At 60.7% G+C, this 115,343-nt stretch carries 101 protein-coding genes, 4 tRNA genes and 2 pseudogenes (2 of these 107 running past the window's edge); 65 read left to right on the top strand and 42 right to left on the bottom strand.

The window, feature by feature from the left end; genetic code table 11:
• From FH08_RS0141055 to FH08_RS0141080, 6 genes are all read left to right on the top strand, one after another.
• Window positions 1-587, top strand: the 3' portion of a protein-coding gene (locus FH08_RS0141055; protein ID WP_031363922.1) for a site-2 protease family protein. Its footprint begins 79 nt before the window's first position; 587 of the gene's 666 nt are visible here — the last part of the coding sequence; its start codon lies off the left edge, out of view; the stop codon is at window positions 585-587.
• Between the two features lie 4 nt (window positions 588-591).
• A complete protein-coding gene (locus tag FH08_RS0141060; protein WP_031363923.1) occupies window positions 592-1,794 on the top strand; it encodes a tryptophan--tRNA ligase in 1,203 nt (400 codons plus the stop codon).
• An 18-nt stretch (window positions 1,795-1,812) separates the two neighbouring features.
• Window positions 1,813-2,433 (top strand): class I SAM-dependent methyltransferase, encoded by a 621-nt coding sequence (locus tag FH08_RS0141065; RefSeq protein ID WP_051888925.1) that lies wholly within the window; start codon window positions 1,813-1,815, stop codon window positions 2,431-2,433.
• Between the two features lie 42 nt (window positions 2,434-2,475).
• Window positions 2,476-3,381 carry a 4-hydroxy-tetrahydrodipicolinate synthase gene (gene dapA, locus FH08_RS0141070; RefSeq protein WP_031363925.1) on the top strand — a complete coding sequence of 302 codons (906 nt, stop codon included), beginning with the start codon at window positions 2,476-2,478 and terminating at the stop codon, window positions 3,379-3,381.
• 163 nt (window positions 3,382-3,544) lie between these two features.
• Window positions 3,545-4,687 carry an outer membrane protein assembly factor BamC gene (gene bamC / locus FH08_RS0141075; protein ID WP_031363926.1) on the top strand — a complete coding sequence of 381 codons (1,143 nt, stop codon included), beginning with the start codon at window positions 3,545-3,547 and terminating at the stop codon, window positions 4,685-4,687.
• A gap of 10 nt (window positions 4,688-4,697) precedes the next feature.
• A complete protein-coding gene (locus FH08_RS0141080) occupies window positions 4,698-5,471 on the top strand; it encodes an MBL fold metallo-hydrolase (RefSeq protein WP_031363927.1) in 774 nt (257 codons plus the stop codon).
• A gap of 244 nt (window positions 5,472-5,715) precedes the next feature.
• On the opposite strand, the gene FH08_RS53805 is transcribed toward FH08_RS0141080, so the two are convergent.
• The gene (locus FH08_RS53805; protein ID WP_075583450.1) at window positions 5,716-5,979 is read right to left on the bottom strand and encodes a hypothetical protein; all 264 of its coding nucleotides are present in this window, start codon (window positions 5,977-5,979) and stop codon (window positions 5,716-5,718) included.
• Between the two features lie 228 nt (window positions 5,980-6,207).
• Entirely contained in the window at window positions 6,208-7,431 is a 1,224-nt protein-coding gene (locus tag FH08_RS0141090) for a cupin domain-containing protein (RefSeq protein WP_051888926.1), read from the bottom strand.
• Window positions 7,432-7,464: 33 nt separating this feature from the next.
• Between FH08_RS0141090 and FH08_RS0141095 the strand changes: the two genes are divergently transcribed.
• Window positions 7,465-8,004 (top strand): FKBP-type peptidyl-prolyl cis-trans isomerase, encoded by a 540-nt coding sequence (locus FH08_RS0141095; RefSeq protein WP_031363930.1) that lies wholly within the window; start codon window positions 7,465-7,467, stop codon window positions 8,002-8,004.
• Between the two features lie 95 nt (window positions 8,005-8,099).
• Here FH08_RS0141095 and FH08_RS0141100 read toward each other — a convergent pair whose 3' ends face one another.
• The 7 genes from FH08_RS0141100 to FH08_RS0141130 all read right to left on the bottom strand — a co-directional run bounded on the left by FH08_RS0141100 (window position 8,100) and on the right by FH08_RS0141130 (window position 16,871).
• On the bottom strand, window positions 8,100-9,404 hold the full coding sequence (locus tag FH08_RS0141100; RefSeq protein WP_035568629.1) for a hypothetical protein: 1,305 nt from the start codon (window positions 9,402-9,404) through the stop codon (window positions 8,100-8,102).
• A 64-nt stretch (window positions 9,405-9,468) separates the two neighbouring features.
• Entirely contained in the window at window positions 9,469-12,090 is a 2,622-nt protein-coding gene (gene mutS, locus FH08_RS0141105) for a DNA mismatch repair protein MutS (protein WP_051888945.1), read from the bottom strand.
• 401 nt (window positions 12,091-12,491) lie between these two features.
• Window positions 12,492-12,875, bottom strand: a complete 384-nt coding sequence (locus tag FH08_RS0141110) for a hypothetical protein (RefSeq protein WP_152603049.1) — start codon at window positions 12,873-12,875, stop codon at window positions 12,492-12,494.
• Entirely contained in the window at window positions 12,872-13,639 is a 768-nt protein-coding gene (locus FH08_RS0141115; RefSeq protein WP_031363934.1) for a hypothetical protein, read from the bottom strand. The genes FH08_RS0141110 and FH08_RS0141115 overlap by 4 nt, the downstream gene beginning before the upstream one ends.
• A gap of 372 nt (window positions 13,640-14,011) precedes the next feature.
• The gene (locus FH08_RS0141120) at window positions 14,012-14,380 is read right to left on the bottom strand and encodes a DUF883 family protein (RefSeq protein ID WP_031363935.1); all 369 of its coding nucleotides are present in this window, start codon (window positions 14,378-14,380) and stop codon (window positions 14,012-14,014) included.
• Between the two features lie 136 nt (window positions 14,381-14,516).
• A complete protein-coding gene (gene lplT / locus FH08_RS0141125) occupies window positions 14,517-15,815 on the bottom strand; it encodes a lysophospholipid transporter LplT (protein ID WP_031363936.1) in 1,299 nt (432 codons plus the stop codon).
• A 255-nt stretch (window positions 15,816-16,070) separates the two neighbouring features.
• The gene (locus tag FH08_RS0141130) at window positions 16,071-16,871 is read right to left on the bottom strand and encodes an inositol monophosphatase family protein (RefSeq protein WP_031363937.1); all 801 of its coding nucleotides are present in this window, start codon (window positions 16,869-16,871) and stop codon (window positions 16,071-16,073) included.
• 326 nt (window positions 16,872-17,197) lie between these two features.
• Here FH08_RS0141130 and FH08_RS0141135 point away from each other — a divergent pair, with 326 nt between their 5' ends.
• Window positions 17,198-18,013: an RNA methyltransferase gene (locus FH08_RS0141135; protein ID WP_031363938.1), complete on the top strand. Its 816-nt coding sequence runs from the start codon at window positions 17,198-17,200 to the stop codon at window positions 18,011-18,013.
• Window positions 18,014-18,278: 265 nt separating this feature from the next.
• Window positions 18,279-19,067: a serine O-acetyltransferase gene (cysE, locus tag FH08_RS0141140; RefSeq protein ID WP_031363939.1), complete on the top strand. Its 789-nt coding sequence runs from the start codon at window positions 18,279-18,281 to the stop codon at window positions 19,065-19,067.
• A 71-nt stretch (window positions 19,068-19,138) separates the two neighbouring features.
• Here the strand turns inward: cysE and FH08_RS0141145 are convergent, their stop codons facing one another.
• The 4 genes from FH08_RS0141145 to FH08_RS0141160 all read right to left on the bottom strand — a co-directional run bounded on the left by FH08_RS0141145 (window position 19,139) and on the right by FH08_RS0141160 (window position 22,175).
• Entirely contained in the window at window positions 19,139-19,948 is an 810-nt protein-coding gene (locus FH08_RS0141145; RefSeq protein WP_031363940.1) for a UDP-2,3-diacylglucosamine diphosphatase, read from the bottom strand.
• Entirely contained in the window at window positions 19,945-20,442 is a 498-nt protein-coding gene (locus FH08_RS0141150) for a peptidylprolyl isomerase (protein WP_031363941.1), read from the bottom strand. Before FH08_RS0141150 ends, FH08_RS0141145 begins: the two co-directional genes overlap by 4 nt.
• A 191-nt stretch (window positions 20,443-20,633) precedes the next feature.
• On the bottom strand, window positions 20,634-21,215 hold the full coding sequence (locus tag FH08_RS0141155; protein WP_031363942.1) for a peptidylprolyl isomerase: 582 nt from the start codon (window positions 21,213-21,215) through the stop codon (window positions 20,634-20,636).
• Window positions 21,216-21,329: 114 nt separating this feature from the next.
• Window positions 21,330-22,175: a tetratricopeptide repeat protein gene (locus FH08_RS0141160; protein ID WP_063771269.1), complete on the bottom strand. Its 846-nt coding sequence runs from the start codon at window positions 22,173-22,175 to the stop codon at window positions 21,330-21,332.
• Window positions 22,176-22,642: 467 nt separating this feature from the next.
• Between FH08_RS0141160 and cysS the strand changes: the two genes are divergently transcribed.
• The 7 genes from cysS to FH08_RS0141205 all read left to right on the top strand — a co-directional run bounded on the left by cysS (window position 22,643) and on the right by FH08_RS0141205 (window position 30,277).
• On the top strand, window positions 22,643-24,061 hold the full coding sequence (cysS, locus tag FH08_RS0141170) for a cysteine--tRNA ligase (RefSeq protein ID WP_031363944.1): 1,419 nt from the start codon (window positions 22,643-22,645) through the stop codon (window positions 24,059-24,061).
• A 44-nt stretch (window positions 24,062-24,105) separates the two neighbouring features.
• Window positions 24,106-25,182, top strand: coding sequence for a DNA-3-methyladenine glycosylase family protein (locus FH08_RS0141175; RefSeq protein ID WP_031363945.1), 1,077 nt, complete (start codon window positions 24,106-24,108; stop codon window positions 25,180-25,182).
• A 119-nt stretch (window positions 25,183-25,301) separates the two neighbouring features.
• On the top strand, window positions 25,302-26,273 hold the full coding sequence (locus FH08_RS0141180; RefSeq protein WP_031363946.1) for an acetyl-CoA carboxylase carboxyltransferase subunit alpha: 972 nt from the start codon (window positions 25,302-25,304) through the stop codon (window positions 26,271-26,273).
• A 116-nt stretch (window positions 26,274-26,389) separates the two neighbouring features.
• Window positions 26,390-27,829 (top strand): tRNA lysidine(34) synthetase TilS, encoded by a 1,440-nt coding sequence (gene tilS / locus FH08_RS0141185; protein ID WP_031363947.1) that lies wholly within the window; start codon window positions 26,390-26,392, stop codon window positions 27,827-27,829.
• A 473-nt stretch (window positions 27,830-28,302) separates the two neighbouring features.
• On the top strand, window positions 28,303-29,553 hold the full coding sequence (locus FH08_RS0141195; RefSeq protein WP_031363948.1) for an aspartate kinase: 1,251 nt from the start codon (window positions 28,303-28,305) through the stop codon (window positions 29,551-29,553).
• Between the two features lie 200 nt (window positions 29,554-29,753).
• Window positions 29,754-29,847: transfer RNA gene (locus FH08_RS0141200), tRNA-Ser, on the top strand.
• A 61-nt stretch (window positions 29,848-29,908) separates the two neighbouring features.
• Window positions 29,909-30,277 carry a HigA family addiction module antitoxin gene (locus FH08_RS0141205; RefSeq protein WP_051888946.1) on the top strand — a complete coding sequence of 123 codons (369 nt, stop codon included), beginning with the start codon at window positions 29,909-29,911 and terminating at the stop codon, window positions 30,275-30,277.
• A 70-nt stretch (window positions 30,278-30,347) separates the two neighbouring features.
• On the opposite strand, the gene FH08_RS0141210 is transcribed toward FH08_RS0141205, so the two are convergent.
• Window positions 30,348-31,136 (bottom strand): helix-turn-helix domain-containing protein, encoded by a 789-nt coding sequence (locus FH08_RS0141210; RefSeq protein ID WP_031363950.1) that lies wholly within the window; start codon window positions 31,134-31,136, stop codon window positions 30,348-30,350.
• Window positions 31,137-31,277: 141 nt separating this feature from the next.
• Between FH08_RS0141210 and FH08_RS49840 the strand changes: the two genes are divergently transcribed.
• Window positions 31,278-32,003 carry a nuclear transport factor 2 family protein gene (locus FH08_RS49840; RefSeq protein ID WP_051888928.1) on the top strand — a complete coding sequence of 242 codons (726 nt, stop codon included), beginning with the start codon at window positions 31,278-31,280 and terminating at the stop codon, window positions 32,001-32,003.
• Window positions 32,004-32,096: 93 nt separating this feature from the next.
• Here the strand turns inward: FH08_RS49840 and FH08_RS0141220 are convergent, their stop codons facing one another.
• From FH08_RS0141220 to FH08_RS0141230, 3 genes are all read right to left on the bottom strand, one after another.
• A complete protein-coding gene (locus FH08_RS0141220) occupies window positions 32,097-32,477 on the bottom strand; it encodes a single-stranded DNA-binding protein (protein ID WP_031363952.1) in 381 nt (126 codons plus the stop codon).
• Window positions 32,478-32,659: 182 nt separating this feature from the next.
• Window positions 32,660-33,013 (bottom strand): hypothetical protein, encoded by a 354-nt coding sequence (locus FH08_RS0141225; protein WP_031363953.1) that lies wholly within the window; start codon window positions 33,011-33,013, stop codon window positions 32,660-32,662.
• 378 nt (window positions 33,014-33,391) lie between these two features.
• Window positions 33,392-33,961, bottom strand: a complete 570-nt coding sequence (locus FH08_RS0141230) for a hypothetical protein (protein ID WP_051888930.1) — start codon at window positions 33,959-33,961, stop codon at window positions 33,392-33,394.
• Window positions 33,962-34,291: 330 nt separating this feature from the next.
• On the opposite strand from FH08_RS0141230, the gene FH08_RS0141235 reads away from it, so the two are divergent.
• Both FH08_RS0141235 and FH08_RS0141240 read left to right on the top strand, forming a co-directional pair.
• Window positions 34,292-34,621, top strand: coding sequence for a hypothetical protein (locus FH08_RS0141235; RefSeq protein ID WP_063177220.1), 330 nt, complete (start codon window positions 34,292-34,294; stop codon window positions 34,619-34,621).
• A gap of 274 nt (window positions 34,622-34,895) precedes the next feature.
• Entirely contained in the window at window positions 34,896-35,300 is a 405-nt protein-coding gene (locus FH08_RS0141240; protein ID WP_031363956.1) for a hypothetical protein, read from the top strand.
• A 95-nt stretch (window positions 35,301-35,395) separates the two neighbouring features.
• Here FH08_RS0141240 and fabI read toward each other — a convergent pair whose 3' ends face one another.
• Window positions 35,396-36,193 (bottom strand): enoyl-ACP reductase FabI, encoded by a 798-nt coding sequence (gene fabI, locus FH08_RS0141245; protein WP_031363957.1) that lies wholly within the window; start codon window positions 36,191-36,193, stop codon window positions 35,396-35,398.
• A 230-nt stretch (window positions 36,194-36,423) separates the two neighbouring features.
• On the opposite strand from fabI, the gene FH08_RS0141250 reads away from it, so the two are divergent.
• The 8 genes from FH08_RS0141250 to FH08_RS0141285 all read left to right on the top strand — a co-directional run bounded on the left by FH08_RS0141250 (window position 36,424) and on the right by FH08_RS0141285 (window position 48,235).
• Complete coding sequence (locus FH08_RS0141250) at window positions 36,424-38,313, top strand: extracellular solute-binding protein (protein ID WP_031363958.1); 1,890 nt, start codon at window positions 36,424-36,426, stop codon at window positions 38,311-38,313.
• Between the two features lie 35 nt (window positions 38,314-38,348).
• Complete coding sequence (locus FH08_RS0141255; RefSeq protein ID WP_031363959.1) at window positions 38,349-39,383, top strand: microcin C ABC transporter permease YejB; 1,035 nt, start codon at window positions 38,349-38,351, stop codon at window positions 39,381-39,383.
• Between the two features lie 13 nt (window positions 39,384-39,396).
• Window positions 39,397-40,491, top strand: a complete 1,095-nt coding sequence (locus FH08_RS0141260) for an ABC transporter permease (RefSeq protein ID WP_152603054.1) — start codon at window positions 39,397-39,399, stop codon at window positions 40,489-40,491.
• On the top strand, window positions 40,488-42,086 hold the full coding sequence (locus FH08_RS0141265) for an ABC transporter ATP-binding protein (RefSeq protein WP_031363961.1): 1,599 nt from the start codon (window positions 40,488-40,490) through the stop codon (window positions 42,084-42,086). Before FH08_RS0141260 ends, FH08_RS0141265 begins: the two co-directional genes overlap by 4 nt.
• A gap of 136 nt (window positions 42,087-42,222) precedes the next feature.
• The gene (locus FH08_RS0141270) at window positions 42,223-42,921 is read left to right on the top strand and encodes a C40 family peptidase (RefSeq protein ID WP_031363962.1); all 699 of its coding nucleotides are present in this window, start codon (window positions 42,223-42,225) and stop codon (window positions 42,919-42,921) included.
• Between the two features lie 633 nt (window positions 42,922-43,554).
• Window positions 43,555-46,389, top strand: a complete 2,835-nt coding sequence (locus FH08_RS0141275) for a xanthine dehydrogenase family protein molybdopterin-binding subunit (protein WP_031363963.1) — start codon at window positions 43,555-43,557, stop codon at window positions 46,387-46,389.
• A 29-nt stretch (window positions 46,390-46,418) separates the two neighbouring features.
• Window positions 46,419-47,003: a (2Fe-2S)-binding protein gene (locus tag FH08_RS0141280; protein ID WP_081889762.1), complete on the top strand. Its 585-nt coding sequence runs from the start codon at window positions 46,419-46,421 to the stop codon at window positions 47,001-47,003.
• Entirely contained in the window at window positions 47,000-48,235 is a 1,236-nt protein-coding gene (locus FH08_RS0141285; protein WP_031363965.1) for a c-type cytochrome, read from the top strand. Before FH08_RS0141280 ends, FH08_RS0141285 begins: the two co-directional genes overlap by 4 nt.
• Before the next feature lie 48 nt (window positions 48,236-48,283).
• Here FH08_RS0141285 and FH08_RS0141290 read toward each other — a convergent pair whose 3' ends face one another.
• Complete coding sequence (locus FH08_RS0141290) at window positions 48,284-49,240, bottom strand: patatin-like phospholipase family protein (protein ID WP_235210663.1); 957 nt, start codon at window positions 49,238-49,240, stop codon at window positions 48,284-48,286.
• A 276-nt stretch (window positions 49,241-49,516) separates the two neighbouring features.
• On the opposite strand from FH08_RS0141290, the gene gltX reads away from it, so the two are divergent.
• From gltX to FH08_RS0141315, 5 genes are all read left to right on the top strand, one after another.
• Window positions 49,517-50,923: a glutamate--tRNA ligase gene (gltX, locus tag FH08_RS0141295; protein ID WP_031363967.1), complete on the top strand. Its 1,407-nt coding sequence runs from the start codon at window positions 49,517-49,519 to the stop codon at window positions 50,921-50,923.
• A 157-nt stretch (window positions 50,924-51,080) separates the two neighbouring features.
• Window positions 51,081-51,156, top strand: a tRNA-Ala gene (locus FH08_RS0141300).
• 223 nt (window positions 51,157-51,379) lie between these two features.
• Window positions 51,380-51,455: transfer RNA gene (locus FH08_RS0141305), tRNA-Glu, on the top strand.
• 72 nt (window positions 51,456-51,527) lie between these two features.
• Window positions 51,528-51,604: transfer RNA gene (locus FH08_RS0141310), tRNA-Asp, on the top strand.
• 262 nt (window positions 51,605-51,866) lie between these two features.
• A complete protein-coding gene (locus FH08_RS0141315) occupies window positions 51,867-52,331 on the top strand; it encodes a GNAT family N-acetyltransferase (RefSeq protein ID WP_031363968.1) in 465 nt (154 codons plus the stop codon).
• A gap of 18 nt (window positions 52,332-52,349) precedes the next feature.
• On the opposite strand, the gene FH08_RS0141320 is transcribed toward FH08_RS0141315, so the two are convergent.
• Entirely contained in the window at window positions 52,350-53,210 is an 861-nt protein-coding gene (locus FH08_RS0141320) for an AraC family transcriptional regulator (protein WP_051888931.1), read from the bottom strand.
• 161 nt (window positions 53,211-53,371) lie between these two features.
• On the opposite strand from FH08_RS0141320, the gene FH08_RS0141325 reads away from it, so the two are divergent.
• Window positions 53,372-53,788, top strand: coding sequence for a gamma-glutamylcyclotransferase family protein (locus FH08_RS0141325; RefSeq protein WP_031363970.1), 417 nt, complete (start codon window positions 53,372-53,374; stop codon window positions 53,786-53,788).
• Between the two features lie 76 nt (window positions 53,789-53,864).
• On the opposite strand, the gene aceB is transcribed toward FH08_RS0141325, so the two are convergent.
• Window positions 53,865-55,460, bottom strand: a complete 1,596-nt coding sequence (aceB, locus tag FH08_RS0141330) for a malate synthase A (RefSeq protein WP_031363971.1) — start codon at window positions 55,458-55,460, stop codon at window positions 53,865-53,867.
• 51 nt (window positions 55,461-55,511) lie between these two features.
• Entirely contained in the window at window positions 55,512-56,291 is a 780-nt protein-coding gene (locus tag FH08_RS0141335; RefSeq protein WP_075583451.1) for a haloacid dehalogenase type II, read from the bottom strand.
• Between the two features lie 136 nt (window positions 56,292-56,427).
• Here FH08_RS0141335 and FH08_RS0141340 point away from each other — a divergent pair, with 136 nt between their 5' ends.
• Both FH08_RS0141340 and FH08_RS0141345 read left to right on the top strand, forming a co-directional pair.
• Window positions 56,428-57,330: a LysR family transcriptional regulator gene (locus tag FH08_RS0141340; RefSeq protein WP_031363973.1), complete on the top strand. Its 903-nt coding sequence runs from the start codon at window positions 56,428-56,430 to the stop codon at window positions 57,328-57,330.
• 76 nt (window positions 57,331-57,406) lie between these two features.
• A complete protein-coding gene (locus tag FH08_RS0141345; RefSeq protein ID WP_031363974.1) occupies window positions 57,407-57,841 on the top strand; it encodes a universal stress protein in 435 nt (144 codons plus the stop codon).
• Window positions 57,842-57,989: 148 nt separating this feature from the next.
• On the opposite strand, the gene aceA is transcribed toward FH08_RS0141345, so the two are convergent.
• The 3 genes from aceA to FH08_RS0141360 form a co-directional block, all read right to left on the bottom strand.
• Window positions 57,990-59,294 (bottom strand): isocitrate lyase, encoded by a 1,305-nt coding sequence (gene aceA / locus FH08_RS0141350; RefSeq protein ID WP_031363975.1) that lies wholly within the window; start codon window positions 59,292-59,294, stop codon window positions 57,990-57,992.
• A gap of 380 nt (window positions 59,295-59,674) precedes the next feature.
• Window positions 59,675-61,351 carry a DEAD/DEAH box helicase gene (locus tag FH08_RS0141355; RefSeq protein WP_031363976.1) on the bottom strand — a complete coding sequence of 559 codons (1,677 nt, stop codon included), beginning with the start codon at window positions 61,349-61,351 and terminating at the stop codon, window positions 59,675-59,677.
• Window positions 61,352-61,838: 487 nt separating this feature from the next.
• Window positions 61,839-62,117, bottom strand: coding sequence for an acyl-CoA-binding protein (locus tag FH08_RS0141360; protein WP_419178053.1), 279 nt, complete (start codon window positions 62,115-62,117; stop codon window positions 61,839-61,841).
• A gap of 187 nt (window positions 62,118-62,304) precedes the next feature.
• Between FH08_RS0141360 and tsaB the strand changes: the two genes are divergently transcribed.
• The 4 genes from tsaB to FH08_RS0141380 are packed head-to-tail and all read left to right on the top strand — an operon-like array spanning window position 62,305 to window position 65,582.
• Window positions 62,305-63,156, top strand: a complete 852-nt coding sequence (gene tsaB / locus FH08_RS0141365) for a tRNA (adenosine(37)-N6)-threonylcarbamoyltransferase complex dimerization subunit type 1 TsaB (RefSeq protein ID WP_031363978.1) — start codon at window positions 62,305-62,307, stop codon at window positions 63,154-63,156.
• A complete protein-coding gene (gene rimI / locus FH08_RS0141370; RefSeq protein ID WP_031363979.1) occupies window positions 63,153-63,647 on the top strand; it encodes a ribosomal protein S18-alanine N-acetyltransferase in 495 nt (164 codons plus the stop codon). The genes tsaB and rimI overlap by 4 nt, the downstream gene beginning before the upstream one ends.
• Window positions 63,634-64,635, top strand: a complete 1,002-nt coding sequence (locus FH08_RS0141375; RefSeq protein ID WP_031363980.1) for a uracil-DNA glycosylase — start codon at window positions 63,634-63,636, stop codon at window positions 64,633-64,635. Before rimI ends, FH08_RS0141375 begins: the two co-directional genes overlap by 14 nt.
• Window positions 64,632-65,582, top strand: a complete 951-nt coding sequence (locus tag FH08_RS0141380) for a DUF1853 family protein (RefSeq protein WP_031363981.1) — start codon at window positions 64,632-64,634, stop codon at window positions 65,580-65,582. Before FH08_RS0141375 ends, FH08_RS0141380 begins: the two co-directional genes overlap by 4 nt.
• Before the next feature lie 49 nt (window positions 65,583-65,631).
• Here FH08_RS0141380 and thiD read toward each other — a convergent pair whose 3' ends face one another.
• Genes thiD through lplT (FH08_RS0141400) form a run of 4 tightly spaced genes read right to left on the bottom strand, consistent with a single transcriptional unit; the run spans window position 65,632 to window position 69,329 of the window.
• Window positions 65,632-66,438, bottom strand: coding sequence for a bifunctional hydroxymethylpyrimidine kinase/phosphomethylpyrimidine kinase (thiD, locus tag FH08_RS0141385; RefSeq protein WP_031363982.1), 807 nt, complete (start codon window positions 66,436-66,438; stop codon window positions 65,632-65,634).
• 7 nt (window positions 66,439-66,445) lie between these two features.
• Complete coding sequence (thiE, locus tag FH08_RS0141390; RefSeq protein WP_031363983.1) at window positions 66,446-67,072, bottom strand: thiamine phosphate synthase; 627 nt, start codon at window positions 67,070-67,072, stop codon at window positions 66,446-66,448.
• Window positions 67,072-67,962 carry a hydroxyethylthiazole kinase gene (gene thiM / locus FH08_RS0141395; protein ID WP_235210664.1) on the bottom strand — a complete coding sequence of 297 codons (891 nt, stop codon included), beginning with the start codon at window positions 67,960-67,962 and terminating at the stop codon, window positions 67,072-67,074. Before thiM ends, thiE begins: the two co-directional genes overlap by 1 nt.
• Before the next feature lie 59 nt (window positions 67,963-68,021).
• A complete protein-coding gene (gene lplT, locus FH08_RS0141400; RefSeq protein WP_031363985.1) occupies window positions 68,022-69,329 on the bottom strand; it encodes a lysophospholipid transporter LplT in 1,308 nt (435 codons plus the stop codon).
• Between the two features lie 514 nt (window positions 69,330-69,843).
• Here lplT (FH08_RS0141400) and alr point away from each other — a divergent pair.
• From alr to FH08_RS0141415, 3 genes are all read left to right on the top strand, one after another.
• The gene (gene alr, locus FH08_RS0141405) at window positions 69,844-70,914 is read left to right on the top strand and encodes an alanine racemase (protein WP_031363986.1); all 1,071 of its coding nucleotides are present in this window, start codon (window positions 69,844-69,846) and stop codon (window positions 70,912-70,914) included.
• A 43-nt stretch (window positions 70,915-70,957) separates the two neighbouring features.
• Window positions 70,958-72,346 carry a DNA repair protein RadA gene (radA, locus tag FH08_RS0141410; RefSeq protein ID WP_031363987.1) on the top strand — a complete coding sequence of 463 codons (1,389 nt, stop codon included), beginning with the start codon at window positions 70,958-70,960 and terminating at the stop codon, window positions 72,344-72,346.
• A gap of 201 nt (window positions 72,347-72,547) precedes the next feature.
• A complete protein-coding gene (locus FH08_RS0141415) occupies window positions 72,548-72,769 on the top strand; it encodes a DUF2866 domain-containing protein (RefSeq protein ID WP_200878868.1) in 222 nt (73 codons plus the stop codon).
• 21 nt (window positions 72,770-72,790) lie between these two features.
• Here FH08_RS0141415 and FH08_RS0141420 read toward each other — a convergent pair whose 3' ends face one another.
• Window positions 72,791-74,728 (bottom strand): ATP-binding cassette domain-containing protein, encoded by a 1,938-nt coding sequence (locus FH08_RS0141420; RefSeq protein WP_031363989.1) that lies wholly within the window; start codon window positions 74,726-74,728, stop codon window positions 72,791-72,793.
• A 202-nt stretch (window positions 74,729-74,930) separates the two neighbouring features.
• Between FH08_RS0141420 and FH08_RS0141425 the strand changes: the two genes are divergently transcribed.
• The 3 genes and pseudogenes from FH08_RS0141425 (at window position 74,931) to FH08_RS0141435 (ending at window position 76,697) form a co-directional block, all read left to right on the top strand.
• Window positions 74,931-75,410, top strand: coding sequence for a glutathione peroxidase (locus FH08_RS0141425; protein ID WP_031363990.1), 480 nt, complete (start codon window positions 74,931-74,933; stop codon window positions 75,408-75,410).
• A 73-nt stretch (window positions 75,411-75,483) separates the two neighbouring features.
• Window positions 75,484-75,756 (top strand): annotated as a pseudogene (locus FH08_RS0141430) (dihydroxy-acid dehydratase); the annotation flags it as partial.
• A gap of 26 nt (window positions 75,757-75,782) precedes the next feature.
• Window positions 75,783-76,697 carry a dihydrodipicolinate synthase family protein gene (locus tag FH08_RS0141435; protein WP_031363992.1) on the top strand — a complete coding sequence of 305 codons (915 nt, stop codon included), beginning with the start codon at window positions 75,783-75,785 and terminating at the stop codon, window positions 76,695-76,697.
• A gap of 7 nt (window positions 76,698-76,704) precedes the next feature.
• Here FH08_RS0141435 and cls read toward each other — a convergent pair whose 3' ends face one another.
• The 6 genes from cls to dapC all read right to left on the bottom strand — a co-directional run bounded on the left by cls (window position 76,705) and on the right by dapC (window position 82,814).
• The gene (cls, locus tag FH08_RS0141440) at window positions 76,705-78,168 is read right to left on the bottom strand and encodes a cardiolipin synthase (protein ID WP_031363993.1); all 1,464 of its coding nucleotides are present in this window, start codon (window positions 78,166-78,168) and stop codon (window positions 76,705-76,707) included.
• 42 nt (window positions 78,169-78,210) lie between these two features.
• Window positions 78,211-79,095 carry a 50S ribosomal protein L3 N(5)-glutamine methyltransferase gene (gene prmB / locus FH08_RS0141445; protein ID WP_031363994.1) on the bottom strand — a complete coding sequence of 295 codons (885 nt, stop codon included), beginning with the start codon at window positions 79,093-79,095 and terminating at the stop codon, window positions 78,211-78,213.
• A 28-nt stretch (window positions 79,096-79,123) separates the two neighbouring features.
• Window positions 79,124-80,263, bottom strand: a complete 1,140-nt coding sequence (dapE, locus tag FH08_RS0141450; RefSeq protein ID WP_031363995.1) for a succinyl-diaminopimelate desuccinylase — start codon at window positions 80,261-80,263, stop codon at window positions 79,124-79,126.
• A 107-nt stretch (window positions 80,264-80,370) separates the two neighbouring features.
• Window positions 80,371-80,733: an ArsC family reductase gene (locus FH08_RS0141455; RefSeq protein WP_031363996.1), complete on the bottom strand. Its 363-nt coding sequence runs from the start codon at window positions 80,731-80,733 to the stop codon at window positions 80,371-80,373.
• 3 nt (window positions 80,734-80,736) lie between these two features.
• Window positions 80,737-81,564 (bottom strand): 2,3,4,5-tetrahydropyridine-2,6-dicarboxylate N-succinyltransferase, encoded by an 828-nt coding sequence (dapD, locus tag FH08_RS0141460; RefSeq protein ID WP_031363997.1) that lies wholly within the window; start codon window positions 81,562-81,564, stop codon window positions 80,737-80,739.
• Between the two features lie 38 nt (window positions 81,565-81,602).
• Window positions 81,603-82,814 carry a succinyldiaminopimelate transaminase gene (gene dapC, locus FH08_RS0141465; protein WP_031363998.1) on the bottom strand — a complete coding sequence of 404 codons (1,212 nt, stop codon included), beginning with the start codon at window positions 82,812-82,814 and terminating at the stop codon, window positions 81,603-81,605.
• Window positions 82,815-83,297: 483 nt separating this feature from the next.
• Here dapC and smc point away from each other — a divergent pair, with 483 nt between their 5' ends.
• The 4 genes from smc to def all read left to right on the top strand — a co-directional run bounded on the left by smc (window position 83,298) and on the right by def (window position 91,096).
• Complete coding sequence (smc, locus tag FH08_RS0141475) at window positions 83,298-86,813, top strand: chromosome segregation protein SMC (protein WP_031363999.1); 3,516 nt, start codon at window positions 83,298-83,300, stop codon at window positions 86,811-86,813.
• Between the two features lie 246 nt (window positions 86,814-87,059).
• Window positions 87,060-88,310, top strand: coding sequence for a cell division protein ZipA C-terminal FtsZ-binding domain-containing protein (locus tag FH08_RS0141480; RefSeq protein ID WP_031364000.1), 1,251 nt, complete (start codon window positions 87,060-87,062; stop codon window positions 88,308-88,310).
• Window positions 88,311-88,460: 150 nt separating this feature from the next.
• Window positions 88,461-90,566, top strand: a complete 2,106-nt coding sequence (gene ligA, locus FH08_RS0141485) for an NAD-dependent DNA ligase LigA (protein ID WP_031364001.1) — start codon at window positions 88,461-88,463, stop codon at window positions 90,564-90,566.
• Entirely contained in the window at window positions 90,563-91,096 is a 534-nt protein-coding gene (gene def, locus FH08_RS0141490; protein WP_031364002.1) for a peptide deformylase, read from the top strand. Before ligA ends, def begins: the two co-directional genes overlap by 4 nt.
• 234 nt (window positions 91,097-91,330) lie before the next feature.
• Here the strand turns inward: def and FH08_RS0141495 are convergent, their stop codons facing one another.
• The 5 genes from FH08_RS0141495 to map all read right to left on the bottom strand — a co-directional run bounded on the left by FH08_RS0141495 (window position 91,331) and on the right by map (window position 97,909).
• Window positions 91,331-91,570: a hypothetical protein gene (locus tag FH08_RS0141495; RefSeq protein ID WP_031364003.1), complete on the bottom strand. Its 240-nt coding sequence runs from the start codon at window positions 91,568-91,570 to the stop codon at window positions 91,331-91,333.
• A 219-nt stretch (window positions 91,571-91,789) separates the two neighbouring features.
• Window positions 91,790-92,539 carry a pseudouridine synthase gene (locus FH08_RS54245; RefSeq protein ID WP_326929008.1) on the bottom strand — a complete coding sequence of 250 codons (750 nt, stop codon included), beginning with the start codon at window positions 92,537-92,539 and terminating at the stop codon, window positions 91,790-91,792.
• Between the two features lie 137 nt (window positions 92,540-92,676).
• Window positions 92,677-93,819 (bottom strand): hypothetical protein, encoded by a 1,143-nt coding sequence (locus tag FH08_RS54250; protein ID WP_031364005.1) that lies wholly within the window; start codon window positions 93,817-93,819, stop codon window positions 92,677-92,679.
• 205 nt (window positions 93,820-94,024) lie between these two features.
• Window positions 94,025-96,610: a [protein-PII] uridylyltransferase gene (locus tag FH08_RS0141515; protein ID WP_031364006.1), complete on the bottom strand. Its 2,586-nt coding sequence runs from the start codon at window positions 96,608-96,610 to the stop codon at window positions 94,025-94,027.
• A 489-nt stretch (window positions 96,611-97,099) separates the two neighbouring features.
• The gene (map, locus tag FH08_RS0141520) at window positions 97,100-97,909 is read right to left on the bottom strand and encodes a type I methionyl aminopeptidase (protein WP_031364007.1); all 810 of its coding nucleotides are present in this window, start codon (window positions 97,907-97,909) and stop codon (window positions 97,100-97,102) included.
• A 468-nt stretch (window positions 97,910-98,377) separates the two neighbouring features.
• Between map and rpsB the strand changes: the two genes are divergently transcribed.
• From rpsB to FH08_RS0141600, 16 genes and pseudogenes are all read left to right on the top strand, one after another.
• The gene (gene rpsB / locus FH08_RS0141525; protein ID WP_031364008.1) at window positions 98,378-99,130 is read left to right on the top strand and encodes a 30S ribosomal protein S2; all 753 of its coding nucleotides are present in this window, start codon (window positions 98,378-98,380) and stop codon (window positions 99,128-99,130) included.
• Between the two features lie 268 nt (window positions 99,131-99,398).
• Window positions 99,399-100,280 (top strand): annotated as a pseudogene (gene tsf, locus FH08_RS49000) (translation elongation factor Ts).
• Window positions 100,281-100,636: 356 nt separating this feature from the next.
• Entirely contained in the window at window positions 100,637-101,350 is a 714-nt protein-coding gene (pyrH, locus tag FH08_RS0141535) for a UMP kinase (protein ID WP_031364009.1), read from the top strand.
• Window positions 101,351-101,445: 95 nt separating this feature from the next.
• Complete coding sequence (frr, locus tag FH08_RS0141540; RefSeq protein WP_031364010.1) at window positions 101,446-102,006, top strand: ribosome recycling factor; 561 nt, start codon at window positions 101,446-101,448, stop codon at window positions 102,004-102,006.
• 64 nt (window positions 102,007-102,070) lie between these two features.
• The gene (gene uppS / locus FH08_RS0141545) at window positions 102,071-102,853 is read left to right on the top strand and encodes a polyprenyl diphosphate synthase (protein WP_031364011.1); all 783 of its coding nucleotides are present in this window, start codon (window positions 102,071-102,073) and stop codon (window positions 102,851-102,853) included.
• Window positions 102,847-103,680 (top strand): phosphatidate cytidylyltransferase, encoded by an 834-nt coding sequence (locus tag FH08_RS0141550; protein WP_031364012.1) that lies wholly within the window; start codon window positions 102,847-102,849, stop codon window positions 103,678-103,680. The genes uppS and FH08_RS0141550 overlap by 7 nt, the downstream gene beginning before the upstream one ends.
• A gap of 18 nt (window positions 103,681-103,698) precedes the next feature.
• Complete coding sequence (locus FH08_RS0141555) at window positions 103,699-104,904, top strand: 1-deoxy-D-xylulose-5-phosphate reductoisomerase (protein ID WP_031364013.1); 1,206 nt, start codon at window positions 103,699-103,701, stop codon at window positions 104,902-104,904.
• A 7-nt stretch (window positions 104,905-104,911) separates the two neighbouring features.
• The gene (gene rseP / locus FH08_RS0141560) at window positions 104,912-106,297 is read left to right on the top strand and encodes an RIP metalloprotease RseP (RefSeq protein WP_031364014.1); all 1,386 of its coding nucleotides are present in this window, start codon (window positions 104,912-104,914) and stop codon (window positions 106,295-106,297) included.
• A gap of 100 nt (window positions 106,298-106,397) precedes the next feature.
• Complete coding sequence (gene bamA / locus FH08_RS0141565; RefSeq protein WP_031364015.1) at window positions 106,398-108,710, top strand: outer membrane protein assembly factor BamA; 2,313 nt, start codon at window positions 106,398-106,400, stop codon at window positions 108,708-108,710.
• A 222-nt stretch (window positions 108,711-108,932) separates the two neighbouring features.
• Complete coding sequence (locus tag FH08_RS0141570) at window positions 108,933-109,451, top strand: OmpH family outer membrane protein (protein WP_031364016.1); 519 nt, start codon at window positions 108,933-108,935, stop codon at window positions 109,449-109,451.
• Between the two features lie 16 nt (window positions 109,452-109,467).
• Window positions 109,468-110,583 carry a UDP-3-O-(3-hydroxymyristoyl)glucosamine N-acyltransferase gene (gene lpxD, locus FH08_RS0141575; RefSeq protein ID WP_031364017.1) on the top strand — a complete coding sequence of 372 codons (1,116 nt, stop codon included), beginning with the start codon at window positions 109,468-109,470 and terminating at the stop codon, window positions 110,581-110,583.
• A gap of 114 nt (window positions 110,584-110,697) precedes the next feature.
• Window positions 110,698-111,171: a 3-hydroxyacyl-ACP dehydratase FabZ gene (gene fabZ, locus FH08_RS0141580; RefSeq protein ID WP_031364018.1), complete on the top strand. Its 474-nt coding sequence runs from the start codon at window positions 110,698-110,700 to the stop codon at window positions 111,169-111,171.
• Between the two features lie 88 nt (window positions 111,172-111,259).
• A complete protein-coding gene (gene lpxA / locus FH08_RS0141585; protein WP_031364019.1) occupies window positions 111,260-112,048 on the top strand; it encodes an acyl-ACP--UDP-N-acetylglucosamine O-acyltransferase in 789 nt (262 codons plus the stop codon).
• Window positions 112,049-112,059: 11 nt separating this feature from the next.
• Window positions 112,060-113,226 carry a lipid-A-disaccharide synthase gene (lpxB, locus tag FH08_RS0141590; protein ID WP_031364020.1) on the top strand — a complete coding sequence of 389 codons (1,167 nt, stop codon included), beginning with the start codon at window positions 112,060-112,062 and terminating at the stop codon, window positions 113,224-113,226.
• Window positions 113,226-113,951 carry a ribonuclease HII gene (gene rnhB, locus FH08_RS0141595; protein WP_051888932.1) on the top strand — a complete coding sequence of 242 codons (726 nt, stop codon included), beginning with the start codon at window positions 113,226-113,228 and terminating at the stop codon, window positions 113,949-113,951. Before lpxB ends, rnhB begins: the two co-directional genes overlap by 1 nt.
• Before the next feature lie 11 nt (window positions 113,952-113,962).
• Window positions 113,963-114,748 (top strand): TrmH family RNA methyltransferase, encoded by a 786-nt coding sequence (locus FH08_RS0141600; RefSeq protein WP_031364022.1) that lies wholly within the window; start codon window positions 113,963-113,965, stop codon window positions 114,746-114,748.
• 72 nt (window positions 114,749-114,820) lie between these two features.
• Here the strand turns inward: FH08_RS0141600 and FH08_RS0141605 are convergent, their stop codons facing one another.
• Window positions 114,821-115,343, bottom strand: partial view of a pyruvate, water dikinase regulatory protein gene (locus FH08_RS0141605; RefSeq protein ID WP_031364023.1) — the 3' portion only. The gene runs 296 nt beyond the window's last position; only the last 523 of its 819 coding nucleotides appear in the window; the start codon falls outside the window, past its right edge; the stop codon is at window positions 114,821-114,823.

Consider the following 115,343-nt stretch of genomic DNA (forward strand, 5'->3'; position numbering starts at 1 on the left):
ATGGTTATGCGGCCCGTCTGCTGGGCGACAACACCGCTTACGTGCTTGGCCGCGTGTCGCTCAACCCAATGCGCCACATCGACCCCGTCGGCACGCTCGCGATTCCGCTGATCCTTTATTTCGTCACCAGCGGTGCGTTCATGTTCGGTTATGCGAAGCCGGTGCCCGTGGCATTCGGGAACCTGCGCAATCCGCGCTGGGGCAGCTTGTGGGTCGCGGCGGCAGGACCGGCGAGCAATTTCGTCCAGGCGCTGATCTGGGGCGTGGTCGCGGTGCTGCTGGCGTCGTTCAATGTCAGCGAACCGTTCTTTACGCGCATGGCTGCGGCCGGCGTTGGCGTGAATCTCGTGCTCGGCGTGCTCAACCTTTTCCCCTTGCCGCCGCTCGATGGTGGACGCGTCCTGATGGCGCTGCTGCCTGTGCGCGCATCGATCATGCTGTCGCGGCTCGAACCGTACGGTTTTTTCATCGTGATGGCACTTGTCATGACCGGTACCTTGACGCGTTTCTGGCTCGGGCCGCTCGTGAGCGCCGGGTATGTCGCGGTGTCGGCCGTCCTGAATCCCCTTGCCTCGCTTTTACAATAAATCCATGTTCCCTGACCGTATCTTCTCCGGCATGCGGCCGACCGGCTCGCTGCATCTAGGCCACTATCACGGCGTGCTCAAGAACTGGGTGCGGCTGCAGTCCGAGTACCCGTGCTTTTTCGCGGTCGTCGACTGGCATGCGCTGACGACCCACTACGAAACGCCTGAAGTCATCGAGAAGAACGTCTGGGAGGTGCTGATCGACTGGCTCGCGTCCGGCATCGATCCGGCGCAGGCCACGCTCTTCATCCAGAGCCGCGTGCCCGAACACGCCGAGCTTGCGCTGCTGCTCGGCATGAGCACGCCGCTCGGCTGGCTCGAACGCGTGCCGACCTACAAAGAGCAGATCGAGAAGCTGAAGGAAAAGGACCTGACCACGTACGGTTTTCTCGGTTATCCGGTGCTGATGGCCGCCGACATCCTGCTGTACCGCGGGTCGCTCGTGCCGGTCGGCGAGGACCAGGTGCCGCACGTGGAGATGACACGCGAGATCGCGCGGCGCTTTAATTATCTGTACGGGCGCGAGGCGGATTTCGAAGAGAAAGCGCTCGATGCCGCGAAGAAACTCGGTGGCAAACGCGCGAAGCTTTATCACGAGCTGCGAGTCGCGTATCAGCAGGAAGGCAATGACGAGGCGCTTGAAAAAGCGCGGGCGATGTTGCAGGAATCGCAGAGCCTGTCCATGGCCGATCGCGAACGGCTGTTCGGATACCTGGAAGGCGCGCGCAAGATCATTCTGGTCGAGCCGCAGGCGCTGCTGACCGAAGCCTCGCGCATGCCGGGACTCGATGGCGCGAAGATGTCGAAGTCGTATGGCAACACCATCGGCTTGCGTGAAGATGCCGAGACCATCACGAAGAAAGTCCGCACCATGCCGACCGATCCGGCGCGGGTTCGCCGTACCGATCCCGGCGATCCGGACAAATGCCCGGTGTGGCAACTGCATCAGGTCTATACCGATGAAACCACGCACAAGTGGGTGCAGACGAACTGCCGCAGCGCGGGAATTGGCTGCCTCGAATGCAAGCAGCCGGTGATCGAAGGCATTTTGCGCGAGCAGCAACCCATGCTGGAACGCGCGCAGAAATACATGGACGATCCGTCGCTTTTGCGCGCGATCGTGGCCGACGGTTGCGACAAGGCGCGCAAGTTCGCGGTCGAGACCATGCGCGACGTTCGCGACGCGATGGGTCTCTCATACAACTGATGTAATTGATGACACACGATGTCAGCGCCTGAACAGTCACCCACGCCGCCCACTCCACCGACCACCGCCAGTGCATGGATCGAACAATGGTCGCATCTGGTGGAGCAGGGCGGTGCGGTGCTCGATGTCGCGTCGGGCAATGGCCGTCACGCGCGTCATTTCGCTCGGCGCGGACATCCGGTGCTGGCACTGGATCGTGATGAAACCGCTTTGGCAAGTCTCGCCGGCGTGCAGCATGTCGCGACGCGTTGCGCCGATCTGGAAAACGCAAGCTGGCCACTGCGGGCCGACGAGAAATTTGCCGCGGTCGTGGTGACGAACTACCTGCACCGGCCCCTGTTCCCCTATCTATTCGATGCCCTCGCGCCCGGCGGCGTGCTGCTCTACGAGACCTTCGCGGCGGGCAACGAACGGTTTGGCAAGCCCTCGAACCCGAACTTCCTGCTCAATCCCGGCGAACTGCTCGACGCCGTGCGGGGCAGGTTGCGGGTCATCGCTTATCAGGATGGTTTTATCACCGTGCCGCGCGCATCCTGCGTGCAGCGCGTCGTCGCTGCCGCCCCGTTGCGGCCCACGCCAACCGGCCTTACGGAACGTAACAATGCGTCAGATCCCGTTCGTTACGTGCTGCAGGGCTAATCCGCTACAATCGCGGTTTACCGACCAATTTCATAGCGTTTCATGACAAACGGAACACACGGCGGCATCCAGATCCGCGGCAGCATTCCTGCCATCGTCACCCCGATGCACGAGGACGGTAGTCTCGATCTGCCGGCGTTTCGAAAACTGATTGACTGGCATGTTGAAGAGGGTACGAACGGCCTCGTCGTGGTCGGCACCAGCGGCGAATCGGCCACGCTCTCGGTGGACGAACACATCCTGATGGTGAAAACCGCCGTCGAACACACGGCCAAGCGTTTTCCGATCATCGCTGGCGCGGGGGGTAACTCCACGTCGGAGGCGGTCGAGCTGGCGAAAGCAGCGAAGGAAGTCGGCGCCGACGCCACGCTGCAAGTAGTTCCTTATTACAACAAGCCGACGCAAGAAGGCATGTACCAGCACTTCCGCAAAATCGCGGAATCGGTCGACCTGCCCGTCATCCTGTATAACGTGCCGGGCCGGACCGTTGCCGACATGAACCACGACACCGTGCTGCGTCTCGCTGACGTGCCGGGCATCGTGGGCGTGAAAGAGGCAACGGGCAATATCGATCGTGCGGCGAACCTGATCAAGTACGCGCCTGCGCATTTTGCGATCTACAGCGGTGACGATCCGACCGCGATTGCATTGATGCTGCTCGGTGGTCACGGCAATATTTCGGTGACCGCGAACGTCGCGCCGAGAGCGATGAGCGAACTGTGCCGCGCGGCGCTTGCCGGCGACGCGATCACCGCGCGCAAGATTCACCTGAGCTTGCTGTCGCTGCACAAGCAGATGTTTTGCGAATCGAATCCAATCCCCGCGAAGTGGGCGCTTGCTGCGCTCGGGCGGATGGAAGGCGGAATTCGCCTGCCACTGACGCCGCTCGACGCGCGCTACCACGACGTTGTTCGCGACGCGTTGCGCGAAACAGGACTTCTGGCCTGACGGCCGGCAGTGGGGTGCATTTAAAACGTGCGTCCCACTGCAATGCAGTGGCTTCGGCCTTACTACCGTTTGGCCAGCCAGCGAGTGTCATCAACCCGTCGTTCATCGACCCGTTCCCGGCTTAGCTTCCAGGCAACGCGCATTCAGCATCACGAAGGACCTCATGAAACGTTCCGCCTTATTCAATCACGCTCGCACCCTGAGCGTGCTGTCGCTTGGAATCGGCACGCTGATCTCGCTTGCCGGTTGTGACACGTTGAACGACTGGCTCGCGCCGGATCGGGTCAATTACAAGGGTGCTGAAACGGCGCCTACGCTGACCGTGCCGTCGGACCTGAGCACAGCGGACATCAGCCAGCGTTATGCCGCACCGCCCAAGCTGAATACGCTGGGCGGCGCTGCACCACGGGCGCTTACGCCTGCAGGCAATGCAACCGTGGGCGTGCCGAGCCCGCAAGACCCGTTCGGCATGCACGTGGAGCGTGACGGCGATCGTCGCTGGCTAGTCGTCGATGGCCGTTCCCCCGACCAGCTCTGGCCGCAGTTGCAGGAGTTCTGGGAAGAGAACGGTTTCACGCTCAAGACCGATGCCGCCGCTACCGGCATCATGACGACCGATTGGGCTGAAAATCGCGCGAACATTCCCGACGACTGGTTCAGGAAGAGCATTGGCAAGCTGGTCGACTTCGCCTATTCATCGGGTACGCGCGATCAGTTCAGTACGCTGGTCGAGCGCGGCTCGGGCGGCTCCACCGACATCTCCATCAGCCACAGCGCGATGGAAGAAATGCTGACGGGTCAGGACAAGACATCGTCGAAATGGGTCGAGCGGCCGCGTAACCCCGCACTTGAAGCGGCGTTTCTCGCCAAGCTGATGGAGAAATTCGGCCTCACCGACGCACAGGCCAAGCAACTGTTGACCGATGCACGTCCGGCGTCCGCAACGGCGAGCGTGGATACGACCGGTGGCTCGTCCACGCTCGATCTCTCCGAGCCGTTCGACAGCGCCTGGTTGCGTGTAGGACTTGCACTCGACCGCACCAACTTCACCGTCGACAACCGCGATCGTGCGAAGGGCTTGTATTACGTGCGCTTCTCGGACTCCATGCAGGAGTTGAAGAAGGAAGGTCTGCTCGGCAAGTTCTTCAGCGGCGGCACGCCCAAGCCTTCACGCGAGTTCATGGTCAACGTGCGTCCGAAGGCGGACACCGTCACGGAGATTGCCGTGGTCGATGCCAACGGTCAGGTGGATACATCGACTGACGCGCAACGGATCGTCGCGTTGCTGCATGCCCAGTTGAACTAGGTTTTAGCCAATGCGTTTTGCCAGTCTCGGCAGCGGTAGCGAAGGCAATGCGTTGCTGGTCGAGTCGGTCAGCGGCACGACAACTACGCGCGTGCTGCTGGATTGTGGTTTCTCCGCGAAGGAAGTCGAGCGGCGCCTCGCGCGCCTCGACGTGCGGGCAGACCAGATCGATGCCATTCTTATCACGCATGAGCATGCGGATCACATTGGCGGTGCGCTGACACTGGCGCGCAAATGGTCTATTCCGTTGCACATGAGCTGGGGTACCGCACGCGCAGTGGGTGCCGATGACGCGCCAGTCGATCTGCACGTGCTCTGGGGCGACGAGAGCGTCATGGTAGGGGACCTGGAAGTGCTCCCTTACACAGTGCCACACGACGCGCGCGAGCCCCTCCAGTACGTGTTCTCGGACGGCGCAAGCCGTTTGGGCGTCCTGACGGATGTTGGAGTCGCTACTGCCCACATCACGACTGTGCTGAGCGGCTGCGATGCCCTTGTGCTCGAATCGAATCACGATGTCGGGATGCTCGCGACAAGCCGCTATCCAGCGTCGCTCAAGGCGCGTATTGGCGGTATGCATGGACACCTGAACAACGACGCTGCAGCAGGGATTCTTGCAGCGCTCGATCGATCGAAGCTGCGCCATCTGGTGGCCGCTCACCTGAGTCGGGAGAACAACTTGCCTGAGTTGGCCCAGGCGGCGCTTGCCGCCGTGCTCGGCGGCACCGCGGCGGATGTTGTGGTGGCCACGCAAGCCGATGGGTTCGGCTGGCTGTCGTTATAAAACCGCTATGCGTTCGCCTATAAGCGCTGCACCACGCGCTGTGTCTATGTAAGCCGCATAGGGACCCTTCGCACTTCACACCAAGAAACAGCAGACGTAAAAAAACCGGCCCGAGGGCCGGTTTTTTCATAAGCCTCCCAGAATGACATCCTGCGAGGCTTATTGCGGAGGCTTCGTTCTCAGCAAAATAAACAGCTAGATAAACCAGCCGAAAGAGCGGAAAACTAGGCCCCTGACTAGGTGCTTACTGGCTTGCGCCCGAAGCAGGAGCAGCTGCAGAAGCTGCGTCGGTTGCCGATGCAGCAGCCGCAGTTGCGTCGCTTGCAGCAGCCGTAGCGCTCGAAGCTGCGTCGCTAGCAGCAGCTGCCGAATCCGATGCAGCAGCAGCAGGTGCCGAAGCAGCCGAGGTATCGCTAGCAGCGCCCGGAGCAGCCGTATCGCTAGACTTGTTGCATGCAGCAAGAGCAACAGCAGCCAACAGGGATGCTACGAGGAGAGATTTCTTCATGATCACGTCCTTTTATGGTTAAAGGTAAGCAACAGCGCAAAGTACCGGTAATGTGTGCTCCAACACCGACCCGGGCCGTTGTGGACTCACATTATGTATGTCTGTGAGACTTCCTACGGCTTGGGCGGAAATTATATGCACTTTCGTATCGACCGTCGATAAATCAGGGGACAATACGTTGTCTTTCTCATACATTTCAACCCGCGGAACAGCAAGATAGTCCAAACACTAGGCGTTTGCGTCAACTTGTATCCAGCCCGCACAATACCACTCGTGCAGTAGCACTGTCATTGACGAATCGCCTGAGAGTGTTACAAAGCGTTTCCCCTCCAAATAGCGTTTGTCGGCGAGTTCAGGGAGCCATTTTTTGGCTTTTCCCGACATTAAATCCTGCTCGCCATTCATAAAATAAGCGTGCGTGTCATAAAGCAGCACGGTCTTTTTATCGAGCTTCAAACCAGATTGTTTCGCGCGTTCGATAAATCGGTTCTCATTCAAGGGGCGTCGCGGTGGATCGAATACGACATTCGGCTTCGGTTCGCTCAGGTACGTGCCGAGAAACGAAGCAACGTCCTTCTCATTCCATTCAATGTTCGCAAGGATCGCGCCAACCCGCTCGATCATGATCTGCGGCAACAATGCAGGGCGGCTGACTGCCGGCTGCGCCGGGTCCCGGTAGCGCAGGGCGCCACTTTTTGCGCTGGCGCTGTGGGCATCGTCCAGGCGTTCCGCAAGGTGGTACAGGAACTGTCCTGACAGTTCGCTTGCAGAAGGCGCCCGGAAGCCGATAGACGCGGTCATGCACTCGCCCTCTGCCACGCCATCATGGGCGATGTGGGGCGGCAAATAAAGCATGTCGCCCGGTTCCAGAACCCACTCCTCGTCGGCTTCGAAGTGCTGTAAAACTTTCAACGGCAACCCCTCTTTTAGCGAGAGATCGCGCTGCGCGCCGAAGCGCCAGCGCCGTTTGCCGTGAACCTGCAGGAGGAAGACATCGTAGGAATCGAAGTGCGCGCCCACGCCGCCGCCGTCGGTGGCGTACGAAATCATGAGGTCGTCGAGGCGGGCGTCGGGGATGAAACGGAAGCGGTCTAGCAGCGCGCGGGCACGGTCGTCGTGCAGGTTCACCCCTTGCACGAGTAATGTCCAGTCACGCTTTTTCACAGATGGCAATTCATCGGGCGCAAAAGGCCCGTGCTCCATTGCCCAGGACTTGCGAAAATGCGTGATGAGGCGCGATTCCGCATCTTCGCTATCGGCGAGTTCGAACAGTTCGTCGCGCGATAGAGGGGCTTGAATGCCAGGAATTGCCTGACGGATCAGGAGCGGCTTTTTCTGCCAGTACCGGCGCATGAATTGCGCAGGCGTGAGGTTGCCGAGCAGGGTTGAAGGTTCGTCGGGAAGCGGCACCGCGAAAGGACTTGAGGGAACGTTAGGAGACCGCGCTGGCATCGTATAATTGAGGCTTGTATCTTGGAGAATCCAATGAAAATCGCAAAAGACACCGTCGTATCAGTAGCCTATAAGCTCTCGGACGCTCATGGCAATCTGATCGAGGAAAGCGACGAGCCGATGGTCTATCTGCACGGCGGCTATGATGGCACGTTCCCCAAGATCGAGGAAGCACTCGACGGTCAGGAAGCCGGCTATCAAACCCAGTTGCAGCTCGAACCGCAGGATGCGTTCGGTGAGTACGATCCCGATCTCGTGAAAGTCGAGGCGCGCGGCCGGTTTCCGGAACCGCTCGAAGTCGGCATGCAGTTCGAAGGCACCCCGGAAGACGGCGAGGACGAACTCGATTCGCTGATCTACACGGTTACCGACGTGGCGGAAGATAAAGTCGTGCTCGACGGCAATCATCCGCTAGCGGGCATGGCGCTGCGTTTCGCGCTGAACGTGCAGGAAGTCCGCGAAGCCACCGAGGACGAGAAAGAACATCAGCACGCTCATGGCCTCGACGGTCTTGAAGTGCTTGACGAGGATGACGAGGAGCCGGGCAAGGACGCTGGTCCGACCTTGCACTGAGGGGGTTTGTACGGCTTGAACGAAGCGATGTGAAACAAGGCGCAGGCAGGTTGCTGCGCCTTTGTTTTATTTCGCGTGATGATCCGTGAGCGGGTTTATTGGCCTGTGCCCGATGCGCCGCTCGCCGGCACTGGCAGGATCGGCGGCAGGTTCGCGGGCGAGTTCAAGTTCAGCATGGGCGGCACTGAAGACGCAGGCGTGCCCGTGTCCGGTTGACGCGCCGGCGGGGAGTGTTGCATTTGCTGTGTGGGTTGCACGGGCTGCATCTGCTGGAAAAATGATGAAGGCCCTGGGGTGTCGTTTTCAACGCCGGGCATCGATGGAGGTGACGAGGAAGGCGAAGGCGGCGACGACGGTATCGACGAAGACGCGGGCACGCTCGGCGCCGACGCCTGGCCGGGTGGCACCGGCCACACGATCACGTCGCGCACGCGCACCCGAAAGGGCGGCCGCCATGCGAAGTCCGACTCCACTTCCAGCCATTGCGATTGTGGTTTCTTCAAACCTATCGCGATGCGCGTCAGGTTGGCCACCACCGTGCCTTTGTCGTTGCGCAGTGGCTGGTCGATGCGAAAGCCTCTGGGTATTGGCGTATCCGACGTGTGAATCACGATCACGGGTCCGCGAAACAATTCGGCGGCTTTGACAAGACTGCGCTTGAGTTCGAGAAAACCATCGCGCGACGTATCGCCGCGAGAAAAACGCAGCCATGCGAAACGATCGCGACGCTCGTAACGCGCGAAGTCGGGGTCACCCTGCAGGATCACGACGACCGCACGCATGTCCGAGCGTCGCGCGGTTTCCACAGCATGCTCCAGCCAGAACGCATTGGCGACAGAGCGGTCCTCGAACTCTCCGTTGCGTCCGCCCGCGGTCAGATAGTGGTTGTTCGGCGCGGGCGCGTTCAGGCCAATGAACGCAACACCGTTGGTTTGCCATCGGACATTTTCGCGGAACGGCCGGAAGCGCGCGACATCGCTCTCGCGGATCACGTTCATTGGGGTCTGGCCCAGCGAAGTCGAGTCGCCGAAGAACAACTGACGGATGAAATCCAGCCGTTCTACCGGATCGTAATTGCCCGCTTGCGCGAGACCGCACGACGCCCAGTCGTTGCCGCCGGGCAGCAGGACAACCGGTTTGCGCGAGGCATCGAAGATTTGGTGGCGCGTGTCGTAGAGTGAATCCCGGCACGGTTGCGTTTCGCCTTTGAGGTCGCCGTCGTAGACGATGAACGATGTGCTCCGTTCTTCTCCGATGGCATCGAGCAGATGCTGGAGCGCAGTTTCGCCGGAGGCCTTGTCGAGCACATTCGAAGCGATCGCGAATGTGAGTGGTGTGGGCAGCGGCGCCTCGGCTTGCGCGCGCTGCCATCCTCCGGCCAGCAAGAAGAGGGTAGTCAAGCAGATGACGACATGAGTTCGCCCCATGCGTCTCGCGCCCGGCCAGTCGGTGGTCAAGTCCGCCTTAACGCGACGCATCCGGAGCGTTCGACGCCAGCTCATGTAGTTCGTAGAGCAGATCGAGTGCGTCGCGTGGGCGCAATTCGTTCGGATCGATTGCACGCAGCCGGTCGAGCGCGGGGTGCGGCTGCGCTTCGGCTGGTTCCTCGTGTTCTTGGGAGTGAGCGATCTCAACAACAGGTGGTGCAAACAGATCGAATTGCGGCGATGGCTGGCCGATCGACTGCTGCTCCAGATGCGCCAAGTGTTTCCTTGCAGCCTTGATGACAGCCGGTGGTACGCCCGCTAGTTGTGCGACCTGCAAGCCGTAGCTCTGGTTCGCCGGACCTTCGTTCACCGCGTGCAGGAACACGATGCCGTGATCGTGCTCGACCGCCGACAAATGTACGTTTGCTGCCTGAGCAAACTCGGCCGGCAACTGCGTCAGTTCGAAATAATGCGTGGCGAACAACGTATGGCAGCCGTTATGCGACAGCAGATGACGCGCAATGGCCCATGCGAGTGCGAGGCCGTCGAAGGTGGACGTGCCGCGGCCGATCTCGTCCATCAGCACAAGACTCGACGGTGTGGCGTCGTTGAGGATAGCCGCCGCTTCGGTCATTTCCACCATGAAGGTGGAACGGCCGCCGGCGAGATCGTCGGCGGCGCCGATGCGCGTAAAGATCCGGTCGATCGGGCCAAAGCGCGCGCGTTTCGCAGGCACATAGCTGCCCACATAAGCCAGCAGCGCGATCAATGCGGTCTGTCGCATGAACGTCGACTTACCGCCCATGTTCGGTCCGGTGATCAGCAACAGCTTGCGCTCGGTATTCAGGCAACAATCGTTCGCAATGAACTGCTCGACCTGAGCTTCCACCACCGGATGGCGCCCTTGCTCGATGTGGATACCTGCGTCGCCCGCGAATTCCGGTGCGATCCAGTCGAGCGCGAGCGCCCGCTCTGCGAACGCGCCAAGCAGGTCGAGTTCGGCGAGCGCAGCCGCTACGCGCTGGCAGTCGCCAATGTGCGGCAGCAGCGTTTGCAGCAGCGCGTCATAGAGCAAGCGCTCGCGGGACAGCGCGCGGTCTTGTGCAGACAACGCCTTGTCCTCGAATGTTTTCAACTCCGGCGTGATGTAACGCTCGGCATTCTTCAGTGTCTGGCGACGGCGATAGTCATCCGGAACCTTGTCCGTCTGGCCACGCGTGACTTCGATATAAAAGCCATGCACCTTGTTGTACTCGACCCGCAGGTTCGCGATGCCCGTACGCGTGCGTTCACGCGTTTCCAGGTCAATCAGGAACTGGTCGCAGTTCTCGGAGATGTCGCGAAGCTCATCGAGGTCAGCGTCGTAACCGCGGGCGATCACGCCACCATCGCGGATAAGCGCCGCGGGTTCGGGCGCGATTGCGCGGCTCAGCAGCGCGAGGCACTCGGGCGGCGGCTCAAGCGATATATCGATACGTTCAAGCGATACCGCGTTCATCTTCACGGCAGCAAGCCGTTCGCGCAGTTGGGGGAGTGCCGCGAAGGTATCGCGCAGGCTGGAGAGATCGCGTGGCCGCGCCGACAGCAGCGCGAGCCGCCCCGTAATCCGTTCGATATCCGAAATCTGCCGCAACGCTGCGCGCAAACCATCGAGGCTCGCGGTTGCGGGCGCGTCGAGCAACGCGCCAATTGCACGCTGCCGGCTTTGCGCGATAGTGAAGTCGCGTGGAGGATGATGCAGCCAGTGGCGCAGCAGACGGCTGCCCATGGTCGTGCAGCATGTGTCCAGCAGCGAGCACAAGGTGGGAGACTCCGTGCCGCGTAAGGTCTCGGTGATTTCGAGATTGCGTCGCGTGGCCGGGTCGAGGCCGATGTACTCGGATTCGTACTCCACCTTCAGGCTGCGCACGTGCCGCAGTTGCTGGCCCTGGGTGGCGGCTGCGTACAGGAGCAGCGCGCCCGCGGCGCCGCACGCTGAGGTCAGCGAGTGCGCACCGAAGCCGTCGAGGCTGGCGACATCGAGTTGCTCACGCAGACGTTGCGTGCCCGAGTCGATATCGAAATGCCACGCGGGCGAGCGCGTTGTCGCTCCTACGTTCGGCACTTCGAACGGCGCGTTGGTCGCAGAAAATGAGTCGGCCATTAGCGTTTCAGCCGGGCGAATGCGCTCCAGCGCCGCGCTCAATTGATCGGGCGCGACTTCGGCGAGGCGCAATGCGCCGCTCGCCAGGTTCAACCATGCCAAGCCAACGCTCGTGACCACGCCGCGGCGGTTATGCGCCGGGCAGAGGGCGAGCAGGAAAACGTCGTTCTTGTCAGAGAGAAGCGCGGCATCGGTCAGTGTTCCTGGCGTGACTACGCGCACGACCTTGCGCTCGACCGGTCCCTTCGATGTGGCCGGGTCGCCGATCTGCTCGCAAATAGCGACGGATTCCCCAAGTTTCACGAGCTTCGCCAGATATTGCTCGCACGAATGATGGGGGATGCCGGCCATCTTGATCGGGTTTCCGCCTGAGGCCCCGCGTTGCGTGAGCGTGAGGTCGAGCAGGCGCGAAGCCTTGACGGCGTCGTCGAAGAATAGCTCGTAGAAGTCGCCCATCCGGTAAAACACGAGCGTGCCGGGATGCTCCCCTTTGATGCGTAAATACTGCTGCATCATGGGAGTATGGTGCGACAGATCGACAGCGGCGCCGGGTTCCTGCGCGACGGGGCTCAAGTCTTGAGCGGTAGACGAAACGGAGATATGCGTACCCATCTTGCGTGCGTGAATGTGCGAAAGTCCTAAGGGCACGAGTGTACCGCGTCGGCTGGCCGCGGGAATGTCGGCCGAATAGCTAACGCTGGACGGAGCGCAATTTCCTGTTATGCGGCCAATACGGGAACCCATCACAAGAGACGTTCAGACGAGCAAAAACACCGGGCGGCCGGTGTTTTTGGTTTATCGGGAAACTCATGCAAGACCGATCATGATCGCTCAACCAGGAATCCGACCAGCAGGGCAGGGCCGGCGGCAACGCCGAACGGTGGTGGTTCGTCGAAAGGGCGGCTTTGTGGCACGGGTCACATGACCCTTTGTACGATCGCTTCGGCGCCCACTGCCGTCGCCGAAGCGAGCGCGAGGCTTACATCGGAATGGATCTGATAGTCGGCTCTCACGCGGGCATCGATCAATGGACGGAGCTTTTTACTGAGCGCCTGGGAGACAAAATAGTTGTCATTTTGTTTGCTGCAGGTCGGATTTGCCAACTGCGAGATCAACTGCTGATGACGTCCCCGCGCGGTGCCGACCGACCCTGGTGCGGGAAGGGCATTGTGAAACGCATTGGCGGCATGAAATGCGCCGTAGTACGCGCGACTGCATACCGCGCGATACTGCGGCTCGCCCAACGCCTGCTTCAGCAACTCAGCAGCACAGTCGACCAGCTCTCGGGGCGTGGAGCTCAAGATGCCACCGCTTCAAAGACGACGTCGAACGCGACGTTCTTGTTGATGCCCGCTTTGTCTTCTTCCCTCGCTAATTCCACGTTCATGTCGAACGCTTTTTCGGCCCCGACAGGTACCGCGAGCGAGTAAGTAACGCCGCTAAAAAAGTCCTCCGCCGACGTGACAAGCACTGATGCGTTCGGCCGGATTTGATAGCGCCGAAGGACCGCACCTGCAACGTCGAGCTGCCGGCCAATCTCTTGATCCGAAATTCCCGCATGACGAAGAATGGCGTTGGCCGTCATGACTTCCTGGACTTGATTCTCATCCCAATTGATGCGCATTTCTCTAGCCCTCTCGATGAACGAGGCTGCTTGCCCGATCGCGCCAGCCTTGTAGCCGACCTCGAGCAGCAGTGTGAAGTAACCTGTTTCCGGATGACCTGTTACCGCGTAAAGGCTTTGGGCGGCAGAAAACAAGCCCAAGTTCAAACGGTTTATCATCCAGTTTTCACGGTTCGAACCGGAGTTTCCCAGTCGAACGCTGTTCGCAAACGCAGTTTCAGTTCCTGCCAGGTCTCCAGCGAGACCCTTCCATGCGCCAGCTGCTTCCCAGGCAGCGCACGCGTCTACCTTCATTATTGAATCAATCTCGATTTTGGTTTCCCGCCATTCCCGCACGAAAGGTGTCAACTGCGCTGAGTTGAAGTAGTGCGAAGTTGTTGCCTGGAGAGCGTTGATCCGATCGAAAATTTGTGCTGTCTTTGGTTGAGCTATCGCTTTCATTAGTCCTACTTTGCTGACATCAGGAGCGTACGCTGGTTAAGGATTTTTCGCCTGTCAAACGCGGACGTGCGAAAAAATAAATTTTTTGCTTAGTCATGCAAGTTGTTGTTGACAGCTTCTACGGGCGGTCCGACCAAGCATTGCGCGTATTGAAACCGGTGCAGTTAAGTGGTCGTTCGAGCGCCGAAGTGCCAAGACATTAGCCTACCGCGATGACTCAACGCAGTAACCCTGACTGGATGGCTAACGCGGAGCTGGGCGCCATGTCCCGTTGTGCGTGCAGATCTTAAAAAGCAACCGTCCAAAAGCAAAAACGCCGGCATGCCGGCGTTTTTGCTTTATCTCTAATGTCATGCAAGACCAATCACCCAATCAGGATCGTCCCGCCAGGAATCCGACCAGCAGCGCGAGTCCCGCCACCGCGCCGAGCGTATGCCACGGCTTGTCGTGTACGAATTCATCGGCGTAACCGGCGGCGTCGTTCAGCCGCCCCGCAATGACCGAAGACGAACCGTCGAACTGGGCGCGCGCCGTTTTTAGCTTGGTTTGCAAGTCTTTGCGCAGCTTGTCCACGTCGATGTCTTTCGCATCGCGAATCGAACTGTCGAGGTCGTCGAGCAAACCGCGCAACTGCGTGCTGGCGGTATCGACCGCGGCGCTTGCGCCCTGAACCGCGCGATGCCCCACTTTGGCCGCGCCATTGATGTTGCCATCGAGTGTGGAACGTGTGAATAGACCCATTTGCAGCTCCTTGACGTGTCGTTTGTTTGGATGCTCGTTGCAATCCACGCGCTCGGTGCAACGAGCGCGACTCTCTTGCAGGCCGAACAAAGCATGCAGCAGATTTCGTTCCTGCGCCATGATTCGCGTCACCCTGTCACTCTTCGACCAGCCCACCCAAATCCACCGTCCGCTCATTGCGCGCATGGCGCCGCATGGCAAGCCACATCATCAGGCAGATAAACACGCCGAACACTACGATAATCCATTCCACCGGCAGGTTGGTCGTCAGCAAAAGCGCGTACGCACCAAGCATCGACAAAACGGCGAGGTTCTGGTTGAAATTCTGAACCGCGATGGATGCCCCGGCGGATAGCAGCGTCGCACCGCGATGCTGGAGCATGGCGTTCATCGGCACGATGAAAAAGCCCGACAGCGCGCCTAACAGAATCATCAGCGGATACGCGCCCAGGATATAGAGCGGTGCGAACAGCGGGCCGATATGCACACCGGAGCCCGCCGGAAACAGGTCCTTGTTATAGAAAGCCATACCGATGGCCACAGCACCTGTCACCACGCCGATCGGCAGGACCTTCAGCGAACTGCGCAACGGCACCCACGCGGCGGCCGCACTCGCGCCGATCGCAATACCGAGCCCCGTCACGCCCTGCAGCACTGCCGCTTTTGATAACGACAAACCCAGGTTCGACGCCGCCCATTTGAGCACCAACAGTTGCAGCGTGACCGCGGCACCCCACAGCAAGGTCGTGACCCACAACGCGATCTGCGCCAGTTTGTCGCCCCATAACACTTTGAATGCATGGGTGAAATCGCCGACAAGCTTTGACGGCTCCTTTAACCGGTTAGGGTATCGCGCGCCGGTATCGGGAATGCCGATGTTGATCACCGCCGCCGCTGCATAAACAATCATGACGGCGAACATGGCGGCGTCGGCGGCCGAGCGGATCAGTACGAGATGTGCGCCGCTAATCAAGTGCTGAACATACTGGCTCACCAGTGCACCGCCAATCACAGTGCCGAGAATCGTCGATCCGACTGTTGCCGATTCAAGCCACGCGTTGGCCGGGATGAGCTTTTCGGGCGGCAAGAGCTCGGTGAGGATGCCGTATTTCGCAGGGGAATACGCTGCGGCGCCGAGACCGACCACGCCGTAAGCGATCATGGGGTGCACGCCAAGGATCATCAGCGCGCAGCCACCGGCTTTCAGCGCGTTGGAGACGAACATCACGTAGCGTTTCTGGATGGCGTCGGCGAATGCACCCACGAACGGCGCGAGCAGCACGTACGACACGGTGAAGAAAATCTGCAACAGCGGGGTGACCCACGACGCGGAATGCATCACCGAAAGCATCGCTATGGCAGCGATCAGCAGCGCGTTGTCGGCGAGCGACGAAACGAACTGCGCGGCAATGATCGTATAGAAGCCTTTTTTCATTAGACGGAAGAGGAGCGGCGGCAGAAAGGGTGAGGAGTGCCGCGGACGGCGAACAGGGCACTTTAGCGGAGGCGGCGCCGGCGTGCAGAATTGCACGGGCGACGTTAGTCTTGCGGCAGGCTCGGAGAGCTGTTTCGGCGGGCGGGCGCAAACCGCCGAAGGCTGCTGCGATGCCGCGCACGGAGCGTGGCTCGGGAAACCGCGCGTTCAAACAAAAAGGCGGCCGCAGCCGCCTTTTTCAACCCTTTCCAACCGTCATGCGCTTTGGCGCGTGGTGGTGAACGGATCGAGAATCTTGATCATCTGCGCGTAAACTTTCGGGTTGCCCGCAACAATCTCGCTTTTGTGCAGGAAATCCGATTCACCCGTGTAGTTGCCGACCAGCCCGCCTGCTTCGGTGATCAGCAAGCTGCCCGCAGCCACGTCCCATGCGTTGATGCCTTGTTCGAAGAACGCATCGAGCCGGCCTGCGGCCACATTCGCCAGATCCAGCGCGGCGGCGCCAGGGCGGCGCAAGCCGGCACAGGCTTCGGTCATCTGCGAGAAAAGTTTGGCATATGCTTCGAGGCCAGAACCGTCGCGGAACGGGAAACCCGTGCCGACCAGCGCGTCGCCGAGACGATCCAGTTTTGCCACGCGAATGCGCCGCTCGTTCAGGTAAGCGCCGCTGCCGCGCGATGCGGTGAACAGGTCGTTGCGGGTGGGGTCGTACACCACCGCTTGCGTGATGATGCCCTTGTGGGCTAGCGCGATGGAGACGCAGTAATACTGGAAACCGTGGATGAAGTTGGTCGTGCCGTCGAGCGGATCGATGATCCACTGGAACTCCGAGTCCTTGTCCTGCACGCCGGATTCCTCGGCGAGGATGGAATGCTTCGGATAGGCGGTGGTCAGCGTTTCGATAATCGCTGCCTCGGAGGCCTTGTCGACTTCCGTCACGAAGTCGTTATGCTGTTTTTTGCTGACCTGGATGCGGTCCAGGTCCAGCGACGCGCGGTTGATGATCTGTCCGGCGCGGCGAGCGGCCTTGACAGCAATATTGAGCATCGGATGCATGAAAATAGTCCTTTGGCCGGCGGCTGCGGTTCACGCACGCGCGTGAAGTCGCGCATGAAGTCCCAGCCCCGAACGGAAAACGGCCCAAACCAGCGGGCAAAAACGACGTGTGTCGACGGCAACGAATTGAAGAAGAGCGGGGCGCGTGCCTGCTTTGAACCTGCAATAGTGGCTAAATACAGCAACTTGCAACAGCGGACACACGCGAACGGCCTATTTTACCCGAGTCGGCCGCCGCCGCGTCATGCACAAGCAGCTTATGTCGCCGGATGGGCCGCGCGGCGATACCATGACGTCTCTTTCAACCTTCCGGCAACTGTTTCCCCTTGGACCTGAACCCCTCATCAAACTCTCCGGATCGTCCGGACGACGCTTTTGCATCGACCCGTTTCGTGCTGGTCGAACCGAGCCATCCCGGCAATGTCGGCGCGGCTGCGCGCGCGCTCAAGACGATGGGATTTTCGCGGCTGGTCGTCGTCGCGCCGAAAATCGCGTTCGTCACGCGCGAGCCGGAAGCGATCGCGATGGCAAGTGGGGCCGACGACGTGCTTGCGTCGGCGCAAGTCGTCGAAACGCTGGCCGATGCCCTGACTGGCGTGCATTGGTCGATCGCGTTGACGGCCCGTTCGCGGGAATACGGCCCGCCGCAGATGGCGCCGCGCGCCGCGGCAGAGAAAGCCTGTGAGTTCGTCGGGCAGGGGCATGGAGGGAATTCGGGTGCTATTGCGCTGGTGTTCGGCAACGAGCGTGTCGGTTTATCGAATGCCGATGTAGAGCGCTGTAGCGCGCTCGCGCACATTCCGGCGAATCCCGCCTATAGCTCGCTGAATCTGGCGCAGGCGGTTCAGGTTCTGGCCTACGAACTGCGGCTGGCGCTACTCAGCCGCGCGGACGCAACGGCGGCCATTCCCGCGCCGACGAGCCCGACAATCTCCGCCCCAAGCGCGTCCAGCGACGAGATAGAAGGCATGTACGCGCATCTGGAACAGGCGTTGATCACACTCGATTTCCTCGATCCGGCCAACCCGAAGAAACTGATGTCGCGGCTGCGGCGGCTTTTTTCGCGCTCGGGACTGGAGCACGAGGAGGTGAATATCCTGCGGGGTATCGCCAAGCATATTCTTCTAAAGATTAAGCGATAGGAAAGTCGCGGGCGCGACAAACGCTCGGCGGAGCTGTGGTTTTATCTCGCCAGACACTAAAGCGAGCCGCACGCTGCCCGCGTTCGACGCTCCCGCATCGCGGAGTCGCTTTCAGCGCGCCAGTCCTGACCGCTTTGCCAGCGGGGGCATCGCAGCGAACTTCCGCGGCTCATCCTACAATCTGCAGAAATCGAACTATCGATTCCCGAATTCGTGCTGAGCGGCGATCGGGAGTCGGCACCCGGACACCCACAGAGCCACCGCCATGTTTAATCGACTCCGCGAAGACATCGCCGCCATCCGCGAGCGCGATCCGGCCGCCCGCAGCGCTTGGGAAGTCGTGACGTGTTATCCAGGCTTTCACGCGGTCGTCCTGCACCGGATTGCGCACGCTTGCTGGCGTGCGGGCTGGCGCTGGCTCGCGCGGTTCGTCTCGCAGTTCGCGCGTTTCATGACGGGCATCGAGATCCATCCCGGCGCGACGCTCGGCCGTCGGGTGTTCATCGATCACGGCATGGGCGTGGTGGTCGGAGAAACGGCGGAAATTGGCGATGACTGCACGATCTACCAGGGCGTGACGCTCGGCGGCACGTCGCTTGCACGCGGCGCGAAGCGGCATCCAACGCTTGAGCGCGGCGTGATTGTCGGGGCGGGCGCGAAAGTGCTCGGCGGGTTCACGGTCGGCGCTGAAGCGAAAATCGGGTCGAACGCGGTGGTGGTGAAGCCGGTTCCGGCGGGTGGAACGGCCGTGGGAAATCCAGCGCGCGTAATCATGCCGGCAACTGTCAAACCCGCGCAAAAAGACTCGGGTGTGCCTGAGCGTGCAGCGTTCTGCGCATACGGCATCACGCCGAACGCCGATGATCCCGTGTCGCTTGCCATCCACGGCCTGATCGATCACGCGTCTACGCAAGCGCATCGTGTGGATGAGATTGTCGCGGCGCTCGAGAAGCTGGGCACGCGCATAGATGCGATCAGCGGAGTCGAGACTGCCGCGTTCATCGATCTGAAGCGTCTCTCCGATGCAATGAAAGGCGAAGCAGCGCGGCGCTGAAAAAGCGGGCGGATTTCCATCATCGGACCTTGGCACGAAAGACGAAAGCCGCAGCAACACGACGCCAGCATTCACTCCAGCGGCAACGCCCGAATACCTTCGGCGTCCACGCGCAGATATCCGCCGCGTGGCTCGCCGTGATCCAGTTCCCAATCCGGCATGACCCAGCGAACGCCATCGGTTTCACGGTGACGCGCGGGCAAATGCGTGTGGCCGTGGATCATCGTGTGGGTGCCGGTGCTCGTGAACAGCTTCGCTACCGCCTCTCGTGTCACGTCGTATTTCGCCTGCACTGGACGCATCCTGCCGTCTTCGCTGGTCGAGCGCATGCGCTCCGCAATCGATAAACGCAGCTTCAGCGGCAAACTCAAGAATAGTTGTTGCGCAACGGGGTTGCGCGCAAACCGTCGAAAGCGCTGATATGCAGGGTCCGCCGTGCAGAGCGCATCGCCATGCCCCACCACGATGCGCGTGCCGAACGCCGTGATAACAAACGGATCGGGCAAGGGCAGCGCCCCGGCGGCCCGCATGAAACGTTTGCCGAGCAGGAAATCACGGTTGCCATGCATCACGTACAACGCAATGCCGCGTTCGGATAAGGTATGCATCAACGCCGTCATGCGCCTCGCAAACGCGGCGCGCGGTCCCGGCACCGATGCATCCAGTACATCGTCACCCACCCAGAATTCGAACAGGTCGCCGAGAATGAACACGGAGTCCGCATCGTTCGCCGTCACCGCGATGAAATGCTCGAACGCCGCCACCGTGTGAGGAATGGCATCGCTTAAATGGAGATCGGAAATGAAAAACAGCGGGCGCGCTGTATCTTTCGCGCCCGCTGTTTCGGCTGTTTCGATCACGCTGTGCGTCGAGTCGATCATTCCCCGGCGACGACAGCCTTTTCGATCACGACGTCATCCACCGGCACGTCCTGATGAAAGCCCTTCGAGCCCGTCTTGACCTTGCGGATCTTGTCGACGATATCGAGGCCTTCCACGACCTTGCCGAATACCGCGTAACCCCAGCCTTGCGGCGACGGCGACGAGTGGTTCAGGAACTCGTTGTCACCGACGTTGATGAAGAACTGCGCGGTGGCCGAATGCGGGTCGTTGGTACGCGCCATCGCGACGGAACCGTGTTCGTTCTTCAGGCCGTTGTTCGCTTCGTTGTCGATAGGTGCGTCCGTCGGCTTTTGCTTCATGCCGGGTTCGAAACCGCCGCCCTGAATCATGAAGCCGTCGATCACGCGATGGAACACCGTGTTGTCGTAGTGGCCTTTCTTTACGTAGTTCAGAAAGTTTTCGACCGACTTGGGAGCCTTCTCAGTGTTCAGCTCGATCTTGATGATGCCGTGATTCGTATGCAGTTCGACCATGATGAGTTCCTTTCCTTTTCAAGAGTAGATGGGGCATTACGCGACGCGCACGGCGTATGCCTGCTTTGTGCCCGCTTCATACCGGCACGCCACGAAGGCGAGCGGCTACGGCTTGTTCCCCGACTTGGGCTTTATAGGCCAATTGCCCTGCTGATTCCCAAGCTTACTTCCGGACGATCACATCGCGACGATCACTTCCCGACGACACTAGCCGACTGGATCACGACGTTCGTTTGCGGCACATCGCCCATCGGGCCGCGCGTGGTAGTCGGCGTGCCTTCGATCTTCTTCACTACGTCCATGCCCGCGACCACCTTGCCGAACACGGCATAACCGTTGCCGTCGCCGTTGGGGTAATCGAGGCCGGTGTTATCGACCGTGTTGATGAAGAACTGCGAGGTCGCCGAATCCGGATCGCTCGTGCGTGCCATGGCGAGCGTGCCGGTCGCATTCTTCAGCCCGTTCTTGCTTTCAAGCGGAATGGGCGCGCGCGTGGGTTTTTCGACGAAGCTCGTCGTGTACCCGCCGCCCTGAATCATGAAGCCCGGAATCACGCGATGAAAAATCGTGCCGTTGTACTGGCCGGACTTTACATAGTCGAGGAAGTTGGCGACGCTTTTCGGCGCCTTCTCAGGATACAACTCAACCTTGATGTCGCCTTGTGACGTCTTGAGCAGCACGGTCGGGTGAGCAGCAGTCTGCGACGACTGAGCGAAGGCGGGCGCCTGGGCGATGAGTGCAGCGCTGCCGAGCGCCAACAACAAACTTTTCATGAGTAATCGATCCTCTGGTTGGAGCAGCTACGGGTGAAGACTTGTCGAACATCCGGACATTCAGGTGCCTGGTGGTCTGAACGTCCGATCCTGCGGGATTGTCGAATTATCGGATCATGGATTCGTGGGCGCGAAGTAAGGTGTGGTCGACAGCGGCACGCTGGGTCCGGCGAACGGCGAGTAAAGCGGCGACGACATGTCGTTGGAGTTGGTGCCCGTCCAGTCATTAGAGGTTGCACTCGACGAAGACGCGGCCGTTGCCGACGAAGCTGCCGCCGCCGACGACGCGGCGAAGACATGCGAGGCGCCCGACGCCGCCGCTGCGGCCGCCGCGGCTTCCGGACGACGTCGCGGTGGCGGCGACACGATCTTCTGAATGTCGCCCACGCGCTGCGCAGTCAACGGACTCTTCGATCCGAGCGCCTGCGCCCGCTTATACGATTCGCTCGCGAGCCGCAAATATAGATCGCCGAGATTTTCGTACGCCAGCGCGTAACTTGGATTCGCCTTCGTCGCCGTTTCGAGCGCTACGCGTGCTTCGTCGTAGTTTCCCTTCTTGGCGTAGAGCGCGGCAAGATTGTTATAAGGCTCGGGCAGTTCGGGGTAGGCCTGGGTGAGCTCGGTGAACGCAGTGATGGCTTCGTCATCCCGGTTCAAACGCGCGAGTACGGTCGCACGCTTGAACTTGGCCTGCACGTCGCGCGGGTTCGTTTTCAGGCGCGCGTCGAGTTGCGCGAGCGCGCTTGGCCATTGCTTCTGCGCAATAGCCAGGTCGATGGCGGGCGTGTCGTCCGCGGTGGCGGTGGAGACTTGTGCAAGCGCCGGCGCAACTGGCAAAAAAGTTGCGCCAAGTCCGAATGTGACGGTTGCAAGGGCGGTCGCCGCTAGCTTGGCAACGCTTGATGCGCGGCCGCTTGAAGGTTTCATAGGCTCTGGTCTGGATGTTATACTCCGGCCCATTCTAACAAAACGTCTGCAACGTTCCGCTGAACGTCCAGACAGTCTTTACGCCACTCGCGGCCGCCTCCGTTTTGATTGCAGCGTGACCGTCATGTTTCTCGCGACGGCGCGCACCGTTCCCGGCGCTTCAAGTTCGAAGCCGGGCCGGGTCAAACATGTTGAACGTGCTGGAAACTTGCTGGAACGAACGTGTCGCCAAACGTTACATCGCTGATGTTCGCGTCGATTCGTTCTCTTCGCTGGTCTCATTGTCGTTCTCGATGTTGCCGTCGTTTCACGACTACCTGTAGCATGGGTCGCAGCAGCAGTGCAAAAAGCACCGTTGTGAAAGCACCATGGTTATCGGCAGCCAAAACAACGCGAGCGAATGCGAACGAACGCGGACCTGCAGCACGTTGTCACAACCGCCGTTACAACATTTGGCCAGCAGTCGAAACACGGATGTCCCGGCCCACGCACCATCGCCTATGAACTCATTGCGCATCTACAACACGCTCGCGCGTGACAAGCAACCTTTCGTGCCGCTCCGTGCCGGAGAAGTGCGCATGTATGTTTGTGGAATCACGGTGTATGACTATTGTCATGTCGGGCACGCACGCATGATGATCGTGTTCGATATTGTCCAGCGCTGGCTTCGCACGCTCGGATTCAACGTGACTTACGTGCGCAACATCACAGACATCGACGACAAGATCATTCGCCGCGCAGTGGAAAACGGCGAGTCGATCAAGGCGTTGACAGGGCGATTCATCCAGGCCATGTATGACGATCTCGATGCGCTCGGCGTAGCCCGCCCGGATCTCGAACCACGTGCGACCGACTTCGTCCCGCAGATGCTCGGCATGATCCAGACGCTCGTGCATAACGGTTATGCGTATCAGGGGAAAGACGGCGACGTGAACTATGCGGTGCGCAAGTTCGAGGGCTACGGCAAGCTGTCGGGCAAGTCGATCGAAGACTTGCGCGCCGGCGAGCGCGTGGCTGCTAACGACGCCAAGCAAGATCCGCTCGACTTCGTATTATGGAAGCGCGCGAAGGAAGGGGAGCCGCCCGACACGGGCTGGGACTCGGCATGGGGGCGCGGCCGGCCGGGCTGGCATATCGAATGTTCGGCCATGGGCTGCACCTTGCTCGGCGATCGATTCGACATTCACGGCGGTGGTCAGGACCTGCAGTTTCCGCACCATGAGAATGAAATTGCGCAGAGCGAGGCGGCAACGGGCGTTCAGTTCGTGAACTACTGGATGCATAACGGCTTTGTGCAGATCGACAGCGAAAAGATGTCGAAGTCGCTCGGCAATTTCTTTACCATCCGCGAAGTCCTCGAAAAATTCGATGCAGAAGTTGTGCGCTTTTTTATTGCGAGGGCACACTATCGTTCGCCGCTCAATTACAGCGACGTTCATATAGAAGATGCACGTGGGGCGCTCACGCGGTTGTATACGGCATTGAAAGACGTGACGCCGGATGCTGGGCCGCTTGACTGGAACGAAGCGCATGCGCAACGTTTTAGCGCCGCGATGAACGACGACTTCAACACGCCGGTTGCGATCGCCGTGTTGTTCGAATTGGCGAGCGAAGTGAATCGCTCGCAGGACACCGTGCTTGCACGTCAATTGAAGGAACTGGCCGCTCTGCTCGGGCTGTTGCAACGCGAGCCGCGTGCGTTTCTTCAGGACACACCGCGAAGCGGTCGCAATAGTGATGGCGAAGAGGCTGCAGAAAACCTCACGCCTGCCGATATAGACAAGATGATCGCCGCTCGCGTTGCTGCGAAGCAGGCAAAGAACTATGCCGAAGCAGACCGGATTCGCGCCGAATTGCTCGAAGCCGGTATTGCACTTGAAGACAAACCGGGTGGGTTGACCGAATGGCGTCGCGCTTAAGCGCCTCTCGTTCCCTTTGATCGACTCGCCAGGTAGGAGGCATGATGGCAACCGCCAGAAAGGCGCCGGCTAAACGAGCCGCGTCCGGTAGTACCGCAGCGCCGCCAAGCAAGGTCGCGCGGCGTGCGCAAGTGAAAACGTCGAAGGTATCGACGCCGGAGGCGAAGCTCGCTAACGGTGCTGCCCTGGATGGAGAACGCAAGACGGCATCGAAAAAACGTGCAGTCAATGGCGTGGCCCATGACGGCGTTGCTAAAACGAACGGTCTCGCTCGTGCACGCAAGACAGTGCGGGCAGCGGCGCCGAAAGCGTCGCTGAAGAAGGCGAGCGGCGACGCCAATGGCGTGCTCGAGGTGAAAGCCGATGAGACCGGCATCAGCGCCGGTGCCACGCAGGCGCTCGTGCGCGCTCCGCAGAACGACGGCGAGATTGTCCGCAAGTCGCGTGCGGTCACGGCCGAGAAAACCGTGCCGGTGCAGACGCCCGGGTTGTCGGCGGAAGCGGCTCGTCCCGAGTATTGGGACAAGGCCTGCGCCGATCTCGTCAAGCGCGACCGTATCCTCAAGAAACTGATTCCGAAGTTTGGCCCGGTGCATCTGATCAATCGCGATGATCCGTTCACCACGCTTGCGCGTTCGGTTGTCGGCCAGCAAATTTCCGTGACGGCTGCTCAGGCCATCTGGAAACGCGTGGAGGGTGCGTGCCCGACGCTCGCGCCGCAGCAGTTCATCAAGGTGGGGCCGGCGAAGTTGCAGTCGTGTGGGTTATCGAAGCGCAAGTCCGAATATATCCTCGACCTCGCGCAGCATTTCGTGTCAGGCGCGCTGCATGTGAATAGCTGGACATCCATGGAAGATGAAGCCGTGATCGCGGAGTTGACGCAGATTCGCGGCATCGGCCGGTGGACGGCGGAAATGTTCCTGATCTTCAACTTGTCTCGCCCGGATGTCCTACCGCTCGACGACCTCGGCCTGATCCAGGCGATCAGCGTCAACTATTTCAGCGGCGAACCCGTGACCCGCAGTGAAGCTCGCGAAGTCGCGGCTAACTGGGAACCGTGGCGCACTGTTGCGACCTGGTACATGTGGCGCAGCCTTTACCCCGTCCCCGCCGTACACTAAATTCTGCCGGTTGCAGTTGTTCGACTATTGATATCTTATAATCGATAGTTGCGACCCGAAATTTAGTGAGGCGGGCGCGGTTAGAATACGCGCTGCCCGATGCTTTAGGATTCGAACATATGAAGACCACGTTTCTGGATTTCGAACAGCCTATCGCTGAACTCGAAGCGAAGATCGAAGAATTGCGCTTCGTTCAGGACGATTCCGCTGTCGATATTTCGGAAGAAATCGAGCGGCTGTCGAAGAAGAGCCAGCAACTCACCAAAGATCTTTATGCAAACCTGACCCCCTGGCAGGTTTCACAGATCGCGCGCCATCCGCAGCGCCCGTACACGCTCGACTATGTGAACGAGCTTTTCACCGACTTCCACGAACTCCACGGCGATCGCTCTTATGCGGACGATCTGGCTATTGTCGGCGGTCTGGCGCGTTTCAACGGCCAGCCGTGCATGGTGATCGGCCAGCAGAAGGGCCGCGACACGAAAGAGCGCGCAGCGCGCAATTTCGGCATGCCGCGCCCGGAGGGGTATCGAAAGGCTGAGCGGCTCATGCGGCTTGCGGAGAAATTCGGCTTGCCGATTTTCACATTCATCGACACCCCCGGTGCGTATCCCGGTATTGGGGCAGAGGAGCGTGGGCAGTCGGAAGCAATCGGCCGTAATCTGTATGTGATGGCCGAACTGAAGACGCCGATTGTGGCGACCATCATCGGCGAAGGCGGTTCTGGCGGCGCGCTCGCCATTGCTGTTGCCGACAGCGTGCTGATGCTGCAATTCTCAACTTATTCGGTGATTTCGCCCGAGGGCTGCGCGTCCATCTTGTGGAAGAGCGCGGCGAAGGCGCCGGAAGCGGCCGAAGCGCTGGGTTTGACGGCTCACCGGTTGAAGGCATTGGGACTGATCGACAAGATCGTCAACGAGCCGCTGGGCGGCGCGCATCGCGATCCGAAAGGCATGGCTGCATTGCTGCGCCGTGCATTAGCCGATACGCTGCGCCAGTTCCACGGCATGAATGCGCTAGACGTTCGCGCGCGCCGCTTCGACAAGCTGATGGCATACGGCAAGTTCAAGGAAAACCTGCCGGGTGCGTGAAGCTTGAGTGCGGCGCTCACGCTTCCCTCCATGCAGTTTGCCCTGACAGGCTGCCGTTAAGGTGCCTCGAAGGTGCCTCGAAGGTGCCGTGCAGGCAACTTAACAAGCCGACTTCCGTGACATCCTCCGACATTGATACTCCCGCCAGCCGCCTCGTGATCGATGCGGTGCGCGCGGCGTTCGTCGATGTGCTGGCTTCCCCTGAACCCTGCATCGCCGTTGCCCTCAGCGGCGGTCTCGACTCGACCGCGCTGCTCGATGCCGCCGTTCGATGCGCGGGACAAACGCGTGTCATCGCGTTGCACATTCATCACGGCTTGAGTCCGAACGCCGACGCCTGGGCCGCACATTGTCACGCGTTCGCGCAAACGTTGGATGTCCCGTTCGCGTCGCGTCAGGTCGACGTGGTGCGCGAAGGCGGCGAGAGTCTGGAAGCGGCGGCGCGGGACGCGCGTTATCGCGCGCTCGATGAGTTGTGCGCCGAGCACGGCGCAAGCGCGTTGTGGCTCGCGCATCATGCCGACGATCAGGCGGAAACCGTGTTGCTGCAATTGCTGCGCGGCGCGGGCGTGGCCGGGCTTGCTGCGATGGCGCCGCAACGCGCCGATGGCGCCTCCACGCCGCGCGTGCGGCCGTTATTGCATCTGTTGCGTGCACAACTCGAGCATTACGCGCATGAACGCGATCTACGCTGGATCGACGACGAATCGAACGCCGATACCCGCTATGCCCGCAACGCACTGCGTCATGACGTGCTACCTGCACTCGCTGTGCATTTCCCCGGTTTCCGCGATGCGCTCGCGCGGACCGCGTCGCATGCGGCATCGGCGCAGAGGTTGCTCGATGAACTCGCGCGTATCGATATGACTTCGGCGCAAGGTGACGATGAGGGGGCGCTGACCTTGTCAGCGGTACTCGCTTTCGACGATGAACGCGCAATCAACTTGCTGCGCTACTGGATGCGTTCGCTCGGTCTGCAGGCGGCATCGGCGGCGCGTATTGGCGAGGTGCTGCGGCAATTGCGCGACGCCGCAGTTTCCAGGGACGGCCACGCATTGCGCATCGATCACGCCGGGTCTTGCTTGCGGGCGTATCGTAACGCGATCTTTTGGGAAAAGGGCGACAGCGCGGACCCCGCCGATCTCGACGATGGGGCAAATCCCGCCCGCATGGCGAGTGTACTCAACTGGGATGGCGAAAGTATCTGGCGCCTGCCGCATTGGCGCGGGACGTTTGTGTTCAAGCCCGCGGAGTCAGACGATGCAGACGCGGTTTCCGAAGCCACGCTGCGCGCGGCGCCACTTTGCGCGCGTTCGCGCGCGGGTGGCGAGCGCTTGCGCCTGAGTGCGGATGGACCGGGCCGGACACTGAAAAACCTGTTTCAGGAGCGCGGTGTGCCGGGCTGGAAACGCGACGTCCCGCTGGTGTTTCTCGGCGAGACCTTGTTGTTCGTGCCGTCGATCGGCGTCAATCGGGCATGCACCGAAGTCAGCGGTAAGGGCGATCAGGTCAGGTATAGGCGGATCGAGTGGCAACCGGATCTCGTGATTGCCTGACCTCGAACGGCTAGCGGACGCACACGCACGCTGTATCTGCACGGGTCCTGGCGAGCGAAACCCCATCTGCCCCGATTTCTCCGTGTCTCATGCGCGCGAATAAATCCCGGTATGCTTTTCTTGCGGACACCTACGAACGGCCCTCGAGCGAGTCGAATCGCCCGTTCCGGCTTGTGTTTTAGACCTCGATCGGGTACGTTTACCGGTTTCCCGCAACGCTTTTCAAGCAGCTTTTCCGTCCAGAAGACGCGTTTTTAGCCGCCGGAATTGCATTTTGCGCGCGAGCCATCCTTGCGCGTGCGGCTACCGCGCTTCGTCGTCACGCTTAAGTCGTCGATCGCACCGATCCAGGGCGTTGCTTGTGTTTTCGTCAAGCGGCTTCTGATCCAATACGTGAAACATGTGCAGCACGTGCAATACGCGGCGCATCAAACGGCGCGCGAGCGCGGCTTTTCCTCCTGTTCAAAACGACAATGGCACTCATCGTACATAAATACGGCGGCACTTCGATGGGCTCGGTCGAGCGCATCAAGAACGTCGCCAAGCGCGTCGCGAAATGGCACAAGGCCGGCCACAAGATGGTCGTCGTCCCGTCGGCCATGTCCGGCGAAACGAACCGCCTGCTAGGCCTCGCGCGCGAAATCACCGCCCACCCCGACCCACGCGAACTCGACATGATCGCCTCAACCGGCGAGCAAGTCAGCGTCGGACTGCTCGCGATTGCGTTGCAAGCGGAAGGGCTGGAAGCGGTCAGCTACGCCGGCTGGCAAGTGCCGATCAAGACCGACAGCGCGTTCACGAAAGCACGCATTAGCGACATCGACGGCACGCGTGTGCTCGCCGATCTCGACGCAGGCAAGGTCGTGGTGGTCACAGGCTTCCAGGGCGTCGATCCGGACGGGCATATTGCCACGCTGGGACGCGGTGGTTCGGACACATCGGCGGTCGCGATTGCGGCGGCGTTGAAAGCCGACGAATGCCTGATCTATACGGACGTTGACGGTGTCTACACCACGGACCCGCGCGTGGTTGAAGAAGCGCGCAGGCTGGATCGCGTGACGTTCGAAGAGATGCTGGAAATGGCGAGCCTCGGGTCGAAGGTGCTGCAGATCCGCTCGGTGGAATTCGCCGGCAAATATCAGGTCAAGACGCGCGTGTTGTCGAGCCTGACGGACCCGTTGATTCCGCTCGAAACCGAAATGCGCTCGGGCACCCTGATTACTTTTGAAGAAGACGAGACCATGGAAAAAGCTGTTATCTCGGGCATCGCATTTCAGCGCGACGAAGCGCGCATTGCCGTGATGGGCGTGCCCGACAAGCCGGGTATTGCGTACCAGATCCTCGGACCGGTGGCCGATGCGAATATCGATATCGACATGATCATTCAGAACACGAGCGTGGACGGTAAGACCGACTTTACGTTCACGGTTGGCCGCGGCGATTACGCGCATGCCATGGAGATCCTGTCGAGCCAGGTGAAGGACCACGTGAAGGCCGAGCAGGTGCGTGGCGATCCGAAGGTGTCGAAGGTGTCGGTGGTTGGCGTGGGCATGCGCTCGCATGTGGGTATTGCGAGCACGATGTTCCGTACGCTGGCGGAAGAGGGCATCAATATCCAGATGATCTCGACGTCGGAGATCAAGATCTCGGTGCTTATCGACGAAAAATATACCGAGCTCGCCGTGCGCGCGCTGCATAAGGTATTTGAGCTCGATCGCGGCTGAAGACACGCGGGAAACGGCGCGGGTGTGTCAGTGCAGGGTGTTTTATGGCTGTGGTCGAAATGGGCCGCGCAATAAGCTGCAACGTGCTGTTTGATGCAATTCACGAGATGAAAAATTTTGTCTCATGAAATTGACCCGCGGCGGCTAACCCGCTATCATCTTGGCTTCGTCGCGCTGACTCCCGCGTGACAGAAAGTGCAGGAGACGTGGCCGAGAGGTTGAAGGTACTCCCCTGCTAAGGGAGCATCTGGGCTAAAACCTGGATCGAGGGTTCGAATCCCTCCGTCTCCGCCAGAAGAATGCAAAGCCCCGTAGGTCTAACGACTTACGGGGTTTTTGTTTTTTGGGGCGCGAAATGAATCATAGGCGGCGAACGTTGATTCAACGCTATCCCCCACATCCTGGCTCGCTGCTGCGCGAGGATGTTTTGCCGGCTCTGGGTCTTACGGTAAGCGAGGCGGCCGAGCAACTCGGCGTGTCCCGTGCGACCCTCTCACGGGTTATCAATGAGCACGCTGCTATCAGTCCGGAGATGGCTGCGAGGCTTGAGCAGTGGAAAACCGGATCATCCGCGCTCGGCTGGTTGCAAATGCAAGTCAAATACGACATGTGGCAACTTCGCGCGAAGGGAATTCCAAAGGTCGCTCCGGCGCGCCCCGGCGTGCACGCCCAGGCCGCTCGAGCGCCCGTGGTTACGGATGGAGCGCACGCATTGGCCTACTGACTTGACCGGCGGGTGGTTAGTGTACCGGTTCAAGATATTTCGTCAGGTTGACTAATGAAGTAGTCAACCCTCAACGCCTCAACACCACCGCAGTCGCTTCATCCGCCGGGAAAAACAACTCGATCGCCAGCTCAGACAACGTAATATCGATCGGCGTACCGAACATCATCGTCGTACTAATGAATGACAGCTGTCCCACAGCCGTGCTCAGCACGAATGGGATAACGATAGAGGATTCCCCCGCGTCATCCCGACTGGATCCCCCCGGATAACTCTTCAACTCATCGCGCAATGCGCCCAACTGCGGATCGGCCGTGAGTGCGATTTGACGTTCCAACCGTTCCAGCAAATGCGTGCGCCATTGCGCGAGATTCACAATCTTCGACGCCAACCCTCGCGGATGCAGACTCAACCGCAGCACATTCACCGGCGCCTCGAGCAGAGACGGATCAGCATCGGCGATAAGCGTAGCAACCGCACCATTCGCCGACACCAAGTTCCAATGCCGGTCGATAGCCAATGCCGGATACGGCTCATGCCCCTTCAGGATTTGCTCGACTGCGGTTCGGGCGGGCTGCATCGATTGATCCGTGAGTGAGCGCTCCTGAAACACCGGCGCGAATCCTGCCGCTGTCAGCAACTCGTTTCGTTCACGCAGCGGCACATCGAGATACTCGGCGAGCCTCAGCACCATCGCGCGGCTCGGTGCAGCGCGCCCCGTTTCGATAAAACTCAGATGCCGACTCGAAATCTCCGCTTCGCTGGCCAGATAAAGCTGGCTCATGCGCCGTCGCTCGCGCCAGTGCCTGATCATTGGGCCAATACCGATACCAACAGCCATCGCAGTCAATGTGTTCATGTTCGTACCTTATCAAACCGCCGCTCGTGGCTCCATTACCTGCCAGGTAATCGACTCACGACATGCGCGTCCCGATGATTGCTCCCAGGCCGCGCTAATCCAGTGCCGCCATAGCCTCGAAGACTATCGAAGGAGAGAATCATGACTGAGCATGACGTGCTGGTGGGCCGTTATATCGATACATGGAACGAGACGAATCCGTCGCGACGGGACGCTCTCGCCGTGCAGGTGTTGCTCGACGGCGCTCGCTACACCGACCCCATGATGAGCAGCACCGGCCCGAACGGATTCGCCGAGATGATCGGCGCATTTCAGGCGCAAATGCCGGGGTTGACGTTCGAGCGAGTCGGCGGAATTGATGCGACGGGCGCGATGGTGCGCTTCAGTTGGCGTCTGGTCGATGCCACCGGCCGGCAACTGGCGAGCGGGACGGACGTCGGCGAATTTTCCATCGATGGACGGTTCGCCGGCATTACCGGCTTTCTCGACAGTACGCTGATGGGCCCGGCATGGTGCGTGGAGAAGTCCGCCGCGTTTTGGGCTGCTCCCGACTTCAGCCGGCCGAGCGATGAACTGGCGGCGGATATCGAAGGATATTGGCCGGGTTTGCACGCGCCGTTGAAGGGCGTGGAGGCCTATGTGCGGCCGCTGCATGAACTGCTGCGCCACGTTCCGGATTTCAGGCTGGAGGTCGCCGACCACGCGAGTCGCGGCGATACAGTCTTCATCCGATGGATTGCCACGGGGACGCACGGCGATGTGCCGCTGCGCTTTGAAGGAGTGGACTGCGTGCGTCACAGCAATGGCCAAGTTTATGAAAACCGGATCTACTGCGATCATCCGTTGATTCGTGAGTTGAACCGCTAGCGGAATCGGCGAGCATGTTCTTCTTCGATCGGGCAGGGCGCTCGGGCCGACATGCCTGACCTGGCGCCCGAGCCCCCGAGCCCCCGAGCGCACTCAGACTTCGTCGTCGTCCAGATCGTCAGGACCTTGCAGGTCCGTTTGTCCCGCTTCACCGCGTATTGCCCGACGCTTTCGCTGCACATGGTAGGCCGTCAGCACCGCGTGCACGACCATGTCCAGCGCCGGCTTCGCGTTGCCTTGCTTGTCAGTCCAGGTTTTCGGCGTGAGTGCGCCGGCGAGCGATACGCTGTCGCCGTCATCGAGCGCCTGGAGCGCGTCCTTGACGGTGTCGTCGAAGGCGATCACGTTCACGAACAGGCTCTCGCCGTCGCCCGCCGAAGCGCGAACCCGGCATGTCACGAAGTGAGTGCCGTGCTGACCCGTACGCACTTGCGCCGTGCCGTAGAGACGTCCGGAAACCAGGCCGTCGATCATGGTGTGCCTCTCCAAAATTCAGCGATTGTCTCACTCGCGCGCAGACGTTTCACGGCGGCATGGATCAGGTGGGATTTAAATCGTGTTTGCCTGGCGGTCGAAGCAGCATCAAGCATTCAACCCGTTCGGAATTTAACGAGGTGCCACTACCTTGCGCGCTCGCCGTGCGCATCTGTGCACGTCTACTTCCGCTTCGCTTCCTCTAGACACGCTGCCAGCTTCTCGAAATAGTCGAGCGCCTTGCGCGTGGGTACGACTGTCTTGGACCGAAGATCCGTGCTCGATTCGTCGACCGAGACAAGTCCTTCCTGTCTGAGTCGCGCGAGTTTGCGGTGCACCGTCGCCGGCGCGCCCGCAGCCGATAACGCCATCGTCTCGGTCACGGTCAGCGTACGCCCCGCGTGCCAAGCCGCCGTCAGCGCCTCGAGCAGCCGTTCTTCGGCGGCATCGAGTTTGGGAACGGACGGCAACGCCTGTACCGCCTGAGCGAGGTTCAGGAAGCGAAAATAGGTATCTACAAGGTGTTTTTTTGCCATGGTGGCGGACTCAAAATCCATCTGTGAATCATAGCATCGCCAGTAAACTGCTTCCTGAACCCTTATCAGTTTGATAATTAAATGTTACGATTTGTGAAAGAGGGTGTGTATCAGCGCAAGAAGGTGACGCGCACCTAGACCTGAGAGAGATTAAAAAAACGAGCGCGTTGCCCTGCGGCTGGAAGCAGGGCAACGTAGCCGATCGAACAAACTAAAAGGCGTCACGTACGCATCGCAAGGCGGCAATAGCGATGTGCTTCAGCACGCAACACACGTGCGACTCAAAAGCCGCACGCATGCGGTTCACGCTGCGGCCTGATCTTTCTTTGCGCAACCGCGAGAAACGGTCGGATTGACAGACGCCGTAACGCCTTGTCCTCAACGTGGGCGCGATGCCCGATGCATCGACGCATGCATACGCGTGACAAACCAAAGACCCAGCTTGAGCGTGTAGATAATCACGAGCGTACCGGTCAGATCCCCGATGAACATTACGATAAAACGTTCACCGACATTGACGGTATCGCCCGCCAGTGCACACCACGCTTGCTGCATAGCCGGCCCCGCGAGCGCATAGAGGAGAATCAGGACCAACAGACGTCCGGCCGTGAGATTCACGAGTGACGCACTGAGTCCGAGTTTGCGCCTGGCGAAGAGGTACACGAGATACGGCGCGAGCGCCGAAATAATGCCGCCGAATGTCGCGCGAACCGGATCGTCCGGGAAATAATAAAAGAAACAACTGATCCACGACGCGATGAGTATCCCAATCGCACCCAGCGCGCCGAACAACAGCGTGCACAGCAGACGGATGCCGGCAGGCAGGTAGATCCAGTTGACGCCGCGCACGAACTCCGAATGCCTGAAAATCCATTCATTCGCGACCAGCGCCAGCAGGAAGACGAGGATAGTGCCGCAGACCACGGCGAGGTGATGACGGATATACATAGCTAAATCAGGAGCCCAAACGCGGTCGCGCGCAAGCCGGCGGGAGGCAAAAACTGAACCGTCGCCCGGCACGTTGCTAACGTCACCCGGGCTGCTGTGATTGATGAACGATATGTGCTTTACCAGCTCAATTCTATCAGCGCACCTCGAAATGCTCGCGGCGCGAGCCCAATCCAGCGAGCATCGGGCGAGAAGGGGCGCTCAACAAAAGAAATGTTGTGTCACACCCTGCTGGCAGTCGTAATTCGGAGTTACCAACTTGAAACATTTAAGCCGGGTCGTTCCGCTAAGATTTACTCAACGAACCTACTCCGTTGAGGTGCACTTAAAATGAACAACAAACTGAAGACTTCCATTCTTGCCGGCGCAATTGCAATCGGGGCGCTCGGAATTTCTGGCGCGGCGATGGCCCAGGTGCGCGTTGGTATCAATGTCGGCGTGCCCGTGCCGGTGTACGTTGCGCCGCAGCCGGTCTACGCACCGCCACCGCCACCCGTCGTCTACGCGCCGCCCCCGCCAGTGTATGTAGGCGCGCCGGTCGTGGTAATCGGCTGGCACGGCGATCGTTACTGGGACGGCCGCCGCTACTGGAACCGTAACGACTGGAACCACTATCACGGCGGGCATTACGACCATTACGACCATCGCGGCTACCACTAAAGACGTCTGCGGTCCGCCTGAAGAGACAGCATCCGTCAGATATCTGGCCCCAAGGCCATCCGGCGAAAGCCGGGTGGCCTTTGTCTATAGAGGCGTCCCACTTTCCCTTCGGCACTCCCCAAGATTACGGTTTTTCATGATGTAACAAAGAGTAAGGTTTCAGCAGACGATACCTCCCGCTGCCGAACAACTTACAAAGTTGAAGTACCGGATTGAAGGCGATCCGCTATATTCGCTTCCACCTGAACAATGACGGCCAGAGGCGCGCCTTTACATGAACAAGCTAAAAAGCATCCGGATCCTGACTGGCGTTGCCGGTCTGTGCCTCGCGACGATATCCGGCCTTGCCCACGCCCAAGTGCGGCTGGGCATCAACATTGGTATTCCCGCGCCCGTGTACGTCGCGCCGCAGCCTTACTATGCGCCACCGCCGCCGCCGGTCATCTATCAACCGGCTCCCGTGTACGCGCAGCCGCAGATCGTGATCGGCTGGTATGGCAATCGGTACTATGATGGCCGCCGCTATTGGGGACGTGATGAGTGGTATCGGCACAACGGTGGCCGTTATGGTCATGGCGGCCCGGGATACGGCGGTCATGGTGGGAACTACAACCACGGTGGGAATTACAACCATGGCGGGAATGGCGGCCACGGCGGAAACGGCTACCACCACAATTAAACGCCCTCGTTGGATGCATTAAAAAGGCCGTCCCGCGTAAGCGGGACGGCCTTTGCTTTGTGCCGCGGAAGAAGCGTGCCGCTGCTATCGGATTATTACTCCGACACCGCTTGCGCACCCATCCCGCCGACCACCGCATTAAATCCGCTATCGACGTGGACGATCTCGGCGCTCACGCCGCCCGCCAGATCCGACAACAGGAACGCGGCCACATTGCCGACCTGATCGATGGTCACGTTGCGCCGCAACGGCGCGTTGTTTTCGACGAACTCGAGAATCTTGCCAAAACCCTTGATGCCGCTCGCTGCCAGCGTCTTGATCGGACCCGCCGAAATGCCATTCACGCGCACGCCCTTGTCTCCAAGCGACACCGCCAGATAACGCACGCTGGCCTCAAGCGATGCCTTGGCCAGGCCCATCGTGTTGTAGTTCGGGATCGCGCGCTCGGCGCCCAGGTAACTCAGCGTGAGCAACGAGGCCTCGGGGGAGAGCATCGATTGCGCGGCTTTGGCGAGCGCCGGGAAGCTGTACGCGGAAATATCGTGGGCGATGCGGAAGTTCTCGCGCGTCATGCCGTCGAGGAAATTCCCCGCGATGGCTTCGCGCGGCGCAAAGCCGATGGAATGCACGAGACCGTCGAGCGTGTCCCAGCGTTCTTTCAGCGAGACGAAGAGGGCGTCGATTTCTTCGTCGCTGCCCACGTCGCACGGAAACACGAGATCGCTGCCGAATTCGGTCGCGAACTCGGTGATGCGGTCCTTGAAGCGCTCCCCCACATAGGTAAATGCGAGTTCGGCGCCTTCGCGCTTGCAAGCCGCGGCGATGCCATAGGCGATCGAGCGGTTCGATAACAAGCCCGTCAGCAGAATCCGTTTTCCAGCGAGAAATCCCATGAATGCTCCTTAAGAAGTCGATATCGCACATGCGCGGACTGAGCGCGCGCAAGCCTTGCGCACGTCGTTACAATGCCCGGGACAGTGGTTTTAGTAGAATTCTCTCACATCGCCTCATGTGGCTTAAGGCGCGCAGCGCTTAGGGCTTCCCGGAGTTAGCTCGAGAACGCTCTTAAGCGAGGCAGGCTGTTTTCCCGATCATCGATTCACTGGTACTTATAAAGGCACTCATGGCGACTGGCTCCCGACGGGTCCTCGGTCTTCTGTTTGGAAGCTTGCTGATCGGCTTCGGCGGGCTAGCGGTACCGAAAGCGGCGTTGGCCGTGTATGCCATCGCGCAGTATGGCGAGCCGAAATATCCCGCTGATTTCAAGCACTTCGACTATGTGAATCCGGACGCGCCCCAGGGCGGCACGCTCGTTCTGGCAAATCCGAACCGGCTTACGAGCTTCGATAAATTCAATCCGTTCACGCAACGCGGCAACCCCGCGCCCGGGCTCGGCTATATGTTCGAGAGTTTGACAACGGGCAGTCTTGATGAGGTATCGACGGTGTATGGTCTGCTCGCCGATGACATCAGCATCGCGCCCGATGGCCTCTCCACCACGTTCCACATCAACCCGAAAGCGCGCTTTTCGAATGGCGATCCGGTCACCGCGGAAGACGTCAAATACTCGTTCGACACGCTCAAAAGCCCGCAGTCCGCGCCGCAATATGCCGTGCTTTTCGGCCAGATTTCGCGTGTGGTCGTTCTTGATCCGCTGACCATTCGCTTCGACTTCAAGGTGCGCACGCGGGAGATGCCGTTTATAGCAGGCTCGATACCGGTGTTCTCGCACAAGTGGGGGATGAAGCCCGACGGCAGCCACATTCCCTTCGATCAACTCGCGTTTCAGAAGCCGATAACAAGCGGCCCGTATCTCATCGAACAATACGACAACGGTCGCACGCTCACCCTCAAGCGCGACCCTTCGTATTGGGGCAACACGTTGCCGGTACGCGTGGGCACGTTTAACTTCGAGCGCATTACATACAAGCTCTATTCGGATGGCGTGGCGCGGCTCGAGGCGTTCAAGGCCGGTGAGTACGACGCGCTGGTCGAATATGTTGCGCGCAACTGGGTGCGTCGCGACATCGGCAAACGCTTTGACAACGGCGAGCTGATCAAGCGCGAATTCCGCAACCACAACGGCACGGGCATGCAGGGCTTTTTCATCAACCTGCGCCGGCCGATTTTCCAGGACGTGCGCGTGCGTCAGGCCCTCGATCTGGCGTTCGACTTCCAGTGGCTGAACCGGCAACTGTTTTTCAGCCAGTACACGCGCACCGACAGCTTCTTTGCAAACACCGATCTACAAGCGACAGGTAAGCCGAGCGCGGGCGAACTCGCGATCCTCTCGCCTTTGCGCGCACAACTCGATCCTGTTGTATTCGGGGACGTCGTGAAGCAGCCCGACACCGATCCACCCGGGTCACTGCGCGCGAACCTGATCAAGGCGCGCAAGCTGCTGGCCGATGCGGGCTGGACGTATAGAAATGGCGCGTTGCGCAACGCGAAGGGCCAGCCGTTCGTGTTTGAGATCCTCGATGACTCGGGTGGTGGATCATCGATGGAACCCGTGGTCGCAACATACCAGCGCAACTTGCAGAAGCTGGGGATTGTCGCGAATTTCCGTACGGTCGACTTCGCATTGATCCAGAAGCGGTTGGACGCATTCGACTTCGACATGACGAGCCTGCGTATGCCCGACGTGCAGATTCCGGGCACCGAACAGGAGTCGCGTTTTGGCAGCAAGTCCGCCGATCAGCAGGGCTCGGATAACTATATCGGCGTGAAGTCGCCGGCCGTGGACTCAATCGTGCATACCTTGCTCGGCGCGCAGACACGCGAACAGCTTCTCGATGCCACCCACGTGCTCGACCGGGTCCTGATGCATGGCTACTATGTAATCCCGCATTGGTACACGGCGTCGCATCGGGTGGCGTATCGAAACACGCTCGCGTATCCGGCGACCTTGCCGCTGTATTACACCGCCGAGGACTGGATCACATCGATATGGTGGATCAAGCCACCTGCCGCCGCGTCCACCTCTGCGTCGGCCGCTGCGGCCGCCAAGTAAATCCACGCACTTAATCACTCAAGCGGACCGCGCCCATGTGGAGCTACATCCTTAAACGTATCTTGCTGATGATCCCGACCCTGCTCGGCGTCCTCACGCTCACGTTCGCCGTGATCCAGTTCGTGCCGGGCGGACCGGTCGAACAAGCCGTGCACGAATTACGCCGCGGCGAGCAAGGCACAAGCTTCGGCATGCGCATGCACACGGGCGTTGATGCCCAGCAGGTCGCACAACTTCGCGCACTCTACGGCTTCGATAAACCGCCGCTCGAACGCTACTGGCTGATGCTCGGACGCTTCGCCCGTTTCGATCTCGGCGACAGTTATTTTCGCCATCAAAGCGTGTGGTCGCTGATTGTGTCGAAGCTGCCGGTATCGATCAGTATCGGCGTGTGGACGTTCTTTCTGACTTATCTGATTTCGGTGCCGCTTGGCATCGCGAAGGCAGTGCGCAACGGTTCCACGTTCGATTTCACCACGAGTCTGCTTGTGCTCGTCGGCTTCGCCATTCCCGGCTTCGTGCTTGGTGTGCTGCTCCTTGTACTGTTCGGCGGCGGCTCGTTTTGGCAACTGTTTCCGCTGCGCAACCTCACGTCGGACAACTGGGCGACATTAAGCCTCGGCGGGAAGATAGCTGATTATTTGTGGCATATCACCTTGCCGATTGTGGCATCGGTGGTGGGCAGCTTCGCGGTCGTCACCATGCTGACCAAGAACGCGTTCCTCGATGAAATCCGCAAACAATATGTGCTGACCGCGAGGGCGAAGGGTTTGTCGGAGAGAAGGGTGTTGTGGAAGCACGTGTTTCGCAACGCGTTGTTGCCGCTGATCGTGGGCTTCCCTGGCGCGTTCATTGGCGCGTTCTTTACGGGCAGTCTGCTGATAGAAACGCTTTTTTCACTCGATGGCCTCGGCCTGCTCTCCTACGAGTCCGTCGTGCGGCGCGATTATCCAGTCGTGCTCGGTACGCTGTATCTGTTCACGCTGATCGGACTTGCCACCAAGCTGATCTCCGACCTCTGCTATGTCTGGGTCGATCCGCGCATTCAATTCGAACAACTGGAGCGTTGAGTTGAACCGTTCCCTGCTCCGACCACCTCAAGACAGCGATGCCCAGCCGCTCAGCGTGCCGGTTTCGATCACGCCAGGACAACGCGTCTGGCAGCGGTTCAAACGCAACCGCCTCGGCTACTGGAGCCTGGTGATTTTCGTGATCGCGTTCGCGATCAGTCTCGCGGGACCGCTATGGTCGAATGACAAACCTCTGGTCGTGCGTTATCAGGGGCACCTTTATTTTCCGCTGGTCAAGACGTATGCGGAGACCACGTTCGGCGGCGATTTCCCGACGCCCGCCGATTACCTCGATCCCTACATTCGCGACCGTTTCAGCGAGGGCAGCAACTTCGCTGTTTATCCGCCGAACCACTATTACTACGACACGCTCAACTACTTTTCCAAGGCCTCGAACCCGGCGCCGCCATCGCGTGAAAACTGGCTCGGCACCGACGATCGCGGCCGCGATGTGTTCGCCCGATTGCTCTATGGCTTTCGCGTCTCCGTCATCTTCGCGCTGGTCCTCACCGCAATAGGGACCGTGCTCGGTCTCCTGGCCGGCGCGGTGCAAGGCTACTTCGGCGGCCGTACCGACCTGACCGGGCAGCGCCTGATCGAGATCTGGAGTGCGTTGCCGGAGTTGTATCTGCTGATTATTTTTGCGACTATTTTTGAACCAAGCCTGGTTCTGCTCGTTGTGCTGTTGTCGTTGTTCGGATGGATCGGGTTATCGGACTATGTGCGCGCCGAATTCCTGCGCAACCGCACGCAGGATTACGTGCGGGCGGCGCGGGCGATGGGGCTATCCAACGCCCAGATCATTTGGCGGCACATCCTGCCGAACAGCCTCACGCCTGTTATCACGTTCCTGCCATTTCGCATGAGCGGGGCGATCCTTGCGCTAACCAGCCTCGATTTCCTGGGCCTTGGCGTGCCGCCGCCCACGCCGTCGCTTGGAGAATTGCTCGCGCAAGGCAAGGCGAACCTCGACGCGTGGTGGATCTCGCTGTCCACTTTCGGCGTGCTGGTCGCCACCTTGTTGCTGCTCACGTTCATGGGCGACGCGCTGCGCAACGCGCTGGACACGCGTATCTCCGATGCAGTCAAAGCCGGAGGCGGTCAATGAGCGCGCCATTGCTGGACATCACAGATCTGCGGGTGCGCTTTGGCGAGACCATGGCCGTCGATGGCGTGAGCCTCAAGATCGAAGCCGGTGAACGCGTGGCGCTGGTCGGCGAGTCGGGATCGGGCAAAAGCGTGACCGCGTTGTCCATCCTGCGGCTTCTGCGCGATGCCGAACTGAGCGGATCGATTCGCCTGGACGGCCAGGAGTTGCTGACCAAAAGCGAATCCGCAATGCGCAAACTGCGCGGCTCGGACATCGCGATGATCTTCCAGGAGCCGATGACCGCGCTCAACCCGCTGTACACCATCGGCGACCAGATTGCGGAGACGATTCAACTGCACGATGGCGTGTCCGCTCGCGACGCCCGTCGCCGAGCGATCGACCTGCTCGCGCGCACGGGGATCACGGAGCCGGAAAAACGCATCGACCGATACGCGCATCAGCTATCGGGCGGACAACGCCAGCGCGCGATGATCGCCATGGCGCTGGCGTGCCGCCCGCGTCTTCTCCTCGCCGATGAACCCACGACGACCCTGGACGTGACTATCCGCGCCCAGATCGTGGAATTGCTGCTGGAGTTGCAACGCGACGAAGCCGCGTCACGAGGAATGGCCGTGTTGCTGATCACCCACGATCTCAACCTCGTGCGTAAGTTCGCGCAGCGCGTGGCGGTCATGGAGCAGGGCGCGCTGGTGGAAAGCGGCACGGTGCAGAACATATTTGCATCGCCGCAGCATTCCTATACGGTGCGATTGCTTGAGAGCCGGCCGGAGCGCACGGTATTGCCCGTGCTGCCGCTGTCACCCGTATTGCTCGACGCGGAAGAGGTGTCCGTGGAATTCGCCACGAAGACGCCGGGCGTGGGTGGCTGGTTCCGCCGGAGTGCGTTCAAGGCGGTGGACCGCGTTTCCGTGACGGTGCGTCAGGGTGAAACGTTGGGTATCGTGGGCGAGTCCGGCTCGGGCAAATCCACTTTGGCGATGGCATTGCTAGGTTTGCAGCGCACGTCACACGGGAAGGTGGAATTCCAGGGGCGCGCGCTTGGCGACTATCGTGGCCGCGAAAAAACTGTTTTGCGATCAAATATGCAGGTGGTGTTTCAGGACCCGTATAGCTCGTTGTCGCCACGTCAGACGATTGAGCGAATAGTGGGGGAGGGGTTGGCGCTGCATCGTCCGGAACTCGATGCCGCCGCCCGCCACGCCAAGGTGGTGGCCGTTTTGCGCGAAGTCGGAATCGACCGTACGGCGTTGAACCGGTACCCGCACGAGTTCTCCGGCGGCCAGCGGCAGCGCATTGCGATCGCCCGCGCGCTGGTGCTCGAACCACGCATCCTGATCCTCGATGAACCTACCAGCGCACTCGATGTGTCAATTCAGTATCAAGTTTTGCGTCTGCTTGCCGATATACAACAGAAGTACAACCTGGGCTATGTGTTCATCAGCCATGACCTGGAGGTGATCGGCGCGATGGCGCACCGGGTTGTGGTGATGCAGAACGGAATTGTCGTGGAAACCGGCGATGTGGAGAATATTTTTGCGACGCCGTCCCACGAATACACAAGAAAGTTACTGAAAGCCGCGATCGCGGCCTAATTTTCACCAATTAGGTGCGTATCTCGATTGAATTTTTCTATGCCTTTTGACATGTAAATAATATCTGGCTAGTATCAAGCCAACTTTTCCGCATGATCCTGATTTATCAGTCTTTTTCACCAAAAACTACCGACCGATGCAGCAATTAACTTTGACTCAAACATGCGCGCGTGCAGCAGCCAGCATGTTGATCGGCCTGATGATGACAGCAACATCCGGTGCGTTCGCCGACGAAGTCAACAATTCAAGCCAAAATGCCAGCAATGGCATCTCCGCGTCGACCAAAGCAGCTAACGACATTTATCCCGTTGCCGACTCCGGCAATGTCGGTGGCATCGTGTCCGCGAACCCAACCAGCGGCACGCGTTCTTTTCTTTCCGGCATGGCGAGCAAGGCGGGCGACGTAGTCGTCGGCGCGCTCAATATGATCGGCGTGCGTTATCGCTGGGGCGGCAATACACCGGATTCCGGTCTCGATTGCAGCGGTTTCGTGCGCTACGTGTTCCAGGACACGCTGGGCATGACCTTGCCGCGGCGTGCGGAAGAAATGAGCCGGGTGGGCGAGAAAGTTCGCGTGAGCGAACTGAAACCGGGTGACCTCGTGTTTTTTAACACAATGCGTCGCTCGTTCTCGCATGTTGGGATCTATATTGGCGACAACAAGTTTGTTCATTCGCCGTCCACGGGCAGCACGATCCGCGTGGACGACATGGACAACAGCTATTGGGAAAAGCGGTACACGGGCGCTCGACGTGTTGAAGCGACCTTCCCGATTGATGGCGTCGATCTACGTCAGCGTGTCAGCGCCACGATTGGTAGCAACAACGACAACTAAGCCGTCACCCATCTGACCGGTTGCTCGCGGTTGTCGAGAGCCGGGACGGTGTACAAAAGCCTGCCTTCCAAAAAAGGCAGGCTTTTGCCGTTGCCGCGTGCGTGCCATACACGTTGTTGATGGCGGCGATCTCGGCATGGCGCGTCCGTGCTTCAAGTTCACGCAATAATCGTTTGTCTCCCCTGAAAACCCGTTTATACCCAAGCGCATTCGGACGTTTCCGAGTGACATTGATGTAGATCGTCACAACGGGTTTCTACTTTCCGCACCATCTCGCACCCATACGTGCCAAGCACAAAACTTGACATGCCGATTGCTGCTTGCAGGCAAGCTTCGCACGTACAATCGCCCCCTTTTCCCCGGGCAGTGCAGAACGCTGCGCATCGACAGGAATTCTGTTCAAGGCAAAGCCTGAAAAAGCCAGCCAAACGTTGAAACAGGCTGGTGCAAATCCTTGCACGTTGAAGAACCTGAAGTGCGATTACGATCGGAGATACCCGGATATCCCATCGTCGTCTCGTACCGGATCAAGCTGTTATATGAATAAGATAATTATTTCGGTATGCAAAATAAAATCCGAAACCCAAACCAGTCTGGCTTGAATCTCTCAGCCGATCATTCAAGGAGAGGACTATGAGAGAACTCGACCGATCGCGTCGCGGCTTTTTGAAGGCGAGTGCAATTGCAGGATTGACGGTCATTATTGCGCCGCTTGGCAGTCGCGCGTTCGCTGCGTTATTCGAAGAAAAGATCCTGACGCCGATTCAATGGGATACAGCAAGCGGCAGCGCGAAGTTTCGCATTGACGGAATTGCGAAGGTCACCGGCGCAAAGGTATTCGCCCGCGACGTGCGCGCGGCCGACATGCCGCACTGGCCGAACCAGCAATCGCACGCGTTCATGTTGCGCGCGACGCAGGCTGACCGGATCTATGAGGGTTTCGACCTGAGCTTGCTCGGCGACGACCTTCAGCCGGACCGGATCGTCACAGCCGCGGAGCTGGCGCACGACGGTTTCGCATTTCCTGCCTTCTATGGCGACGACATGTTGCTGCCGCCAGGCAAGACGCCGGCGTATCTCGGCCAGGCCGTGGCCATGCTGATCTATCACGATTTCGCACGCTTCCGGTTCGCCAAAGACAAGCTCCAGTTCCGCGATGAAATCATCCGCTACGGCGAGAAGACCGGGCCGCTTGAACGCGACCCTTGGGGCACGTTCCGCTTCGTGCGCGTGGGGGGAGCCACGGCCTATGACGAGGACACGTTCTCGAGCCTGAAGGACACCATGCTGTTTCCCAGCGCGATGCGCAAGCACGAGCCTGTGTGGGCGTCGGGTCGGCAGGACGGCAAGCTCGACGAGCAGGGCATGTTCCATGCGCAAAACATGCAGGGCGAACTCGATCATCCGCCGGCGGACTGGCTCGTGCTGGAGCGCAACTACAGTACCCAGTCCATCGATACCGCAGCACTCGAACCCGATAACACCAACTGCTGGTATGACGCGGCAACGCAATCGCTGCACATGGTCGTGCCGACGCAAGGGCCGCACGAGGTCGCCGAGAGCGCTGCCGGCATGGCGGCGAAGAGTCGCTTTCCGGTGAAGAACCTGTTCGTACATCCGGCCTATACGGTCGGCTACGGGTCGAAGGATCACTTCACGGTTCCGTTCTACGGACTGATCGCGGCCATGTATGGCGATGGCCGTCCCGTGCGTCTTGCATTTGATCGCTATGAGCAATTCCAGACATCGATAAAACGGCATGCATCGAAGATGCGGTATCGCATTGCGATCGATAAGAAAACGAACCTCTTGCAATCGTTCAAGGCAGAGCTCGAAGTCGACGGAGGCGGGCGCTGCAATTTCTCGCCATCGGTGGCGATGGTGGGGGCCTCAGCCGCGCAGTCGATCTACTACTTCCCGAAGAGCGACCTGACGGGCGTGGCGATCGCGTCGCGGGCTATCGACGCCGGCTCAGCGCGTGGTTACGGCACGCTGCAAACCATGGCCGCGACCGAGATGCTGATCGATGAAATTGCGACGCAGCTTGGGCTCGATGCGATCGATTTGCGGCTGAAGAACGCGCTGCGTTCGGGCATGAAAAATACCCAGGGTGCGATTCCGGCCGGCGCAATTCGTGTCGATGAAGTCTTGCAGAAAGCCAAGGTTCATCCGCTCTGGACCGGGCGCGCGCAGAAGAAGGCGGAGTATGAGCTGGCGCATCCCGGCAACCGCTACGGCGTGGGATTCGCGTGTGTGCAGAAAGACTTTGGCACAGGCGCCGAGTCTTCGTTTGCGAAGGTTGAAATCTCGGCCGACGGCAAGATCACGTTGCATCACACGGCCGCCGAGATTGGCACGGGCGTGTCGACATCGCAAGCGATCGCGTGCGCGAAGTGGCTCGGCAAGCCGGCTGCTGAGGTCCGCATGGCGATCGTCGACTGGCCCGAGTTGCCGATGGTGACCAGCGGCGATCCGTACATGATGTCGCAGGGCCAGCAGGACAAGCTGTCGGCGAATCCGCGCTGGTCTCCGGGGTTGATATCGCCATCGAGCGCCACGAATTCGGCTTTTTATTTCACGCATAGCACGTACGAAGCGGCGCGCGTGGTCTTCACTCACGGCTTGTGGCCGGCGGCGATGGCGATATGGAGCGGCGGCATAGGCGGCGGTCAATCCGCGCCGCTTGTCGTGCGTCGTGAAGATGCGCGCTGGGTGGAGGGCAAGCTGACGGCTGCAGGTCTCGAGCCGTTGCCGCTCGACCAACTCGCGAAGAAAGCGCATGACCTCGGGCTGGTCACAGGCGCAATCGTGCACGTGTTCAATCGATGGCAATGGAGCGAGGCGGAATTCAACATCGACGGCGTGAGCGAGCGTCTGCCCATCGACGGCCTGTCGTTGCTTCACGGCGCGGGCAAGACCGATGTCAATGCCAAGGCCAACGCGGCACCGGGCCAGCCCGTTTACCGCGCTCTCGATCGCAAGCGTGTTTTCATCGCGCCGGTCAGTCGCAACAACGCCGCGGTCACTTACTACAGCGCGGTTGGAACGCTCGTCGAACTCGCGGTGAACGAAGCGAGCGGCCGGGTCAGCCTGCTTTCGCATCATTCGATCATGGAGTGCGGCAACATGCTTTCGCCGCAACTTGTCTCGGGTCAACTGCAAGGCGGACTGGCGATGGGTATTGGACATGCGCTGCATGAATACCTCCCGCTCTACGAAGAGGGTCCTGGCAACGGCACCTGGAACTTCAACCGTTATCACGTGCCGCGCGCAAGCGATGTCGCTGTCTGGGCCCAGACGGGCGAAGTGCTGCCGCCGCTGTCCGAGACCGATCCGCCGAAGGGCATTGCGGAGGTGGTGATGATTCCGGTCGTCGGCGCCATCGTCAACGGTATCGCGCACGCCATCGGGCACCGGTTTAACGACTTGCCGGTGAAACCGCAAAACATTCAGGAGGCGCTCGCATGACCGCTGCCAATTCAACTCCGACACCGCTCATGCACCAGCCCCTGATCCAGATGAAGCCCGTTTTGAAGCCCGCTTTGAAGCCCATTTCGCTGACGATCAACGGTGCCGCCATGGGTCCGATCCAGACCCCCGACGGCCTCATGATGATCGACTTCCTGCATGAGTACGTCGGCTTGACCGGCTCGCGGCTTGGCTGCGGGCAGGGCGTTTGCCACGCGTGCGTGGTGATTCTCGACAAGCCGGACGGGTCGAGCGAAGAAGTGCGCACGTGTATCACGGGCGCGCATTTCTTCGATGGCAAGAAGGTGCGAACCATTGAAGGCCACGCCAAGCGTAACGAGCAAGGCGAAGTGGTGGAACTGTCGCCGGTGCAGCAGAAATTCCTCGAGCACTTCAGCTTCCAGTGCGGGTACTGCACGCCGGGATTCGTCAATGCGGCGACGGTGCTGATCGAGCGGCTGAAGCGCGAGCCGATTGCCAGGGAGTCAGTGGAACAGGAAATTACAAAAGCACTCGATGACCACATCTGTCGCTGCACCGGCTACGTGCGCTACTACGAAGCCGTCAAGGACATCGTGCTGAACACGCCAGGACTTGTTAAGGATTCCGCATGAACCGGGCCATTTCTTTTCGCCTCGGCGCGCTTGCGCTATGCGTCGCCGCGCTGTCCGCTTGCAACGGACGTCTCGATGAAACCGCCGCCCCCACGCATGAGACGGCCGCGGAGCAAATCGTGCGTGGCAGTTATCTTGCCAAAGCGGCCGACTGCGCTGCCTGTCATACGGTCCCCGGCGGTGCGCCGTTTGCCGGCGGCGTAAAGCTCGGGTCACCGTTCGGCACCTTCTATGGCACGAACATTACGCCGGACGCGGTGCATGGCATCGGCAAGTGGAGCGCCGCGCAGTTCTACAAGGCCTTGCACGACGGCGTGGCGCCTGACAAGCAGCTCTATCCGGCCATGCCTTACACGTCTTACCGGACGATGTCCCGCGCCGACAGCGACGCCATTTATGCGTACCTGATGGCGCAGAAGCCGGCCGCCGTGCCGAATCGGGATCCCGAACTGATGTTTCCGTTCAATGTGCGGTTTGCCGTGATGTTCTGGAACATCCTGTTCCTCAAGGACAAGTTGCCGGATGCGTCAGTGGGAACCTCGGCTGACTGGACCCGCGGACAATATCTCGCCAATGCGCTGGGTCACTGTGCCGAGTGCCACACGTCGCGCGGCGCGTTCGGGCAGATGAACGGTGCGAGGGCGTTGCAAGGCTCGATGCTCGGTCGTGTCGTGCCGCCGGATATCACACCCGCGGGGCTTGCCGCGCGTGGCTGGACCAGCGCCGACTTGCAGGCCTACTTGGCAACGGGAATCAGCCGCCAGGGTTCTGCGCTCGGCGAGATGCATCCTGTTGTCATGCTCAGTACTCAGCACCTGAGCCAGGGGGATCTGCGCGCGTTATCGACCTATCTGCTCGGCGATGCACCCCTTCCACCCACGCCGGTGCAACCGGGTTCCGCCGATGCAGCCCAGGTGGCAGCCGGCCGGGCAAGCTATGTCGCCGTATGTGCGGGGTGTCATGGCCGCGAGGGGGAGGGCAAGCCGCACGTCGCGGTATCGATGCAAGGAAGTTCGACGCTACGTCAGGCCGATCCGCATAACCTGATCGTCGCAATGCTTGATGGCGTGGACGCCACCGACTTCGCGGGAACGGAAAGCATGCAGGCAATGCCAGGATTCGCCGCCACGCTCAGTGACGATGAACTCGCGCATTTGGCCAACTACCTGCGCTCGAGCTGGGGCGGCCAGCTGGGCAACGTAACGGCCGCGAGGGTCAAGGCGTTGCGTTAAGTCGTCTGACGCAGCAAGGGCAAGGGAAGGGCAAGCGCTACCGTCTATTCAAACGGTAGCGCCTTTCGCCGCCATTTGCCGCTGCAGTTCCGGCCAGATCTTGGCGACTGCTTCCTCGCCGGCGAGGATTGCCGCATTGCGCTGGCCGAAGTCGCTGCCGCTCATGGCGGCAAGGTTCGGGCGGATGACGAAGTCGGCGTATTTATCGAGTTCGTAAGCCTTGATGGTCTGGCCCATGATCGTGAAGGTCTGCATCAGGACGTCGAAGGAGCTTTGCGTCAGGCCCGTCTCGGGGCGCGCCGAAATATCCACTGCGATCACGAAGTCCGCGCCCATCTTGCGTGCGAACGCCGCGGGCACCGGACTCACCAGGCCGCCATCCACGTACTCATGACCGCCGATTTTCACCGGCTCGAAGATGGACGGCACGCTGCAGGACGCACGCACGGCAATGCCGGTGTTCCCCCGCTGGAACAAGATGGGCTGGCCGGTCTTCAGGTCCGTCGCGACAATGCCGAGCGGCTTTGCCATTTTCTCGATCGGCCGGTTGTCGAGTGTCTTGTTCAGGTAATTCTGCAGCGCGACGCCTTGCAGGAAACCACGGGTGCGAAAGGGCATCGCCCAGTCGCTGATCGACGCTTCGTCCATGGTCAGCGCGAGCTTGTTGATCGCAATGCCGTTCATCCCCGATGCCGATAAAGCCGCGATCACCGAGCCCGCGCTCGTGCCGCTCAGCAGGTCCACCTTCAGGTTGCGCGCTTCGAGCGCCTTGATCACGCCGATGTGCGCAAATCCGCGCGCCGCGCCGCCGCCCAGTGCAAGGCCGATCCGCACGGGCCGCTCGGGTGTGTTGGCGACAGGCGCTGGCGATGCAGGCGGCGTAACGGCGGTCGTGGAGCCGGTCGTCGTGGTGCAAGCCGTAAGCACGGCCGATGCGCAGCCAAGAGAGAACGCGCGCCGCGACAACTGAGGCAGCGACGAAAGCGGGGGCGACGAAATTTTCAAGGAGTTCTCCTGCGATGCAGCGGGGACGAGCGTTGAGCGTGGAGGCCGCGCAGGCAGGCAAGTTAGCCGTTCGGTTAAGCCATCCAGTGACGGCGGACATGATAAAACATGATGACCCTGGAAAACGGGCGAAAGCGCCCGGCGGGTATAATTCACACTCGTTTTGACCGCTCGCCGGGTTCGTCCAGAAGACGCGCCCAAGCCGGTCCCCGATATATCGCTTGCCTGGCGCCTCCTGCGCCGGCAAACGCATCTGAGCTATCGAGCACATCGCACATGACCCAAGTCCGTACCCGTTTCGCTCCCAGCCCAACAGGCTTCATCCACCTCGGCAACATTCGCTCCGCGCTTTATCCGTGGGCGTTCGCGCGCAAGATGAAGGGCGTTTTCGTGTTGCGTATCGAGGACACCGACCTGGAGCGCTCGACCGACGCGTCCGTCGACGCCATCCTTGAAGGCATGGAATGGCTCGGCCTTGAGTACGACGAAGGCCCGATCTACCAGATGCAGCGCATGGACCGATATCGCGAAGTGCTGAAGCAGATGCTCGACCAGGGCTTGGCGTACCACTGCTACATGTCGACAGCAGAACTCGACGCATTGCGCGAACGTCAGCGGGAGGCCAATGAAAAGCCGCGTTACGACGGCACGTGGCGCCCGGAAGAGGGCAAGGTGCTGCCGCCCATTCCGGAGGGTGTTTCGCCGGTCATTCGGTTCCGCAATCCGCTGGGCGGCGTTGTGAGCTGGGACGACGCGGTGAAGGGCACGATCGAAATCTCGAACGACGAACTCGACGACCTCGTGATCGCGCGCCCGGACGGCACGCCGACCTATAACTTCTGCGTGGTCGTGGACGATCTCGACATGAAGATCACCCACGTGATCCGTGGCGACGACCATGTGAACAACACGCCGCGCCAGATCAACATCCTGCTCGCGCTGGGCGGCGAAGTGCCTGTGTACGCTCACTTGCCGACAGTGCTCAACGAGCAGGGCGAGAAGATGAGCAAGCGCCACGGCGCGATGAGCGTGATGGGTTATCGCGATAACGGTTATTTGCCGGAAGCGGTGATGAACTATCTGGCCCGGCTTGGCTGGTCACACGGCGACGCGGAGATTTTCTCGCGTGAGCAGTTTGTCGAATGGTTCGACCTGGACCATCTGGGTAAATCACCGGCGCAATACGATCCGGACCGGCTGAACTGGCTGAACGCGCACTACATCAAGGAAGCCGATAACGCGCGGCTCGAGACCCTTGTAAAGCCGTTCCTGGCCGACCTGGGTATCGACTCCGCCATGATCGAGCAGGGGCCGCCGCTCGAACTCGTGATCGGCTTGCTGAAGGACCGCGCATCGACGGTTAAGGAGATTGCCGATAACGCCGCCATGTTCTATCAGGAGCCCGTGATCGATCCCGCCGCACTCACGCAGCATGTCACTGAAACCGTGCGTCCCGCGCTCGCCGACTTGCGCCAGGCACTGAGCGAAGTGGAGTGGAGCAAGGAAGCTATCTCTGCTGCGTTCAAGGCCACGCTGACCAGCCACAAGCTCAAGATGCCGCATCTCGCCATGCCGGTGCGCCTGCTGGTCGCGGGTACCACGCACACACCGTCCATTGACGCGGTGCTGATGCTGTTCGGCCGTGAGACGGTGCTGACCCGGCTCGACAAGGGCATTGCTTGAACATTGCGGTGCACGGCGGGCGCGTGGCATCGTTGCCAACGGTGTCCGCTTTACGCCCCAAGTTCGCACCCGAAGGACGAACTATTTTCAGATGCTGGGCTAAAAGGTATTTACAACTTCAAAAGTGCCCTTTAGAATCTCGTTTCTGTTCTGCAAGGGGGGTATAGCTCAGCTGGGAGAGCGCTTGCATGGCATGCAAGAGGTCAGCGGTTCGATCCCGCTTACCTCCACCACAGAACGGAAACGAAGCTTTTTAAAGCGCCAGAGCATCGGAAAAAAAGCTTCACAAGAATCACAAAGCTGTTTATAATGTCGTTCTTCGCTGCTGACTGACAAGAAACTGATTAATAAGCTTTAAACAAGATTCAAGCGATTAAGAAAGTGTTAATCGAAGTTAATCAGAAACAAGTCAGGGTTTAAGCGAAAAGAGTAAAAGACATTAACTGAAAAGTTTATGTCCCCATCGTCTAGAGGCCTAGGACATCACCCTTTCACGGTGAGTACAGGGGTTCGAATCCCCTTGGGGACGCCAAGACATCGGCGGTTGCCAAAAGCACTGCAAGTTTGATGAGCCAACCAACCTCACGAACTGATGGAAAGAAGTGGAGCGGTAGTTCAGTTGGTTAGAATACCGGCCTGTCACGCCGGGGGTCGCGGGTTCGAGTCCCGTCCGCTCCGCCAACAAGTTGTAAAAGAAAAATCCAGCTGAAGCTGGATTTTTTTCGTCCACGTTTTTTGCCTCGCGTTTTCCGTCCTCTCCTTCGTCCACTTTCCGGATTTCCTTTCGGTTCCTCCGGCTATTCTTCGTACCACCATTTCGTTGCATTCGGTTAAACGTGTGGCGTGCGTGACATCGAACCTGCGCGCTCGTAAAACTCTCCATTGCCAGCGCGCGCCGGCTGACTTAGTGTTGATGACTTGATTCAGTTGCTTTCATCGCGCAATGCTCGATCCCACCGAAGCTCTCTCGCCGTTTCAGTTGCGCCTGGCGTCGATGGACGATTTTTCGTTCGCCGAGGCGCTCACGCGCAACAACATGAACGGCTACTACCGCCGCCACAATCTCGTATGGCGCGCCGATCTCTTCCTGGGTAGCTGGCGCGAGTCGGAAAACTTTGTACTCGAGTGCGACGGCCAGGCCATTGGCGTGATGCGCGTGACGGAAGAAGACCAGTCGCTGCATATCCGTGACGTACAAGTGGTGGAAGGCTGGCGCCGGACGGGCGCGGGAACATTTCTCCTCGATACCGCGCATCGCTGGGCACGTGCACGAGGACTCACGGAGACGCAGTTGCGCGTATTCGTCGATAACCCCGCTGCCCGGCTTTATATCCGCATGGGGTATAAGACCGCGGGTTCGCGGCTCGCACAATTCGGCGCGATCCGGCATATGGTGCGCGGCGTTTAACGTTTAACGTCAAGCGTTTCAATGCTCGCCAGAACCGCCGTTCTGGCTATCGTCTCGCGGCTCGCCGTCACGGACAAAAAATGCCCGCGGACTTTCGCCGAACGCACGTCTGAACATCGCGGAAAAGGCGCTCTGGCTCTGATAGCCGAGCAGCAACGCAACTTGTGAGAGCGGCCGGCCTTGGCTCAATAACGGGATCGCGCGCGCCAGCACTGCTTGCTGACGCCATTGCGAAAAGCTCACGCCGAGTTCACGCCGGAACAAGCGCGCGATCGTGCGGGTGCTTGCACCTGCGAGCGTGGCCCAGTGTTCGAGCGAATCGGCGGAAGCAGGGTCGGCGAGGACGGCTTCGCATAATGCCAGCAGGCGTTTGTCGGTGGGCATCGGGATGGAGAGGGGCAACGGGCGCGAACGCGTGATTTCATCGAGGGCAAGCGTGCCGAGCAGCCGTTCGCGCTCGCTTGAAATCGTCCGGTCATCCAGCGCAACAGCCACCTCGCGCAGCAGCGGCGACACTTCCACCACGCGGCACGCATCCAGTCCCGGCGGTACCACGCTCGCATCTATGTACAAGGTCCGCAGGAACGCGTCCTCCACGATGACCACTTCATGCGTGACGTTCGGCGGGACCCAGATTGCGCGCGACGGCGGCACCATCCACGTTGACCCTTCCGCTGCAATTCGCAGCACGCCCCGAGTCGTGCATGCAACTTGCGCCCACGCGTGCGTGTGCCGCGCAATCCGCACGCCGGCCGGCACGGGCCGCGAACGCACGCGAATAGGATGCGCGAGCGTAGGCGAGGACTCGGCCGGAATGTCGAGATGCTCGACTTCTTCAGGTTGCAGTGGCTGCAGCGGCTGATCGGTGGGCGTGAACATGGTTTTAAGCGCTCCTCCACCGTGATATTAAAGGCATCGGGTGGGATTGGCTTTGAAGTCCGGCGCCGGACGTGTTTCCTTAGATTAAGCCATCGCGACGGAACGACAGTTTCTTAGGCTTGGCATAATGCGCGCTGAATCTTCACGGAAGGAATGAACGCATGCAACACGTATTCGTCTACGGCACGCTGCGAGCGGGCGAGAGCAATGACATTCGCCTCGCAGCCGAGCGTAACGGGATCGCCGCGCCGATGCTGATCGGCTCGGGTCATATCAATGGCCGGCTGTATGACTTCGACGCTTATCCCGGGCTGGTGCTCGATTCGGCGGCTGGGCCGGTGCATGGCGATATTTATCGAATCGATGAAACGCTCGTGCCCGTGCTCGATGAGATCGAAGAGATCGTGCCGGGTGTTATTGGCTTGTACCGCAGCGAGCGGCTGCATGTCAGCGTGGAGGTTGACGGGTGCGCGCAGGTTATCGATTGTTTGGTTTATCCCGTTAGCGAGGAGGCGGTGGAGGGATTGCCGCGTATCGATAACGGCGATTGGGTCGTGTATCGAAGAGCAAGGCAGTAACCTGTTCAACGCCGATTTAAAAAGCCGCCCTGAATGTCCAGAGCGGCTTTGTTTCACAGAAGGCCAGCGTTGCGACTTAAATCTCTTCGTAAAGCGGCAACGTCAAAAACTCGGCGAACGTATCCGATGTCGACATCGCTTCGAAAATCGTCGCTGCCCGGTCGTACGGCGCGGTGTCGCCGGCAACGACCGCCTTCACCTTCACCAACTCTTCCTGCGTGAAGGTGCGAACCATCTCGGCGGTTACCTTACGGCCATCGTCGAGTTTGCCTTTCGGTGAGCGAATCCACTGCCACACTTGCGAGCGCGAAATTTCCGCGGTCGCGGCGTCTTCCATCAGGTTGTGGATCGGCACGCAGCCATTGCCCGCGAGCCACGAACCAAGATAGTGGATCCCCACGTTGATATTGCCGCGCACGCCGCTTTCGGTGATCGGTTCTTCGGGGCGGAAATCGAGCAGGTCGGCGGCCGTCACCTGCACGTCCTTGCGTTGCTTCGCGATCTGGTTCGGCTTGTCGCCGAGCACCTTCACAAACTCTTCCATCGCGATCGGCACGAGGCCAGGATGCGCGACCCATCCGCCGTCGTAACCGTCACCCGCATCGCGCGCCTTGTCTGAACGTACGCCGCCCATGGCTTTCTCATTGGCTTGCGGGTCGCCTTTGATCGGAATCAACGCACTCATGCCACCAATCGCCGGCGCGTTACGCCGGTGACACGTCTTCAACAATTGCAGCGCATAGGCGCGCATGAACGGCACGGTCATCGTGATCTTCGCGCGATCGGCGAGGCAAAAATTGGCGTCGTTCTTGAATTTCTTGATCGCGGAAAAGATGTAGTCCCAGCGGCCGGCGTTGAGCCCCGATGAATGCTCGCGCAACTCGTACAGGATCTCGTCCATTTCGAACGCGGCCAGGATGGTTTCGATAAGAACCGTCGCGCGAATCGAACCACGCGGCACGCCCACGATCTCCTGCGCCGCCACGAAGATCTCGTTCCAAAGACGCGCTTCAAGATGGCTTTCCAGCTTCGGCAAATAGAAGTAAGGACCCGCGCCCCGAGCCAGTTGCTCCTTCGCGTTGTGGAACAGGAACAGCGCGAAATCGAAGATGCCGCCAGATACACGCTGACCATCGACGGTCACGTGTTTTTCATCGAGATGCCAGCCGCGCGGACGCACGATCAGCGTCGCGGTTTTGTCGTTGAGCTTGTAGGACTTGCCGTTCTGTTCAAGCGAGATCGTCCCGCGGACCGCTTCCTTCAGCTTGATATGGCCGGTCAGCTGGTTGTCCCAGTTCGGCGTGTTCGAATCCTCGAAGTCCGTCATGTACGCATCCGCGCCGGAGTTCAGTGCGTTGATGATCATCTTGCGTTCGACCGGGCCGGTGATCTCCACCCGGCGGCATTCCAAAGCCTTGGGCAGCGGCGCAATCGTCCAGTCGGCATCGCGGATGGATTGCGTTTCGCTCAGGAAATCCGGGCGTTCGCCTGCGTCCAGACGCTTCGTGCGTTCGACGCGCGCCTTGAGCAACGCCTGACGACGCGGCTCGAACGCGCGATGAAGTGTTGCCACCAGTTCAAGCGCCTCGCGCGTCAGGATGGTCTCGTAGCCGGGTTTGATGTCGGCCGTGATGGTCATGCCCTGCGGCACGTGGGTCAGGGTGTTCGCCATGCTCTACATCTCCTTGGTCGGTCAGACGGTTTTGCGTGCTGGGTGAATCGGTTAGTTGGTGGGACTGCGAGGCATGCGCTTTGAAAGATCGAACGGCGCCGCGTGCTGATGCTGCGGACAGCCTGCATCGATGAAAGCAAGCAGATCAGTCAGATCGCGTCCGGTGCCGCGTGGCATGACGCCGAGTTGTTCCGCAGGCATCGCCATGCGGTTAAGCCAAAAGGTCGTGTAGCCAAACCACGTCGCGCCCGTCACGTCCCAGCCATTCGACGATACAAACACGATCTCCGAGGCCGCCACGCCGATCGCTTGCGTTCCGAGCGCATAGGCGGCGTGGGCGGGTTTGTAGGCCCGCACGGCGTCCACTGAGAGGACGTGATCGAAGAGACCCGACATGCCGGCGCTTTTCACGGCGATGTCCAGCATCTGCGGATTGCCGTTCGACAGGATCGCGAGTTTCAGATCCGGGCGTTTGCGTAGCGATTTCAGCGCCGCGACGGTGTCCGGAAACGCCGCGAGGCAAGCGTATTCGTCCATCAGGCGCTTTTCCGCAGCGGGAGTGAGTGCATGGTCGAGCTTCAAGCGCGTGGCGGCGTAGCGCAGCGCGTCGAGCGTGATGGCCCAGAAGGGTTCGTATCGAGCGCCGGCCGGGTCCGAGAGCGTGCGCAACTGCGTGTATTCGATCTGCTTTTGGCGCCACAACTGCGAAAGCGCGTCGCCGTGGCCGGGGAATAACTGCTCGGCGGCGGCCACGACCGAGTGCACGTCGAACAGCGTGCCGTAGGCATCGAAGATGACTGCACGAGGAGGCGAAATCGATGTCTGCGACATGGCGGTGCTCCATAAATCAGGTCATCGAATATTCTATTAGTGCGTTGAAATGACCGGAAGATGCATCCAGATCACTTGATCTTTGACTTTTTCACGCCTAATCTAAGCGCCCCTTTATTCGGACAAACGCACGCGTATGGATCGCTTCAAGCAAATAGAAACGTTCGTAGCGGTCGTCGCGAAGGGAAGCCTGTCTGCCGCGGCATTAGCCGAGGGCGTCGCGCCGGCCGTGATCGGCCGGCGGCTGGACGCGCTGGAAGAGCGGCTCGGCGTGAAGCTGCTCGTGCGCACCACGCGCCGGCTGACGCTTACCTTCGAGGGATCGGCATTTCTCGAGGATTGCCAGCGGGTCATCCATGACATGCAGAGCGCGGAGGCAAGCGTATCGGCTGGCGGGGTAAAGGCGAGCGGGCATCTGCGGGTGTCTGCCCCCGCGGGTTTCGGGAGGCGCCACGTTGCCGCGCTCGTCCCTGTTTTCACGTCGATGCACCCTGATGTATCGATCACGCTCGACCTCACGGACCGCATGGTCGACCTGGTCAACGAAGGTTTCGATTGCGCGGTGCGGCTTGGCGAATTGCCGGATTCGTCGCTGGTGTCGTTGAAGCTGGGTGAGAATCGCCGGGTTTGCGTGGCGTCACCGGACTATTTGCGCGAGCGCGGCGCGCCCGCCGATCTCGACGCGCTCGCGCAGCACAACTGCCTGCCGCTTGGGGCGAGCTCGAATCAGCAGCGCGGCTGGGTGTTCCAGAAAGACGGCAAGGTCGTACAGATGCGTGTGTCCGGCACCATGGAATGCTCCGACGGCGCCGTGCTGCACGAGTGGTGTCTCGCCGGATACGGGCTGGCGTGGCGCTCGTGGTGGGAAGTCGGCGATGACATAGCCCGGGGGCGGCTCGTCAGCGTGCTCGACGCGTTCGCCGCGCCGCCAATCGGAATTCACGCCGTCTTTCCGCAACGGCGCCATTTGCCGCTACGAGTGCGTCTTTTTCTCGATCTGTTGAAACATACCTTCGGCACGCCAGGTTATTGGGGCTGATTTGCCCGCTGCCCGTGTTGATCCAGTTACTACAATGAAAGTGCACGATACGATGGCCACTGCCAAGGAGTCGACCATGTTCAAGCACATTCTGGTTCCGACGGACGGATCGGTTCTTTCGCAGAAAGCAATTGATGGCGCGATCGATCTTGCCCAGTCTGTGGGTGCACGGATTACGGCCTATGCGTGCTTGCCGCTGTATCCGTATTCCCCTTTCGCCGATGTCGCCGTCGAGCCGCCCGGGGATTTTCATGAGCGCGCCGAACGTGAAGCACGGGAGCATCTTGGGGCTGTCGAAAAGGCCGCTGCCGCCGTCGGCGTTTCCTGCGATTCCGTTACCAGCGTGGAATCCTCGCCGTATATCGGCATTATCGATATTGCAGAGCGGGATGGCTGCGATGTGATTTTCATGGCATCGCACGGGAGGAGGGGGTTGGGAAGTCTGCTGATTGGCAGCGAGACCCAGCGGGTGCTGACCCACACCAAGATTCCGGTGATTGTTTATCGGTGAAGGGTAACTATTCCGAACGGCATACAGGATGAGCGTTTCAGTTGCCACGAATGGTCAACCAATACCGCTTGCTGACTAGGAAAACGCAAAAAGGGCATACGGCTTGTGGCTGTATGCCCTTCCATCCGCTTAAAGCGACTACAGCTTATTAAGCGACTTTCTTCTCGAAGAACTGTTCGTCTTCGGTCGAGCCGTGCAGCGCGGTCGTTGATGCGTCTTTTTCAACCGCTTGCGTCACTGCATCGAAGTAGCCCGTTCCCACTTCGCGCTGATGCTTTACTGCGGTGAAACCCTTCTCAGCCGCCGCGAACTCCGCTTCCTGCATCTCGACGAACGCACTCATCTGATTGCGTGCATAGCCGTGCGCGAGGTTGAACATCGAGTAATTCAGCGCATGGAAACCGGCCAGCGTGATGAACTGGAACTTGTAACCCATCGCGCCGAGTTCTTTCTGGAATTTGGCGATGGTCGCGTCGTCCAGGTTCTTCTTCCAGTTGAATGACGGCGAGCAGTTATACGAGAGCAGCTTGCCCGGGAATTCACGATGAATCGCCTCAGCAAACTTCTTCGCGTACTCCAGGTCTGGCTTGCCCGTTTCGCACCAGATCATGTCGGCATACGGCGCGTAGGCGAGGCCACGCGACACGGCTTGTTCAAGGCCCGGCTTCGTACGGAAGAAACCTTCCACGGTGCGCTCGCCGGTCAGGAACGGCCGGTCGTTTTCATCGACATCCGATGTCACCAGATCCGCCGCTTCCGCATCGGTGCGGGCGAGCAGGATGGTTCGCGTGCCGGAAACATCAGCCGCGAGACGCGCCGCTGTGAGTTTCGCGACGTTTTCGCGCGTCGGCACCAGCACCTTGCCGCCCATGTGCCCGCATTTTTTCACCGATGCCAGCTGATCCTCAAAGTGCACGCCAGCAGCGCCTGCTTCGATCATCGCCTTCATCAGTTCGAACGCGTTCAGCACGCCGCCGAAACCTGCTTCAGCGTCGGCTACGATCGGCTGGAAGAAGTCGAGATAGCCTTCATCGCCGGGATTCTTGCCTTCCGACCACTGAATCTGATCGGCACGCGTCAGCGTGTTGTTGATGCGCTTGACCACCAGCGGCACCGAATTCGCCGGGTACAGCGACTGATCGGGATACATCTCGCCGGCAACATTCGCGTCGCCCGCCACTTGCCAACCGGACAAGTAGATCGCCTTCAAACCCGCCTTGACCTGTTGCATGGCCTGGTTGCCGGTCAGCGCGCCGAGTGCGTTGACGAACGGCTCGTCATGAATCGACGCCCACAGCTTCTCCGCGCCACGTTTCGCCAGCGTGTGCTCGACCGGCACCGAACCGCGCAGCCGCACGACGTCGTCGGCGGTGTAGCTGCGCTTGATGCCCGTCCAGCGGGGATCCGTGTCCCATTGCTTTTGAAGTTCCTGAGCTTGTTGTTGGCGCGTCATGGCGTTTCTCCTTTGATTACCTGACAAATGACTAATGAATGGTCGTCTGGTTGAGCAGTCGATAAAGTCTCGGTGCTTCTTGTTGCTCAACTCTTATATAAGAGTCTAGGGAATGGAGGATAGCGGAGCCAGTTGTTTAGAGAAGTTTTTTTAATATAAATTATCTTTGTAAATCAATGATTTGAAAATAATATTTCACGATACAAAACGATCTTTCCCATGCTGATACGTGAAGTCTTGTGCCATGCACCAACAATTTCGCGGCACAAAAGATCTTTCCACATTGTGAAATTCAAGGCGTGGGCGAAAAAAAACCGACGCACGAGGCATCGGTTTCTTTTTACCGGCGCACATAAGACGTGCGCCGTACTTATTGCGACTTAGCTACCACGACGCGGAGCGCGCGGGCCGTCGTTGCGACGTGCTGCATAGCCGTCACGCGAACCGCCGCCGAAGCCCGAACCGCCGTCACGCGATCCACCGCCGCTACGATATCCGTCACGCGAGCCACCGTCGCGCGAATCGCGAGCACCGGCGCTTGCCGGCTTGTTGCCCCAGCCGCCTGGCTTAGCCGAACCACCGTTGCCGGCACCGCCGCTACCAAAGCGGCGACCTGCGCCACCCGCACCAGCGCCACCGCCCGGACGGCCACGGCCGCCAAAGCCGGGACGACCACCGCCACCGCCGGCCGGAGCCGAGCGACGCGGTTCGAAACCAGCAATAACGCTCACATTCAGCGGCAGGCGAACGAAACGCTCGATGCGCTTCAGCGCGCCTTGCTCAGCGTGATGCACAAGGCTGATTGCCGTACCGGTACGGCCAGCACGGCCCGTACGGCCGATTCGGTGAACGTAGTCTTCCGCGAACTTCGGCAGATCGTAGTTGAACACGTGCGTGATACCGGGAATGTCGATACCGCGAGCGGCGACATCGGTTGCGACCAGCACGCGCACTTTGCGCTCGCGCAGTGCGCGAATCGTGCGGTTACGCGCGCCTTGCGGCAGATCGCCGTGCAGGGCAGCCGATTCAAAACCAGCGTCCGACAAACGGATAGCCAGTTGGTCAGCGTCGTTCTTGGTTGCCGTGAAGACGATAGCCTGATCGAGGCCGGCGTCGCGCAACAGATGGTCGAGCAGACGATCCTTGTGATCGCGGTCATCGACGTAATGCACGGTTTGCGCAATGTTGTTCTGCGCTTCGAGCTTTTGAATGATCTCGATACGTTCCGGGTTCTTCAACAGGCGGCCGGTCAGCGAGCTGATCTTGCCGTCGATGGTTGCCGAGAACAGCAGCGTCTGACGCGTGGCCGGCGTAGCGGCAACAATGGTTTCGATATCGTCGATGAAACCCATGTCCAGCATGCGGTCGGCTTCGTCGAGCACGAGGATTTGCAGTTGCGACAGGTCAATACGGCCGCGTTCCAGGTGATCGAGCAAACGGCCCGGCGTAGCAACCAGGATTTCCGGGTTCTTCGCGAGCAGCATCAATTGCTGACCATACGCGACACCGCCAAGAATGCTGACCGTGCGCAACCGGCGCAGGTGCTTGCCGTACGTGGTCGCGGCAGCGGTAACCTGCATGGCGAGTTCACGGGTCGGGGTCAGGACCAGCATGGTCGGACGAGCGACCGGCTGGGTGCGGCGGGCCGGGCGGGCGTTCGGATCATGCGGTTCACGCGGAGCTGAAGCCTTGGCCTTTTCGAGCTGCGAGAAACGTTCGATAGCGGGCAGCATGAATGCTGCGGTCTTGCCCGAACCGGTCGGGCTGGAAACCAGCAAGTCACGGCCGGCGAGCGCTGCGGGAATGGCGCGCTGCTGAACCGGCGTCGGCACTTGATAGCCAGAGGCTGTCAGCGCAACAATGATCTCTGGCGACAGGCCGAGCGACTCGAAGCTCGGGCCAGTCTGCACAGCGATAGCAGCAGCGACCGGCGCGACTGAAGAAATAGGGGCGGGGATAGCGGGCGAAACAGATGCTGCCGGCGCGGCGGGTGCGTCTTCACCGAGTGCCAGTGCAGCGATGGAGTCCAGCGGGCTATGGGTGTTGCTCGAAGTCATGTCTTTCCTTGAAACGGGGAATAAGGCGTGTGGCGCCAATCGGCATACCCAAGTCGTCAGATTCAGCGAGCAAAGAAGCAGCGAGCAAATCGAAAAACGGGGGCAGCTCGCAACAATAAAGGCGAGCTTTTCGTTAGAAGCTGTATCGGATTCGACAGGCCGAGGCGGCTTTGTCGTCAGCCTGATGCATGATCGGCCGAAGAGAAGGCCTAGCAGGGAGGGGACAGTTTCTAAACTGGATTGGAGCAAAACGCTACGAGGCGCCGCGCTGCGTGCGATGAATCGACTAAAACCAACAATTCATCCGGTCACAGTGAAGCGCAGGCAAGAGTATAACGGCAATTGTTGCGCTGCGCCAGATTTTAAGACAGTTTGATTCATCTTGTTGTTGGCTGGGGCGGGGAGTTTCGCCTGCATCTTGAAAAGGCGCCGCAGGATGCTCAACCTGCTCAACCAACGGCCTGGTCGACGCCTACCTGCCCGGGCTTTACGCCGAGGCGCCGCTTTTCAGCGATTCCACCAGCCCGATATATTGCTGCTTTGCAGTGTCCTGCGGCGTGCCTGCGAGTGCGCCCCATGCGTCGTATTTGTATTTGCCGGCGATATCGGCGAAACCCGGCTTGTCGCCTTGCACGTCACCCACGCTCGCTTGCTTGTAGAGCGCGTAGAGGCGCAGCAGTGTGAGGTTGCCCGGGCGCTCGGACAATTCCTTGACGTCCGCCTGGGCAAGCGCAAATTGCGCGTCGAGTTCGTTGATTCCGCTCATTCGGTTCTCCGGACATGCTGATTAAGGACCGGCGATCATAGCAAGCGGGTTGCGCGCGCTTGTCGAGGGTTTCTTCCAGAATTCCCAGGCGAAGGGCCAGATGCTGCACGAGCGGGCGTTGTCCGCTCGGCGCTTACCCGTTACGCCTCACGGCTCACGCGTTACGTCACGCATTACAATAGCGGCCATGACACGCACCGTTTTACTCGCCCTCGATACCTCGACCGAATTCTGTTCAGTCGCGCTGCTGATCGCCGATCCGACGGCCACCACCGCGGCCACCGACTATGGAAGCGCTCCTCATTACTCTGCTGGCGAAGTTCAGGTCTGGTTCAGTCATGAATTGACGGGGCCGGTATCCAGCACGCGCCTTCTGCCCGCGATCCGCGAATTATTCGATTTCGCCGGTTTGAAGCTTCAAGATTGCTCGGGAATCGCGTTCGGCGCCGGGCCGGGCTCATTTACCGGATTGCGTACGGCAACCGGCGTTGCGCAGGGGCTGGCGTTCGGGTTGAGCGTGCCGGTGGTGCCGGTCGGCACCTTGCTCGCCTGCGCGGAGTTTGCGCGCTTGCACGAGCCATCGGCCACGCGTGTACTCGCAGCGCTCGACGCCCGCATGAACGAGGCGTACTGGGCGGATTTCCGCTGGGACTCAGCGGCGGGCGAGTGGGCCACGGTCCAGGCGGCATCGCTTGACCTGCCCGAAGCAATTGTCCGGCCGGACGAGCCGTTCACGTTGGCGGGCAATGCGGCGGCCGCTTTCGGCGAACGATTGGCCATGCCGGCCGCTCCGGCGTGCCGTATCGATTTCGATGCGCTGCCACATGCGTTGCCCGTGGCGCTCGCCGGTTTGCGCGCACTACGCGCCGGCCGGACGGTCGCGCCGGATCAGGCCGCGCCGGAGTACGTACGCAACAAGGTCGCACAGACTACCGCCGAGCGGATGGACGCGCGTGCCGCCAAAGCTGCCGCCGCCGCTGCAGGAGATCAAGCCAATCACGCCGCCCCGATTGTTCAAACGACGGAGCCTCTACGGTGAGCGGCGTGTTGATGGCGGATCGTTATCTGTCGTCGATGACGGAAGCCGATCTCGATGAGGTCGCCGCCATCGAGAAGCTCGCTTACGAATTTCCCTGGACCCGCGGCAATTTCCAGGACTCGCTGCGCAACGGTTATTTCGGCGTCTGCCTGCGCCATGTCACGGGGACGCTGCTGGGTTATTGCGTGCTGATGCCGGTCGTCGATGAAATGCATCTGTTGAATTTGTGCGTCGCGCCCCAGGCGCAACACGCCGGTGCAGGGCTCACATTGTTGCGCGAAGCGGTGCGTATCTCGCGGCAGCAGAAACTCGAGGGCGTGCTGCTGGAAGTGCGGCCGTCGAATCCGCGCGCCATCCAGCTTTACGAGCGCTTTGGTTTTGCCACCATCGGGCGGCGCAAAAACTATTACCCCGCGCGGCACCGATCGCGCGAGGATGCACTCGTCATGCGTCTGACGTTTTCAAAGGAGGCCGTGGATGGCGCTGCATAAATCGATGCTGGAAGAGTTCGGGCTAGGAACGGTCTGGGTGAGGCGGGAGGCGGCATCGGCTTCGGCTTCGGCTGATGCGTCCGTCGCTGTGCCTGATCAGTCGATAGAGTCGACAGCGATTGCGCTCGATCGTAAAGCGGCCGCCGTGGCTCCCCCTATGCCGGTTGAAGAAACGCACACGACGGTTGCCCGGAAAGCCGATCCAGCCGACACACTGACCGCGCTCGATGCCGCTCTTTCTGCCGCGAAGTCGACCCAAGGCAACGCGCGTCAGGCACTGGTTGCAAAGATCGACTCGCCGCGGACCGATGCCGAGCCGCCAGTCTTCGACGACCTCCCGTGGCTCGACGATGTGCCGCCGCAATCTCTTGCTGTGCCGGAAACCGTCGATGACACGGCCGACGATATCGCGACCCTCGACTGGGACACGCTGGCCGCGCGCGTCGCCGTGTGCGAACGCTGCCGCTTGTGCGAGCGTCGCACGAACTCGGTGTTCGGCGTGGGTGACCGCAACGGTGACTGGATGCTGATCGGCGAAGCGCCCGGTGAGAACGAGGACAAGCTGGGCGAACCGTTCGTCGGCCAGGCGGGCAAGCTGCTCGACAGCATGCTGCACGCGGTGGCGTTATCGCGTGAGGACAACGTGTTCATCGCGAACGTGATCAAGTGCCGCCCGCCCGGTAACCGCAATCCTGAACTCGATGAAGTCGCGCGCTGCGAGCCCTATCTGAAGCGCCAGGTCGAGCTGGTGAAACCCAAGCTGATTGTCGCGCTTGGGCGGTTTGCCGCGCAGAGCCTGCTCAAGACGGAGGCGAGCATTGCATCGCTGCGGGGACGCGTGCATGACTATCAAGGTGTGCCGGTCATTGTCACGTATCACCCGGCCTACCTGCTGCGCAGTCTCCCCGACAAGGCCAAGGCATGGGCCGATCTGTGTCTCGCCCAAGCTACTTACCGCAAGTCGCTGCAGGCGGCAGACGGCCAGTGACGGCCGCGGACGAGATCACGCCATTCCACGATCCCGCCGTCCGGGATCTCGCGTGGCTGCTGTTCTCGCCGGACTTGCTGAGTACTTCGCGCGCGGGCGCGCCGCTGGCGCACCCGGCCGCAACCGCGACAGAGTGCCAAACCACGCTGGGTTGGCTCGCCGCGCTCGATCGCGACCCTGCAGCCCTTCATGCACAGGTTCACAAACCGTCGCTGACGCGGCTCGGTTTCTACGCTGAAGCGTTGCTCGAATACTTCCTGACGCATGGTCCGAACGCGCGGCTGATTGCAGCGAACATCCCATTGCGCACGGCAGAACGTACGCTCGGCGAAGTCGATTTCCTGCTGGAGAACGTGCTTGGCGAGCGGCTGCACTGGGAACTCGCGGTGAAGTTTTATCTGCACATCGGCGGGGGTGACGGGGCTGCTACGCTGGCCCACTACGTCGGTCCGAATTTGCAGGATCGCTTCGACCTGAAACACGCACGGCTTTTAAATCATCAACTGGGTTTGAGTGCACGCGATGAGTTTGCATCGCTCGGTTTCGAGGGTCCCTGGCGCGCTGAGTTGTTCGTCAAAGGGCGCTTGTTTTATCGCGATGGCGGTTTGAGCCTCGCGTCGAATCCGCCGGTCGAGCTTGCTGAGAATCATCTGCGAGGGTGGTGGAAAACGGCGTCGGAGTGGCGGGATTCGAAGGGGGACGAACTATTTGCTTCGTTGCCCAGATTGGGATGGATGGCAGAACGAACGTTATTGGCGCAAGAGGGTGATGCGCTGGTTGAGCAGACGGCGGTGTTGTCTGAGCGCGTTGCATCGCTGTCGTCGCCGATCATGGTCGCGCGCTATGAACGTTGCCACTTCCCGACCGGCAACGTCTGGCGCGAGCATTCGCGCGGTTTTATCGTGCCCGATGAATGGCCGGAGCGCGCCGCCGACTTTTCGGGTTAAGCATGCTTCCTGACCTCGCCGTCCGAGCTCGCACTTGGCACAGCGATCCTCACCACCACTTGAAAAAATGATGCACCGGACCCACTCCGTGCCCGACGTCCAGCCGCGCGCTTTGTTCGATAGCGCCGGTCAGATAGAGCTTGGCATCGGCGGTGGCGGCGGCAAGTGAATCGCGTTGGGGCAGCAGCGCCGCAATCGACGACGACAACGTGCACCCCGTCCCATGCGTGTTTTTCACCGGCACACGCGGCCCACCAAGCCGCAACGCACCGCTGTCTTCGATCAGCCAGTCGGGGCTATCGGCGGAACTCAGATGGCCGCCCTTCATCAACACCGCCCGCGCACCCAATGCTCGCAGCGCTTCGCCCTGGCGCACCATCGCGTCCTCATCTTCGGCCGACGCCACGTTCAGCAACGCAGCCGCTTCCGGCAGATTGGGCGTGACCAACGTCGCGAGCGGCAGCAGTTCATCGCGTAACGCAGCCACTGCATCCGCCGCGAGCAAAGCGTGATTGCTCTTTGAAATCATCACCGTATCGAGTACCACATGCACGGGCCGATACCGGCGCAACGCGGCCGCTACTGCGCGCACTACGTCGGCATTGGCGAGCATGCCGATCTTCACGGCATCGATGCGGATATCGTCGAAAACGGCGTCAAGCTGAGCGGTGACGAATGACGCGTCGGGCGTATGGATGGCCGTCACGCCGCGTGTGTTCTGCGCGGTGAGCGCCGTGATAACGGACAAGCCATAAGCGCCGAGCGCCGAGAATGCCTTGAGGTCAGCCTGGATGCCCGCGCCGCCGCCGGAATCGGAACCGGCGATGGTGAGGACGTTGGGGATCGAATGGGTCATGAGGTTTTCAGGAGGAGGCCAGCAATCGTTGCGCGGCGAGGCGCGGGTCGACAGCGGTGCAGATGGCGGAAACCACCGCGATCCCGCCCGGTCCCGCGCGTTTGACATCGGCGGCGTTGTGCAACTGGATGCCACCGATAGCCACCGTCGGATGAAGAGAACCCGCACACAGCGCGGCGAGGCCGTCGATACCACATGCCGCCGACGCGTCCGGCTTGGTCGGTGTATCGAATGCCGGTCCCACGCCGACGTAATCGATTATCGCGCCCAGCGTGTTGGCGTGATCGACCTGCAGCTGGTCTGACACCGACAGCCCGATCAACGCCTGCGCCCCCAGCAGCTTCCTGGCGACGTCCGGCGGCAAGTCGTTCTGGCCGATATGCACGCCATCGGCGCCGGCCGCAAGCGCGACATCCACGTGGTCGTTAATAATGAGCGGCACGCCATACTGGCGCGTGAGCGGCAACAGGTCCAGCGCAAGCTCAAGCCACGCGCGTTTGTGCCATTCGGGCGCGCGCAGTTGCACGATCGTGACGCCGCCATCGAGCGCTGCACGGGTGACATCGAGCGCGCGTGCATGGCCGCCGCATTGGACGGGATCGAGGACGAGATACAGCGAAAGATCGAGGTTCATCACGCGCCGGACGCGACGTCACGCGACACGAGCGTGGCGCCGAACAGGTTGGCATCGAGAGACGCCAGCCGGTCGAGATACGCAACCGCGAAACTGCCCGGCAATGCAGCGTCACGCGATGCCAACTCACCCGCGATGCTCGAATAGGCGATAGCGGCGACCGTAGCGGCCCAGCGTTCATCGTTATCGGCCACGCCCACAAACGCCGCGACCGTCGCCGATAACGCGCAGCCCACACCGGTCACGCGCGTCATCAATGGCGATCCATTCGATAACGCGATCGTCCGGCGGCCGTCGGTGACGTAATCGGTTTGCCCCGTGACGGCGACAATGGCGCCTGTATTCAGCGCGAGGAGTTGGGCGGCGTCGAGCGCGGCTTCGGCGAACGCGGTGCTGTCGACGCCGCGTGCGCTCGATTCACCGCCCGACAAGCTGATGATCTCCGACGCGTTGCCGCGAATCACGGTCGGATGTGCATCGAGCAAATCAAAGGCGAACGCCGTGCGAAAACTCAGCGGGCCGACCGCCACGGGATCGAGTACCCACGGTTTGTGCGCGCGATGGGCGGCTTCCACCGCGGCGCGGATCGCCTTGCTTTGCGGCAGGTCGAGCGTGCCAAGGTTCACCGATACCGCGTTGGCCAGCGGCACGAATTCGCCTACTTCCTCGCGGGCGATGACCATTGCGGGTGCGGCGCCCAGCGCGAGCAGCACGTTTGCCGTGAAGTTCGTGACAACGAGATTCGTCAGGCAGTGGACGAGCGGCGCGCGTTCGCGCACGCGCACGGCGAACGAAAAGAGATCGGCGGCAAGCATGGGCAGGGTGTAGAGAGAATGGTGATAAGCGGGATTATCGCGCGCCGGGCGGCTGGGTGTCCCGTGTGGTTTCAAGCTTTGCTTGGGTTAGGTCGCACGCAAGGCACACGCAGCGACCACCCCAAAGCCACCACTCAATGACGAGATTCGCCGATCAGCGCGACCGAATCGAAGGCCCGCTGATTCGCCTGATGCCGCCGCATGACGAAGTACATCATCAGGCAGACGAAGGTGCCGAACAGCACGATCACGAATTGAATCGGCACGTCGAGCCAGACGAGCACGGCGTACAGGCACAACATCACGAGCACCGAGAGGTTCTCGTTGAAATTTTGCACTGCAATAGAGTGACCCGCCGACAACAGCACGTGGCCGCGATGCTGCAGCAGCGCATTCATTGGCACCACGAAAAAGCCCGACAGGCCGCCTACGATCATCAGGAAGATATACGCGACGATCAGATACCCCGGGACGTGCATCCGGCCGAAATAGATGCCCCAGTGCACGGGGAACAGATGCTTCGAATAGAACGCGAGCAGCATGACCGCAACGCCCATCATGATGCCCACCGGCAACACGGAAAGCGACTTCTTCAGCGGCACGCGGGCGGCCGCAAGAATAGCGCCGACCGCCACGCCAACAGCGATGATCGCCTGCAAAATGGCGGCTTCCGACAACGACATGCCGAGCGAGACTTCCGCCCATTTGAGCACGATGAACTGCAGCGTCGCGCCCGCGCCCCAGAACAGCGTGGTCACGGCGAGCGAGATCTGGCCGAGCTTGTCGTGCCAGAGCGCGTTGAAACAATCGGCGAAATCGGTGATCAGTTTGATCGGGCGATGCTCCTGCTTCGGATAACGCGCGCCGGTGTCGGGAATCCGCAGGTTGAAGAGGGCCGCGACAATGTACATAAACACGATCACGAGCATCGCGCCTTCAGCAGGGGTATCGACCTTCGGGATATGCAGTTGGAGAATGTGCGACGCAATGTGCGGACTGATCAGCGCACCGCCCATGACGGTGCCGAGAATAATCGATCCCACCGTGGTGCCCTCGATCCAGCCGTTCGCCGCGACCAGGCGGTCGGCTGGCAAGAGCTCGGTGAGAATGCCGTATTTGGCGGGCGAATACGCAGCGGCGCCGAATCCGACAATGCCGTAGGCGAGCAACGGATGCGCACCGACCAGCATCGTCAGGCAGCCGACGACCTTGATCGAGTTGGTGACGAACATCACGTGGCCCTTCGGTCTCGAGTCTGCAAAGGCACCAACGAAAGCGGCCAGAACAACGTATGACAGCACAAAAAACAGCTTGAGCAGCGGTGTCATCCAGTTCGGTGCGTGAAGATCTTTCAGCAGGGCGATCGCAGCGATCAGAAGGGCATTGTCGGCCAGCGACGAGAAAAACTGCGCGGCCATGATGGTGTAAAAACCTTTTTTCATCTGATCCGATGCTAGTCCGCACTGCGGGTAATCCGCCCCGTTCGCACACGGCGCGCTCGTCGCTCGCGTCCGGCTTTGCGCTCAGGCTCCCGTTCAGGCATTTTCTGTTCGAAATGGGTTGTGTGCACGGCTTTATAACACGAAAATAGGCGCATTCTGACTAGCAGTAACGTGCATGACAATTCGCGGACGTTCCGGCCCGAACGTCACCGGTCTGCAAGGCGCCGATAAGACATTGATTCGGGTACTGATTCATCTATTGGCTCGCCAAATCGGTTATTTTCGAATTTATCACCGTGTGCACGGTCTCTTACTGAGTGGCCATCATATGCAATGATCAATCGGCGGCGGATCTTCCCCAAGCGGCCGGTATCGTTTTAGAGAGGTCATGAATAGGGCACGATCGGCTGCTTCCGTGCCGGGTAAGAAACGCAGCCATTCGGCGAGCCTTCCGGCAACCGTCACGCTGCGCTCCGCTCTTGCATAATCACCTCTCTTTCCAACTGAACTTCCCATGCCGCGCCCGATATCCGCCACCATCCACACCGCTGCACTTGCCAGCAATCTCGCCGTCGCACGCCGTCACGCGCCGAAATCCAAGATATGGGCTGTGGTCAAGGCCAATGCATATGGCCATGGCGTGGCGCGAGCGTTCCCTGGATTGCGCGCAACCGACGGTTTTGGTCTGCTCGACCTCGAAGAAGCGGTCAAGTTGCGTGAGTTGGGCTGGGCCGGTCCTATCTTGCTGCTGGAAGGTTTTTTCCGTCCGACTGATATCGACGTCATCGATCGTTACAGCCTGACCACGGCCGTGCATTGCGATGAGCAGTTGCGGATGCTCGAAATGGCGCGGCTATCGAAGCCGGTCAATATCCAGCTGAAAATGAACAGCGGCATGAACCGGCTCGGTTATACGCCTGAGCGCTTTCGGGCCGCGTGGGAACGCGCGCGGGCTGTGCAGGGCGTGGGCCAGATCACGCTGATGACCCATTTCTCCGATGCCGACGGTCCGCGCGGCATCGATCATCAACTCGAAGCGTTCGAGCGTGGTGCCGAAGGCATCGCGGGCGCGCGCAGTCTTTCCAACTCCGCGGCGACGCTCTGGCATGCAGCCGCGCATTTCGACTGGGTGCGGCCCGGCATCATCTTGTATGGCGCGTCGCCGTCAGGCAAAACGGCCGATATCGCTACGACCGGATTGCGTCCGGCCATGACGCTTGCGTCCGAGTTGATCGGTGTGCAGAGAGTGCCCGCGGGTCACTCGATCGGCTACGGTTCCGTGTTCTCGTCCACAGGTCCTATGCGGATCGGCGTAGTGGCTTGCGGTTACGCGGACGGTTATCCTCGATGTGCGCCCGAAGGCACGCCAGTTATTGTCGATGGCGTGACGACGCGGATTGTCGGCCGGGTGTCCATGGACATGCTGACGGTTGACCTGACGCCGGTCCCAACTGCTGGGATCGGGGCCCACGTGGAGTTGTGGGGCACGAAGCTACCGATCGACGATGTCGCGGCGGCGTGCGGCACGATTGGATATGAGTTGATGTGCGCGGTAGCGCCGCGCGTACCAATGCGCGCGGAATAAAACGTGTTGTTCGAGTAGATAACGACGGAATTCAGGAAGGCGAGTGGCGAAAGTAGCGAAGGTCAAGACACTATACGTATGCAGTGACTGCGGCGGTCAGGCGCCGAAATGGCAAGGTCAATGTCCCGCTTGCGGCGCGTGGAACACGCTGGTCGAGTCGGTGGCGGAGTCGCCCTCGGCGCATCGCTTTCAAGCACTCGCGAAGACCTCTCCGGTGCAGCGCTTGTCAGAGATCGAAGCGTCGGACGTGCCGCGCTTTACCACGGGTATTGGTGAATTCGACCGGGTGCTGGGCGGTGGCCTGGTGGCCGGCGGCGTGGTGCTGATCGGCGGCGATCCGGGCATCGGAAAATCCACGCTGTTGCTGCAATCGCTGGCGGAAATTGCCCGCGAGCGGCCCGCGCTTTATATCAGCGGCGAAGAGTCCGGTGCGCAAATCGCGTTGCGCGCGCAACGGCTGGGCCTTCTCGGCGATTCCGGCAACGCAGCGCCCGATTTGCGCTTGCTGGCGGAAATCCAGCTCGAGCGAATCCAGGCAACGATCGATACCGAGCGGCCGGAAGTGGCGGTCATCGATTCAATTCAAACTGTTTATTCCGAAGCGCTGACTTCCGCGCCGGGTTCTGTTGCGCAAGTGCGCGAATGCGCGGCGCAGCTTACCCGCATTGCGAAGCAGACGGGCACAGCAATCATTATGGTCGGCCACGTGACCAAGGAAGGTAATCTCGCCGGGCCGCGCGTGCTTGAACACATCGTGGATACGGTGCTGTATTTCGAAGGCGACACCCACTCATCGTTCCGGCTCGTGCGCGCGTTCAAGAACCGCTTCGGCGCGGTGAACGAGCTTGGCGTATTCGCGATGACCGAGCGCGGTTTGCGTGGCGTAGCGAATCCGTCGGCGCTGTTTTTATCGCAGCATGAGCAGAGCGTTCCAGGTTCGTGCGTGCTGGTGACGCAGGAAGGTTCGCGGCCGTTATTGGTGGAAGTGCAGGCGCTTGTCGATACCGCGCATGTCCCGAATCCGCGCCGTTTAGCCGTAGGGCTGGAGCAGAACCGGCTTGCATTGCTGCTGGCCGTGTTGCATCGGCATGCGGGCATTGCGTGCTTCGATCAGGACGTATTCCTGAACGCCGTGGGCGGCGTGAAGATCACGGAACCTGCGGCCGATCTGGCTGTATTGCTCGCCATCCACTCGTCGATGCGTAACAAGGCGCTGCCCAAGGGTCTGATCGTGTTCGGCGAAGTCGGGCTGGCAGGTGAAATCAGGCCATCGCCGCGGGGTCAGGATCGGCTGAAGGAGGCCGCAAAACTGGGCTTCTCGATCGCGCTGATTCCAAAGGCGAATGCGCCGAAGCAACCTATCGAAGGGCTCGAAGTGATCGCGGTCGACCGGATTGAAGAGGCGATCGATCGCGTGCGGTCGCTGGCCTGAAGCGTTTCGTGACCGCGCTGCGATCTTGGCGTTGATCGGTCCCTTAGTAATGTCGTGTAAAAAACTGCGAGGTTCGTGTAACCCACGCGGGGCGTGCTTTTTCTATCCTTGTATCGCGACAAACCCGGATACGAGCGGAAAAGGAAAAAGGACCACGCCTTGAAACACGCAGATCAAACTTTGTCTCGCCCTTCTTTTCATATGCGCGGCTGCCGAGTGTCGGCACCCATCCAGCAGCCATGGGGCGGCGGGTGCCGGATCGTCGAGTGGATCGACGCCGAGGGGCAGATATCACGCCGTGTAGTCGCCGAAGACGTGACCGAAGATGAGGTCGTAGCGACCATTCGGCGCCACGTGACGGGACGCAAACACGTACTCGTCGACGACGAAGGAATGCCGCGGCAGACGCTGCCCCGGCGCTAGACCGGGCAGATCAGCGGGCTTTCAGCCGATCTGTTCCAGTTCCTCGTGCGCCTCGAGCCATTGCGCTTCGAGCGCTTCCAGTTGACCGTTCACATCGGCCTGACGGCGGATCGATTCCGTGAGCTTGGCCTTCATGGCAGGCTCGTAACTGGCGGCGTCGGCCACGAAAATATCAAGCTGCCCTTTCTCGGCATTCAGCTTGTCCATCTCCTTCTCGATCTTAGAAATCCGCGATTGCAGCGGCTTTTTCAAATGCGAGAGTTTCTGCCGCTCTTGTGCCTCTAGGCGACGCTGCTCCTTGCGGTTCTGCCCCGATTCCAGCGAATCATCAGTTGAACTACTGCCGGCCATCTCCTTGGCCGCTGCCCGCTGCTCCGCCGCGTGCTGCAGCAGCCAGTCGCGATAATCGTCGAGATCGCCGTCGAACGGTTGCAGCCGGTGCTTTGCCACGAGCATGAAATTATCGGTGGTAGCACGCAGCAAATGGCGGTCGTGCGACACCAGGATTAATGTGCCTTCGAACTGCGCGAGCGCCATGGTCAGCGCGTGACGCGTTTCGAGATCCAGGTGGTTCGTCGGTTCGTCGAGCAGCAGCAAATTGGGCTTTTGCCAAATGATCAGCGCAAGCGCGAGCCGGGCCTTTTCTCCTCCGGAAAACGGCGCGATCTTCGCGGTCGCCATTTCGCCGGAAAAATTGAAGCCGCCGAGGAAATCGCGTAATTCCTGTTCGCGTGTGTCGGGTGCGAGCCGGGCGACATGTTCCAGCGCGGAGTCCTGAGGACGCAGGGTTTCGAGCTGATGCTGCGCGAAATAGCCGATACGCAAGCCCTTACCCTCGCGCACCGTGCCGCTCAACGCTTCAAGCGTGCCGGCCAACGTCTTGATGAGCGTCGATTTCCCCTGTCCGTTCGCACCCAGCAGGCCAATTCGCTGACCGTTCTGGATGGACAGTGTGACGCCTTCCACAATCGGTACTTCGCCGGCTTCTGTGTGATAACCGCAGCGCACGGCCTCCATCACCATCATCGGGTTCGGCGCGGCATCGGGCTCGCGGAATTCGAAAGTGAACGGCGAAGAAGCATGTGCCGGTGCGATGATCTCCATCCGTTCCAGCGCCTTCACGCGGCTTTGCGCCTGCTTGGCCTTGGTCGCCTGCGCCTTGAAACGGTTGATGAAGCTTTGCAGGTGCTCAACCGTCTTCTGCTGCTTCACATACGCGCTTTGTTGCAACGCGATCTGCTGCGCGCGCAGGATCTCAAACTGGCTGTAATTGCCGCCGTAACGCTTGATTTGGCGGTTTTCCAGATGCAGCGTCACGTTGCAGACCGAGTCGAGGAATTCGCGATCGTGCGAGATCACGATCAGCGTTCCCGGATAGCGATGCAGCCAGTCTTCCAGCCAGATGATCGCGTCGAGATCCAGGTGGTTCGTGGGTTCGTCCAGCAGCAGCAGGTCCGAGCGGCACATCAGCGCTTGCGCCAGATTCAGGCGCATGCGCCAGCCGCCGGAGAAGCTGGTCACCGGTTCCTTTGTTTGCGCGAGCGTGAAGCCCAGGCCGATCAGCAGCGTCTCGGCGCGAGCGGGCGCGGTGTAACCGTCGGCGTCGGCGAAAGCGGCGTGCGCGTCGGCTTCAGCGGCGCCGTCGTGAGCCGCCGATGCCGCCGCAATCCGCGCTTCGATGCGCCGTAATTGCGTGTCGCCGTCGAGCGTGTAGTCGAGCGCGGTGCGGTCCACGGCCGGCGTTTCCTGTGCGACGTGCGCGATTTGCCACGACGGCGGCATCGAAAAATCGCCGCCGTCAGCGTGCAAGTCGCCGCGCAGCACTGAGAAGAGCGTGGACTTGCCCGCGCCGTTAGCGCCGATGAGCCCCGCCTTTTCGCCAGGATTGAGCGCGAACGTGGTCTGTTCGAAGAGCGGCTTGGTGCCGCGGGCAAGGCTGAACTGGTTGAAACGAATCACGGCGTGGAAACCCAGGCAAGTACGGGAAAACGCTATTTTAGACCGGCACGGGTGCGCGCCGCCGGCTCATTGACTTGACTCGTGACTTTGGTGCGTGACGTTAGCGCGTGGTTGGCGCGTGTTTGCGCGCCGTTAGCCGTTCGGCCGAATGTTTTTTGATCCCCGTTTCGCTTAGACTGGATTTTTTCAAGCGGAGCATCGAATGAACCCTATCTACTCGTTTTCGGCGGAAACCCTGGGTGGCGAAACCGTCAGCATGGAAAGCTATCAGGGCAAGGTGCTGTTGATCGTGAACACCGCTAGCGAGTGTGGATTCACGCCGCAGTACAAGGGTTTGCAGGAGCTGCACGTACGTTACGCGGATCGCGGGTTTGCGGTGCTGGGTTTCCCGTGCAACCAGTTCGGCAAGCAGGAACCGGGCGACGCCGCTCAAATCGGCAGCTTTTGCGAACAGAACTACGGCGTCACGTTTCCCATGTTTGCGAAGGTCGACGTGAACGGGGCGAACGCGCATCCGCTGTTCCGTTATCTGACCGAGGAAGCGCCGGGCGTGCTGGGGACCGAAGGCATCAAGTGGAACTTCACGAAGTTCCTGGTCGACAAGGAAGGCACCGTGATCACCCGGTTCGGCTCGGTAACGAAACCGGATGCGATTTCCAGCGATATCGAAAAGCTGCTCTGACGGCTGAATTCCACTATTGGGTTGGGTTTATCCGCGCAGGCATGTAGGCCACCGGTTGGGCTGAGGATCTTTCTTGCACATGTCGCCGGAAGCGGCGGCAGGCGGCCCGCTCGCGCTTGTGCAGACCGGCGACATGATCGAACTCGATGTCGACGCGCGCCGGCTGCATCTCGAAGTATCCGACGAGGAACTCGAACGGCGGTGTGCGTCGTGGACCAGGCCGGCGTCGCCCCTGCGCGGTTATGTGAAGCTCTACGTTGATCACGTGTTGCAGGCGGACGAGGGCGCGGATCTCGATTTTCTGGTTGGCGCGAGCGGCGCACCCGTGCCGCGAGACTCTCATTGAACATTGAAGATCAGGCCCGACCCCACATGACTTTAAACAACGACTCTTCGCCCGCCGGCATCTGGCCGGTCCTCTACGCCTATTTCGATGAACACAACCGGCTTGATCGTGAAGCCATGCGAGTGCAGGTCGAGAAGACCATATCCGCAGGTGCTCCCGGCATCGTGATACTCGGTCTTGCAACGGAGGTGCAGCGGTTGTCGCGCACAGAGCGTGAGCAGCTTGTGAACTGGGCGTGCGAGGACATCGCATCTCGCGTGCCGCTGGCGGTCACCGTCACCGGCGATACAGTCCCGGAGCAGACCGAATTCGGCAACTGGGCCGTCGCGCACGGCGCGCAATGGCTGATCCTGCAACCGCCGTCCACGCGTACCGAACCGGAGCGTTTTTACTTCGATTTCTTCGCCGCCGTGATGAACGGTTTAACGAACACGGCCGGCGCGGGTATTCAAAACGCGCCCGAGTATCTGGGCGTCGGTTTGTCGCCGCAAGCGCTGGCCGAATTGGCTCAGCAATGCCCGAACTTCCGCTGGCTGAAAGGCGAGGGTGCGGCGACGGTGCTGCGTGCGACCATCGACTGCCTGGTGGCGGCCGGCAGCACCATGCCCGTCTTCAACGGGCGCGGCGGCCAGGAGTTGCTAGACAACTTGCGCGCCGGCTGCGCAGGCATGATCGTCGCGCCGGATAGCTTCGATCATCAGGTGGAAATCTATCAAGCCTTCGCGCACGATCCGGCCGCGGCGCAACTGCACTATGAGGAGGTGTTGCCGGCGATTGTTTTCGTGATGCAGTCGCTCGATGCGCTCACCTGTTATGGCAAGCGCATCGCGGCATGGCGAATGGGGTTTGAAGTCCAGCACGATCGCGGCATTGCGCCGACTGCATTCGGCCTGGAATGCGCAAGACGATTCGCCGACAGCCTTGGACCGTACGCGAATTAAAACCGCGTCAAAGAATCGGTGAAAACAAGCGCGCGACATGCATCGACATGCGGCGCCAAGCGGGTGCACCGAGATAATCGTCGCGGCTGATTTCCCACGATTGCGCGAAGTCGTCGAGCAGCATTTTTTCGACTTCGCTTGCAAAGTGCCGGTCCACGGTCAGGACCATGATTTCGAAGTTGAGGCGAAACGAGCGGTTGTCGAGATTTGCGCTGCCAATGGCGGCGGACATGTCGTCCACCAGCACCACTTTCTGATGCAGGAAGCCCGGGCGGTATCGAAAGATCTTCACGCCGGCGAGCAGTGCATCGTACGCATAGAGTGTCGACGCAGCGAACACTACGCGATGGTCGCGCCGGCTCGGAATCAGGATGCGCACGTCCACGCCGCGCATAACGGCGAGCCGCAGCGCGGAGAACACGGCTTCATCGGGAATGAGATACGGCGTCGTGATCCAGATCCGCGAACGCGCCGCGTTGATCGCTTCGACGAAAAACAGCGAGCACGTTTCCTGGTGGTCAGCGGGGCCGCTCGCGAGGATGAGGCAACTCATATCGTCCGCTGATGTTTTCGACGCCTCCACTTCCGGAATGCGTTGCGTCGCCCAGTACCAGTCTTCTATGAACACGAACTGGATGCTCGCGACCGCCGGACCGCGCACTTCAATGTGGGTATCGCGCCAGGGCGACAGACGCGGATTCGCGCCGAGATATTCCACGCCTACGTTGTGACCGCCGACGAATGCGCATTCGCCGTCAACAACCACGATCTTGCGATGGTTCCGAAAGTTGATCTGGAAGCGATTGACGAACTTGCGCTTGGTCGCGAACGGATGTGTTTGCACGCCGCCCGCGCGCAAGGTGTTGACGTAGCGTTTGGGCAGATCGAAGCTGCCGATGCTGTCGTAGAGAAAATAGACCCGCACGCCTTGCCGGGCTTTCCTGAGCAGCAGGTCTTTGAGTTTCTCGCCGAGCTCATCGTCGCGAACGATGAAAAACTGCACGATCACATAGACCTTCGCCGCGTCGATGGCTTTGAAGATTGCATCGAACGTGGCGTCGCCGTTGATCAGCACACGCACCGAATTGCCGCGCAAAAATGGCATGCCGCTCAAACGCGTCAGCGCGCGGATGGTCGGATGACCGAGATACTCCGCGGGGTCGCCTGCTGCCGCGCCGCGCAGGCGGGCGGCTTCATCGGGGAAATTCCATTCCGTCGGGTGCGCGCTCTTGCGCAGGATCTCGTTTTCCAGCCGACGCGCGTCAATGTACCCGGCGAACTTGCTGCGCCCGAGAAAGAGATACGGGATCAGCGTGAAGTAGGGCATGGCGACAAGCGACACGGCCCAGGCGACCGCGCCTTGCGAGGTGCGGGTGTTGAGCACCGCGTGGCACGCGGCCGCCGCGCCCAGCAAATGGGCGATCATCACAAACGTGCCGAGATGAAGCCAGTCCTGCGACTCGAAATGCATGTAAGCGGTGCCTGGTAATACGAGTAGTCGAGAGTTGCGCCGTCAGCCCGGCAAGTCGGCTGCCTGGATGAGGAACACGTTGTCGTCGCCGGCGCTGGTCGAGAGCCAGACAATATCGAGGCCGCCGAGCGTGGCTTCAACGTTGGCCCGTTCATTGCCGATTTCGACCACGAGCACGCCGTCTTCGGTCAGCCACTTGCGTGCTTCACCCACAATCCGCTTCACGATATCCATGCCGTTCGCGCCGCCCGCGAGCGCAAGTTCCGGCTCGTGGCGATATTCAGCGGGGAGGGTTTGCATGGCGAGCGCGTTGACGTACGGCGGATTCGTGATGATGACCTCATAACGGCCGACGGGCAGCGGTGCGAACAGATCGCCCTCGTACAACGCGACGCGCGAATCCAGGTCGTAGTCGTCCACGTTCTTATGCGCGACTTCCAGCGCCGGCGCGGAGATATCGACGGCGTCAATGTCCGCATTCAGGAACGCCTGTGCCGCGAGGATCGCGAGGCAGCCGGAGCCCGTGCAGAGTTCAAGCACGCGCGACACTTCGTCGGGATCTTGCACATACGGCTGCAAGCCATCCTGCAACAACTCGCCAATAAACGAACGCGGCACGATCACGCGCTCATCCACGTAGAAGCGGTGCCCGTGCATCCACGCTTCGTTCGTGATGTACGCCGCCGGCACGCGATCCGTCGACCGGCGCTCGATCACTTTCATGATGGCGTCGATTTCGGTGTCGAGCAGGCGTGCGTCGAGGAACGGATCGAGCGTGTCGATCGGCAAATGCAAGGTATGCAGCACGAGGTACGCGGCTTCATCGAATGCATTCGATGAACCGTGGCCAAACGACAAGTCTGCCGCAGTGAAACGCGACACGGCAAAACGCAGCAGATCGCGAACGGTGGTGAAGGGAAGCGCCATCGCAGGCTCCTTATAAGAGTGAGTCGGATCAGGCAAGCAGGGTTTCTAGCACGCGCCTATACACGTTTTTCAACGGTTCGATAAACGCCACCTCAACGTGCTCGTCGATCTTGTGGATGCTGCCGTTGGGCGGTCCGAACTCGACCACCTGTTCACAGATGCGTGCAATGAAGCGACCATCCGAGGTGCCGCCGGTCGTAGACAGTTCGGTCCGCACGCCGGTTTCATCGAGGATGGCTTGTTCCAGCGCGTTCGACAATGTGCCGCGCGGCGTGAGGAACGGCAAGCCGCTCACGCTCCACGTGAGATCGTAGTCCAGCGCGTGCTTATCGAGGATCGCGTGAACGCGGCTTTGCAGTCCTTCCACAGTGCTTGCCGTGGAGAAGCGGAAATTGAACATCAGGTCGATGTGACCCGGGATCACGTTCGTTGCGCCCGTGCCGCTGTGCAGGTTGGAAACCTGCCACGTGGTCGGCGGGAAATATTCGTTGCCGTCGTCCCAATGTGTCGAGACCAGTTCGGCAAGCGCGGGCGCGAGCAAGTGAATCGGGTTCTTCGCGAGATGCGGATAAGCGATATGCCCCTGCACACCTTTTACGACCAGCTTGCCAGACATGGAACCGCGCCGGCCGTTCTTGACCATGTCGCCAAGGATCGCGCTGGAAGTGGGCTCACCAACAATGCAGTAGTCCAGCCGCTCGCCACGCGCTTTCAAGGCTTCGATCACTTTAACGGTGCCGTCGGTGGCGGGGCCTTCTTCGTCGCTGGTGATCAGGAAAGCCAAAGAGCCGCGATGCGACGGGTGCGCCGCGACGAACTCTTCGCTCGACACGACGAACGCCGCGATCGATGTCTTCATGTCCGCCGAACCGCGGCCGTACAACTTGCCGCCGCGGTGGGTCGGCACGAACGGTGGCGAGGTCCATTGTTCCAGCGGACCGGTCGGCACGACGTCGGTGTGGCCGGCGAACGCTAGCAGCTTGCCGTCGGTTCCTTGCGTGCCGCGCTTCACGGCCCAGAGATTCGTGACGCCGCCCGACGCGATCGTTTCGCACTCAAAGCCAATCGCCGATAACCGTTCGATCAGCAAATTCTGGCAATGCTGGTCGTCGGGCGTGACGGACGCGCGCGCGATAAGTTGTTCCGAGAGGAGTAGGGTGCCGGACATGGATTCGAGCCGTTTTCAATAAAAATGCCGGCGTTGCGGCCGGCAGGAATCAAGATTCGCGCTCCTTTTATCAGGGGGCGCGCAAAACTGCGCTGAAAGGTCAAGCCTCAAACGAACAGCGTTTCGTACTTGTCGGCATCGAAACCGAGCGATTTCACTCGGCCGTTCACGACCAGCACGGGCCGCTTGATGATCGACGGCTTGTGGATCATCAACGCGATCGCGCCGGCCGTGGAGCCGGCTTCGTCCTTGTAGGTGTCCGACAGGCCGCGCCAGGTCGTGCCGCGCCGGTTGATCAGTTCATCGAGCGTGACGTCCTTCAGCCAGTCTTGCAACAAGGCCGTGTTTACCCCGGCTTTCTTGAAGTCATGGAATTCGAACGGCACATCATGTTCTTCCAGCCACACGCGTGCTTTTCTTACGGTGTCGCAATTCGGAATCCCATACACGACGATCTTCTTCGCGGCCATGGATCAATCGCCTCGCAGCAACTCGTTCAGGCCGACCTTGGCGCGCGTTTTTGCGTCCACCTTCTTCACGATCACCGCGCAGTACAGGCTGTGCGAACCGTCCTTCGAAGGCAGGTTGCCCGCGACCACCACCGATCCCGCCGGAATGCGGCCATACGTGACCGAGCCCGTTTCACGGTCATAAATCTTGGTGCTCTGGCCGAGATACACGCCCATGGAGATGACTGAGTTCTCTTCCACGATCACGCCTTCCACCACTTCCGAACGCGCACCGATAAAGCAGTTATCTTCGATGATCACCGGGTTCGCCTGCAGTGGTTCCAGCACGCCGCCAATGCCCACGCCGCCTGACAAATGCACGTTCTTGCCGATCTGCGCGCACGAGCCGACGGTGGCCCAGGTATCGACCATCGAGCCTTCATCCACATACGCGCCAATGTTCGTGTACGACGGCATCAGCACGACGTTCTTCGCGATAAACGATCCACGGCGCGCGATGGCCGGCGGCACGACGCGAAAGCCGCCCGCAGCGAAATCTTCAGCGGTGTAGTTGGCGAACTTCGAGGGCACCTTGTCGTAGAACTGGCTGTATCCGCCAGCCGGCATGGGCGCGTTGTCTTCCAGGCGGAACGACAGCAGCACCGCTTTCTTCAGCCATTGATTGACCACCCATTCGCCGTCCCGTTTCTCGGCGACACGCGCCAGGCCCTTATCGAGTTGCTCGATGGCGTGAGCGACGGCGTCGCGCACTTCGGCGGGGGCCGATTTCGGCGACAACTCGGCGCGGTTGTCCCAGGCGGTATCGATGATCTGCTGAAGTTGTTGCGACATGGTCGTGACTTAAGTGAGTGCTGCGATTTAAGGAGGGGTTACTGCGGCAGCGTGCTGCAAAATTCGACGATACGCCGTGCACCTTCCACACATTCGTCGACATCGGCGACCAGCGCAATGCGAATGAAGCCGCTGCCGGGATTCGTGCCATGGGCGTCGCGCGCCAGGTACGAGCCCGGCAAAACCGTCACATTATAGTCGGCGTAAAGGCGGGCGGCGAACTCGGTGTCGGTGAGGCCGGTGCGCGCCACGTTTGCCCACAGGTAGAACGCGGCGTCAGGCAGGCGGACGTCGAGCACCTCGGCGAGCATCGGTGTGACGGTCGTGAATTTCCTGAGGTACAGCGCGCGGTTGTCGCGCACATGCGCTTCGTCTTTCCAGGCAACGACACTGGCGGCCTGGAACATGGGCGAGAGCGCCGCGCCGTGATAGGTGCGATAGAGCAGGAATTGCTTGAGTATCGATGCATCGCCGGCGACGAAACCCGAGCGCATGCCCGGCACGTTCGAGCGCTTCGAGAGGCTGGACAGCATCACCAGCCGTTCGAAACCGCGGCCCAGCTTGTGCGCGGCTTCGAGGCCGCCCAGCGGCGGCGTGGCTTCGTTGAAATAGATCTCGGAATAGCATTCATCGGAGGCAATCACGAAGCCATGCCGGTCCGATAGCGCAAACAACTCGCGCCAGTCGTCGAGCGTCAGCACGGCGCCGGTCGGGTTGCCGGGCGAGCAGACGTAGAGCAATTGCGTGCGCGCCCAGACGGCGTCGGGGACGGCTGCGTAATCACAGGCGAAGTTGCGCGCCGGATTGCTGTTCACGAAGTACGGCTCGGCGCCGGCCAGCAGCGCTGCGCCTTCGTAGATCTGATAGAACGGATTCGGGCACACAACAACAGGCGGTTCACCGCCGCTGCGGCTGTCGATCACGGTTTGCGCCAGCGAGAACAAGGCTTCGCGGGAACCGGAGACGGGCAGGACTTCGGTGGCTGCATCGACTGCGGGCAGGCCGTAGCGCTCTTTGGTCCAGTCAGCAATGGCCTGGCGCAGCGGCTCGCTGCCGGCGGTTGCGGGATACGACGCCAAGCCGGACATCGCATTGACGACTGCCTCGCGGATCAGCGCCGGCGTTGCATGTTTCGGCTCGCCGATACCGAAGCTGATCGGCGCCAAATCCGCACGCGGCGTGACGCCTTTGAATAGCGCGCGCAACTTTTCGAATGGATACGGCTGAAGTTTCTGGAGAAGTGGATTCACGGCGAAGTCGGTGCAGACGATGAAACGACAAGGCTCGGATTATAGCCCTCCGTAGGCCCCTGGTTGGGTTTGCGGGTGCTTTGAAGGGTTTCCGGCGGCGGCTGGAAGACCGGTTTCCACCGTGCGGCGGCATTGGACCATTGGCGCCACCGGTAAGCCTAAATCGACTCGCATGGAGCCCTGCGGAACCCCGGCCCGCCGACCGTCGCGAGCGAAAATGCCTGTGTCAGCAAACCAAAAGAATTCAAGACGGGCGATGGTATGATTGTCACCGTTCGCCGGGTTGCGTGCTTGCGGTTTATATATAGAAGGCCTCAAGCGACAGCATCACGGGTTGCACGCCGTCGCGTTTAATCGACGGGGTTCGACCTACCGCCCGAGCGTTTTCGACCGGCGTTTGTTTTATCTCCTGCCGCACAAGCATCACGGCTCCGAGGCCCGCCGGCCCGTTCTCCCGAATTCTTTTCAATCAGCGATATCGCCGTGCGTCTGACCTCGATAAAACTCGCTGGCTTCAAGTCCTTCGTCGATCCCACCCATTTCCAGGTCCCAGGCCAGCTTGTCGGCGTGGTGGGCCCGAATGGCTGCGGCAAGTCCAACATCATCGACGCCGTGCGCTGGGTGCTCGGCGAATCGCGCGCTTCCGAGCTGCGCGGCGAGTCGATGCAGGACGTGATCTTCAACGGCTCCACGGCGCGCAAGCCGGGCAGCCGCGCCAGCGTCGAACTCATCTTCGATAACGCCGACGGCCGGGCCGGGGGCCAGTGGGGCACCTACGCCGAAATCGCCGTCAAGCGCGTGCTTACGCGCGACGGCACGTCGAGCTACTACATCAACAACCTGCCGGCCCGGCGCCGCGATATCCAGGACATCTTCCTCGGTACGGGCTTGGGGCCGCGTGCGTACGCGATTATCGGGCAGGGCATGATTGCCCGGATCATCGAAGCGAAGCCGGAAGAGTTGCGGGTGTTTTTGGAAGAAGCCGCGGGCGTGTCGAAGTACAAGGAACGCCGCCGCGAGACCGAAAACCGCCTGCACGATACCCGCGAAAATCTGACCCGCGTAGAAGACATCGTGCGCGAGCTGAGCGCGAATCTGGAGAAGCTGGAAGCGCAGGCGATTGTCGCGACGAAGTACAAGACGTTGCAGGCGGACGGTGAGGAGAAGCAGCGGCTCCTGTGGTTGTTGCGCAAAAACGAGGCAGGCAACGAGTCGGAGCGTCAGCAGCGCGCAATCAGCGACGCGCAGATCGAACTCGAAGCGCAAACCGCCAAGCTGCGCGAGGTCGAAGCGCAACTGGAAACCTTGCGCGTGGCGCACTACAGCGCGAGCGACGCCATGCAGGGCGCCCAGGGCGCACTGTACGAAGCGAACTCGGAAGTGGCCAAGCTTGAGGCGGAGATTCGCTTTATCGTGGAATCGCGCAATCGGGTGCAGGCGCAGATCGCTGCGTTGAGCGCTCAGCGCGAACAATGGCATATGCAAGCCGAAAAAGCCCGCGGCGAGATCACGGATGCTGAAGAGGCGCTGGCTATCGGCGAGGAAAAGGCGGCGATCGCGCAGGAAACGGCGGCGGCGAAACACGACGAATTGCCCGCGCTCGAAGCGCGTTTCCGCGACGCCCAGGCCGAGTTGAACGCGGAGCGCGGCGGTATCGCGCAGACTGAACAAGCGTTGAAACTCGAGGCCGCGCATCAGCGTAATGCCGATCAGCAATTGCAGCAGTTGCAGCAGCGTCACGAACGTTTGAAAAGCGAAGCGGGCGGTTTGGATGCGCCGGATGAAGCGCAGCTCGAAGAGTTGCGCATGCAGCTCGCCGAGCACGAAGAAATCCTCGCTGAAGCTCAAGCCCGCCTCTCCGACGCGCAGGATACGCTGCCGCGTCTGGATGGCGAACGTCGCTCGGCGCAGGAGAAAGTGCAGGCCGAAAGCGCGCTGATTCATCAGCTCGAAGCGCGGCTCGCGGCGTTGAAACAATTGCAGGAAAACGTCCAGACCGAAGGCAAGATTCAACCGTGGCTCGATAAACACGAACTCGGCTCGTTGCCGCGCCTGTGGAAAAAGCTGCACGTTGAAGCGGGCTGGGAAACGGCGCTGGAGTCCGTTCTGCGTGAGCGGATCGCGGCGCTGGAAGTATCGAATCTCGACTGGGTGAAGGCGTTCGCGACCGACGCTCCGCCGGCCAAACTGGCGTTCTATGCGCCGCCTAACGCCGGCCGTCCGCAGGAAACGCCTGCCGGATTGCGGCCGCTGCTCGCCCTGCTTCGTATCGATGACGCCGGTCTGCGCGCCGTCCTGACCGATTGGCTGGGCCAGGTTTTTGTCGCCGATGACATCGCCCAGGCGCTGGCCGCGCGTTCGCAATTGCCGGACGGCGCTGCCTTCGTGGTGAAGGCGGGACACGTGGTGACGCGAGTTGGCGTGCAGCTTTACGCCGCCGACTCCGAACAAGCCGGCATGCTCGCGCGCCAGCAGGAAATCGAGAACCTGACGAAGCAAGTGCGCGCGCAAGCCCTGCTCGCCGATGAAGCCAAGGCCGCGGCCGTGCGAGCGGAAGCGGCGCACACGCAGGCGTCCGCAAGTCTCGGCGATGCCCGTTCTTCCGCCGAACGCGCGACCCAACGCGTCCATGCATTGCAAATGGATGTGTTGAAGCTTGCACAGGCGCAAGAGCGCTACATGCAGCGCAGCACGCAGATCCGCGAGGAACTGGCTGAAATCACCGCGCAAATCGATGAACAGCGCGCCCTGCGTGCCGAATCGGAAGCAAATTTCGAGCGTCACGACGGTGAACTCGCCGAGTTGCAGGCACGCTTCGAAGACAATCAACTGGCGTTCGAAGCACTCGACGAATCGTTGACCCACGCCCGTCAGGAAGCGCGCGACCTCGAACGCGCGGCCACCGACGCCAGCTTCGCGGCGCGTGGGCTCGCGGCGAAGATCGAGGAATACCGGCGCAACATCGAAACGGCGAAGGATCAGAGCGAACGCGTAGCCGCTTCACTGGAAGACGCCCGTGCCGAACTCGAAACGATCAACGAGCAAACGGCGCACACCGGCTTGCAGGATGCGCTCGAATTGCGCGCGGCCCGCGAAGCGGCGTTGCAATCGGCACGCATCGAACTCGACGATCTCACCGCGCGCCTGCGTCAGGCCGACGAATTGCGTCTTATCGCGGAACGTTCGCTGCAGCCGTTGCGCGACAAGATCAGCGAGCTGCAGTTGAAGGAACAGGCGGCACGCATCAGCGGCGAGCAGTTCATCGAGCAACTGGCCGCGGCGGGTGTGAATGAAGCCGACTTGCAGGCCAAGCTCACGCCGGACATGAAACCCTCGTATCTGCAGGGCGAAGTCACGCGGCTGAATAACGCAATTGCAGCGCTTGGCGCCGTGAACATGGCGGCGCTCGACGAACTCGCCGCGGCCAGTGAGCGTAAGGAGTTCCTGGACGCGCAATCGGCGGATTTGAACGACGCCATCGGCACGCTGGAAGACGCGATCCACCGGATCGACCAGGAAACGCGTTCGCTGCTGCAAGGCACGTTCGACGAAGTGAACCGTCATTTCGGCGAGCTTTTCCCACGTCTTTTTGGCGGCGGTCAGGCGAAACTCGTGATGACCGGCGACGAAATCCTCGATGCCGGCGTGCAAGTGCTCGCGCAACCGCCGGGCAAGAAGAATTCGACCATTCACTTGCTGTCGGGCGGAGAAAAGGCCCTCACCGCGACCGCGCTCGTGTTTGCGATGTTCCAGTTGAATCCGGCGCCGTTCTGTCTGCTGGACGAAGTGGACGCGCCACTCGACGACGCCAACACGGAACGCTTTGCGAACCTGGTGCGGGCGATGTCGGAGAAGACGCAGTTCCTCTTCATCTCGCACAACAAGATCGCGATGGAAATGGCGCAACAACTGATCGGCGTGACGATGCAGGAACAGGGCGTCTCGCGGATTGTTGCCGTGGATATGGAATCCGCATCGGGTTTCGCCCAGAATGCTTGAACGTTTGACGAGGCTTTTTTAGAACGGACAGCAAGATAGTGTGGATGGAATGGAAAACCGGCCTGGGAGGCCGGTTTTGGCGCGCAGGCGCGGAGTGACCCACGCAGTGCGGAAGAAAAATTCGACATTGCATGGGGCGCAGATCGCGCAGCGCAAGCTCAACAAGCGCTCAATCGAGCGCCGGGTGCCTCAATAGCGCAGCCAGGCGCGCCGAGAGCGCAACCAGAAAAGAATGACGGAGAGTGCATGGACGAGTTGACCCTCGGGTTGATTGGAGCGGGTGCCGTGGTGGTAGGCGGTGTGGTGGTGTACAACGCGTGGCAGGGCGCCAAGGTGCGCCGCAAGATGCCGCGCCCGATGCCTGACGAAGCAGCGGAGTCGCTTGCGCGCAACGACGCAGACGAGGAGCATCCTTTCATCGAACCGACCCGCCCGGTGCGGCGCGAACCCGCCATGGGCGAGGGTGAGGGCGAGAAAGCGGACACGCGGGTCGAGCCGAGTTTCGGCGGCGCGCCGCTTTCCACGGTGGCGCCGGCCGATACCGCAGTCGATATCCAGGCTGAAGCGACTTCGGTAAATGGCGATTTCCCGGAGCCGGATTCGTCACCGCTGTCGCCCATCCTGGCCGACGATGACGACCCGATTTTGCCCGCCGCGACCACGATTTCATCGGCGCCGCCGGCTATCGTGGACCGCCGGATCGATTGCGTGGTGCCGATCCGTTTGCTGGCCCCCATCGCGGGCGAAAAGCTGATTCCGAGCGCGCAGAAGCTACGCCGCGCGGGCGCGAAGCCTGTACATATTGAAGGCAAGCCGGAAGGTGGCACGACCTGGGAATTGCTGAAAAACGGCGCCCGTTATGAAGAGCTGCGCGCAGCGGCACAGTTGGCCAATCGCGGCGGCCCGCTGAACGAACTGGAGTTCTCGGAGTTCGTCACGGGCGTGCAGCGTTTCGCCGATGGTATCGACGGTTCCCCCGAATTCCCCGACATGCTGGAAACGGTCGGCATGGCGCGCGAACTTGACGCTTTCGCGGCTCAATGCGACGCGCAGTTGTCGATCAACATTCTCTCCGACGGCGCGCCGTGGTCGGCAAACTATGTGCAGGCGGTGGCCTCGCAGGATGGTTTGCTGCTGTCGCGCGACGGCACGCGTTTCGTGAAGCTGGACGCACGCCAGAACCCGGTGTTCATGCTGCTTTTCGGCGATACCAACTTCCTGCGCGACGACCTGACGTATAAGGGCGGTCAGATGATCACGCTGGTGCTGGACGTACCGGTGGCCGATGAGGACATCCTGCCGTTCCGCCTGATGTGCGATTACGCGAAGTCGCTGTCCGAGCGCATCGGTGCGCGAGTGGTGGATGATCAGCGCCGGCCGTTGCCGGAATCGTCGCTGCTGGCAATTGAAAAGCAGTTGATGACGCTGTACGCGAAGCTCGAACAGGCCGGTATTCCGGCAGGCTCACCCGCCACGCGTCGATTGTTCAGCCAATAAGACCTCGCGAGGACACCGGTAGGCCAGTTGGACAGTTAGCGATTGCCGTCGCTGATCGTGGCATCGACTGCGCGGTCGATGCCACGATCAGCCGATCTCTGAGACAATCAACAGGTCGGTTTCTTCTAACTATCTAGCCTGTCTCGCCGCATGTCTGCCAAACCGAAAGCTGCTGCCCAAGCTGATTCCGCCGCCTCCGCCACTTCCGCTGCGCACGGCGCGCCTGTCGCGAGCAAAGAGCGGCCGGCTGAACGTGCCGTCTGGCTGCGCACGGAACTCGAGCGCGCCAACTACGCGTATTACGTTCTCGATCAGCCGGATCTGCCCGACGCCGAATACGACGTCCTGTTCAAGGAGCTGCAGCAGATCGAGACCGATCAGCCCGACTTGATCACGCCGGACTCGCCTACGCAACGCGTCGGCGGTCAGGTTGCAACGGGTTTTCAGCCGGTCATGCACGACGTGCCCATGCTCTCGCTGAACAACGGTTTCGCCGACGAAGACATCATCGCGTTCGATAAACGCGTCGCCGACGCGCTCGGTCACGCGCCCGTGGAATACGCGTGCGAACTGAAATTCGACGGCCTGGCCATCTCCCTGCGTTATGACGACGGCATCTTTGTTCAGGCAGCGACGCGCGGTGACGGTGCGACGGGCGAAGAGGTCACGGAGAATGTCCGCACCATCCGGTCGATCCCCCTGAAACTCAAGGGCAAAAACTTGCCGAAGCGGCTCGATGTGCGCGGCGAAGTGCTCATGTTCAAACGCGATTTCGAGAAGATCAATGCGCGCCAACGCGAGGCTGAACAACGCGAGTTCGCGAATCCGCGTAATGCGGCGGCGGGCGGTTTGCGGCAACTCGATCCCAAGATGACCGCGCAGCGCCAGTTGTCGTTTTTCGCTTATGGCATTGGGATGCTGGAAGGCGTGGACATGCCGCCGTCGCACTCGGCGCTGCTCGACTGGTACAAGGAAATGGGCCTGCCGGTCAACTCGGAGCGCGGCGTGGTGCAAGGCGCTGAAGGCCTGCTTGAGTTCTTCCGCAAGACAGGCGAGACGCGCGATGGTTTGCCGTATGACATCGACGGCGTGGTCTACAAGGTCAACCAGCGCGACGAGCAGGACAAGCTGGGTTTCGTCTCGCGTGCACCGCGCTTCGCGCTCGCGCACAAGTTTCCCGCGCAGGAAGCGCTCACGCAGTTGCTGGCTATCGACGTCCAGGTCGGCCGTACAGGCGCCATCACGCCGGTCGCGCGTCTGACGCCTGTGTTTGTCGGCGGCGCGACGGTCACGAATGCAACGCTGCATAACGAAGACGAAGTGCGGCGCAAGGACATTCGTATCGGCGACACGGTGATCGTGCGGCGTGCCGGCGACGTCATTCCCGAAGTGGTCGGCGCGATCCTCGACCGCCGTCCAGACGACGCCCGCGAGTTCGTGATGCCGACCGAGTGCCCGGTCTGCGGATCGAAAATCGAAAGGCTTCCTGACGAAGCCATTGCGCGCTGCACCGGTGGCCTGATCTGTCCCGCGCAACGCAAGCAGGCGCTGTGGCATTTCGCACAACGGCGCGCGCTGGATATCGACGGGTTGGGTGAGAAGATCATCGACCAGCTGGTTGAGCAGAACATCGTGCGCACGCCTGCGGATCTATTCAATCTTGGTGTGGCAACGCTCGCAGCGCTGGACCGTTTCGCCGATAAATCCGCCCAGAACCTGTACGATTCTCTCGAAAAGGCGAAGCAAACCACGTTGCCGCGTTTCCTGTACGCGCTCGGTATTCGTCATGTCGGGGAATCGACGGCGAAAGACCTGGCCAAGCATTTCGGTTCGCTCGATCCGATCATGGCGGCGAGCGTCGAGGAATTGCTGGAAGTGAACGATGTGGGCCCGGTCGTGGCCGAGTCGCTGCACAATTTTTTCAGCGAAGCGCATAACCAGACGGTGATCGAGCAGTTGCGCGCGCCGGGCAAGGTGACGTGGCCCGAAGGGCCGCCCGCGCCGAAGGCGCCGCAGGGCGTGCTCGCCGGCAAGACGGTTGTGCTCACCGGCACGCTGCCCACGTTGTCCCGCGAAGACGCGAAGGAGATGCTGGAGGCGGCGGGCGCGAAAGTGGCTGGATCGGTGTCGAAGAAGACGGATTACGTGGTGGCGGGGGCGGAGGCGGGCAGCAAGCTCGTTAAGGCTGAGGAACTCGGCGTCCCGGTACTCGACGAAGAGGGTATGCGCAAGCTTTTGGAGGGAGAAACACCATGATTCGCGAAATCCTCAAGATGGGCGATCCGCGTTTGTTGCGTATCGCTGAGTCGGTCGATCACTTCGATACGCCCGAGTTGCATGCTCTCGTTGAAGACATGTTCGACACCATGCGCCACGCCAACGGCGCAGGGCTGGCCGCGCCGCAGATCGGCGTGGATGCGCAGGTCGTGATTTTCGGTTTCGCGCACAACGAACGTTATCCGGAGGCCGAACCGGTGCCGGAAACGGTGCTGATCAACCCGATCATCACGCCGGTTTCGCACGACATGGAAGAAGGCTGGGAAGGGTGTTTGTCGGTGCCGGGTTTGCGTGGCGCCGTGCAGCGATACACCATGATCCGCTATCAGGGGTTCGATCAGTACGGCTCACCTATCGAACGGCTCGCGGAGGGATTTCATGCTCGTGTCGTGCAGCACGAATGCGATCACCTGATCGGCAAGCTTTATCCCATGCGGGTTACGGACTTCTCGAAATTCGGCTTCACTGAGATCCTGTTTCCGGGGCTTGATCCGAAAACTGATGATTGATTGATGGGGGGCGAACGGACGGTTTGACAGGCGGTGTTTAGCCGCTGAAAGGAATAAGGGCCGCGAAGAATCGCGGCCCTTTTGTTTGGCGTTTCATGAGATGAGATGCAGCTTTTGTCGCATCGCATGATAAATCGGCGACGCGTTCAGCCGTGCCGGACAGGATCCTGCCGTTTCGCTGGATCAACATCACGCATCACGAATCAAAAACCGCCGAAACCCGGCGGCTTCATGTCAGGCGAAGCTTTTCTTGGGTCCCGACGCCATTTCCGGTTGGCGAAACAATGCGATGTGCTCCGGATTCGCCGATGCCTGCAAGCGCCCGTCCGGCAATCGCGCGATCACAACTTCACCCACGCCCGGGCTCGTCACGACGACTTCATCGCGCACGGCGAGCAGCGCGTCGAGTCGACGCCGGCCGCTGACGATTTCGAGGCCGGTCTTGGTTTCGCGAACAATGATTTCGACGGACATGGCAATTCTCCAGTAGCTCAACGCCTAAGTACACGCGACTCGAAGCGGTAAATTGCGCGTGTACCTGACTAACGGTCATGCGTCATATTTTCTTTAGCCAAAAAGTTGGCCAAAAAAAAATCGATGCGTTCGGCGGGTGCCGTTCGCATCGATTGGTAACAATTTCTTCGTCTTTCCGCGACGATTTAAAGCGCGCGGAAAGCCCTGAGCGAAGCTGCTTTAGAACGCTTCGTCCGCTCCCAGATAACGCCACTGACCCGGCGGCAAGGCGCCGAGCGTCACGCGGCCCATCCGGATCCGCTTCAGGCCGACCACTTCCAGCCCAACCAGCTCGCACATCCGGCGAATCTGGCGCTTTTTGCCTTCACGCAACACAAAGCGCAACTGTTCACCATTTTGCCAGCTGACCTGCGCTGCTTTGAGCGGCACGTCGTCGAGCGAGAGCCCGTGACGCAGCAACGCGAGGCTTTCGGGCGGGAAGTGCGGTTCGATATCGACTTCATGCTCGCCGAATTTCACGCGCACGAGATATTCCTTATCGACGTCCGAATGGCCGCCGATCAGTTGCTTCGCCACCCGGCCGTCCTGAGTCAGGACGAGCAGGCCGGTCGAATCGATATCCAGACGGCCTGCCGGTGCAAGCGTGCGCAGATGCAGCGGCGTGAAACGGATGCCGGACTGGTCATCGGCCCAATGATTGGACGGATTGACCAGCGTGACAGCCGGCTGATACCCGTCTTCCGCCTGACCGGACACGTAGCCGACCGGTTTGTGGATCAGGATGGTCACCTGCTGCATCTGGGCTGCGTGCGCGGCAGGTGCAATTTCAACGTTCTGGTCGGGACGAATCTTGGTGCCGAGCGTATCGATGACTTCGCCGTCGACAAGCACCCAGCCCTTTTCGATCCATTCATCGGCTTCACGGCGTGAGCACAGGCCGAGCTCCGACATCACCTTCGACAAGCGCACGAGTCCTTCTTCATTTTCGCGCGCGATGCGGGCGGGTGAGGGCGGGGCGTCGGCGTCGCGCGGTTTTGACGGCTTCGATACCGGTTTGCGCGCGGCGGGTTTGCGCTCGTCGCCGAAGCGTCCGGAGGTGTCGCGGGCTACGTAAGGGCTGTCGCCCGAGGGCCGTTGGCGGTCGGTGGGCGCCGGACGCGGGCTGCCATCGTGCGCGTGGTTGCGCTCGCGCGGGGCGCCGTTACGGTCGCCGCGGTCATTGAACGCCGGGCGGGGCGTTCGATCGCTGCCCGGGCCACGCGAATCATCGCGAGGCTTGAACGGACGGCGTTCGGCGTCGCCCGAGGGGCGGTCGCCACGTGGGGCGCTGCGGTCGCCGAAGGAGGGACGCGGACCGCGATCACCAAAGGATGGGCGGGGACCGCGATCGCTGCTCGGACCACGCGGCGCGTCGCCACGGGGCGTGAAAGGACGGCGTTCACTGTCGCCGGAAGGGCGGTCACCACGTGGAGCGCCACGATCGCCAAAGGACGGACGCGGACCACGATCGCTGCTCGGACCGCGCGGAGCATCGCCACGAGGTGCGTACGGACGGCGTTCACCATCGCCGGAAGGCCGATCACCGCGCGGAGCGCCACGATCGCCAAACGAGGGACGCGGGCCACGGTCGCTGCTCGGACCACGCGGCGCATCGCCACGCGGCGTGAATGGACGACGTTCGCCATCGCCGGAAGGCCGATCGCCACGCGGAGCACCACGATCTCCGAACGAAGGTCGCGGTCCACGATCACCACTCGGCCCACGCGGCGCATCGCCACGGGGCGTGAAGGGACGGCGTTCACCATCGCCGGAAGGCCGATCACCGCGCGGAGCACCACGATCGCCGAACGACGGACGCGGCCCGCGATCACCACTTGGACCACGCGGAGCATCGCCACGAGGCGCGTACGGACGACGTTCACCGTCGCCGGAAGGCCGATCACCGCTCGGAGCACCGCGGTCGCCAAACGACGGCCGAGGCCCGCGATCACCGCTCGGACCACGCGGAGCATCGCCACGCAGCGTGAATGGACGGCGTTCACCATCGCCGGAAGGCCGATCACCGCGCGGAGCACCACGATCGCCAAACGACGGCCGCGCCCCACGATCACCACTCGGCCCACGCGGCGCATCTCCACGCGGCGCGTACGGACGGCGTTCGCCATCACCGGAAGGCCGATCAACACGCGGAGCGCCACGGTCACCAAACGACGGACGCGGACCACGATCACCCGCACCACGCGAGTCATCACTACGCGCTTTGAAAGGCTTCCGTTCACCCGCACCCGAAGGCCGTGCACCTGCCGGTTTATCGCTACGCACTGGCCGATCGCCGCTCGCCATTTCAGCGCGAGGGGGTTTTTTCCGTCCGGCAGCGCTGCCGGTACGAACGGGTGAACGTGCCGGCGATGCCGGGCGCGGGTGCTTCGCTGTCAGTTTGACGCGCATATATTCTCAGGCTGCGATCGCGCGCAGCAGTTCGGTTTCGACCTGGATCTGTGTCCGGTTGTCGGATAGGGTTTTGCCGTCGAGCAGGAACACGTCTTCCACGCGTTCGCCAAGCGTATTGATCCGCGCCGCATGGACGCCGATCCGGTGCTGGGCCAGAACCCGCGCGATCGAATAAAGGAGGCCCTGCCGGTCGTTAGCCGATACGGACAGGATGTAATACTGACCACGTTCGTCGGGGCGTAAATCCACGCGCGGCGTGATCGGAAAAGTGCGCACAAGCCGTGAAACCCGTCCCTTCGACGGTTCCGGCAAGATGCCCTCGGCAGTCAGCAACATGCTCAACTGCTGTTCAACGAGATTCGCAATGTCGCGATAATGCCCGTCATGGTCGGGATGCGCGACCAGAAAATTGTCGAGTGCGTAGCCGTGCCGGGTGGTCGTGACGCGTGCATCGAGCACGGACAGCCCGTTTTTGTCGAAGTAAGCACAAATCCCGGCGAACAGGTCCGGCCGATCTTGCACATAAACCAGCACCTGGAGCGCGGCGCCAATGGGCGACGGCCTTGCACGCACGATTGGTTTTTCGCTCTCAACGTGTTTATAAAGCACGCGAGTTTGCCAGGCGATATCGGCGGCGTCGTGGCGCAGGAAATAGCCGACGTCGAGCTTATCCCACAACACTTTTTCCGCGTTTTCGGGCACGGTTTCAAGGCGCAACAACGCGAGCGCGTCTTCCTGGCGCGACTTGAGTTCCGAGTGCGCGTGCAGTTCGGCGCCGCCGAGCACGGCGCGCGTGGCGCGGTACAAATCCTCAAGCAGCTTGCCTTTCCACGCGTTCCAGACCTTGGGACTGGTGCCGCGGATATCGGCGACGGTCAGCAGGTACAGAGCGGTCAACCGGCGCTCGGTCTTGACCATCGATGCAAATTGCTTGATGACTTCCAGATCGCTCGTGTCCTGCTTCTGCGCGACCTGACTCATGGTCAGATGCTGTTCCACGAGCCACACCACCAGGTCACTGTCGTCCGCGCCAACATCGTGTTCACGGCAAAAACGGCGTGCATCCGCCATGCCGAGCACGGAATGATCGCCGCCGCGGCCCTTGGCGATATCGTGAAAAAGCGCCGCAATATACAGCACCCACGGGCGCTCGAAATTGCCCATCAACTGGCTGCAGAACGGGTATTCATGCGCGTGTTCGGCCAACGCAAAGCGCCGCAGATTGCGCAACACCATCAGGATGTGCTGATCGACGGTATAGACGTGATACAGGTCATGCTGCATCTGGCCGACAATGCGCCGGAAGTTGAGCAGGTAGCGCCCGAGCACGCTTGTCTGGTTCATCAGCCGCAGCGCATGCGTGATGCCTTCGGGCTGTTTCAGTATCTCCATGAACAGGCGCCGGTTCTCGGCATCCCGCCGCCAGTCGCGGCCCATCAGGTCACGTGCGTTATAGATCGCCCGCAGCGTTCGGGCAGATAACCCCTTCACGCCGCGCGTCTGTTCGTATAGCAGGAACGCTTCGAGAATGGCATTGGGCTCGCGTTCGAAAACGTCGTCGCTGGCGATTTCCAGCATGCCCTGCTTCTCGACGAAACGCTCGTTGAGCACGCGCGTGATGCCGCTCGTCGATGGAAACAGTTGCGCTTCCACGTTCTGGATCAGGATGGTGGCAAGCTGCGTGACGGCTTTGGCGGCCCAGTAGTAGCGGCGCATGAGCTGTTCGCTCGCGCGCTTGGACGACGTCGCCTTGTAGCCGAGGCTTTCGGCCAGTGCTGTCTGCAAGTCGAAGACGAGGATGTCCTGGCGCCGCCGGGCAATCACATGCAGCCGCGCGCGCAGGGTCTTCAGAAAACCTTCGTTGCGGCGCAGTTCGCTGGCTTCGCGTTCGGTGATGAGGTCGCGCGAATCCAGTTCACGCCAACTGCTGCCGAAACCGGCCGCGCGCGAAATCCATAAAATAAGCTGCAAGTCGCGCAGGCCGCCGGGACTTTCCTTGATATTGGGCTCGAGGCTGTACGGCGTGTCTTGGTACTTGGCGTGCCGCTGGCGCATCTCCAGGACTTTCGCCTGGAAGAACGCACGCGGATCAAGCGTCTGCCGATACCGTCCCTCGAATGTCTCGAACAGCGTTTCGTCGCCCACTATGCGTCGCGCTTCCAGCAGCGAGGTCTGGATGGTGATGTCGTTGCTCGCTTCATCTATGCACTGCGTCACCGACCGCACGCTGCTGCCGATTTCCAGGCCAAGGTCCCACGCCATGCCAATCAGCCGCTCGATCCGCGCGGCCAGCGAGGCGGTGTGATCAGGCGTGTCCTCATCGGGCAAGAGAACGAGGATGTCGACGTCCGAGTAAGGTGCAAGCTCGCCGCGCCCATAACCGCCGACTGCAATCAACGCCGCCGATTTCGGCATCGCGCAGGCTTCCCAGGCGCCTCGCAGCGCTTCGTCGGTGGCGCGCGCGAGGGCGTGCATCAGGCCATCGACGTTGGTCGCGCTCTGGAAACGCTCGAGCAGGGCCGCCTTGGCCGTCTTGTAAGAGGCTTTCAACAAATCAGCGCGGGTTGGGGCGTCGGCAGGTACGCTCATGGGCAGGCGGGTCGTCAGGTCAGTGGGTGAAAATTGCTCGTAGCGAACAGACGGTTCGCCGGGTTTTAATCAGGTCACGGCGATGCGGCAGGTGCGTACCCCGACGTGGGCCACATGCGGCGGGCGGCGTGCAACGCAGGTGCTTGAAACAAAGTTCAGGATGCCGTCCGGGCAGTCATGACCGCGAGCTTGAGGTGCCGGAGAGCGGATGCGGCTGATGCAATCCACGCCCTATGACGATCTCTGTACCGCCAGCTTAAGCTGTCTTTAAACCCGGCGAAATAACTGGTTTAAACGATCTGTCACCATGCACGGACAAAAACTTAACAAGCGAAAGCGCCTGATGGGTAAAGCACAGTAGGGTAGAGCACAGTACAACGTCGGTTTGCACCGGCAGGGCACGGCGGGTGTATCACTCAGCCAAGGCGCAAGGCGCTTGAACCCGGTCCATCAAGGACAAAACGTCCCCCGGCTTTCAATCAACCAGCGTCAAGCCGTCGCGGCGATCAATTGCGAAGGTGCTTGCGTACCTGCCGACACGGTCAGCACGTCGTAACCCGTCGGCGTAACCAGCACCGTATGTTCCCATTGCGCGGACAGGCTGCGGTCGCGCGTCTTGACGGTCCATTGGTCGGGCATGGTGCGGATATCGCGGCGGCCAGCATTAATCATGGGTTCGACGGTAAAGATCATGCCCGCCTGCAACTCGATGCCCGTGCCGGGGCGGCCGTAGTGCAGCACTTGCGGATCTTCGTGGAACACCTTGCCCACGCCGTGGCCGCAGTACTCGCGCACCACGCTGTAGCCCTGCGCTTCAGCATATTTCTGGATGGCGTGCCCGATATCGCCCAGATGCGCGCCCGGCTTGATCTGGTCGATTCCGAGCCACATGCAGTCGAACGTGGTTTGCACGAGGCGTTTCGCCAGGATCGATCCTTCGCCGACCAGGAACATCCGGCTGGTATCGCCGAAATAGCCTTCCTTGATCACGGTGATGTCAATATTCAGCGCGTCGCCGTTTTTCAGTGTCTTGTCGCCGGGAATGCCGTGGCAAATCACATCGTTGACCGAGATACAGGTCGCTTTCGGATACGGCGGGTAGCCGGGCGGCTGGTAATTCAGCGGCGCGGGCACGGTGCCTTGTTCCTTCAGCATGTACTCGTGGCAGAGGCGATCGAGTTCACCTGTCGTCACGCCGGCAACAATATGGGGCGTGATGAAGTCGAGCACTTCGCTGGCAAGCCGGCAGGCGACGCGCATTTGCGCAATATCGTGGTCGTTTTTCAGCGTAATGGACATGACTTGTATCGAGAAAGCGTGTAAGCGGCTGTTGGCGCCAATCGGCCATTATCGCACCTTACAGGGCTCGCCGCACCCGGGCGCGGGCCGGAGAGGCGGTTTTAGAGCAGTCGGCGCCCAAATTTACCGATCTCAGCGGCAACCGCGACGCGCGGCAGGGCAATTGGGAAAGCCGTCCCCGGGCGCTTGTCCGAGTGATCGGACGTCTTGAGTCCTGCCATTCGTGCGTGATATACTCGCTGGCTAAGTCTGCATCTACTTTGTAATCGTCTTTTCAATGCGGCCTTTCTGAAAACACTGTGTTTTTTTGGAAAGCCAATGCAAAGGCCAAAGGCGTGAAGCGAAGCAAGATCGGACTTTGAATCGCAAGCCGGCGCACCCAGGGTGTCCGGCGCCCCGAAAAATCGAGAAACACGGGGCGCCCGATGCGGCAGCCGGCTTAAGACCTAACCCTCGCGGAGAACTCTCATGGCAGTAACAATGCGTGAAATGCTGGAAGCCGGTGTCCACTTTGGTCACCAAACGCGCTTCTGGAACCCGAAAATGGCCCCGTTCATTTTCGGCCATCGCAACAAGATTCACATTATCAACCTCGAAAAAACGCTGCCGATGTACAACGACGCGCTGAAGTACGTGCGTCAACTGGCAGCGAATCGCGGCACGATTTTGTTCGTTGGCACGAAGCGTCAGTCGCGTGACACGGTGGCAGAAGAAGCGCAACGCGCTGGCATGCCTTTCGTGAACGCACGCTGGCTCGGCGGCATGCTGACCAACTTCAAGACGCTGAAAGTATCGATCAAGCGCCTGAAGGACATGGAAGCAGCGCTGGAAGCCGGTGAAACGGAACGCATGAGCAAGAAGGAAGCGCTCCTGTTCGAACGCGAAATGGCCAAGCTGGTGAAGTCGATTGGCGGCGTGAAGGACATGGGCGGCATTCCTGACGCAATTTTCGTGGTTGACGTCGGTTATCACAAGATTGCCGTGACCGAAGCCAAGAAGCTGGGCATTCCGGTTATCGCCGTGGTTGATACGAACCACTCGCCGGAAGGCATCGACTACGTGATCCCGGGTAACGACGACGCCAGCAAGGCGGTCATGTTGTACACGAAGGGCGTGGCTGACGCGATCCTGGAAGGCCGTTCGAGCGCGGTAAACGAAGTGGTGCAGGCAGTTCGCAGTGGTGACGGCGACGACTTCGTGGAAGTCAACGCAGAAGCGTAAGTCTCTGCATACGACGCCGACGTGATGTATCCGGCAAGAAAGGGGGCTTTGCGAAAGGCCCCCTTTTTTTAACCGGCCGCAACTGCAACGTAAAGTAACAACGGCACTATTCGCGGGCAGCAGAACGCGAAACAGTCGCGAAGTACCTGAGCAGTATTAGTGAAGTATCAGGCAGCACCCCCATTCTGGCCGCGGGCATTTCTCGCCGGCGGCGCGTGTCAATAGTGCGATACGTGCGCGAGCACGGCACAGACTCAAGGAGCAAATGATGGCGGCAATTACCGCAAGCATGGTGGCAGAACTGCGCGCAAAGACCGACGCGCCCATGATGGAATGCAAGAAGGCGCTCACCGAAGCCGAAGGCGACATGGAGCGCGCTGAAGAGCTGCTGCGCGTGAAGCTGGGCAACAAGGCAAGCAAGGCAGCGTCGCGTGTGACGGCTGAAGGCATCATCACGGCGCACATCGACGGCGGCGTGGGTTCGCTCGTCGAACTGAATTGCGAAACCGACTTCGTCGGCAAGAACGACGACTTCCTGGCATTCGGCAAAACCGTCGCCGAGATCGTGGCGAAGAACAACCCGGCCGATGTCGCTGCCCTCGGCGCGCTGCCGCTGGAAAGCTCGACAGTCGATGCCGTGCGTCTCGCGCTGGTCGGCAAGATCGGTGAAAACGTGTCGATTCGCCGTTTCGTGCGTTTTGAATCCGCTAACAAGCTGGCTTCGTATCTTCACGGTACGCGCATCGGCGTGCTGGTTGAGTTCACGGGCGCGGACGAGCAGGTCGGCAAGGACGTTGCCATGCACATTGCTGCAATGAAGCCGGTTTCGCTGTCGTCGGACGACGTTCCGGCGGAACTGATCGCGAAGGAACGCAGCATCGCCGAGCAAAAGGCCGCGGAATAGGGCAAGCCGGCTGAGATCGTCGCGAAGATGGTCGACGGCAGCGTCCAGAAGTACCTGAAGGAAGTCTCGTTGCTGAACCAGACGTTCGTTAAGAACGACAAGCAGACGATCGAACAGATGTTGAAGGCAGCAAGCGCGTCGGTGCAGAAGTTTGCGCTGTTCGTGGTCGGCGAAGGCATCGAAAAGCGTACGGACGACTTCGCTGCCGAAGTGGCCGCGCAAGTTGCTGCCGCCAAGCAAGGCTAAAGCTTCAAACGGCGGTCAGGACTGCGCCAGGCTGTTCGGGCCTAGCAATGCCGCGCAGCTTCAGCCGGTCCGTTCAAGCGGGCCGCTCGATGCAAACGCGCTGGCCGCCGAGTCAAAAATGCAGTGAAAGCAGCACAATGCGAGCCCGGCGTTCCCGAATGCGGAATGCCCGTCTCGCGCCCTCATGGCGGTCAAAACCGCGCCGGACGGGCAAAACGGGGCTAATTCAGGTAAGCCCGGGGTTAATCCGTCACGCCGCCGCGGCTTGTCCAATATGGGATGCTTGCCGGAAATATCGTTTCACCCCTACAGTTCTACGTTGTTGCACTCCCTCTCGGCGCGATCGGAACCCTCATATGCCCACAGCCTACAAACGCGTACTCCTCAAACTCTCCGGCGAAGCTCTAATGGGCGACGATGCCTTCGGCATCAATCGCGCGACAATCGAAAGGATGGTGGCAGACGTCGCGGAAGTGGTGCGCATGGGCACGCAACTCGCGGTTGTCATCGGCGGCGGTAATATTTTTCGCGGCGTGGCAGGCGGTGCGGCCGGGATGGACCGTGCAACGGCCGACTACATGGGCATGCTCGCCACCATGATGAACGCGCTCGCATTGCAGGACGCCATGCGCCACGCCGGTATCGAGGCGCGTGTGCAATCCGCGCTGCGCATGGACCAGGTGGTCGAGCCGTACATTCGCCCGCGCGCTATCCGCCAGCTCGAAGAAGGCAAGGTGGTCATTTTCGCGGCTGGTACGGGCAACCCGTTTTTCACCACCGATACCGCCGCTGCGCTGCGCGGCGCGGAAATCGGTGCGGAAGTCGTGCTGAAAGCAACGAAAGTGGACGGTGTATATTCCGCCGATCCCAAGAAAGACCCGAGCGCCACGCGCTACAGCACGATCAGTTTCGACGAAGCGATCGGCAAGAATCTGCAGGTGATGGACGCGACGGCGTTTGCGCTGTGCCGCGACCAGAAGCTGCCTATTCGTGTGTTTGCGATCAATAAGCCGGGCGCGCTCAAGCGCATCATTCAGGGCGATGACGAAGGTACGCTCGTCCACGTGTAAACTCTCGCGGTGACAAAAGGGCGAGGGCGGGCGCGCTCCGAGGGAACTGCGCTGCCATCGCCAGCACTGCACGCAATACAAGTACGGAGGCTCAAATGAGTGTGGCTGACATTAGAAAGAGCGTCGATCAGAAGATGCAAAAGTCGATCGAAGCGTTCAAGAACGATCTTGCGAAGATCCGCACGGGCCGCGCCCACACGGGCTTGCTGGACCATATCCAGGTCGATTACTACGGCTCGAGCGTGCCCATTTCGCAAGTGGCGAACATGACGCTGATCGACGCCCGTACGATCGGTGTGCAGGCGTGGGAAAAGAAGATGGTTCCGGTGGTGGAAAAGGCGATCCGTGACTCTGATCTCGGCCTGAACCCCTCCAACCAGGGCGACCAGATCCGCGTCCCCATGCCCGCGCTGACCGAAGAACGTCGCCGCGAGCTGGTGAAGGTCGTCAAGAGCGAAGGTGAAAACGCCAAGATTGCCGTGCGCAATCTGCGTCGTGACGCCAACGAGCAACTGAAGCGGCTCGTGAAGGACAAGGAAATCTCCGAGGACGACGAACGTCGTGCAAGCGATGACGTCCAGAAGCTCACCGATAAAAACGTCGCGGAAATCGACAAGCTGGTTGTGTCGAAAGAAGCCGAAATCATGACGGTTTGAGGCCGTTTCCGGTCTCTTGCGTCGTGCCGGCGCGTCACTCTGTCGATACTTAGATTCAGCGGCCATGACCTATACCAGCTCTACCGTTCGCGTACCCGATGTCGCGGCTGTCCCGCGACATATCGCGATCATCATGGACGGCAACGGCCGTTGGGCGACGCAACGGCGCCTGCCGCGCGTGGCCGGCCACACGCGTGGCGTCGACGCCGTGCGGGCTACAGTCGAAAGCTGTGCGCGCCAGGGCGTCGAATTCGTGACGCTGTTCGCTTTCAGTTCCGAAAACTGGCGTCGTCCGACCGACGAAGTCTCGTTCCTCATGCGCCTGTTCGTCACGGCGCTCGAGCGGGAAGTCGGCAAGCTGCACGCCAACGGCATCCGTTTGCGCGTGGTCGGCGACACCTCCATGTTCGACGATCGCATTCGTGCGCTGATCCAGCGCGCCGAAACCAAGACGGCGCGCAATACGCGCTTGACCTTGACCATTGCGGCGAATTACGGCGGCCGCTGGGACGTCATGCAGGCGGCGAAAAAGCTGGCCGAGCAGTCGGTCAAGGAAGGCCGCGTGGTTCCCGTCGACGAAGCCGCGTTCGAGCAGCACCTCGCCATGGCCTACGCGCCGGAACCTGACCTGTTCATCCGCACGGGCGGGGAGCAGCGCATCAGCAATTTCCTGCTGTGGCAGATGGCGTACACCGAACTCTATTTCACCGATACCTACTGGCCCGATTTCGACGCCGAAGCATTGGCTCGCGCGATCGAATCGTACGCTGAGCGTGAACGCCGGTTCGGGCGAACCAGCGCGCAGCTTGAACCGCAAGCGCAGAAGGCCGACACTCTTTCATGCTAAAGACCCGTGTCATCACGGCAATCGTCCTGCTGGCAGTGCTTCTGCCAATCACGTTTTTCGCACCAGTCGGCGTTTTCGCGGCATTGATCGCCGTTGTAGTCATTTTTGCTGCCTGGGAGTGGGCGCGCCTGCTCAAGCTTACCGGCAGCTCGCCCGTGGTGTACGCGGTGATTGCCGGCATGGCGCTAATTGCCAGCACGCGGCTCGGGCTAGGTTACAAACCGCTGTATCAGATGGCCGCCATATTCTGGGTGCTGGCCGGCCCGTTCGCGCTCGCCCGCAAGCCCGCTCTTGCCGACGGCGCGTGGCGCGTGTTCCTCCTGTTCGCCGGCATTGTGACGTTCGTGGCCTGCTGGCACGCACTCGTTGCGGCCCGTACGATCGGGGTGGCGTTCGTGCTATCGCTTCTCCTAGTCGTATGGCTGGCTGACATTGGCGCATACTTCGCCGGAAAAGCGTTTGGTCGTCATAAACTCGCGCCGTCCATCAGTCCGGGCAAAACCCGCGAAGGTGCGTTGGGCGGCTGGCTGGCGGTAATGATCGTCGGCTCGGCGGGGGCGGCCACGCTGGTTTTTGCGCCGACACTTTTTTCGGCGCTGGTGCAGCATCTCGGCTGGGCCGGGGCGCTGCTCTCCTTGACGGTGCTGACGGTATTCAGCGTAATTGGCGACCTGTTCGAGTCTCTGCTGAAACGCCAGGCCGGCGTCAAGGATTCGAGCGGATTGTTGCCCGGGCACGGTGGCGTCCTCGACCGGATCGACGCATTGTTGCCCGTATTGCCGATCGCACTCCTGTTGCTCGGTCCTGTTGCCCAGTCAATCGGCTAATCGGCTAAAGAAGGATTTATGCAAAAACGTCTGACTCTGCTCGGCTCCACGGGCTCGATCGGCGAGAGCACGCTCGACGTCGTGGCGCGGCACCCGGATCGCTTCAAGGTCTACGCGCTGACCGCCCATCGCAACGGCGACAAGCTCGTCGACCAATGTGTGCGGTTCCAGCCGGAAGTGGCGGTGGTCGGTGACGCCGATACCGCTGCAAAGGTCGCCGCCGCACTGCGTGCGCAGGGCTGCAAGACCGAGGTGGACTACGGCCCGCAAGCGCTCGTGGACGTCTCCGAGAGCGCAAGTTGCGACACGGTCGTGGCCGCTATTGTCGGTGCTGCGGGGCTGGCGCCGACGCTGGCTGCTGCGCGTGCGGGCAAACGCATCCTGCTGGCCAACAAGGAAGCGCTGGTCATGTCGGGCAAGATTTTCATCGACGCGGTGCATGACAACAACGCGGTGCTGCTACCGGTCGATAGTGAGCACAACGCGGTATTCCAGTGCATGCCGCGTGAAGTGGCGCTGCACGGCGGGGTATCGAAGATCATTTTGACGGCATCCGGCGGCCCGTTCCGCACCCGCGAGCCGTCAACACTGCGCCACGTTACGCCCGACGAAGCCTGCAAGCATCCGAACTGGGCAATGGGCCGCAAGATTTCCGTCGATTCCGCCACGATGATGAACAAGGGCCTCGAAGTGATCGAGGCGCACTGGCTCTTCAACGTGCCGGGGTCGCGCATCGAAGTGCTGATTCATCCGCAAAGCGTGATTCATTCGCTGGTTTCATACGCGGACGGTTCCGTGCTCGCGCAACTGGGCAACCCCGACATGCGCACGCCGATCGCGTATGCGCTGGCGTTCCCGGAACGCGTGGATTCCGGAGTCGCGCAACTCGATCTCGCGCAAATTGCAACGCTTAGCTTCGAGAAGCCTGACCTGAACCGTTTCCCTTGCCTCGCGCTTGCGCTGAAGGCGCTGGAAGCCGGCGGCACCGCAAGCGCGGCGCTCAACGCGGCCAACGAGGTTGCGGTCGAGGCGTTCCTGGCTCGCCGTATCGGCTTCATGGCGATCGGGGAAGTGGTCGAGCGCGTGCTCAACGTGTTGCCGAACGGCAGCGCGTCGACGCTTGATGAAGTGCTCGCCGCCGATGCCGAAGCGCGTCGCCTGGCAGGCGAGTTCGCTGCTTTGCTGACAGCCGACGCGCCGCACGCCGAACGCGTCCTGCACTGAGGTCGCCATGAACTTCCTGATCGAAATCGTTGCATTTGTGGTGGCTATCGGCGTGCTGGTCGTCGTCCACGAGTTCGGCCATTACAGCGTCGCGCGGTTGTGCGGCGTGAAGGTCCTGCGATTTTCGGTCGGGTTCGGCAAGCCGCTTGTGAAATGGGTCAGCAAGCGCACGGGCACGGAGTGGACGATCGCCGCGCTGCCGCTGGGCGGCTACGTGAAGATGCTCGACGAACGCGAAGCGGAAGCGAGCATTCCCGAAGCCGATCTGCCGCGCGCCTTCAACCGGCAGCCGGTGCTCAAGCGGATCGCGATTGTCATAGCCGGTCCGGTGGCGAACTTCATTCTCGCCATCTTGCTGTTCGCCGGCGTGTTCGCGGGCGGCGTCTCCGAGCCGGCTGCGATTCTCTCGGCGCCTGCGCCCAACACCGTTGCGGCGAAGGCGGGCTTCGAGGGTGGCGAGACGATCGTTTCAATGCGCGATGTGCAAGGTGACAGCGATGCGAGCGGCGAGACGCATAGGGTGCGCTCGTGGTCCGACCTGCGCTGGAAACTGCTCGACGCATCATTCGATCATCGCCGCGTGGTGCTCACCGCCAGCACGAACCACGGTACGTTCGATTTCCCGGTGAGCGTGGGCAAGATCGACGACCAGGACGCCGATCAGGATTTCATGGATAAACTCGGCTTCGAGCCGGGTGGCGGCACGCTGGCGGTGGCCGGTGTGGAAGCGGGCAGCGCGGCGGCGAACGCGGGCTTGCAGGCGGGTGATGTGCTGCGTGCTATCGACGGCAAAAAGATCGATAACGCGATGGGTTTTATCGATTACGTACAGCATCGTCCGGGTACGCCGGTCTCGCTGACCGTCGAGCGCAACGGCGCGCAGCGCGCAGTGCAGATCGTGCCGGAGCTCAAGCAAGACGCTGCTACGCATCGCGATGTCGGGCGCATCGGCGCGTCGCTCGCGACCCGGATTCCATCGGTGGACGTGCGTTACGGACCGGTCGAAAGCCTGCATCTGGGCGTCAAGCGGACCTGGGACATCAGCATTTATTCGCTGCGCATGTTCGGGCGGATGATCACGGGCGAAGCGTCGCTGAAAAATCTTTCGGGGCCGGTGACGATCGCCGACTACGCGGGCAAGAGCGCGCGGCTTGGTTTGTCGGCGTTTCTTTCATTCCTCGCGCTCGTGAGTATCAGCCTCGGCGTGTTGAACTTGTTACCGATTCCGGTTCTTGACGGTGGGCATCTGTTATATTATTTGGTTGAAGCCGCAACCGGCAAGGCCGTGTCAGATCGCTGGCAGCTGGTTTTGCAGCGGGCGGGTCTTGTTTGCATCGTCGCCTTGTCGATGATCGCGCTCTTTAATGACCTTGCGCGCCTGATCCGCTTTTGATCCGGCTGACCGTTTCACCTTGATCCTTTTTCATCCTGTCTGGCGGCGCTTGAACGAACGCCGTCGGGCTTGATGCAGCTATACACACTGGGGAAGCACGTTGTTCAAACCTCATCGCTTTGTTCCTAAGTCGGCTGTGGCCGCAGCATTGGCCGCAACCGGAATGGCGGCGCACGCGACAACGCCGTTTGTCGTGCAGGACATCCGGATTGACGGCCTCCAGCGCATTGAACCCGGTTCGGTATTCGCCTACTTGCCTATCAAGCAGGGCGACACGTTCACCGACGACAAAGCCTCCGAAGCAATTCGCGCGCTTTATGCAACGGGCTTCTTCAACGACGTCCAGATCGCCACACAGGGCAACGTGGTGGTCGTGCAGGTGCAGGAGCGTCCGGCCATTTCGCAAATCGACTTCTCGGGCATCCACGAGTTCGAAAAGGACAACCTGGCGAAGGCGTTGCGCGCGGTAGGCTTGTCGCAGGGCCGCTCGTACGACAAGGCGCTCGTTGACAAAGCCGAGCAGGAGCTCAAGCGCCAGTACCTGACGCGCGGCTTCTACGCGGCCGAAGTCACGACTACCGTCACGCCGGTCGACCGCAACCGCGTGCAGATCCTGTTCTCGGTGGCGGAAGGTCCGAGCGCGAAGATTCGCCAGATCAACTTCATCGGCAACAAGGTGGTCAGCACGAGCACGCTGCGCGACGAGATGCAGTTGTCCACGCCGAACTGGTTCTCGTGGTACACGAAGAACGACCTGTACGCGAAAGACAAGCTCACCGGCGACCTTGAAAATGTGCGCTCGTACTACCTGAATCGCGGTTATCTCGAGTTCAACATCGACTCGACGCAGGTGTCCATCTCGCCCGACAAGAAGGACATGTACCTGACGATCTCGTTGCACGAAGGCGAGCCGTACAAGATCAGCGCAATCAAGCTCTCGGGCAATCTGCTCGACCGTCAGGCCGAGTTGACCAAGCTTATCAAGATCAAACCGGGTGACCGTTTCTCGGCCGAAAAGCTGCAGGCGACCACGAAGGCCATCGTCGACAAGCTCGGCGAATATGGCTACGCGTTCGCGCAGGTCAACGCGCAGCCGCAGATCAATCAAGCCGATCACAGCGTCGACCTGACGCTGAATGTGGACCCGAGCCGCCGTGTGTACGTGCGGCGCGTGAACATCGTCGGCAATACGCGTACACGTGACGAAGTGGTGCGCCGGGAAATGCGTCAGCTCGAAAGCTCGTGGTTCGATTCGAGCCGGCTGGCGTTGTCGAAGGATCGCGTGAATCGTCTCGGTTACTTTACCGACGTCGACGTGACCACGGTTCCGGTCGAAGGCACGAACGACCAGGTGGACGTGGACGTGAAGGTCGCGGAAAAGCCGACCGGCGCGATTACGCTCGGCGCGGGTTTTTCGTCGACGGACAAGGTGGTTTTGTCAGCAGGCGTGTCGCAGGACAACGTGTTCGGCTCGGGTACGAGCCTCTCGGTCAACATCAACACGGCCAAGACGTATCGGACGCTGACGGTGACGCAGGTCGATCCGTACTTCACCATCGACGGCATCAAGCGCATTACCGACCTGTACTACCGCACGTATCAGCCGCTCTATTACTCCACGGACTCCAGCTTCAAGATCGTTACCATTGGTGGTGACCTGAAGTTCGGCATTCCGTTCTCGGAGCAGGACACGGTGTACTTCGGCGCGGGCCTCGAGCAGAACACGCTCGATATCGATTCCGCTACGCCGCAAAGCTATATCGACTACGTGAAGGAATTCGGCCGCGTAGTGAACAACGTGCCGGTGACGGTTGGCTGGTCGCGTGATAATCGTGACAGCGCCTTGGTCCCGAGCCGCGGTTATTACACGCAGACGAACGCGGAATACGGTACGCCGGCGGGTAACACGACGTACGTCAAGGTTGACGCCCAGGCACAGTATTACTACTCGTTCGCGCGCGGTTTCGTGCTCGGCCTGAATTTGCAGGGCGGCTACGGTAAGGGCCTGCAAGGCCAGACCTACCCGATTTTCAAGAACTATTATGCTGGCGGTATCGGCTCGGTTCGCGGTTATGAGCCGAGCTCGCTGGGTCCGCGTGACACGACCACGGGCGACCCGATCGGGGGTTCGCGCATGGCGGTGGGTAACATCGAGTTGACGTTCCCGTTGCCGGGTACGGGCTATGACCGCACGTTGCGCGTCTTCACCTTCCTTGACGGTGGTAACGTCTGGGGCGATCCGGGTCAGGGCGGCACCAGCACCGGCGCGAACGGCTTGCGGTATGGTTACGGTTTTGGTCTGGCGTGGATCTCGCCGATCGGCCCGCTCAAGTTGAGCCTGGGTTTCCCGGTGACGAAGCATACCGGCGACCAGTATCAGAAGTTCCAGTTCCAGATCGGTACGGCGTTCTAAATCCGATCGGGATGTGTGGTGTGGGTTCCCTGTTTCCGTTCTTGTCGCGGAACCGGGACGCCTGACGCAGTCGCTGTGAAACAGTGGCTTGACCTGCGATCTGTTGCAATGACCTGATTCAGTGACTTGATTGAGCAAGACAAGTCAGTGGTGTAAATAAGTAACGTGAGGAAGACTTTGCGAACCGGTAAGCTTTCGAAACATGTAGCGTTGGCGCTTGTTATGTCGGTGACGCTCGGCCTGATGGGTGCCGCCAAGGCAGAGGCGCAGGAGACCCGGATTGCAGCCGTCAACTCCGATCGCATCTTGCGTGAATCGTCGGCGGCCAAGGCCGCGCAGACGAAGCTCGAGCAAGAGTTTTCGAAGCGGGACAAGGCGTTGCAGGACATGGCAGCGCGCCTGAAGACCATGTCGGACGCGATGGACAAGAACGGCGCCTCCATGGCGCCTGCCGACCGTGCGGCCAAGCAACGCGATCTGTCGCAGCTTGACCAGGACTTTCAGCGCAAACAGCGTGAATTTCGCGAAGATCTGAACCAACGCCGTAACGAGGAACTCGCTGCGGTGCTGGACAAGGCTAACAAGGTCATCAAGCAGATTGCCGAGGCGCAGCATTACGACCTGATCGTGCAGGAAGCGGTATACGTCAGTCCGCGTATCGATATCACCGATCAGGTGCTGAAGGCGCTGGCCGCAAATCAGGCAAGCCTGTCGATCAATCCAGCTAGTAGTTCGAACTGATCGGGAGCGGTACCGGATGGCATCAGACAGCGCGATCACGCTTGGTGAACTGACACAGCGCTTCGGCGGAGACATAGCAGGCGATGCGGCGCATCGGGTGAACGGCCTCGCGCCGCTCGACAAAGCTGGCCCCACGCAACTCGCCTTTCTCGCGAACCAGAAATATCTGTCTCAAGTGGAAAGCACGCAGGCCGGCGCGGTGTTGATTTCGCCATCGGATCTGGAAAAAGTGGCGACGCCGGAAGGGCGTAACTTTATCGTCACGGCTAACCCCTACGCTTATTTTGCGCGCGTGGCGCAGGTTTTCATCGACCTCGCGACGCCGCCGGTCGAACCTGGCGTGCACCACACGGCGTTTATCCATCCCGGCGCGAAGGTGGCCGCCACCGCGGTAATCGGGCCGCACGTCAGTGTGGAAGCGGGCGCCGAGATCGGCGAGCGGGTGAGGCTGGATGCGGGCGTGACGATCGGGCGGGGCGTGAAGCTGGCTGACGATGTCCATCTTTATCCCCACGTCACCGTCTATCATGGTTGTAAGCTTGGCGCGCGCGTGATTGTGCATGCAGGCGCGGTGATCGGCGCGGACGGATTTGGCTTTGCTTCGGATTTCGTCGGCGACGGCGACGCACGCACCGGCAACTGGGTCAAGATCCCGCAAGTCGGCGCCGTGGTCGTGGCGCAGGACGTGGAAATTGGTGCGAACACGACGATCGACCGGGGCGCGATGGCCGACACGGTGATCGAGGAAGGCGTAAAGATCGATAATCAGGTCCAGATCGGGCATAACTGTCGGATCGGCGCCTACACGGTGATCGCAGGCTGCGCGGGCATTGCGGGCAGCACGAACATCGGGCGGCACTGCATGATCGGCGGTGCGGTGGGCATTGCGGGCCACGTGACGCTGGCGGACTACGTGATTGTCACGGCACAGTCGGGCGTGTCGAAGTCGCTGTTGAAGCCGGGCATGTACACGAGTGCATTCCCCGCCGTGAATCACGCCGACTGGAACAAAAGCGCTGCCATTGTGCGTAATCTGGACAAGTTGCGCGAACGCATCAAGACGCTCGAAGCGGCCGTAGCCGCGGGCACTGAGGTAGATAACACCCCGGACAGCACTTCAGGCAAGCATTAAGACGGTAAAAACCGGCATCCCACGCGACATCGCTTGTTGGTCGTGGCTTTTAGCGAGCTAACGAGCGGTTTCGCAGTCAACACCCGCGCTGTGAAGCGCGCGAGCAGAACGACTATGAGCACCGAAAAAATCAATCTAGACATCCACAAGATTCTCACGTTGCTGCCGCATCGGTATCCGATCCTGCTCGTCGACCGTGTACTCGAACTCACGCCGCATCAGAGCATCAAAGCGCTGAAGAACGTGACGATCAACGAGCCGTATTTTCAGGGTCACTTCCCGACGCGGCCCGTGATGCCCGGCGTGCTGATTCTCGAAGCGCTTGCGCAGGCAGCCGCACTGCTCACGTTCGCCGAGGAAAAGGAACCACACGATCCGGAAACGACTCTGTATTACTTCGTGGGCATCGACAAGGCGCGCTTCAAGCGCGTGGTCGAGCCCGGCGACCAGCTGATCCTGAATGTGAACTTCGAGCGCTACATGCGCGGCATCTGGAAGTTCAGCGCGCGCGCCGAAGTGGACGGTGCGGTGGCAGCCGAAGCCGAGTTGATGTGCACCGTGAAAAATACGGCCGCCGACACGAAGTGACAGCGACGCCAGCCGTGCCTTAAGCGCCGGCGCGGCAGAGCAGGGCAAACTCAGCAACAGACAGCAACAGAACACCAAGCGAGGGCGCATGAGCAAGATTCACCCTACCGCGATTATCGAGCCGGGCGCGCAGCTCGACGAATCCGTCGAAGTCGGCCCGTACGCGATCATCGGACCGCACGTGCAGATTGGCGCGCGCACGACTGTCGGCTCGCACAGCGTAATCGAAGGCCATACGGTCCTCGGCAGCGACAACCGCATCGGCCACTACGCATCCGTCGGCGGCCGGCCGCAGGACATGAAGTACAAGGACGAGCCCACCCGGCTCGTGATTGGCGACCGCAATACCATTCGCGAATTCACGACCATTCATACCGGTACGGTGCAGGACACGGGCGTGACCACCATCGGCGACGACAACTGGATCATGGCGTACGTGCACGTAGGCCATGACTGCCAGCTTGGCAGCAACATCGTCATGTCGAGCAACGCGCAACTGGCAGGGCACGTGATCATTGGCGATCACGCCATTGTCGGCGGTATGTCGGGCGTGCATCAGTTCGTGCGCATCGGCGCGCATTCCATGCTGGGCGGTGCGTCTGCGCTCGTGCAGGACATTCCGCCGTTCGTGATCGCCGCAGGCAACAAGGCTGAGCCGCACGGTATCAATGTAGAAGGGCTGCGCCGGCGCGGCTTTTCGGCTGAGGCTATTTCGGCGCTGCGTTCGGCGTACCGGGTGTTGTACAAGAGCGGCGCGACGCTGGAAGAAGCGAAGGTGCAATTGCGCGAACTGGCTTCCGCAGGCGGCGACGGCGACGCGCCCGTGACGGCGCTGGCTGATTTTATCGACGCTTCGCAGCGCGGCATCATCCGTTGACCGAGCGCCCGATGACGCTGGCTCCCGCCCCTCTGCGCGTTGCGATGGTGGCGGGTGAGCCGTCAGGCGATCTGCTCGCGGCGTCGCTACTTGAGGGCCTGAACGAGCGCTTGCCGGCGGGCACGCAGTTCAACGGCATTGGCGGTCCGCGCATGACGGCCGCCGGTTTCGATGCCCACTGGCCGATGGACAAGCTCACGGTGCGGGGTTATGTCGAAGCGCTGAAGCATATTCCCGAGATCCTCGGCATTCGTAACGAGCTCAAGCGGCAACTGCTCGCGGAGCCGCCGTCGGTGTTTATCGGCGTGGATGCGCCCGATTTCAATTTTGGTCTTGAACACGCGTTGCGCGATGCCGGCATTCCGACGGTGCATTTCGTGTGTCCGTCGATCTGGGCGTGGCGCGGCGGGCGGATCAAGAAGATCGTCAAAGCCGTCGATCACATGCTGTGCGTGTTCCCGTTCGAAACGGCTCTCATGGAGAAGGCGGGTATTGCGTCCACGTACGTGGGCCATCCGCTCGCCGATGAAATTCCGCTTGTGCCTGACGTTGAAGGTGCGCGGCGCGCGTTGGGCTTGCCGGAAGGCGGCCCGATCATCGCGGTGTTGCCGGGCAGCCGGCGTTCGGAGATCGCGCTGATCGGTCCGACGTTTTTCGACGCGATGGAGCTCATGCAGCTTCGCGAACCCGGTGTGCGTTTCGTGATGCCGGCAGCGAATGCCGCCTTGCGCGAGTTGTTGCAGCCGCTGGTTGCCGCGCACCCGAATCTCGCGCTGACGATCACTGAAGGCAACGCCCAGGTCGCGATGACTGCCGCCGACGCCATCCTGGTCAAGAGCGGCACGGTCACGCTGGAAGCGGCGTTGCTCAAGAAGCCGATGGTCATCTCGTACAAGGTGCCTTGGCTGACGGGCCAGATCATGCAGCGGCAGGGTTATTTGCCGTATGTCGGTTTGCCGAACATCCTGGCCGGGCGGTTTGTCGTGCCGGAAATCCTCCAGCATTTCGCGACACCCGAAGCGCTTGCCGACGCCACGCTGAAACAGTTGAACGACGAAGCGAACCGCGCGACACTGACGGAAATCTTCACGGAAATGCACCACGCGCTGCGTCAGAACACGGCTCAACGTGCTTCGGAGGCCGTGGCGCAAGTGCTGGAAACGAGGAGGCCGCGGTAATGGCGAAGATCGTCGTGAAAGGCGTGGTACGGAGTTCGCTGCAGCCTGCGTTCGACTTTGATGTCGATACGCCCTCCGACGTTATCTGCGGCGTGGACGAAGCCGGTCGTGGCCCGCTGGCAGGTCCCGTGGTGGCGGCAGCGGTGATCTTCGATCCATCGAAACCTAAAATTCGCGGACTCGACGACTCGAAGGTCCTGAGCGCCAAGAAGCGCGAGGAACTGTACGAGAAGATCATCGATCGGGCGCTGGCCTATTGCGTGGCTTCGGCAACGGTCGAGGAAATCGACACGATCAACATTCTCCACGCCACCATGCTCGCGATGAAACGCGCGGTGGAAGGGCTCTCGGTCCTGCCGACGGTGGCGAAGATCGATGGCAACCGATGTCCCCAATTATCGATGCGTTCAGTGGCTGTCATTGGCGGCGACGCGTTGATTGCACAGATATCGGCTGCATCCATTCTGGCCAAAGTCACGCGCGACCGGATGCTGCTGCAATTGCATGAAGTCCACCCTGTCTATGGTTTCGATGCCCACGCCGGTTACGGCACGCCGCAGCATCTGAGGGCGTTGCTTGAACATGGGCCTTGCGAGCATCATCGGCGTTCGTTTGCGCCTGTTCGTGAGGCGCATGCGCGACTGGGCACGGTGTTGCCGGTCGTTGCAGCCGGGGTGCTGGAAGCGGCTGCCGCGGGACAGGGCATCGACGCTCCTCCGTTCTGAATTCTCCCCAAGTGAAAGCCATTACCTCGCGGGATAACCCGCTTTACAAGCGCCTGAAGGCGCTCGCCGGATCGACCGCGCAGCAGCGGCGCAGCGGTCACGCGTTGCTGGAAGGGCTGCATCTCGCGAGCGCTTATCTTGATGCTGCCGGGGAGCCTGAGACGTGCGTTGTCACCGAGGGCGCACTTCATCACGAAGAAGCGCGGCAGATTGTCGGGCGGATCAATCCCGCGCACGTTTATACGTTGCCCGATGCTTTGTTCGGACAGCTATCGAGTGTCGTGCATGGTGTGGGGATGGTGTTGCTGGTCGAGCAGCTTGAGCCATCGTTGCCTGAACGCATTACCGGGACGTGCCTGGTTCTTGATGGCATCCAGGATGCCGGCAATGTCGGATCCATTTTGCGGAGTGCCGCGGCGGCTGGAATTCAGCATGTGTTTTGCGCGCCGGGGACGGTGTATGCGTGGTCATCGAAGGTGCTGCGCTCGGGTATGGGCGCGCATTTCCTGCTCGGCATTTACGAGGATGTCGAGCCGGCGGAGTTAACGTCGCGGCTTGGCTCTGAGGTGCAGGTGACGATCACTGATTCGCATGGGGCAAAGGCGATCTACGATGCCGATTTGTCCGGGCCTGTGGCCTGGGTCATGGGCAATGAGGGCGCGGGCGTCTCGCCATTCTGGCGCGATCACGCGATGCTTCGGGTAACGATTCCCCAGCCGGGCGGCATGGAATCGCTGAATGTGGCGGCGGCTGCCGCGATTTGCATCTTTGAACAGTGTCGGCAGCAACGCCGATAGTCATCGCATGAGTTCGCAAAAAAGGCGTTTTCAACTTTCGTTGAAAACGGCTTTTTAACATCCCAACCGATATCAGTAATACGATGGCCGTTCCAGCCGGATCTCCTGCAGGATGGTCGTGGCGATTTCCTCGATCGACTTATGCGTCGACGATAACCACTTGACCCCCTCGCGCTTCATCATCGCTTCGGCTTCGTTGATTTCGTAGCGGCAATTCTCCAACGCCGCATACTTGCTCCCCGGCCGCCGTTCATTGCGAATCTCCGCGAGCCGCTGCGGATCGATCGACAAGCCAAACATCTTTTCCTTATACGGCAGCAACGGCGTCGGCAACCGACCACGCTCAAAATCTTCCGGAATCAACGGATAATTCGCCGCCTTCACACCGTACTGCATCGCCAGATAAAGCGACGTCGGCGTCTTGCCGCTGCGCGACACGCCGACCAGGATCACATCGGCATCGGACAGATTACGATTCGACTGGCCGTCGTCGTGCGCCAGCGAAAAATTGATCGCTTCAATCCGTTTCTTGTATTCGTCCGTATCCGCGTTCTGGTGGACGCGGCCCATCGCGTGCGTCGACTTGATGTCGAGT

Source organism: Caballeronia sordidicola (assembly GCF_000729995.1).
In the GTDB taxonomy this organism is placed as follows: Bacteria; Pseudomonadota; Gammaproteobacteria; order Burkholderiales; family Burkholderiaceae; genus Caballeronia; species Caballeronia sordidicola_A.

Coding starts and splice junctions, on each gene's coding strand:
- FH08_RS0141060 (WP_031363923.1), top strand. CDS start 592: ATGTTCCCTGACCGTATCTTCTCCGGCATGCGGCCGACCGGCTCGCTG.
- FH08_RS0141065 (WP_051888925.1), top strand. CDS start 1,813: ATGTCAGCGCCTGAACAGTCACCCACGCCGCCCACTCCACCGACCACC.
- dapA (WP_031363925.1), top strand. CDS start 2,476: ATGACAAACGGAACACACGGCGGCATCCAGATCCGCGGCAGCATTCCT.
- bamC (WP_031363926.1), top strand. CDS start 3,545: ATGAAACGTTCCGCCTTATTCAATCACGCTCGCACCCTGAGCGTGCTG.
- FH08_RS0141080 (WP_031363927.1), top strand. CDS start 4,698: ATGCGTTTTGCCAGTCTCGGCAGCGGTAGCGAAGGCAATGCGTTGCTG.
- FH08_RS53805 (WP_075583450.1), bottom strand. CDS start 5,979: ATGAAGAAATCTCTCCTCGTAGCATCCCTGTTGGCTGCTGTTGCTCTT.
- FH08_RS0141090 (WP_051888926.1), bottom strand. CDS start 7,431: ATGCCAGCGCGGTCTCCTAACGTTCCCTCAAGTCCTTTCGCGGTGCCG.
- FH08_RS0141095 (WP_031363930.1), top strand. CDS start 7,465: ATGAAAATCGCAAAAGACACCGTCGTATCAGTAGCCTATAAGCTCTCG.
- mutS (WP_051888945.1), bottom strand. CDS start 12,090: ATGATGCAGCAGTATTTACGCATCAAAGGGGAGCATCCCGGCACGCTC.
- FH08_RS0141115 (WP_031363934.1), bottom strand. CDS start 13,639: ATGAAAGCGATAGCTCAACCAAAGACAGCACAAATTTTCGATCGGATC.
- FH08_RS0141120 (WP_031363935.1), bottom strand. CDS start 14,380: ATGGGTCTATTCACACGTTCCACACTCGATGGCAACATCAATGGCGCG.
- lplT (WP_031363936.1), bottom strand. CDS start 15,815: ATGAAAAAAGGCTTCTATACGATCATTGCCGCGCAGTTCGTTTCGTCG.
- FH08_RS0141130 (WP_031363937.1), bottom strand. CDS start 16,871: ATGCATCCGATGCTCAATATTGCTGTCAAGGCCGCTCGCCGCGCCGGA.
- cysE (WP_031363939.1), top strand. CDS start 18,279: ATGTTTAATCGACTCCGCGAAGACATCGCCGCCATCCGCGAGCGCGAT.
- FH08_RS0141145 (WP_031363940.1), bottom strand. CDS start 19,948: ATGATCGACTCGACGCACAGCGTGATCGAAACAGCCGAAACAGCGGGC.
- FH08_RS0141150 (WP_031363941.1), bottom strand. CDS start 20,442: ATGGTCGAACTGCATACGAATCACGGCATCATCAAGATCGAGCTGAAC.
- FH08_RS0141155 (WP_031363942.1), bottom strand. CDS start 21,215: ATGAAAAGTTTGTTGTTGGCGCTCGGCAGCGCTGCACTCATCGCCCAG.
- FH08_RS0141160 (WP_063771269.1), bottom strand. CDS start 22,175: ATGGGCCGGAGTATAACATCCAGACCAGAGCCTATGAAACCTTCAAGC.
- cysS (WP_031363944.1), top strand. CDS start 22,643: ATGAACTCATTGCGCATCTACAACACGCTCGCGCGTGACAAGCAACCT.
- FH08_RS0141175 (WP_031363945.1), top strand. CDS start 24,106: ATGGCAACCGCCAGAAAGGCGCCGGCTAAACGAGCCGCGTCCGGTAGT.
- FH08_RS0141180 (WP_031363946.1), top strand. CDS start 25,302: ATGAAGACCACGTTTCTGGATTTCGAACAGCCTATCGCTGAACTCGAA.
- FH08_RS0141195 (WP_031363948.1), top strand. CDS start 28,303: ATGGCACTCATCGTACATAAATACGGCGGCACTTCGATGGGCTCGGTC.
- FH08_RS0141205 (WP_051888946.1), top strand. CDS start 29,909: ATGAATCATAGGCGGCGAACGTTGATTCAACGCTATCCCCCACATCCT.
- FH08_RS0141210 (WP_031363950.1), bottom strand. CDS start 31,136: ATGAACACATTGACTGCGATGGCTGTTGGTATCGGTATTGGCCCAATG.
- FH08_RS49840 (WP_051888928.1), top strand. CDS start 31,278: ATGACTGAGCATGACGTGCTGGTGGGCCGTTATATCGATACATGGAAC.
- FH08_RS0141220 (WP_031363952.1), bottom strand. CDS start 32,477: ATGATCGACGGCCTGGTTTCCGGACGTCTCTACGGCACGGCGCAAGTG.
- FH08_RS0141225 (WP_031363953.1), bottom strand. CDS start 33,013: ATGGCAAAAAAACACCTTGTAGATACCTATTTTCGCTTCCTGAACCTC.
- FH08_RS0141230 (WP_051888930.1), bottom strand. CDS start 33,961: ATGTATATCCGTCATCACCTCGCCGTGGTCTGCGGCACTATCCTCGTC.
- FH08_RS0141235 (WP_063177220.1), top strand. CDS start 34,292: ATGAACAACAAACTGAAGACTTCCATTCTTGCCGGCGCAATTGCAATC.
- FH08_RS0141240 (WP_031363956.1), top strand. CDS start 34,896: ATGAACAAGCTAAAAAGCATCCGGATCCTGACTGGCGTTGCCGGTCTG.
- fabI (WP_031363957.1), bottom strand. CDS start 36,193: ATGGGATTTCTCGCTGGAAAACGGATTCTGCTGACGGGCTTGTTATCG.
- FH08_RS0141250 (WP_031363958.1), top strand. CDS start 36,424: ATGGCGACTGGCTCCCGACGGGTCCTCGGTCTTCTGTTTGGAAGCTTG.
- FH08_RS0141255 (WP_031363959.1), top strand. CDS start 38,349: ATGTGGAGCTACATCCTTAAACGTATCTTGCTGATGATCCCGACCCTG.
- FH08_RS0141265 (WP_031363961.1), top strand. CDS start 40,488: ATGAGCGCGCCATTGCTGGACATCACAGATCTGCGGGTGCGCTTTGGC.
- FH08_RS0141270 (WP_031363962.1), top strand. CDS start 42,223: ATGCAGCAATTAACTTTGACTCAAACATGCGCGCGTGCAGCAGCCAGC.
- FH08_RS0141275 (WP_031363963.1), top strand. CDS start 43,555: ATGAGAGAACTCGACCGATCGCGTCGCGGCTTTTTGAAGGCGAGTGCA.
- FH08_RS0141280 (WP_081889762.1), top strand. CDS start 46,419: ATGCACCAGCCCCTGATCCAGATGAAGCCCGTTTTGAAGCCCGCTTTG.
- FH08_RS0141285 (WP_031363965.1), top strand. CDS start 47,000: ATGAACCGGGCCATTTCTTTTCGCCTCGGCGCGCTTGCGCTATGCGTC.
- gltX (WP_031363967.1), top strand. CDS start 49,517: ATGACCCAAGTCCGTACCCGTTTCGCTCCCAGCCCAACAGGCTTCATC.
- FH08_RS0141315 (WP_031363968.1), top strand. CDS start 51,867: ATGCTCGATCCCACCGAAGCTCTCTCGCCGTTTCAGTTGCGCCTGGCG.
- FH08_RS0141320 (WP_051888931.1), bottom strand. CDS start 53,210: ATGTTCACGCCCACCGATCAGCCGCTGCAGCCACTGCAACCTGAAGAA.
- FH08_RS0141325 (WP_031363970.1), top strand. CDS start 53,372: ATGCAACACGTATTCGTCTACGGCACGCTGCGAGCGGGCGAGAGCAAT.
- aceB (WP_031363971.1), bottom strand. CDS start 55,460: ATGGCGAACACCCTGACCCACGTGCCGCAGGGCATGACCATCACGGCC.
- FH08_RS0141335 (WP_075583451.1), bottom strand. CDS start 56,291: ATGTCGCAGACATCGATTTCGCCTCCTCGTGCAGTCATCTTCGATGCC.
- FH08_RS0141340 (WP_031363973.1), top strand. CDS start 56,428: ATGGATCGCTTCAAGCAAATAGAAACGTTCGTAGCGGTCGTCGCGAAG.
- FH08_RS0141345 (WP_031363974.1), top strand. CDS start 57,407: ATGTTCAAGCACATTCTGGTTCCGACGGACGGATCGGTTCTTTCGCAG.
- aceA (WP_031363975.1), bottom strand. CDS start 59,294: ATGACGCGCCAACAACAAGCTCAGGAACTTCAAAAGCAATGGGACACG.
- FH08_RS0141355 (WP_031363976.1), bottom strand. CDS start 61,351: ATGACTTCGAGCAACACCCATAGCCCGCTGGACTCCATCGCTGCACTG.
- FH08_RS0141360 (WP_419178053.1), bottom strand. CDS start 62,117: ATGAGCGGAATCAACGAACTCGACGCGCAATTTGCGCTTGCCCAGGCG.
- tsaB (WP_031363978.1), top strand. CDS start 62,305: ATGACACGCACCGTTTTACTCGCCCTCGATACCTCGACCGAATTCTGT.
- FH08_RS0141375 (WP_031363980.1), top strand. CDS start 63,634: ATGGCGCTGCATAAATCGATGCTGGAAGAGTTCGGGCTAGGAACGGTC.
- thiD (WP_031363982.1), bottom strand. CDS start 66,438: ATGACCCATTCGATCCCCAACGTCCTCACCATCGCCGGTTCCGATTCC.
- thiE (WP_031363983.1), bottom strand. CDS start 67,072: ATGAACCTCGATCTTTCGCTGTATCTCGTCCTCGATCCCGTCCAATGC.
- lplT (WP_031363985.1), bottom strand. CDS start 69,329: ATGAAAAAAGGTTTTTACACCATCATGGCCGCGCAGTTTTTCTCGTCG.
- alr (WP_031363986.1), top strand. CDS start 69,844: ATGCCGCGCCCGATATCCGCCACCATCCACACCGCTGCACTTGCCAGC.
- FH08_RS0141415 (WP_200878868.1), top strand. CDS start 72,548: ATGCGCGGCTGCCGAGTGTCGGCACCCATCCAGCAGCCATGGGGCGGC.
- FH08_RS0141425 (WP_031363990.1), top strand. CDS start 74,931: ATGAACCCTATCTACTCGTTTTCGGCGGAAACCCTGGGTGGCGAAACC.
- FH08_RS0141435 (WP_031363992.1), top strand. CDS start 75,783: ATGACTTTAAACAACGACTCTTCGCCCGCCGGCATCTGGCCGGTCCTC.
- cls (WP_031363993.1), bottom strand. CDS start 78,168: ATGCATTTCGAGTCGCAGGACTGGCTTCATCTCGGCACGTTTGTGATG.
- prmB (WP_031363994.1), bottom strand. CDS start 79,095: ATGGCGCTTCCCTTCACCACCGTTCGCGATCTGCTGCGTTTTGCCGTG.
- dapE (WP_031363995.1), bottom strand. CDS start 80,263: ATGTCCGGCACCCTACTCCTCTCGGAACAACTTATCGCGCGCGCGTCC.
- FH08_RS0141455 (WP_031363996.1), bottom strand. CDS start 80,733: ATGGCCGCGAAGAAGATCGTCGTGTATGGGATTCCGAATTGCGACACC.
- dapD (WP_031363997.1), bottom strand. CDS start 81,564: ATGTCGCAACAACTTCAGCAGATCATCGATACCGCCTGGGACAACCGC.
- FH08_RS0141480 (WP_031364000.1), top strand. CDS start 87,060: ATGGACGAGTTGACCCTCGGGTTGATTGGAGCGGGTGCCGTGGTGGTA.
- ligA (WP_031364001.1), top strand. CDS start 88,461: ATGTCTGCCAAACCGAAAGCTGCTGCCCAAGCTGATTCCGCCGCCTCC.
- def (WP_031364002.1), top strand. CDS start 90,563: ATGATTCGCGAAATCCTCAAGATGGGCGATCCGCGTTTGTTGCGTATC.
- FH08_RS0141495 (WP_031364003.1), bottom strand. CDS start 91,570: ATGTCCGTCGAAATCATTGTTCGCGAAACCAAGACCGGCCTCGAAATC.
- FH08_RS54250 (WP_031364005.1), bottom strand. CDS start 93,819: ATGACTCGCGTGGTGCGGGTGATCGTGGTCCGCGTCCGTCGTTTGGTG.
- FH08_RS0141515 (WP_031364006.1), bottom strand. CDS start 96,610: ATGAGCGTACCTGCCGACGCCCCAACCCGCGCTGATTTGTTGAAAGCC.
- map (WP_031364007.1), bottom strand. CDS start 97,909: ATGTCCATTACGCTGAAAAACGACCACGATATTGCGCAAATGCGCGTC.
- rpsB (WP_031364008.1), top strand. CDS start 98,378: ATGGCAGTAACAATGCGTGAAATGCTGGAAGCCGGTGTCCACTTTGGT.
- pyrH (WP_031364009.1), top strand. CDS start 100,637: ATGCCCACAGCCTACAAACGCGTACTCCTCAAACTCTCCGGCGAAGCT.
- frr (WP_031364010.1), top strand. CDS start 101,446: ATGAGTGTGGCTGACATTAGAAAGAGCGTCGATCAGAAGATGCAAAAG.
- uppS (WP_031364011.1), top strand. CDS start 102,071: ATGACCTATACCAGCTCTACCGTTCGCGTACCCGATGTCGCGGCTGTC.
- FH08_RS0141550 (WP_031364012.1), top strand. CDS start 102,847: ATGCTAAAGACCCGTGTCATCACGGCAATCGTCCTGCTGGCAGTGCTT.
- FH08_RS0141555 (WP_031364013.1), top strand. CDS start 103,699: ATGCAAAAACGTCTGACTCTGCTCGGCTCCACGGGCTCGATCGGCGAG.
- rseP (WP_031364014.1), top strand. CDS start 104,912: ATGAACTTCCTGATCGAAATCGTTGCATTTGTGGTGGCTATCGGCGTG.
- FH08_RS0141570 (WP_031364016.1), top strand. CDS start 108,933: ATGTCGGTGACGCTCGGCCTGATGGGTGCCGCCAAGGCAGAGGCGCAG.
- lpxD (WP_031364017.1), top strand. CDS start 109,468: ATGGCATCAGACAGCGCGATCACGCTTGGTGAACTGACACAGCGCTTC.
- fabZ (WP_031364018.1), top strand. CDS start 110,698: ATGAGCACCGAAAAAATCAATCTAGACATCCACAAGATTCTCACGTTG.
- lpxA (WP_031364019.1), top strand. CDS start 111,260: ATGAGCAAGATTCACCCTACCGCGATTATCGAGCCGGGCGCGCAGCTC.
- lpxB (WP_031364020.1), top strand. CDS start 112,060: ATGACGCTGGCTCCCGCCCCTCTGCGCGTTGCGATGGTGGCGGGTGAG.
- rnhB (WP_051888932.1), top strand. CDS start 113,226: ATGGCGAAGATCGTCGTGAAAGGCGTGGTACGGAGTTCGCTGCAGCCT.